The organism is Pseudomonas sp. B15(2017) (assembly GCF_002113215.1).
Lineage (GTDB): Bacteria > Pseudomonadota > Gammaproteobacteria > Pseudomonadales > Pseudomonadaceae > Aquipseudomonas.
Map to the genome: position 1 here is coordinate 1 of NZ_NEJZ01000008.1, position 115,343 is coordinate 115,343.

At 58.3% G+C, this 115,343-nt stretch carries 82 protein-coding genes, 1 tRNA gene and 2 pseudogenes (1 of these 85 running past the window's edge); 30 read left to right on the forward strand and 55 right to left on the reverse strand.

Going from position 1 to position 115,343, the window contains the following annotated elements; all coding sequences use genetic code 11:
• Window positions 1-160: 160 nt before the first annotated feature.
• The 4 genes from CAF73_RS13520 to umuC all read left to right on the forward strand — a co-directional run bounded on the left by CAF73_RS13520 (window position 161) and on the right by umuC (window position 7,571).
• Window positions 161-5,032 (forward strand): RHS repeat-associated core domain-containing protein, encoded by a 4,872-nt coding sequence (locus tag CAF73_RS13520; protein WP_085702937.1) that lies wholly within the window; start codon window positions 161-163, stop codon window positions 5,030-5,032.
• Window positions 5,033-5,035: 3 nt separating this feature from the next.
• Window positions 5,036-5,386 (forward strand): hypothetical protein, encoded by a 351-nt coding sequence (locus CAF73_RS13525; RefSeq protein ID WP_085702938.1) that lies wholly within the window; start codon window positions 5,036-5,038, stop codon window positions 5,384-5,386.
• A gap of 489 nt (window positions 5,387-5,875) precedes the next feature.
• Window positions 5,876-6,301 carry a LexA family transcriptional regulator gene (locus CAF73_RS13535; protein ID WP_085702940.1) on the forward strand — a complete coding sequence of 142 codons (426 nt, stop codon included), beginning with the start codon at window positions 5,876-5,878 and terminating at the stop codon, window positions 6,299-6,301.
• Complete coding sequence (umuC, locus tag CAF73_RS13540) at window positions 6,294-7,571, forward strand: translesion error-prone DNA polymerase V subunit UmuC (RefSeq protein WP_085702941.1); 1,278 nt, start codon at window positions 6,294-6,296, stop codon at window positions 7,569-7,571. Before CAF73_RS13535 ends, umuC begins: the two co-directional genes overlap by 8 nt.
• Before the next feature lie 388 nt (window positions 7,572-7,959).
• Here the strand turns inward: umuC and CAF73_RS13545 are convergent, their stop codons facing one another.
• Together CAF73_RS13545 and CAF73_RS29805 are read right to left on the reverse strand one after the other, a co-directional pair.
• The gene (locus CAF73_RS13545) at window positions 7,960-8,286 is read right to left on the reverse strand and encodes a hypothetical protein (protein WP_139834833.1); all 327 of its coding nucleotides are present in this window, start codon (window positions 8,284-8,286) and stop codon (window positions 7,960-7,962) included.
• A 170-nt stretch (window positions 8,287-8,456) separates the two neighbouring features.
• Window positions 8,457-8,594 (reverse strand): annotated as a pseudogene (locus CAF73_RS29805) (efflux transporter periplasmic adaptor subunit); the annotation flags it as partial.
• 496 nt (window positions 8,595-9,090) lie between these two features.
• Between CAF73_RS29805 and CAF73_RS13550 the strand changes: the two are divergent.
• Entirely contained in the window at window positions 9,091-10,065 is a 975-nt protein-coding gene (locus CAF73_RS13550) for a fimbrial protein (RefSeq protein WP_085702943.1), read from the forward strand.
• Between the two features lie 430 nt (window positions 10,066-10,495).
• Here CAF73_RS13550 and CAF73_RS13555 read toward each other — a convergent pair whose 3' ends face one another.
• Window positions 10,496-10,684 (reverse strand): DUF4223 family protein, encoded by a 189-nt coding sequence (locus CAF73_RS13555; RefSeq protein WP_085702944.1) that lies wholly within the window; start codon window positions 10,682-10,684, stop codon window positions 10,496-10,498.
• Window positions 10,685-11,297: 613 nt separating this feature from the next.
• On the opposite strand from CAF73_RS13555, the gene CAF73_RS13560 reads away from it, so the two are divergent.
• From CAF73_RS13560 to CAF73_RS13570, 3 genes are all read left to right on the forward strand, one after another.
• Entirely contained in the window at window positions 11,298-11,888 is a 591-nt protein-coding gene (locus CAF73_RS13560; RefSeq protein ID WP_176247729.1) for a fimbrial protein, read from the forward strand.
• Between the two features lie 51 nt (window positions 11,889-11,939).
• Window positions 11,940-12,659, forward strand: a complete 720-nt coding sequence (locus CAF73_RS13565) for a molecular chaperone (protein WP_085702945.1) — start codon at window positions 11,940-11,942, stop codon at window positions 12,657-12,659.
• A 207-nt stretch (window positions 12,660-12,866) separates the two neighbouring features.
• Window positions 12,867-15,311, forward strand: a complete 2,445-nt coding sequence (locus CAF73_RS13570) for a fimbria/pilus outer membrane usher protein (protein WP_085702946.1) — start codon at window positions 12,867-12,869, stop codon at window positions 15,309-15,311.
• A gap of 171 nt (window positions 15,312-15,482) precedes the next feature.
• Here CAF73_RS13570 and CAF73_RS13575 read toward each other — a convergent pair whose 3' ends face one another.
• The 4 genes from CAF73_RS13575 to CAF73_RS13590 form a co-directional block, all read right to left on the reverse strand.
• Window positions 15,483-16,316, reverse strand: a complete 834-nt coding sequence (locus CAF73_RS13575) for an EAL domain-containing protein (RefSeq protein ID WP_176247730.1) — start codon at window positions 16,314-16,316, stop codon at window positions 15,483-15,485.
• Window positions 16,317-16,426: 110 nt separating this feature from the next.
• Window positions 16,427-19,621 carry an ATP-binding protein gene (locus CAF73_RS13580; protein WP_085702948.1) on the reverse strand — a complete coding sequence of 1,065 codons (3,195 nt, stop codon included), beginning with the start codon at window positions 19,619-19,621 and terminating at the stop codon, window positions 16,427-16,429.
• Between the two features lie 10 nt (window positions 19,622-19,631).
• A complete protein-coding gene (locus CAF73_RS13585; protein WP_085702949.1) occupies window positions 19,632-20,249 on the reverse strand; it encodes a response regulator transcription factor in 618 nt (205 codons plus the stop codon).
• A 703-nt stretch (window positions 20,250-20,952) separates the two neighbouring features.
• On the reverse strand, window positions 20,953-22,329 hold the full coding sequence (locus tag CAF73_RS13590) for a PLP-dependent aminotransferase family protein (RefSeq protein WP_085702950.1): 1,377 nt from the start codon (window positions 22,327-22,329) through the stop codon (window positions 20,953-20,955).
• A gap of 133 nt (window positions 22,330-22,462) precedes the next feature.
• On the opposite strand from CAF73_RS13590, the gene CAF73_RS13595 reads away from it, so the two are divergent.
• The 5 genes from CAF73_RS13595 to CAF73_RS13615 all read left to right on the forward strand — a co-directional run bounded on the left by CAF73_RS13595 (window position 22,463) and on the right by CAF73_RS13615 (window position 27,968).
• Entirely contained in the window at window positions 22,463-23,749 is a 1,287-nt protein-coding gene (locus CAF73_RS13595) for a hydroxymethylglutaryl-CoA reductase, degradative (protein ID WP_085702951.1), read from the forward strand.
• Window positions 23,750-23,751: 2 nt separating this feature from the next.
• Window positions 23,752-24,669, forward strand: coding sequence for a hydroxymethylglutaryl-CoA lyase (locus tag CAF73_RS13600; RefSeq protein WP_218191828.1), 918 nt, complete (start codon window positions 23,752-23,754; stop codon window positions 24,667-24,669).
• 89 nt (window positions 24,670-24,758) lie between these two features.
• Entirely contained in the window at window positions 24,759-25,250 is a 492-nt protein-coding gene (locus tag CAF73_RS13605) for a hypothetical protein (RefSeq protein WP_085702952.1), read from the forward strand.
• An 11-nt stretch (window positions 25,251-25,261) separates the two neighbouring features.
• Window positions 25,262-26,632, forward strand: a complete 1,371-nt coding sequence (locus CAF73_RS13610) for a tripartite tricarboxylate transporter permease (protein WP_371918974.1) — start codon at window positions 25,262-25,264, stop codon at window positions 26,630-26,632.
• Between the two features lie 94 nt (window positions 26,633-26,726).
• On the forward strand, window positions 26,727-27,968 hold the full coding sequence (locus CAF73_RS13615; protein WP_139834835.1) for an OprD family porin: 1,242 nt from the start codon (window positions 26,727-26,729) through the stop codon (window positions 27,966-27,968).
• 170 nt (window positions 27,969-28,138) lie between these two features.
• Here the strand turns inward: CAF73_RS13615 and CAF73_RS13620 are convergent, their stop codons facing one another.
• From CAF73_RS13620 to CAF73_RS13640, 5 genes are all read right to left on the reverse strand, one after another.
• Entirely contained in the window at window positions 28,139-29,206 is a 1,068-nt protein-coding gene (locus CAF73_RS13620) for a fimbrial protein (RefSeq protein ID WP_176247731.1), read from the reverse strand.
• A 14-nt stretch (window positions 29,207-29,220) separates the two neighbouring features.
• Complete coding sequence (locus tag CAF73_RS13625) at window positions 29,221-31,755, reverse strand: fimbria/pilus outer membrane usher protein (RefSeq protein WP_176247732.1); 2,535 nt, start codon at window positions 31,753-31,755, stop codon at window positions 29,221-29,223.
• Entirely contained in the window at window positions 31,733-32,428 is a 696-nt protein-coding gene (locus tag CAF73_RS13630; RefSeq protein WP_085702956.1) for a molecular chaperone, read from the reverse strand. The genes CAF73_RS13625 and CAF73_RS13630 overlap by 23 nt, the downstream gene beginning before the upstream one ends.
• A 52-nt stretch (window positions 32,429-32,480) precedes the next feature.
• Window positions 32,481-33,083, reverse strand: coding sequence for a fimbrial protein (locus CAF73_RS13635; protein WP_085702957.1), 603 nt, complete (start codon window positions 33,081-33,083; stop codon window positions 32,481-32,483).
• Between the two features lie 113 nt (window positions 33,084-33,196).
• Window positions 33,197-34,069, reverse strand: a complete 873-nt coding sequence (locus tag CAF73_RS13640) for an EAL domain-containing protein (protein ID WP_085702958.1) — start codon at window positions 34,067-34,069, stop codon at window positions 33,197-33,199.
• 336 nt (window positions 34,070-34,405) lie between these two features.
• On the opposite strand from CAF73_RS13640, the gene CAF73_RS13645 reads away from it, so the two are divergent.
• The 3 genes from CAF73_RS13645 to CAF73_RS13655 all read left to right on the forward strand — a co-directional run bounded on the left by CAF73_RS13645 (window position 34,406) and on the right by CAF73_RS13655 (window position 39,171).
• Window positions 34,406-35,020: a response regulator transcription factor gene (locus CAF73_RS13645; RefSeq protein ID WP_085703082.1), complete on the forward strand. Its 615-nt coding sequence runs from the start codon at window positions 34,406-34,408 to the stop codon at window positions 35,018-35,020.
• Entirely contained in the window at window positions 35,021-38,656 is a 3,636-nt protein-coding gene (locus CAF73_RS13650) for a transporter substrate-binding domain-containing protein (protein ID WP_085702959.1), read from the forward strand.
• 104 nt (window positions 38,657-38,760) lie between these two features.
• Window positions 38,761-39,171 carry a hypothetical protein gene (locus tag CAF73_RS13655; RefSeq protein WP_085702960.1) on the forward strand — a complete coding sequence of 137 codons (411 nt, stop codon included), beginning with the start codon at window positions 38,761-38,763 and terminating at the stop codon, window positions 39,169-39,171.
• 25 nt (window positions 39,172-39,196) lie between these two features.
• On the opposite strand, the gene CAF73_RS13660 is transcribed toward CAF73_RS13655, so the two are convergent.
• From CAF73_RS13660 to CAF73_RS13750, 19 genes and pseudogenes are all read right to left on the reverse strand, one after another.
• The gene (locus tag CAF73_RS13660) at window positions 39,197-39,661 is read right to left on the reverse strand and encodes a GNAT family N-acetyltransferase (RefSeq protein ID WP_085703083.1); all 465 of its coding nucleotides are present in this window, start codon (window positions 39,659-39,661) and stop codon (window positions 39,197-39,199) included.
• A 137-nt stretch (window positions 39,662-39,798) separates the two neighbouring features.
• A complete protein-coding gene (locus CAF73_RS13665; RefSeq protein ID WP_085696175.1) occupies window positions 39,799-40,458 on the reverse strand; it encodes a carbonic anhydrase in 660 nt (219 codons plus the stop codon).
• Between the two features lie 84 nt (window positions 40,459-40,542).
• Window positions 40,543-41,172: an RraA family protein gene (locus CAF73_RS13670; protein ID WP_085702961.1), complete on the reverse strand. Its 630-nt coding sequence runs from the start codon at window positions 41,170-41,172 to the stop codon at window positions 40,543-40,545.
• On the reverse strand, window positions 41,169-41,963 hold the full coding sequence (locus CAF73_RS13675) for an IucA/IucC family C-terminal-domain containing protein (protein ID WP_085702962.1): 795 nt from the start codon (window positions 41,961-41,963) through the stop codon (window positions 41,169-41,171). The genes CAF73_RS13670 and CAF73_RS13675 overlap by 4 nt, the downstream gene beginning before the upstream one ends.
• On the reverse strand, window positions 41,960-42,751 hold the full coding sequence (locus CAF73_RS13680; RefSeq protein ID WP_085702963.1) for an ABC transporter ATP-binding protein: 792 nt from the start codon (window positions 42,749-42,751) through the stop codon (window positions 41,960-41,962). The genes CAF73_RS13675 and CAF73_RS13680 overlap by 4 nt, the downstream gene beginning before the upstream one ends.
• 10 nt (window positions 42,752-42,761) lie before the next feature.
• The gene (locus CAF73_RS13685; RefSeq protein ID WP_085702964.1) at window positions 42,762-43,793 is read right to left on the reverse strand and encodes an iron chelate uptake ABC transporter family permease subunit; all 1,032 of its coding nucleotides are present in this window, start codon (window positions 43,791-43,793) and stop codon (window positions 42,762-42,764) included.
• Complete coding sequence (locus CAF73_RS13690) at window positions 43,786-44,775, reverse strand: iron ABC transporter permease (protein WP_085702965.1); 990 nt, start codon at window positions 44,773-44,775, stop codon at window positions 43,786-43,788. Before CAF73_RS13690 ends, CAF73_RS13685 begins: the two co-directional genes overlap by 8 nt.
• Window positions 44,772-45,677, reverse strand: coding sequence for an ABC transporter substrate-binding protein (locus tag CAF73_RS13695; RefSeq protein WP_085702966.1), 906 nt, complete (start codon window positions 45,675-45,677; stop codon window positions 44,772-44,774). Before CAF73_RS13695 ends, CAF73_RS13690 begins: the two co-directional genes overlap by 4 nt.
• Window positions 45,667-47,523, reverse strand: coding sequence for an IucA/IucC family siderophore biosynthesis protein (locus CAF73_RS13700; protein WP_085702967.1), 1,857 nt, complete (start codon window positions 47,521-47,523; stop codon window positions 45,667-45,669). The genes CAF73_RS13695 and CAF73_RS13700 overlap by 11 nt, the downstream gene beginning before the upstream one ends.
• 4 nt (window positions 47,524-47,527) lie before the next feature.
• A complete protein-coding gene (locus tag CAF73_RS13705) occupies window positions 47,528-48,301 on the reverse strand; it encodes an HpcH/HpaI aldolase/citrate lyase family protein (protein ID WP_085702968.1) in 774 nt (257 codons plus the stop codon).
• On the reverse strand, window positions 48,295-50,157 hold the full coding sequence (locus CAF73_RS13710; RefSeq protein ID WP_085702969.1) for an IucA/IucC family siderophore biosynthesis protein: 1,863 nt from the start codon (window positions 50,155-50,157) through the stop codon (window positions 48,295-48,297). The genes CAF73_RS13705 and CAF73_RS13710 overlap by 7 nt, the downstream gene beginning before the upstream one ends.
• A 22-nt stretch (window positions 50,158-50,179) precedes the next feature.
• Window positions 50,180-51,598, reverse strand: coding sequence for a DHA2 family efflux MFS transporter permease subunit (locus tag CAF73_RS13715; RefSeq protein WP_085703084.1), 1,419 nt, complete (start codon window positions 51,596-51,598; stop codon window positions 50,180-50,182).
• A complete protein-coding gene (locus CAF73_RS13720; protein ID WP_085702970.1) occupies window positions 51,595-52,818 on the reverse strand; it encodes a type III PLP-dependent enzyme in 1,224 nt (407 codons plus the stop codon). The genes CAF73_RS13715 and CAF73_RS13720 overlap by 4 nt, the downstream gene beginning before the upstream one ends.
• Window positions 52,811-54,595 carry an IucA/IucC family siderophore biosynthesis protein gene (locus CAF73_RS13725; RefSeq protein ID WP_085702971.1) on the reverse strand — a complete coding sequence of 595 codons (1,785 nt, stop codon included), beginning with the start codon at window positions 54,593-54,595 and terminating at the stop codon, window positions 52,811-52,813. The genes CAF73_RS13720 and CAF73_RS13725 overlap by 8 nt, the downstream gene beginning before the upstream one ends.
• A gap of 258 nt (window positions 54,596-54,853) precedes the next feature.
• Window positions 54,854-56,230 (reverse strand): diaminobutyrate--2-oxoglutarate transaminase, encoded by a 1,377-nt coding sequence (locus tag CAF73_RS13730; protein ID WP_085702972.1) that lies wholly within the window; start codon window positions 56,228-56,230, stop codon window positions 54,854-54,856.
• A 345-nt stretch (window positions 56,231-56,575) separates the two neighbouring features.
• Window positions 56,576-58,978: a TonB-dependent receptor gene (locus tag CAF73_RS13735; protein WP_085702973.1), complete on the reverse strand. Its 2,403-nt coding sequence runs from the start codon at window positions 58,976-58,978 to the stop codon at window positions 56,576-56,578.
• 68 nt (window positions 58,979-59,046) lie between these two features.
• Window positions 59,047-59,997, reverse strand: a complete 951-nt coding sequence (locus CAF73_RS13740) for a FecR domain-containing protein (protein ID WP_139834837.1) — start codon at window positions 59,995-59,997, stop codon at window positions 59,047-59,049.
• The gene (locus CAF73_RS13745; RefSeq protein ID WP_085702975.1) at window positions 59,994-60,503 is read right to left on the reverse strand and encodes a sigma-70 family RNA polymerase sigma factor; all 510 of its coding nucleotides are present in this window, start codon (window positions 60,501-60,503) and stop codon (window positions 59,994-59,996) included. The genes CAF73_RS13740 and CAF73_RS13745 overlap by 4 nt, the downstream gene beginning before the upstream one ends.
• Before the next feature lie 244 nt (window positions 60,504-60,747).
• Window positions 60,748-61,257, reverse strand: a pseudogene (locus CAF73_RS13750) (LLM class flavin-dependent oxidoreductase); the annotation flags it as partial.
• A 117-nt stretch (window positions 61,258-61,374) separates the two neighbouring features.
• On the opposite strand from CAF73_RS13750, the gene CAF73_RS13755 reads away from it, so the two are divergent.
• The 5 genes from CAF73_RS13755 (at window position 61,375) to CAF73_RS13770 (ending at window position 64,831) form a co-directional block, all read left to right on the forward strand.
• A complete protein-coding gene (locus tag CAF73_RS13755; RefSeq protein WP_085702976.1) occupies window positions 61,375-62,493 on the forward strand; it encodes an SMP-30/gluconolactonase/LRE family protein in 1,119 nt (372 codons plus the stop codon).
• Window positions 62,494-62,756: 263 nt separating this feature from the next.
• Window positions 62,757-62,918, forward strand: coding sequence for a hypothetical protein (locus CAF73_RS30185; protein WP_176247733.1), 162 nt, complete (start codon window positions 62,757-62,759; stop codon window positions 62,916-62,918).
• A 321-nt stretch (window positions 62,919-63,239) separates the two neighbouring features.
• Window positions 63,240-63,545, forward strand: a complete 306-nt coding sequence (locus CAF73_RS29810; protein ID WP_139834838.1) for a hypothetical protein — start codon at window positions 63,240-63,242, stop codon at window positions 63,543-63,545.
• Between the two features lie 94 nt (window positions 63,546-63,639).
• Entirely contained in the window at window positions 63,640-64,623 is a 984-nt protein-coding gene (locus CAF73_RS13765) for a hypothetical protein (protein WP_085702978.1), read from the forward strand.
• Window positions 64,624-64,630: 7 nt separating this feature from the next.
• The gene (locus CAF73_RS13770; protein WP_085702979.1) at window positions 64,631-64,831 is read left to right on the forward strand and encodes a hypothetical protein; all 201 of its coding nucleotides are present in this window, start codon (window positions 64,631-64,633) and stop codon (window positions 64,829-64,831) included.
• Between the two features lie 24 nt (window positions 64,832-64,855).
• Here the strand turns inward: CAF73_RS13770 and CAF73_RS13775 are convergent, their stop codons facing one another.
• Together CAF73_RS13775 and CAF73_RS13780 are read right to left on the reverse strand one after the other, a co-directional pair.
• The gene (locus tag CAF73_RS13775) at window positions 64,856-65,515 is read right to left on the reverse strand and encodes a carbonic anhydrase (RefSeq protein WP_085702980.1); all 660 of its coding nucleotides are present in this window, start codon (window positions 65,513-65,515) and stop codon (window positions 64,856-64,858) included.
• Window positions 65,516-65,654: 139 nt separating this feature from the next.
• Window positions 65,655-67,442 carry a thiamine pyrophosphate-requiring protein gene (locus CAF73_RS13780; RefSeq protein ID WP_085702981.1) on the reverse strand — a complete coding sequence of 596 codons (1,788 nt, stop codon included), beginning with the start codon at window positions 67,440-67,442 and terminating at the stop codon, window positions 65,655-65,657.
• A 349-nt stretch (window positions 67,443-67,791) separates the two neighbouring features.
• On the opposite strand from CAF73_RS13780, the gene CAF73_RS13785 reads away from it, so the two are divergent.
• Together CAF73_RS13785 and CAF73_RS13790 are read left to right on the forward strand one after the other, a co-directional pair.
• Window positions 67,792-70,197 carry a glucose/quinate/shikimate family membrane-bound PQQ-dependent dehydrogenase gene (locus CAF73_RS13785; protein WP_085702982.1) on the forward strand — a complete coding sequence of 802 codons (2,406 nt, stop codon included), beginning with the start codon at window positions 67,792-67,794 and terminating at the stop codon, window positions 70,195-70,197.
• Between the two features lie 84 nt (window positions 70,198-70,281).
• Complete coding sequence (locus CAF73_RS13790) at window positions 70,282-71,580, forward strand: carbohydrate porin (RefSeq protein WP_085702983.1); 1,299 nt, start codon at window positions 70,282-70,284, stop codon at window positions 71,578-71,580.
• A 150-nt stretch (window positions 71,581-71,730) separates the two neighbouring features.
• Here the strand turns inward: CAF73_RS13790 and CAF73_RS13795 are convergent, their stop codons facing one another.
• Window positions 71,731-73,917 carry an OsmC domain/YcaO domain-containing protein gene (locus CAF73_RS13795; protein ID WP_085702984.1) on the reverse strand — a complete coding sequence of 729 codons (2,187 nt, stop codon included), beginning with the start codon at window positions 73,915-73,917 and terminating at the stop codon, window positions 71,731-71,733.
• Between the two features lie 179 nt (window positions 73,918-74,096).
• On the opposite strand from CAF73_RS13795, the gene CAF73_RS13800 reads away from it, so the two are divergent.
• Both CAF73_RS13800 and CAF73_RS13805 read left to right on the forward strand, forming a co-directional pair.
• Window positions 74,097-76,718, forward strand: a complete 2,622-nt coding sequence (locus CAF73_RS13800; protein WP_085696179.1) for an EAL domain-containing protein — start codon at window positions 74,097-74,099, stop codon at window positions 76,716-76,718.
• 99 nt (window positions 76,719-76,817) lie between these two features.
• Window positions 76,818-78,101 (forward strand): OprD family porin, encoded by a 1,284-nt coding sequence (locus tag CAF73_RS13805; RefSeq protein WP_256574690.1) that lies wholly within the window; start codon window positions 76,818-76,820, stop codon window positions 78,099-78,101.
• Between the two features lie 8 nt (window positions 78,102-78,109).
• Here CAF73_RS13805 and CAF73_RS13810 read toward each other — a convergent pair.
• From CAF73_RS13810 to fdnG, 7 genes are all read right to left on the reverse strand, one after another.
• Window positions 78,110-78,205, reverse strand: a tRNA-Sec gene (locus CAF73_RS13810).
• Window positions 78,206-78,211: 6 nt separating this feature from the next.
• Window positions 78,212-80,122 (reverse strand): selenocysteine-specific translation elongation factor, encoded by a 1,911-nt coding sequence (selB, locus tag CAF73_RS13815; protein ID WP_085702986.1) that lies wholly within the window; start codon window positions 80,120-80,122, stop codon window positions 78,212-78,214.
• A complete protein-coding gene (gene selA, locus CAF73_RS13820) occupies window positions 80,119-81,528 on the reverse strand; it encodes an L-seryl-tRNA(Sec) selenium transferase (RefSeq protein WP_085702987.1) in 1,410 nt (469 codons plus the stop codon). Before selA ends, selB begins: the two co-directional genes overlap by 4 nt.
• A gap of 46 nt (window positions 81,529-81,574) precedes the next feature.
• On the reverse strand, window positions 81,575-82,501 hold the full coding sequence (gene fdhE, locus CAF73_RS13825; protein WP_085696183.1) for a formate dehydrogenase accessory protein FdhE: 927 nt from the start codon (window positions 82,499-82,501) through the stop codon (window positions 81,575-81,577).
• 3 nt (window positions 82,502-82,504) lie between these two features.
• Complete coding sequence (locus CAF73_RS13830; RefSeq protein ID WP_085702988.1) at window positions 82,505-83,158, reverse strand: formate dehydrogenase subunit gamma; 654 nt, start codon at window positions 83,156-83,158, stop codon at window positions 82,505-82,507.
• A complete protein-coding gene (fdxH, locus tag CAF73_RS13835) occupies window positions 83,155-84,090 on the reverse strand; it encodes a formate dehydrogenase subunit beta (RefSeq protein ID WP_085702989.1) in 936 nt (311 codons plus the stop codon). The genes CAF73_RS13830 and fdxH overlap by 4 nt, the downstream gene beginning before the upstream one ends.
• A 14-nt stretch (window positions 84,091-84,104) precedes the next feature.
• A complete protein-coding gene (gene fdnG / locus CAF73_RS13840; RefSeq protein WP_139834839.1) occupies window positions 84,105-87,170 on the reverse strand; it encodes a formate dehydrogenase-N subunit alpha in 3,066 nt (1,021 codons plus the stop codon).
• 320 nt (window positions 87,171-87,490) lie between these two features.
• On the opposite strand from fdnG, the gene CAF73_RS13850 reads away from it, so the two are divergent.
• From CAF73_RS13850 to CAF73_RS13865, 4 genes are all read left to right on the forward strand, one after another.
• Entirely contained in the window at window positions 87,491-88,639 is a 1,149-nt protein-coding gene (locus tag CAF73_RS13850; protein ID WP_085703085.1) for a MalY/PatB family protein, read from the forward strand.
• Window positions 88,640-88,734: 95 nt separating this feature from the next.
• A complete protein-coding gene (locus tag CAF73_RS13855; protein ID WP_085696189.1) occupies window positions 88,735-89,592 on the forward strand; it encodes a glucose 1-dehydrogenase in 858 nt (285 codons plus the stop codon).
• Between the two features lie 91 nt (window positions 89,593-89,683).
• A complete protein-coding gene (locus tag CAF73_RS13860; protein ID WP_085702991.1) occupies window positions 89,684-90,295 on the forward strand; it encodes a Yip1 family protein in 612 nt (203 codons plus the stop codon).
• 48 nt (window positions 90,296-90,343) lie between these two features.
• The gene (locus CAF73_RS13865; protein WP_085702992.1) at window positions 90,344-91,702 is read left to right on the forward strand and encodes a sodium:proton antiporter; all 1,359 of its coding nucleotides are present in this window, start codon (window positions 90,344-90,346) and stop codon (window positions 91,700-91,702) included.
• A gap of 13 nt (window positions 91,703-91,715) precedes the next feature.
• On the opposite strand, the gene CAF73_RS13870 is transcribed toward CAF73_RS13865, so the two are convergent.
• The 4 genes from CAF73_RS13870 to CAF73_RS13885 form a co-directional block, all read right to left on the reverse strand.
• Window positions 91,716-92,252 (reverse strand): hypothetical protein, encoded by a 537-nt coding sequence (locus tag CAF73_RS13870; protein WP_085696192.1) that lies wholly within the window; start codon window positions 92,250-92,252, stop codon window positions 91,716-91,718.
• A gap of 70 nt (window positions 92,253-92,322) precedes the next feature.
• On the reverse strand, window positions 92,323-94,242 hold the full coding sequence (locus tag CAF73_RS13875; RefSeq protein WP_085702993.1) for a PAS domain-containing sensor histidine kinase: 1,920 nt from the start codon (window positions 94,240-94,242) through the stop codon (window positions 92,323-92,325).
• Between the two features lie 10 nt (window positions 94,243-94,252).
• Window positions 94,253-96,571 carry an ATP-dependent DNA helicase gene (locus tag CAF73_RS13880; protein ID WP_085702994.1) on the reverse strand — a complete coding sequence of 773 codons (2,319 nt, stop codon included), beginning with the start codon at window positions 96,569-96,571 and terminating at the stop codon, window positions 94,253-94,255.
• Entirely contained in the window at window positions 96,568-98,220 is a 1,653-nt protein-coding gene (locus tag CAF73_RS13885) for a VRR-NUC domain-containing protein (RefSeq protein ID WP_085702995.1), read from the reverse strand. Before CAF73_RS13885 ends, CAF73_RS13880 begins: the two co-directional genes overlap by 4 nt.
• Before the next feature lie 195 nt (window positions 98,221-98,415).
• Here CAF73_RS13885 and CAF73_RS13890 point away from each other — a divergent pair, with 195 nt between their 5' ends.
• Complete coding sequence (locus CAF73_RS13890) at window positions 98,416-98,640, forward strand: YgdI/YgdR family lipoprotein (RefSeq protein ID WP_085696196.1); 225 nt, start codon at window positions 98,416-98,418, stop codon at window positions 98,638-98,640.
• A 58-nt stretch (window positions 98,641-98,698) separates the two neighbouring features.
• Here CAF73_RS13890 and CAF73_RS13895 read toward each other — a convergent pair whose 3' ends face one another.
• The 10 genes from CAF73_RS13895 to CAF73_RS13940 all read right to left on the reverse strand — a co-directional run.
• Window positions 98,699-99,073 carry a hypothetical protein gene (locus tag CAF73_RS13895; RefSeq protein WP_085702996.1) on the reverse strand — a complete coding sequence of 125 codons (375 nt, stop codon included), beginning with the start codon at window positions 99,071-99,073 and terminating at the stop codon, window positions 98,699-98,701.
• Between the two features lie 172 nt (window positions 99,074-99,245).
• On the reverse strand, window positions 99,246-101,099 hold the full coding sequence (locus CAF73_RS13900; protein ID WP_085702997.1) for a polyurethanase: 1,854 nt from the start codon (window positions 101,097-101,099) through the stop codon (window positions 99,246-99,248).
• 189 nt (window positions 101,100-101,288) lie between these two features.
• Window positions 101,289-102,977 (reverse strand): polyurethanase, encoded by a 1,689-nt coding sequence (locus tag CAF73_RS13905; protein WP_085702998.1) that lies wholly within the window; start codon window positions 102,975-102,977, stop codon window positions 101,289-101,291.
• A 57-nt stretch (window positions 102,978-103,034) separates the two neighbouring features.
• On the reverse strand, window positions 103,035-106,121 hold the full coding sequence (locus tag CAF73_RS13910; protein ID WP_085702999.1) for an autotransporter serine protease: 3,087 nt from the start codon (window positions 106,119-106,121) through the stop codon (window positions 103,035-103,037).
• A 168-nt stretch (window positions 106,122-106,289) separates the two neighbouring features.
• Complete coding sequence (locus CAF73_RS13915; protein ID WP_085703000.1) at window positions 106,290-109,241, reverse strand: autotransporter serine protease; 2,952 nt, start codon at window positions 109,239-109,241, stop codon at window positions 106,290-106,292.
• Window positions 109,242-109,296: 55 nt separating this feature from the next.
• Window positions 109,297-110,664, reverse strand: a complete 1,368-nt coding sequence (locus CAF73_RS13920) for a TolC family outer membrane protein (RefSeq protein WP_085696202.1) — start codon at window positions 110,662-110,664, stop codon at window positions 109,297-109,299.
• Window positions 110,665-110,666: 2 nt separating this feature from the next.
• Complete coding sequence (locus tag CAF73_RS13925; protein WP_085703001.1) at window positions 110,667-112,016, reverse strand: HlyD family type I secretion periplasmic adaptor subunit; 1,350 nt, start codon at window positions 112,014-112,016, stop codon at window positions 110,667-110,669.
• Complete coding sequence (locus CAF73_RS13930) at window positions 112,013-113,800, reverse strand: type I secretion system permease/ATPase (protein WP_085703002.1); 1,788 nt, start codon at window positions 113,798-113,800, stop codon at window positions 112,013-112,015. Before CAF73_RS13930 ends, CAF73_RS13925 begins: the two co-directional genes overlap by 4 nt.
• A gap of 173 nt (window positions 113,801-113,973) precedes the next feature.
• On the reverse strand, window positions 113,974-114,396 hold the full coding sequence (locus CAF73_RS13935; protein ID WP_170929683.1) for an AprI/Inh family metalloprotease inhibitor: 423 nt from the start codon (window positions 114,394-114,396) through the stop codon (window positions 113,974-113,976).
• A 93-nt stretch (window positions 114,397-114,489) separates the two neighbouring features.
• Window positions 114,490-115,343, reverse strand: the 3' portion of a protein-coding gene (locus CAF73_RS13940) for a serralysin family metalloprotease (RefSeq protein ID WP_085703003.1). The gene runs 613 nt beyond the window's last position; only the last 854 of its 1,467 coding nucleotides appear in the window; its start codon lies beyond the right edge, outside the window; its stop codon occupies window positions 114,490-114,492.

A 115,343-nucleotide genomic window follows, 5' to 3' on the forward strand; every position in this document is an offset into this window, starting at 1 on the left:
ACATGATGCAGTGGTTGCAGGAAGAGCATGCAGACCTGTACTTCTCGTTCCCGGAATCAAACCTGCAAAAGAAAGTGGCGCGCTTCGTAAAACGCACGCCACTCACGGAAGAAAATTTTACCGGCCTGCTGAAGGCCCATCTGGAAAGTGAGGTAGATGTATGAGCCTGGGCGAAACTTTTATTTATCTCACCGAGAAACAGCCAGACCCGAAAAAGATAATTGCCGAGTTCAAAAATTGCCTCTCAGGTTATCGTTCCAAGGCCAGATACTTACCTGGCCTTGACGTGGAGCAACAGTTTCAGGTCGGTGACGAAGTATTAAAACCTGCGCCCAAGGACAGTAAAGAAAGGGCCGTAAACTATGCAACTTGTCCTGAAAATGGAAAGCTAACACTCATTCATAGCTTCGAGTCCGCAAGGTTCGTTCCTATTGGAAACACTCCAATCGAGCTAATACCCGTCGATAAAGAAAACAAACCGATGGGGCCCGCCCTAACGAAGAAAATCGGCCCTAGCGGTATTGAGGTTATTTCCGACCTCAAGCCGCACCAACGGTATCGGGTCTCCTTCTTTCCGAATCCGACACCTGCAGACCTTGAACGCCTGTTCAAATCCTATGATGACGTCATGGGTGACTTGACAAAATGGCTTGAAAATGAATGGAGCACAACATGCCTGCCACTCTGGAAGGAGCACAGCAACGCATCCTTGTCAGAAAAGCTCTGGCAGAAAATGCAGGCAGACTGGGATGGTTTCTGGAGTTTCATAATGAGCATTTGGAGCGACATCACGTCGCTCTACGACTTGGTTACTAACCCTCGAAAAAATTATGAAAAGCTCAAAAAGTACTTCACCGAAGAAGCCATCAAAAAGATATATAACTCATCGAAGGAGTCTCTCAGAACCGCATTCTTGATTGCATGTGATGAGCCACTTCTATGGGTTTATATCTCTGCGGTATGGGCTTGGGTCACTATGCTGCCACCGCAAACGCGCGCGCAAGTTGTCGCACGACTCAAGACTGAAATTGTTTACATTATTCTCGGGATTATCTTCACTGCCGGCCTTGGTGTTGCATTACGTGCTGGCGCCAAAACTGTCACATCAACGTTGCAGGCTGAAAAAGCTCTCAAACTGGTAGAGAAGCTCACCGCCAAGCTGATCGAAATCAGCCGCATTCGCTCAAAAGTACACGCGGAGGCAGCCGCCCCGTTGAGGCTTTCCGGCGTTGGAGTGACCAACTCAAGCAAAAAAGTCGCGGCAGAGATCTCACCTCACACGCCAGCCCAATCGGCCGTTCAGCCCAAACATCCCACACCGGCTGCGGGTGCCAAGGTTGAACCGGACTCTCAGATCCACACGCGACGCAAGACTCAGAACGAAACGCGCCTGGAACAAAAAGAGTCGGTTCAAAACGCTCCGGAACAATCAAAGAACCCGGCGGATCAACCTGCACAGTGCTCTGGAAAAACCTGCAGCAATGGTGAGCCTGTTTCCATGGTTACTGGTGAGGAGCTCCTCACCCTCACTGACGGTGAACTATGCGGCTTATTACGTCTGGAGTGGACACGCCTTTACCGAAGCAGTGCAGTCGAAATAGACAACCGTTTGGGGCATGGCTGGAGTCATTCGCTATCCCACAGTTTGCAATTTGACGACGGAGGCGTGCTTTGGACGGATAACGAGAACCGTCGGACCCGATTCCCGATGCCTACCCAACAGCGCCCAACCATCATCAATAGCCTCGCAGAATCTGTGATTTATCTGGGCGATGCTCCCGATGAGTTGATCCTCAACCAATCTATAGAAGCCGACCGTTTTTATCACTTTCGGGCTGACCGCCTGACAAAGATTAGCGACTCGTACGGAAATCAAGTACACATTAGTTATGACCTGGTTGGGCGTATCCAGCGAATTGACAATGGCGCTGGAAGGTCATTGTTCTTTCGTTACGACGATCGTCACATCATCTCGGTGGATCATCAGCAGCAACGCGCCGAGTATAACGAACGTGGTGAACGCCAGGATCCATGGCTGACTATTCAAAACCTTGTCACCTATCGCTACAACGCTCGCAACCAATTGGTCTCGGCATCCAATGCCGCAGGTGAAACCGAGCATTACCGCTACAACGATCAGCACGTCATCCTTGAGCGGCAACTGGCCGGTGGCGCCAGTTTCTTTTGGGAATGGGAACGTGAAGGCAAACTCTCCCGTTGCGTACGTCATTGGGCCAACTATTCGCAACTTGAGGCTCGCTACGAGTGGGATGACAAAGGCACGGTAACGGTTCATAACGCAGATGGAAGCGAACTCGTCTATGTTCACGATGAGAATGCACGTCTAGTGAGCCAAACCACTGCCGATGGTGCAGAAACGCAGAATGCCTATGACGATCAGGGACGTCTGGTTGCTGTAAAAGATCCAATGGGAGCCATCACCGAGTATCAATACAGCGACGCTGGTCGGTTAATAGCCGTATTTCCACCTGAGGATGAGCCGACTCACTACAACTACTTCAACGGCCAGCTCGTCGAAGTCAAACGTGGCAAGGCCCGTTGGCAATATTCTCGCAATCCACAGGGAGATATCACCCAACAAATCGATCCTAATGGGAACGAGACTAATTTCACCTACGACCAAAAAGGTCGTCTGCTTGAGGTTCAGCATCAAGACGGCAGCCGCCATCAGTTGGGCTGGAATAATCTCGGTCAATTGCTTGAAGAACGCCTTCCGGATGGTGGTCAACGCAAGTACCGCTACGACGCACTTGGACGCCAGATCACGCGTCAGGACGAATTCGGAGCCATCACCCATTATCAATGGGACGCCGTCGATCGCCTTACCCAGATCACCCTCCCCGGCGGCGCCACCCGGGCCTTCACCTACAACCCGTACGGACGCGTCACCGCCGAACGCGACGAGCTCGGCCGCATTACCCGCTACGAATACGCCGACAACCTGCATCTGGTCAGCCGCCGCATCAACCCGGACGGCAGCCAGTTACGCTATCGCTACGACAACGCGGGTCTGCTGCTCACTGAAATCGAAAACGAACGTGGCGAGCATTACAAACTCGACTACTACTCAAACGGACTGATCCAGCAGGAAACCGGCTTCGATGGCCGCCGCACCGCGTACGAATACGACCTCAACGGCCAACTGCTGAAGAAAACCGAATTCGGCGATGACGGCAGCGAACTGGTTACCGAGTATCAGCGCGATGCTGCCGGTCGACTGCTGGTGAAAACCCTCGCCGATGGCGAAGAAATACACTACAGCTACGATGCCCTGGGCCGTTTGGTGAATGTCGACGACGGACACTGGCCGCTTGCCTACGAATACGACGTGCAGGATCGCCTGATCACCGAGCATCAGGGATGGGGCACCACGCGCTACGAATATGACAGCGTCGGACAACTGAGTCACTGCCGCCTCCCCGACGGCAGCACACTCGACTACCGCCACTTGTCCGGCGGACGTCTGAGCAGCATCGACCTCAACGGCTCACGCCTGACCAGCCACCAGTTCAACGCCGGTCGCGAACAGCAGCGCCAGCAAGGCCTGTTGCTCAGCCAATACCAGTACGACGAACAAGGTCGCCTGCAAGCGCACAGTGTCAGCCAGCGTGAAAAAAACCTGTTCCTGCGCCGCTATAACTACGACGCCAACGGCAACCTCGCCGGCATCGACGACAGCCGCAAAGGCAGCCGCAGCTACCACTACGACCCGCTCGATCGCTTGATCAGCGTTCGTGGCGCTACGCCAGAGAGCTTCGCCCACGATCCAGCGGGTAACCTGCTCGGCCAGAACAACGAAGGCACCGCCAACCTCGCCAATGTCAAAGGCAATCGCCTGATGATGCAGGGTGACCGCCACTACGACTACGACGCCTATGGCAACCTGATCCGCGAACGCCGTGGCACCGGACAGAAACTCGTCACCGAATATCGCTACGACTGCCAGCATCGCTTGATTGGCGCCAGCCTACCGGGCGGCAGCACTGCATCCTACAAATACGACGCCTTTGGTCGCCGCATCGAAAAAACCGTCGACGGCCACACCACTGAGTTCCTGTGGCAAGGCGAACGCCTGATCGCCGAAAGCGGTGAAAACCGTTATCGCACCTATATCTACGAACCGGGCAGCTTCCGCCCGCTGGCGATGCTCGACGGCGAAGGCCCGCGCAAGGCAACGCCGTTCTACTACCAGCTCGATCATCTAGGCACACCACAGGAACTCACTGATTACAGTGGCGAGATCATGTGGTCCGCGAAGTACCGTGCGTACGGCAACCTAGTTGCGCTGGATGTCAGCGAAATCGACAACCCTTTGCGGTTCCAAGGTCAATATTTCGATGCGGAGACAGGTTTACATTACAACCGGCACCGCTACTACAATCCGGGGACTGGGCGTTTTCTGACTCCGGATCCGATCAAGCTTGCGGGTGGACTGAATAACTACCAGTACGTGCCTAACCCTACGGGGTGGGTTGACCCTCTAGGTTTAGAAGGTTGCCCTCAACCCGGAGAAAGTAAGCCTGAAACGACCGAAAAAAAACCGGTTGTGGATGAGGGTACCCCGGAAGTCCCCCGCTATGAGACGCCGTACAAACCTCTCGGAGACCCTCAGAAGAAGGTATTGCAAGGCAAAGTCGCCAACAGAACGGCAACAAAAGATGAAGTTGCACACTTGGACTGGGATAGACGTTTCTCAAATCGGCGCCAACGTGGTGTAGATCGTTTTTGGTCAGAAGAGCGCAAACGACTTCGTGCGGGTGAAGCGGGGACACGGAATTGGGATGAAACCCAGGCCGACGCTATCAAAAGCGGTAAGAGGCCGAAATTTGATGGCAAAACCATCGAAGGTCATCACCTGTACAATGCGTTGGACTATCCGCACTTGGCTGACAAACCATTTAACATTTATCCTGCTACACGAGATGAGCATTTCTTCAGGTGGCATGGTGGTAACTTCCAAAATGACACAATGGGGAAACCGCTGAACCCTCTTGTTCCCGAGGACTTTTGAACGATGACTAAAATAAGCATTGCTGCTGCCACACCGACAAACGATATTGAAGCTGCAAAATTTCTACATCAGCGCTTCAAAATGTCGCTGATTGGCTCGCAGAAAAAATTAGCCATGGGAGAGAAAGGATTCTTCTACACCTGCGAGCTATACGGGAATGATCACGTTCAGCGCGAAAAGGAAGTTCGTGACATCATCAGTTTTTTTAAGCAGAAGAATATCGGGTTGTTAGTATTGGAAATTGATGACAATCGAAGCTGGGGAGACTTGGATATGACCGATCTGAATCAGTACTCCATATCTTCTGAAGAGTTGCTGAACGTTCTAGATTCCTCGTCAGGGCTTTACCAGTAACAAATTTTCCCGTCGTCTCTTTGGTGAGACGACGGGAGTTCTCTCCTACTAATCTTTTTTGAATAATTTGCTCATCGACCATAAATATCGTTTAGCTCTACAAGAGCTGATCGAAAAGTACCTCAAGGGAAGGGATCCCCACTATGATCATCTGATCAAGATCATTCAGGACTCTTCACGACAAGTTCCAATCAGAGGGGTGCTCGAGGACATTCGACAATTTAATAGAGTCCAGTTTACGCAGCAAGAACTTAAGCTCATTGACGACCTTTTATTCATGTATGGTTAACTGGCCTTTGAAGCTCCCTTCATAGCGCGCTCTGACGTGAGAATGCCATAGCACCAGAGCCCGGGGCTGAACCGCCGCTTCAAACCGTAGCGAAAACGGTCACATCTACACCCGACTGTCAGATTTTCCTTCAACCAAATTGACGTCGACCATTCTGCATCGTTAACTGTACATTCGTACAGTACCGGAAGTCGTGCGTCATGAGCTTTTCAATCCTAGGCCCAATCGCCGTGGGCGGCCGAAAATTGCCCCTTTGCCTCGCCAGCGTACCGGCTGGTTTCCCCTCACCCGCAGCGGATCACATTGAGGCCCACATATCGCTGGATGAGGTTATGAACATCCGGGCCCCTCACGTTTACCTTGTCTCGATCACAGGCGAGAGCATGCAGGGTGCAGGCATTTTTGATGGAGACCTTGCGGTAGTAGACCGTTCGATAGAGCCCGTTCACGGACACATCGTGGTCGCCCTGCTAAACAACGATCCCGTTTGCAAACGTCTTTGCCTTCGCGGCAAGGACGTCATCCTGCTCTCTGAGAACCCCAAATTCCCTCCCCGCTACGTGCTAGAGGGAGACGAGTTGGCAATTTGGGGAGTCATCACCGGTAGTGTACGCAGTCATGTCTAAATCCCTTCCCGTGTTCGCTCTTATCGACTGCAACAGCTTCTATGCCAGCTGCGAGCGAGTATTCCGTCCAGACTTGGCCAAGGTTCCGATCGTTGTGCTGTCTAACAACGATGGCTGTGTAATCGCTCGCTCAGCAGACGCTAAGCCGTTGATCAAAATGGGCGAGCCGTATTTCCAGATCAAGCACAAGCTCCGCCAACACGGCATTGTCCCCTTCTCATCTAACTACGCGCTCTACGGTGATATGAGTGAACGAGTGATGTCCGTCATTGAGTCTCTGGTGCCGGCAGTTGAGGTCTACAGCATTGATGAGGCATTTGCCGATCTCTCAGGTATCCGAGATCTCGACTCGCTCGGTCGCCAGATACGTAGCCAGGTACTGCGTTACACGGGTATTCCTGTCGGAGTGGGAATCGCCCACACCAAAACCTTGGCAAAACTGGCAAACCACACCGCCAAACGCTTGCAAGCTCAGACTGGTGGTGTCGTTAACATCTGCGACCCACACAAGCGTGACTGGGTATTGCGTAACACCGATGTTTCAGAGGTTTGGGGAGTCGGTCGGAGAATGAAATCGCATCTGGACGGCATGGGCATCAAAACAGCGATGGACCTCGCCAAAGCCGATGCATGGACGTTGCGTAAAAATTTCAGTGTGGTGATTGAGAAAACGGCTCGAGAACTGTCAGGTACTCCCTGCCTCGATCTGGATGAGCCCGACCAGCCCAAGCAGGAGATTTGCTGTAGTCGAATGTTCGGTGAACGGCTCACGGAACTGGCTCCCATCAGGGAAGCCGTGGCCACCTACATACACCGAGCCACGGAAAAGCTCAGAGCACAGAATTCACTGTGCAAGAAAATCAGGGTGAGCATTCGTACCGGCATGTTCAATCCAGAGGAGGCAAAATATGCTAACGGTCTGATTATCGATTTACCATATCCAACGGACGACGTCAGGTTGCTGACAAAGACTGCAGTTGAAGCGCTCGAACACCTGTTCAGGCCAGGCTTCAAGTACAGCAAGGCAGAGGTTCTGCTCATGAGCCTTTGTCAGCGCGGCGAGTACACCCAAGATTTATTTACGACTTCACAATCGTCTGAGGCCACGAGCGTCATGGCAGTGCTCGACCAGATCAATCAGCGGTGGGGCCAAGGTACACTGCGAGTTGCGAGTGTTCCGGCCAACCCGGCTTGGGCAATGCGCCGTGAAATGATGAGCCGAAGCTACACGACAAGACTTGATCACCTCTGGAAGGTTTCATGCTGCTAGCAACGGAGGAACTCATGACCGCCATGAACCACGCTATTCGCACTGGATTCGCTTAGTTAAACGAGGGACTTCCACCTTGTCTGGCTAAACAGACCGCAAACGCCGAGATTGTGTGACGTGACGGATTCCAGACTGTCAGACACCATGCTCGATGAAGTGCGTGATGGACGCAGAAAAAATCCGTCCATGCCGTGGCACCATTGCTATCGACATAAGACCCTGAAGTTTGTTTCGGGTTATCAACCCAACTCAACACCACGATATCACTCTGATTCATCAGACCAATCGTGTCGATCCATTCAGCAAAGAGAGCCACTCCCAGTTGAGCTCGATCGGCGAAGTTCTGGAAGCAAAGCGATCGGATAAAATCGCCACATAGTGTTGGGGATTAGATATCGTCAGTATCCGTGCGCAACAGATTGGCGATTTGAAGACGGCCCAGCACCACCCCTACCGCTTCATCAAGATTCCAGCGCATAGTCGGTTCAGGGTAGTTCGCAACAGGGAGTCTTCGGATAACCTCCTGATGCCACTCCCGTTGGCTCAACATGATTTGCTCATAGAGCGCAGCCAAAGCGCATCGATGCGTCCCCTCATCAGGCGAGGCGTCTCGATCAAGTGCGATTATCACAAATTCAATCACGTTGCCCAGATCGTCCAGGCGTTTGCGAAGAAGCTCGGTTTTACTCGACGCCATCCCCGTTAAAATTGACAAATGATCCCTCACTTTGAGCCTTCTTGTTCGTGTCGATTAGAGCTGCCAAGCTATCGGCACACTCTCAAATGTAAGGATGCACCGTATCAAAGGCACGACGGAAAAAAAGTAGGAGGATTCAGCGAGCGCGACAGGATTAGCAGAAAACTGAGAGTGCCTTGTTGCTTGTGATCAATCTGGTAAAGCAGTCGACCTTGCTTGACCTCGCTGCTTTCTATGAATGTGTGCTTCTGAACGAGGCCCGAGACCTACGGCCGCACCTCGGCTACACGATAAGCGGACGTGCGCCCCGGCAGATCCGCCGTCAATACAGTGTCGGGCCTCTACTTGATACACGCTTACCTGGTCAAAGCAATGGGATTAACCCTTCGAACACAAGCGGCTAGCAGCGTGGCGATGTACCTGGGGGGATGGTGCCGCAACGGCACGCGCGGAACGAGAGAGAGCCACCGTCAGGTTCTCCTTGGAAGGATGGGTAATTCGTTCGAGCGCGCGGAACGCGGCCTCGTCGGTTTGTGAGTCGCTCAATGCCTTGGCGGCGCGCAAAAAATATTGGGAGCTTTGCGCTTCCGGAAGAATTGATAGACGTAGGCTTCTAATACCCCTCCAATCCACGCTTCACAATATGACCTTTCAAAAAATCCGATTTGCACCCAACTCAAGACAAACCTCCCAGCCTTTCAAGACATTTCTTGTTCATCCTGCGCGTACCGCTTCCTAGAATTTCCCGCCCTGTAAAGACATTTGCCCGTAACACGGGCCATAACGCAGCAGTCACAGCCAAGCCAACAACGGAATCATGACGTGAAATTGACCTTTCTTAGCCTGGCGGCGGTTTCCGCTTTCTTGACTTCCACCTTGACGCACGCAGCCAACCCGGATATGTGTACTTGGTATGGCGATTCCAGCAACTCCGATAGAAAGTTCTTTTCGATGACTGCACCGAGCCAGTTAATGTTGAATCGTGTAGCGGTAGGCGAAGTCATGGCTGCAGGAGAAAGCGTACTCCTACACAACGAAATGTTTTTAGGTGGCAAATGCAAAAGTAAGCCTTACATAGGCAAGTATTACATTGCCAATCGTGAATTAGCGGATGGGTTCACTGATGTGTACAAAACCGATCTTACAGGGGTCGGAGTCCGTGTCAGAGCCCGAGTCGCTGGCCAATTTAATAACCTGCCGTTCGAAAAAAGCTTCACCGGTGCGTTCGCTTCCATGATCGCGCTCGTCAAACTTGAATTTGTTCGCACTGGTCGGTTCGTAGGCCAAGGCACCGCATCAATGAATTTCAGTATTCAGCAAGAGGTTAATGGCTGGAACGCGTCGCAAGTCGACATCAACGGGAGTACCACGCTGACAAACCGTAGCTATTTCTCAGGTTGCGCCGGCGTGGAGCAACTCAATATTCATCTAGGCAAAATTCCCTCTATCGATTTGGGCAAGCAGCAGACGCCGTTCAATCTCGAAGTGCTCTGCGAAGGCATGATGGCAGGTAGCCAAGTTCCGGTGCGAGTTTACTTTGAAGGGAGCTCCGATGGGCCAGGTCGCCTAAACCTGGATGCAGGAGGTGCCAAAGGCGTAGAGATAGTGCTGAAAAGCAGGGAAACTCCACTTCCCTTCTCCGCGAGCAAAGCTCTGTCTATGAGCTGGATTCGAACACAAGATAATCGCGAACTCTATAGTATCCCTTTGAGCGCCGGCTATGCACGTAAGGGAGCAGAAAGGTTCAACGCGGGCAAAGCGAATGCGTCACTCAATTACATCATTGAGTACGATTGATCTAGGGGCGTCCTTATTTGAATTGAACAGATGAAATCCGAAACCTACAGTCGATTTGGAGCGGCGGCTGATTAGCTATAGGCTTCTTCATGCTGAGCAATAGGAGAGAATCAAGAATCTGTTGCCCGGCAAGACCAATTTTGAACTTTCTTGGTGGGATCATTTCCCCTTAAAAAGATCTAAAAAAACCGAAAAATGGTCCGTACCGACGAGGTCGATTACATTGAAGTACTTTACAATCGAACGCGCCTTCACTTTCACTAGGGCGGCGTCAGACTAGGTGCCTTCGAGAGTTTCTTACTTTGAGGCTGAAAATATCTATAGCACCGGGAGATGTCTAGGTTGAAAGTGCTCTTTAAATTGCCTCCTCGCCATCAGCATGGCGAGGAGGCAATTTATATCCAGATTAAAATTTACTCCAAACGTAGAGTCATTCCTTAGTAAATTTCCCCACGGGACCACAACCTCCAATAATTTTAGATACAGAGATTGCTGGGTGGAGCAGGTATTCGTAAGAGCAGTTTTTTTCCTGATTAAACACTGTACCAGCGCACCCTGTGAGAAGTGCAGCACAGAAAACAAAGGTCATTATCAGCGGAGTTTTAAACGACTTTCTCATAAGTATCAGTTCTCTACACAATTAATTATCAATCGCAAATCAATTTTTTGAGCCCGCTGCCTAAATCGCACACATACAATTCTCTTCAGTCGGCGGCCCAAGCTTCTCTGCTAAACCTAGAAGGCATGCAAAGATTATCCGCGGCGGTTTCCGATCGCTGTAGGAAATTTCCGAAGCCAGTACCGGACTTTTTTAGAACCTCTGGTAGCGATCATCGAGCTCCACCCACATAAACGGCACTGATCGCAGAGATTGCTGCGGGACGAGCTTTTTGAAATCGTCTAAGCCATCTTATTTACTGGCAGAATTGACTGTAACTTCTTTCTACATCTGGCCAATTTGTTTGTCTTCTGATCTGTTCAATGGGTCCTCTGACTTGACGTGCCGCTAGAGTGGGCGGCAAGCGACTTGCGAAAAGTACCGCGGATAAACGGTGTATTCGTGGGTAGCCAAATCTAATGGTTAGGCTAATGCCTCAGCCACATCCGAGAATTACCTCGCTATGACTCAAGACTTTTCTTGTTCCTATCCCCTACCCGAATTTCTAGAATTTCCTCGCTATAAATCACGGCGCTATTTGCCTGATCTAACACTGCAAGGAAGTTTTATCTCCATGAAAGCAATTAAGTTTCTGATGTTGGCTTCGGCTACGTGCGCCATGACCGGCACGGCAATGGCGGCTGACGGCACCATCAATTTCACCGGCGAAATCGTCGCGGCGTCGTGCATAGCGTCTGCCGGTGCCGGTTCCACGGTGGGCGGTAGTGCTGGACAGCAGATCGTTGATGTGAATCTCGGCAAGGTCAGCATGGATACCATCAACAGTGCAGGCGAGGGCAAGCTTGCTGCCGGTACTGCCATCAATCTCAATCTTGACTGCGGCAATACCGCCGCCGGCTTGACCACCGTCAAGTTTGGCTTCGATCCGATGTCGGGCTCCGGGGTTGATCCGAAGAACAACAGCCTATTGAAAATCACTGGCAGTGCCGAGGGGGTGGGTATCGGCATGTTTGACGACAACAACCAACTGATCAACATGTCCGGCAACGAAAAATACTCAGCTCCACTGACGGTACAAGGCGAAGGAAAGGACGCCAAGTACTCGGCCGACTTGCGCATGCGGGCCTCTTATGTGGCCAACGGTGCCGAACTCAAGCCAGGTACTGCCAACGGCACTCTGCCTTTCACCCTGACGTACGAGTAAATAGTCCAATAAAGAGGGGCGTTCACGCCCCTCGTTTTCTACGAGTTTCTGATGAATACCGGTAATTTCGTTCGTATCTGTCTTTTACTGACACTCTCAATGCTGTCCGATACTTCTGACGCAGGCATTCAAGTGGGCGGCACTAGGGTCATCTTTCCGGCGTCCAGTCATGAAGCCTCGCTTCAGGTTCGAAATGAAGGCAACGATGACATCATGATCCAGTCCTGGATCGAGGCCGGTCCAGGTCAGGCCGATCGTGAGATTCCTTTTGCAATCACCCCGTCACTGGCACGCCTGGGTCACCGTAAGCAACAGACGTTGCGGATCTTTTACCAGGGCAAAGGACTGCCGGAGGACCGAGAATCGGTGGTCTGGGTAAGCGTGCAGGAAATCCCTCAAATCAGCAGTTCCGAGAACAGCCTGCAAGTGGCTTTTCGTCAGCGCCTGAAGCTGTTCTACCGCCCCAACGGGTTACCAGGGAACGCAGAAGAGGCCGCCGGAGCTTTGAAGTGGAACATTCTGAGAACCGCCGGCCAAGCCGTATTGCTGGCGACCAATGACTCAGCCTTTCATGTTTCTTTCGCGAAGATGAGCGTGACGATCGGCGAAAAAGAATACCCGCTGGAGCCCGCCATGATCGGCCCACGAGGTTCCCGGAAAATGGCCATCAAAGGATTACCTGCCTCATTGGGCGGCGATGCCCGGGTCGTTTGGGAATCGATCAATGACTACGGCGCACTGATCGAGCACACGGCTTCGATCAAGTTCTGACGCCGCCCCCCCCTCTCCCGCTTCACCCTCGTTTCATCCGCGCACGCCTTGGGATATGCATCCCAGGACTCCTCGTGCACAGGAAGTAGTGTTTTGACGGAAGTTTGGCCTTATTCCATGCGAATCAGAAAGTACAACAGGAAGTCTCGGAAGAAGCGCGCCCAAAAACGCTCAGGCAAGTATCTCTCCTGCCTGGCCGCCGCGAGCATGTTAAGTGCCTCGGCGGCATCCGCCACACAATTCAACCCGATGTTCCTCAAGGACAAGGGAGCCAAGGTCGACTTGCGGTTCTTCGAACAATCCAATGGTGTCGTACCGGGTGACTACAGTGTCGACGTATATCTGAACCAACGCCTGGAACGACGCCAGGATATTTCCTTTATTGTCGACGAAGACACGCCCAATGCTGATGCACGGCCGATCCTGAAATTCGGCATACTGCGCGAAATGGGCGTGGACGTTGAGCGGCTGCAGAAAGAAGGCATTGTTTCCGAGCACATTACGGACGACGAATCGGTCAATGTGCTGCGTATCGAGGGGGCGACGGTGGAGATGGATGTCTCCCAACTGGCTCTCTACATCAGCGTACCGCAGGCTTACATCAAGCGCCGCTCACGTGGCTACGTCGATCCGTCTCTGTGGGACGAGGGAATTACCGCCGCCTTCAGTAACTACCAACTGAACTTCAATCGCAACAATGGTGGCGGTTTCAAAAACGATTACGGCTACTTGGGTTTGCGCAACGGGTTCAACATCGGTCAATGGCGCCTGCGTAACGATTCGTCGTTCAGTCAGAGCACTGGAGCATCACGCACCTTTTCCAGCAACCGCACCTATCTGGAGCACGACGTTACCTCACTCAAGAGCCGCTTTGCAGTCGGACAGCTCTATACCAATGGCGACATCTTCGACAGCAGTCGTTTTCGTGGGATTCAACTCGGTTCGGACATCGGCATGCTGCCCGATGACGAATCGGGTTACGCGCCCGTTGTACGCGGCATTGCCGAGACGCATGCCACTGTTGAAGTACGCCAGAACGGCTACGTCATCTATTCCACGACGGTGTCACCTGGCGCCTTCGAGATTCACGACATCTATCCGGGTGGCTCCAACGGTGACCTTGAGGTGACGATCATCGAGTCCGATGGACGCGAGCGAAAGTATACGCAAGCCTATTCCTATCTGCCGGTCATGGTGAGGCGAGGTACGTTTCAGTACAGCCTGTCATTGGGCAAATACAACAACGAAGGAATGAAGTCGCCTCACTTGATGCAGGGCACGGCGGTCTATGGCGCCACCGACAACCTGACAACCTACGGAGGCTTGCTCGCCGCCGAGGATTACAACGCTTTCAACTTTGGTCTTGGCCTCAACACCGGCCTGGGCGGGATGTCCCTGGACATCACCAATAGTCAGTCGCAACCGGCTCACGGCGAGGCGAGTACCGGCCAGAGTGTACGTTTTCTCTATTCAAAGACACTTAACAGCACCAATACGACCTTCACCATGGTGGGCTACCGCTACTCCACTTCGGGTTATCGCACGCTTAGCGAGCATATCCAGGAGATGAGCGAAGTTGACCAGCAGAACTTCATCAGCAGTCGCCCCAAGAGTCGACTGGACCTGAACATCAATCAGAACATCGGAGGTCACGGTTCAGTGTTTGTCAGCGCGGGAGAGACCAGTTACTGGAATCGCGCCGGCAGCACACGACGCCTGCAATTGGGTTACAGCGGCAACGCCGGTGAAGTCACTTACAGCATCACCGCCTCGCACACGCAGGATGGGGGGCGTTCGCATGAATCAGACAATCAGCTCGCTCTGTCGGTGAGCTTTCCTTTTGGATCGCGCTCTCGGTCGCAGCGCGTGTACAGCAATTTCACCCGCTCGGGCAAAAGCGACGACAGCCTTCAGACCGGGGTTTCGGGGTATCTCGACGATAACGGTCGGCTCTCGTACTCCGCCCAGGCCGACGCCTACGGCGATCAACGTTCACGCAGTATCGGTATTGGGTGGGATGCGCCAATGGCCAAGGTTGCCGGCAACTACGGCATGTCCGGCTCTGCACGCCATATGGATCTGTCTGCATCGGGGTCGGTCGTTGCTCACAGCGGCGGCGTCACCTTTGGCCAGCCGGTGGGAGAAACCTTTGCGCTGGTGGAGGTGCCGGGAGTCAAGGGCGCCAGTATCAACGGTGCCGCGTCGCATACAGACAGTGCCGGATACGCCATCGAGAGTTACGTTCAGCCCTATCGCTACAACGATCTTGACCTGGACACCCAGACTCTGGGCACTGACGTTGAGGTCACCGAAACCTCAGCCCGCGTCGTGCCGCGCCGTGGGGCCGTGGTCAAGGCGCATTTTGATGCGTCGTCCGGCCGGCGCGTGCAGATCGACCTTGTCCTCCATGACGGGAAAAAACTGCCGTTTGGCGCCCAGGTAGAAGACGAAGGCGGCAAATTACTGGCCGTGGTCGACAACCAGTCCCGTGCGCTGGTCTTCGGCATCAAAAACGAAGGCTGGCTGAAAGTAAAGTGGGCTGACGGTATCTGTTCGGCCCCCTATCGACTCCCCCCCCAAAACATTGCGTTGACTTACGACCAGATGAATGTGACCTGCGGTCTGCAGGCTGGTCAAGGAGTGGGAAGTTGAAAGTTCATTAGGAGATGGCGGCGTTATACGTTCGAGTTCACTGCAATACATGCGTGAAGGGCAGCGCAAAGATGAAACACGGCAGAGCCAGTGCAGTTTTGAGTTACATCCTCGACTACACCTGACCGGGTGACGGCATCCAGATCGAGTACCGATCGCTCGACCGGTTGCTCAGGCCGCAAAGTCACGGCTCGATGACGAAAGCCAGCCGGACAGGCATTCAACCGGCATCGGACGGGCGCAAAGATGTCCCTGTCCGATCCTTACCCCCATCTGCGCAAGGCACAAACGCTGTTCTTGCGTTTCAATGCCTTCAACAACCAGCCGCATACCCAGCTCACGCGCCAACAGGACAGTGGCGCGGACGACGCTTTGATGCTGCGAGGAACGAAGAACTTCCCGCGTAAACTCGCCGGCCAGCTTGATTTCGTCGAACGGCAGTTGGCACAGACGATACAACGAGGAGTGCCCCGTACCGTAATCATCGAGTGACAACCGAACCCCGATCTGACGAAGGCGGAGGATGTTCTGCACGCAGCGTGCGCTCGCGATTGCCGGGCCGTCCTCCGTAATCTCGAAAGTCACTAGCGACAACGACACCGGATGTTGCTGCAAGCGTGCGATCAAAGCACTGACCCACGTTTCGTTCGCCAACTGATTAAGGCTGAGATTGAAAGCAAAACCCAATACCTGGCCCTGGTTACGCAACTCGACCTGAGCGGCCAGACCTTGATCCAGCAGCGCGAATAACAAGTCGTCGAGCAGGTCTTCGCGAGCCATCGTCGAGATGAACGCCGCGGGCGTCAGCATCCCGCATTCGGGATGCTGCCAGCGCGCAAGGACTTCCACTGAAAGAACGGCGTTGCTGACAATATCGAATTTCGGCTGTACAAACGCCCGGAATTCCCCTTTTAGCAATCCTCTGCGGATCTCGTCTGCATCGGGAGCAACCGTACGACGTGCTTCGTCATGGGTAGGTCTTGGAGGGGAGAATACTGTGAACATGTGCAAGAGAACCTGGCTCAAATCATTCGCAAAGGGTATGCGAGTCATCGCCCACGCCCTCTAAGACGCGTCTTGAATTCTACCAAGACAAATCTGTTCCTCAGCTCACCTCAATGGGGTTGTAGCGACAGACTGATGCTCTCGAGAGATTCGAGAAGCATCTGCCCTGCTTCGAGCAATTCCTGAGTGAGTGCTCCCGCCGAGAGTTCTTCCATCTCGACACAGCGCTCCAGAAGTACCTGATGATTGAGCAGATAAGCCGTACCTTTCAGCTTATGGGCGATGTTTTGAATCGCGAGTGTGTCTCCGCTATCCAGCGCCTCACGCAGCGCAATACTTTCCCTCTGATTGCTCCTGCAAACCTCCTCGGCCATCCTGGTACGAATATCCTGGGTCCAGGATGTCCCGTCCGGCACGGGTGATTGATCGTTTCCAAATTTGGGAATCATTTGGTTGAGTACTGCCAGGTTCGTCGGCTTGGCTAGCGTATGGTCCATTCCGGCGTCGGTGCAGGCCTGCTGCACTGACCGCTGCGCATCGGCGGTGAGACCGATGATCAGGCACGGTTTGATTCCTTTGCCCTGCTCCATCCGGCGTATGGCGCGGGCCATCTCGAGACCGTCCATTTCCGGCATGTTGCAGTCAGTAATCACGATGTCGACATCATGCTCGCTCCATACCGCAAGCCCTTCCAGGCCGTTGCTCGCGGTAAGCGGACGATGCCCCAAATAGCTTATCTGCTGGACGAGCAAATATTGACTCGGCAGGTGATCCTCGACGATCAGGACCGTAAACAACTCTTCAGTGTTCCGCGCAGCCCCCTTGCCCTCCTCGTGCATTGCTGCCGCATCAACCACCCTGTTCAGGTCGAGCGAAAAGCTCATGCGAGTACCCTTGCCCAGTTCGCTTTGCACTTGCAGAGTGCTCTGCATCAATTGGCAGAGCGCCTGACTGATTGCCAGCCCCAACCCAGCTCCGGAATTGGAATCGCTGGTCACACCATCGACCAGGTAGAACGGCTTTAAAACTTGATCCAGATGAGACGGTGGTATACCCGTCCCGGTGTCACTGACGGCGATCTGAAAACTCAAGATGGAGTCTCCAACCGCGTGCACCGAGCAAGAAAGATCGACATTTCCGCGTTCGGTAAACTTAATCGCGTTACTCAGCAGATTTGAAACGATCTGTTTGACCTTAACTGCATCCATCCACACTTGCTCTGCGGCAAGCGAGTCAAGGTTGAGTGTCAGGTTCAACCGCTTTTGCCTTGCAAGTCCGGAGAAAACATTGCCTACCGACTCCAGCACGTCTTTCATACGGGCCGGCTCGGGCGTCAGGGTGAGTTTGCCCGATTCGATCCGCGATATATCAAGAATGTCGCCGATCAGGGCAAGCAAACCGATTGCCGATTCATAGGCAATGTGCACTGACTGCTGATTTAGATCGATATTGCTCTTGCGTGTCAGTACCAGTTCCAGCATGCCGATGATGGCATTGAGCGGCGTACGGATTTCATGGCTCATGGTCGCAAGAAACACCGTTTTGGCTCGACTGGCCCGATCTGCAGACTCTTTGGCGATTTGCAATTCATCGAGCAGCAACTGACGCTGTTGCAGATCCTGCCGCTTGCGCAGAATGCGCCGACGCTGGGCAAAAATCAGCAGGCCAGCTACAAGCAGCAGCCCCGTCAGAACCTCGAGAGAGCGCCAGAAGCTCGACTTCAGCCCCTCCCAATATTGGTCATCTGTCGCAGAGTTGGCGCGCCATCGACCGATGATCTGCAGGTTCTTTCTAGGCGTGATATCCAGCATCGCCTTATTAAGAATAGAGATGAAAAGCGCTTGATCCCGAGGTGCCGCAAATACGATTCGTGCCCCGGATCCATTGACGACACCTCCAACCCTCAAGCTGTTTTCATATTTGTAGGAGAGGTAGTAACGCGCTACGTGCGCCGGAGCCAGAACTCTGTCGGCGTCACCGTCACGTACCAGTTTAAAGGCCTCACCTATGGTGTCAGTCTGTTTGAAAACCAGGTTCGGGTATTGGCTGCCGAGTATACTCAGGTCAGCATAGCCTTTGGCAACTGCAACGATAACCTGGCTTTGCGAGTCCAGGTTTGACGACGCATCCTCTTGCCTCTCTACGAATAGATAGGGTGCAAAAGTCAGCGGACGAGTATGAAGAAATCGGGACGAATCCACAGATGATTCGGGTAGAACACTTAGAATCGTAGCCCCATGTCCCAGTTGAGCCGCAGCCTCGCTGATCGAACTGACACGATGGATAGTGAAACGAATCCCGGCTTTGCGCCGGATAATGTCCAGCACGTCCGACGCGATACCATTGAAGCGCCCGCGGCTGTTGAAAAATGCGTAGGGGGCAAGATCCTCGCTGACAACCAGATGCACAGCTGAAGAGCGATCCAGCCATTCACGCTCAGCCATGGAGAGCTGATCGCGAAACTCGCTGAAGTTGCAATCGTCAGTATCTCCCCAGAGATGCTGGGCCTTGATGATCTCGCAGCGGGTAAGTCCGCCCAGTGCTCGATCAAGTATGCCTTGCAGCATATCGTTCCCCGGTTTTAGTCCGAAACCGACGTCCACTTCCGACAGCTTCGCGCTCTGGTTGACCACCAATTGGCTGCTGAATATTTGGCTTGAGAGGTAATGAGTGGACAGCGTATCCCCGAGAAAAACCTGGTTCTCCCCTGTTAGAACCGACGACATCGCCAACAATGCCGATGGGTAATGTTGAAACTGTCCGCGCCCCCCTACACTCTGGAACAGCTCCAGCATCTTGCCGTTGGCGACTGCAATCCGCGTCTGACCATCGTCAGCACTATATTCATGCAAATCCCCGGCCTCGGAAAATAGCGCCAGCTCTGTAACGACGTAAGGTGAGCTGAGACTCATGCCTTGATTCTTCGCCATCAACCGAGTGACGTTGCTGACCATGTCGATGGTGCCGTCAAGCAAGGCGCCATACATGGCAGCACGCGTTTCAAAAGAGCGCAGATGAACTGGCACACCCAGCTCTCCTTGCAGCGCCACCAAATAATCGGCCATCAGGCCTTCGAAATTCTGATCTTCTTCGAAGATGCGATAAGGCGGCAGCGGATCTTCAAAAACGCCGACCACCAATAGTCCTTTCTGCGCAAGCCACTGTCTTTCCTCCTGAGAAAGCTGGACTTTAAGATCCTCAAGAGGTTGTCGGGCGATTGGGTTCAGGTCTCGGGCGTACGACGGACTGCCGTAGCTGAATATCAAAAAAAGTACAAACGACAGGGTTTGCAGGATGATTTTCATCGCTGGGTGATCAAATGAGGTGATGCCGGCGGGCAATGTCTGCCAGCTCGACTACCGATGCAACACCAAGTTTGCTTTGGATATTGACCTTATGCCCACTGACGGTTTTATTGCTCAAGCTAAGACGGCTGGCGATATCACTATTGGAAAGACCCTCGGCCAGCAACTTGAAAATCTGTAATTCCCTGTCGGTAAGATCTTCGAGATCCGCCGTCGCATCGACACTGCCAAGCAGAGGCATGGCGTCTTTCGGAAAAAAAATGTACCCATCGGCAATAGTCTCGATGGCCTTGACCAGCTTGCTTATAGGTTCGTTTTTACTGACGAAGCCACTGGCCCCGGCTTGCAGGCAGCGTGACGCGTAGTTCTCCTTTGCTTGGGAAGTAAACACCAGCACCCTGGTATCCAGCTTATCCCGCCTGATGCGTTTGAGTACGGTCAAGCCATCAAGCTTTTCCAGACCTATATCCAATATGACAATGTCCGGCGTCAGCGACTCGATCATGCGTATGGCATCTACGCCGTCGGCAGTCTCCCCCACTGACTCGAATCCGATCGGGGCCAAAGCTGAGCGGATCGCGTGGCAAATCAACGGATGATCATCAACGATCAGGACTTTTTTGCTCATGTCGTCACCATAATTTTTAGGACGTGCCTTCTGAACATCTGATGAAAATGCGGGGCTCATAAGCAATATTTTCATCAAATACGTGTGTAACTGGCTAGCTCGGCCGGTCCGTTTTTCTCGCTTTCCGAAAACGGTACAAATCAGCCACGCCTGGTCTTAATGATATCTTCGGATTTGAACCAACACATGCACGCCTGTGGAGCACCATGCATTTCGAGAATATACCCGGCTCAAGACAAGATATTTCTTGTGCCCAATCCTCAACCCGCTACATAGGCTTTTGCTATTTTTTGTAGACGCAGCGATGCAGAGAACTCAAGAGACAGTCGTCGTGACACGTAAGCGGCCACAAAGCGTTCACTGGCACCACTACGTACATTGCAACTACCCGTTAGGAGCGAAAATTTGCGAGGTCTTAAGTCCGCTCGCAGCCCGTAACCTTCGAACTGCGGCACTCAATGTCAATCGAACTTTCCCTTCACTTCAGGTCTTCACGCTTCAGAGCGTTTGGCGTCGTTCCTTTGTCGCTGAGTTCAAAAGCAAGGCCGCAGCTCTCGTGCTCGATGGAAGCTATAGCCATATACAGTCAAGATTCTTATCACTCAGCTTCAGTCGGATTTTCCGAAAGACAGACTCCTAAAGGCATGCTGTTCTCCCAGAGCGTTAAGTAACGGAGTCAACAGCACATTCGATTAGTCTCCGGTCAGCCCAATTCCCGAATGATCTTGCAGAACTCCGGGTCATCAAGGTATGCCACGTTTAGACGGGTCCAGGGCACTACCTTTTTGGGTTGGGTCGAAAAAATCGCCCCGGGCGCTAGCATCACTCCTTGGGCCAGGCAGAGCCGGGTCAGGACATTGGCGTCCTCGATATGCGGAAAACGTGCCCACAGATACAGACTTTGTTCGGGACGGCAAAAAACCTCGGCGCCCAGTTCGTCAAGTAGCGCAAGGCCGCGAGCAGTCGCCTGGCGCAGACGATCCTGCAAGCGCGACAAGTGCCGCAGGAACTGGCCTTCGCTGAGGATCACGTCGATGGTCCGCTCACTGTACTCGGCGCCGCTGTTGTGCAGGATCATCTTGATATCGGCCAATTCTTCTACCCGCTGTTTGCTACCGGCGATAAACCCCACCCGCAGCGCGGCCGACACTGATTTGGAAAAACTGCCCAGGTACAACGTTCGGTTGAGTTGGTCGAGGGCCGATAGCTTGATCGCTGAACTGGGCTTGAAGTCAGCCATGGAGTCGTTTTCCACCAGCAGCAGGTCGTAAGTCTCGGCGATCCGTAGCAACTGATGCGCCTTGGCCGGTGACAGGTCTGAGCCCGTGGGGTTATGGCCGATGGACTGAAGGAAGAACAGTTTGGGTCGATTGGCCTTGAGCAACTGTTCCAGCACCTCCAGATTCGGTCCGTCGGGCTCACGAGGTACACCTAGCATCATCGCGCCCTGAAGTTGCAATTTGCCGAACAGCGGATAGTAACCGGGGTCTTCCACCAATACCGCGTCGCCCGGATTGATGTAGCGGCGGATGATCAGGTCCATGGCATGGTTGGCCCCCAGGGTGGTGACCAGTTGCCGGGGGGAAACCGGAATGTTGTAGTCCGCCAGCTTTTGCACCAGCCGTGCTCGCAGCCCAGCGTTACCCAGGCGCGTGCCGTAGCGGAACAAGGTGTTGACTCCGGCCCGCACCACCTGCCGATGAAATTTGTCCAGACGCATGTCCATGAGCCATTCAACCGGCGGGAAACCCTCCCCCAGAGGCGAATGTCCAGGGTCGCGCAGGAACTGCTGGCGCATCATCCAGATCGTGTCCAGCGCTCGGTTGTAAGGCAGGCTGTCGTCTTCTTCAAGCGTGTGTGCCAGGCGTTTTATCACGAAAAAACCCTGGCCGTGGCGGGCTTCTACCAGCCCCTCGGCGGATAAGTGCTCGTAGGCGGTGATTACGGTGTTTTTCGAATGACCATGCAGGCGCATGTATTCCCGTAGTGATGGCAACTTTTCACCGGCCTTGAACGCGCCGTCGGTGATTTGTTGGGCGATGGCTCCGGCTACTTGTTGCGCGAGGGTCTGGCGCGCCATGGCAAATTTCCTTATGGACTTTTGTAATAGGTACAGTCGCTGAACTGTCTGGGAAAACTGTACCTTCTTTCAAGGCTACAGATGGGGCAATTTGGCGTTATCCAATAACAAACGACTCCCAGAGGAGCCCTTGATGCCTATCGATTCCCGCTTGCCCAACTTTCGCAGCCTTTCTCCCGACCAGCGTCTTGAATACCTCCAGCAACTGTTGGGCCTCAGCGCCGAAGACAGCGACTTGCTTCGCGGCACTGGTGCTCTGCCGCTGGAGATTGCCGATGGCATGATCGAAAACGTGATCGGCACTTTTGAGTTGCCCTACGCCGTAGCCAGTAACTTCCAGATCAACGGGCGCGACGTGGTGATTCCGCTGGTGGTGGAAGAGCCCTCGGTCGTCGCTGCCGCGTCTTTCATGGCCAAGCTGACCCGGCACGCCGGGGGATTCCAGACTTCCAGCAGTGCGCCCCTGATGCGTGCGCAAGTACAGATCGTCGGTATCAGTGACCCGTTAAATGCACGCCTGTGCTTATTGCGTAACAAGGAACAGATCATCGCCCAGGCCAACAGCAAGGACCAATTACTGATCAGTTTGGGCGGCGGTTGCCGTGACATAGAGGTGCACACCTTTGCCGACAGCCCGCGCGGGCCGATGCTGGTAGCCCACCTGATTGTCGATGTCCGCGATGCCATGGGAGCCAACACCGTCAACACCATGGCCGAAGCGGTGGCGCCGCTGATGGAAACCCTGACCGGCGGCAAGGTGCGCCTGCGTATTCTGTCCAACCTTGCGGACCTGCGCCTGGCGCGGGCGCAACTGCGTATCGCCCCGAAGCACCTGGCCACTGCCGAGTACAGCGGCGAAGAGGTCATCGAGGGCATCATCGATGCCTACACCTTTGCGGTCATCGACCCGTACCGTGCAGCGACGCATAACAAGGGCATCATGAACGGCATCGATCCGCTGGTAGTTGCCACCGGCAATGATTGGCGCGCCGTGGAGGCAGGCGCACATGCTTACGCCTGCCGCAACGGTCACTATGGTTCGCTCACCACCTGGGAAAAGGACAGCGCCGGAAACCTGGTCGGCACCCTTGAAATGCCGATGCCGCTGGGGCTCGTGGGCGGAGCGACCAAGACCCACCCACTGGCGCAATTGTCGCTGCGCATTCTTGGTGTGAAAACCGCCCAGGAACTGGGCGAGATCGCGGTTGCAGTGGGCCTGGCGCAAAACCTCGGTGCTCTTCGGGCGTTGGCCACCGAAGGCATTCAGCGCGGGCACATGGCGCTGCATGCACGCAATGTCGCGCTGTCGGCGGGCGCCCGTGGCGAGGAGCTCGATTGGCTGGTCAAGTGCATGGTCGAGAATCGCGACGTACGTGCCGACCGCGCCAAGGCCTTGCTGCTTGAAAAGCGCGGGTTGTAAGCGTGGACGCCGTGCGATTGGTGGAGGTGGGGCCACGTGATGGTTTGCAGAATGAAGTTCGCAGCCTGTCGGTGGACACACGGGTATCGCTCGTGGAGCGATTGGCCGCGGCCGGTTTGCGCACCCTCGAGGTCGGTGCTTTTGTCTCGCCGCGCTGGGTGCCGCAAATGGCGGGTACCGATCAGGTGGTGAGCCGGCTCAGTCAACGACCCGGGGTGACATACACGGCGCTGGTACCCAACCTGCAAGGCCTGGATGCAGCGCTGGCGGTGGGTTGCCAGGAGGTAGCGGTGTTCGCCGCGGCTTCCGAAATGTTTTCTCAGAGGAATATCAATTGTTCTATTGATCAAAGCCTGGCGCGCTTCCGTCCAGTACTGGCCAAGGCCCGGAAGGCGGGTGTCGCGGTTCGGGGCTATGTGTCCTGTATACATGGCTGCCCCTTCAGTGGCGATGTCAGCGTCAGCCAAGTGGTACGGGTGGCGGCGGCACTGTATGAGATGGGCTGTTATGAAATCAGTCTCGGCGACACCATCGGCGTCGGCACACCGCGAGCGACCGCTCGGTTGATAGCCGCCTGTGCCAAAGAGATACCGGTCGATACGCTGGCCGGACATTTCCACGACACATACGGCATGGCCGTGGCGAATGTCCATGCTGCGCTAGAGGCTGGGGTTCGGGTGTTCGACAGTTCAGTATCCGGCCTGGGTGGCTGTCCTTATTCACCAGGGGCGACCGGAAATGTGGCAACCGAAGAACTGGTGTATTTGCTGGAACGCCAAGGCATACAAACCGGTGTCGACCTTGGGCAACTGATCGAAGTGGGCGTGTTCATCGATCGCCAATTGCAGCGCAGCGGTGGATCACGCGTGGCCAAGGCGCTGCTCACCCGTCAGGCGTTGACCAGGTCACACGCGACATGAAGCCGTAGACGGCCGGCATCTGTGGCACGGTCGGCCATGCTTTACCAGCCTCAACAAAAACAACAAGCCCGCAAGGGCCGGAGGGCACCATGAAGCATTCTCTTTCACCGCCTGCAAAGCAACACCTCTACGAGGTATGGGGCGACACTGTCGATAGCCGACACTTGGCAGGTGCCATCGGCATCGGTGCGGTTGTCAGCCTGGGTGCCTACTGCATCGCGCACCACTTGCTGCATCCTATTGTCGAGTCAGCACAGATGGCCAAAACTTACGCCATGCTGGTGGGCGTGTTCGGTTGCCTGTTAGCCGGCGTGATCTGTGCCAGATTATTTGTGCCCAAACGCGATGTGCAGGAGCACGCCGCCGATCCTGCTTTTCGCGAGCAAGTGGTGGTTGATCTGCTCAAGGAATACGGCAGCCTCGGCCGGCTTGAAGACTTGTCCGCCGAAGTGATCGCAGAACTGCGTGAGCTGGGACTGTATGACCTGCTCCGTGAGGCCCAGGCGCGGGAAGAAAATACGCATCGGCTGGCAACCCACAGCATCGACGTTACCTCCAGCCTGAGTGGAGGGCGTGGCTGATGGAAATGCTCATGCATGAAATCATGATGGCGTTTGTTCTGGGCTTGCTGGGCGCCGTGGTTTTTTCCGCGATAGGCCTGGTCTCAGGCACCGACGAAACCTCGACCCTGGCCCCTCTGACGATGTTGGTGGTATTGCTCGGCGCACCGCCTGCCGGGGTCTTGACCTTCTTCCTCGCCGGTGCAGTTGCCAAGCATATGACCCACGCGGTGCCCACAGCCTTGTTGGGAATTCCCGGTGATACAGTGGCCACCGCCTTGCTGGGCGACGCAAACTACTTGCGCAAACTCGGCGTGCCACACATCGCCCTGCGCAAAATGATCACTGGTGGGGCCGTGGCCGCGTTGATCGCGGTGCCACTGTCGGTTCTGTTCGCGGTATTACTGGCGCCTTTTGGTGGGGTGATCAAGCAGTTCGCGCCTTGGGTGTTCCTCTGCGCGGCGCTGGCTATCGCTTACTTCTCGGCGGGTCGCTGGGCCTCCGTACTAGCGCTGATACCGTTTGTCATGGTGATTGTCGCGTTGCAGGTATTGACCGGCCACTACGGGGTGAAGTTGTCAGTAAGTTACTTCCTTGGTATTGCCGTGGCGCCGCTGATCGCTTCGCTGTTTTCCCTGTTGGCACCGGCCGAACGCGAGCGCATGCGCCGTAGTGAATACCGGGTTTTCTCCCTGGCGCCGGACGTCAAGGGCTGGAAAGGTTACTTTCCCAATCCGCTCAAGGTCATCAACCCGCGTCAGATGAAGATCACGGCCATGGCGGCCAGTGTGTCGAGCGCGACCTTCGTGTTCAGCCCGGTAGCAATGACCGTGATCATGGGCGAAGTAATTGGTGCGCGAATCAAGCAGGCATATGACCGCCTGACAACGGTCATCACTGCGCGAAACGGTGTCACTGAGTCTACCTACATCGCCGAAACGCTGATCCCGCTGATCGCCTTCGGGTTGCCCTTGAGTCCGGTGGCTGCTGGCCCTGCAGCGCCGCTGTTCAACGCACCGCCACGCTTTTGGGTGGACAACGCCACCGGCGAAGTCAACAACCTGCACAACCTGCTCAGCACCTTGGATTTTCTTGGTTACGGAATGCTCGCAGTGGTCGTGGCGATTCTCGTGGCCTACCCGTTCACTATGAACTTCGCCCACGGCGCCGCGGCTTTCGTGGTGCGCAATATCAGCCATGAAGCAGTGATCTCGACCTTTATCGGCCTGGTGCTGGTAATTGGCATATGGGAGGGAGGTTTGCTGGGGTTATTGGTGATTGTCACGGTGGGCTTGCTCGGCGGTTTACTTGCGCGCTTCCTGGGCTTCAACACCGGTGTGCAGTTCATGGGGTACTACACGGCGGTCCTTAGCGTTCCGGCGATCATTGCGCTCGTGGGCTAGTTCCGCCCACGTAAAACATCCAAGACGTTTTCCCCGCAGATAGCTGTTTTATCCGCGACGGGAGATTGTTGCCTGCTAAAAAGGAATCACAACAATGAAAATCCTTTCCCGTTCCACCCCTGCCCTGTTGGTTTGCCTGGTTTTGTCCGCCGACGGCCACGCCGAAGGCTTTATTGACGATGCCAAGGCCTCGCTGAACCTGCGCAACTTTTATATCAATCGCAACTTTGTCGATCGCAATTTTTCCCAGGCCAAGGCCGAAGAGTGGACTCAGAGTTCCATCCTCGATGCACGCTCGGGTTTCACCTCGGGCACCGTCGGCTTCGGCCTGGATGTGCTGGGCCTGTATTCGGTGAAACTCGACGGGGGCAAGGGCACTGCCAACACTCAATTGCTGCCGGTACATGATAAAGGTCGCCCGGCGGATGATTTCGGCCGGCTCGGAATGGCATTGAAAGCGAAAATCTCCAGCACCGAATTCAGGGCCGGCGAATGGGCGCCAGTCTTGCCGGTGTTGCGTTCCGACGATGGACGCTCGCTGACCCAGACCTTTCGCGGGGCGCAATTGACGTCTCGCGAACTCAACGGTCTGACCTTGTATGGCGGCCAATTCCGCGCCAACAGTCCACGTAATGACGCAAGCATGGAAGCCATGTTTATGGCTGGCCGTGCGAAGGTAACCTCGGACCGCTTCAACTTCGGCGGCGTCGAATACCAGTTCAACGAGAAAAACACCCAAGCGGGCGTCTGGTATTCGGAGTTGGTCGATATCTACCAGCAACGCTATTTCAACCTGACCCACAGCCAACAGACAGGCAACTGGGTGCTGGGGGCTAACCTGGGTTATTTCACGGGCAAAGAAAACGGTAAGGCCCTGGCCGGAGACCTGGAAAACCGGGCATGGTCGGCCATGCTGTCGGCGAAAATTGGTGCCCACACGTTTTATCTCGGCGGACAACGAATGTTCGGGGATAACGCTTGGATGCGAGTAAACGGCACCGCGGGCACCAGCTTGGCGAACGACAGCTACAACTCCAGTTATGACGCGGCACAAGAGCGCTCCTGGCAGGTGCGTTATGACCATGACTTCGTGGATCTGGGCCTGCCGGGCCTCACATTGATGACCCGCTACATCAGCGGCAGCAACGCCCACGTCGGTGCCGTGAGCGATGGCAAGGAATGGGGCCGTGAATCGGAACTGGCGTATGTTGTGCAAAGTGGATTGGCCAAGAACCTCAGTGTGCGGTGGCGCAACTCCACCTTGCGCAGGGATTACAGCTCCCTGGAGTTCGATGAAAACCGTTTGATTGTCAGCTATCCACTGTCGTTACTGTAGGAGCCGGTTTTCGGAGCCTCATTTTAGTAGGTCAACTAATTCCGAACACATCAATAGGTTGTTTTGACGCGATTGCTTAAATGCTCCTTCATTGAAAAGTTCAGTGATTGGAGTCCGGTTATTTTGTCAAATCGGGACTTTTTCAGGATTTCTCCAGAGCATGTGGTCACCTATTGGTAAGTAATATTGACGGTCGCAGATGCCTTTAGGGGGCCGACAGTCACTTTGTCCGGCGCAAACGGAAAGTAGAACGCACCCAGTGAGACGCTAAAGAGATCGGGGCTATAACTACCGGGTTGCAATCTGTGAATCGAAGTCGCTCGTCCGCGTACCATGGGTGATCGTGAAAATATCACGGGCGCCGATGGGTTGTTTGCAGCAACCAGCATGATTCCGACTCCTTGCGCTGCAAGGGGGCGTTGATCAACTAGATAAGTATCCCGAGTACCGAGGTCAGTGCTAGAGAGAAAGATGTCAACCATGCGGTCCGAAAACCCATTCCCCCGGAGGTTGTCGCAGCTAAAGTTCAAATTAAATGGAGTATAGCCAGGCCGCGAACCCGCGGTAACGCTTGAGATACCGACCTCCGGAAGACTGACGGTAAGCCCGGGGTTGTCCAACTTGCAAGTGGTATAGGTGGGCGTGTAGATCAATGCCAAGTTCTGGGTGAACATATTTCTTTTCCAATCGGGCGCCCCGGCCACCAAGTAGTACGCCGAGCTGAAAATTGAACCAAGCCATTCAAGCCAACCCATGCCTGAGTCGTCGACGACATTTACGAAATTTTTGAGCAGCGCCACGCTACTGAAAAATTTTGTCTCGTCAGGTCCAGTCCCGTTTTCCAAGGTAAATCGCATCGTAATGGCCGTATTCACCTCGGCGCCTCGATGTGAACCCGATTTCATGGGTATGGATTCCGGTATCGAGATTATTTCTACCCGGACCCAATAGGCGCCATTGTGAAATCCGATTAATACCCCGCCGGATTTTTTAAGAGCAGATTGATACTTCAGCTGTTCGCCTCCAGAGCAACTAAACGGCCGATTTATAAAGTTGGTATAGACTGTCGTCGTCCACGTTGGGGAAATATCCTTTTTCAAGCGCTCCGAAAGATCCAGCACAATATCAGGGCCTCGGGATGTAATATCGTCATAGCACGTTGCATTGGCGGCATAGTTAAAAATAAGGCTCAATAGCAAAATGGCAAAAAACAATTTGATTATTGACCAAGCAGACATCAGTACGTCTCCACTCATCGACACGAAACGGACGCTCGAGGGGCGAGTACATCCGGCAGGTTTATAGCGCAGGCACTGTCATGCATACGCACAGTTAGTTGTGATGGTCGTTCGTCATAATTTATGTATAACGTACTGGCTTGACCAACATAGCCGATAGAGTTCCCGGCCTGATCCAGCACCTCGGCGCCGAAGGGCAACGGGGAACCATTAACATGTAAAGCGCGAAAATTCAGCGCCTGACGCAAGTCAGTTTTGAATGTGACCTTTGCCACTGCGTCGGCAAACGGCACGCTGTGAGCAACATTGCCTATGACCCTCCCACCCGAGGCATTAGCCCCTTCGGACAGCATGATTGAATTTGTGCGGTACGGGCTTGCGTAAGGCACAAGCGCGTAACCATCTTCATCGGTAATGACACTGGCATCACCATTGACAACCATTCCCTTTGCCTTGGGAGCTTCGACAACTAACATCGTATTGCCCATGTCATTGGATGCCAGAATTTTTCCTGGAATCATGACCACCGTGCCGCGTGCGTCCACGCCAAACTGTCGGTAATCGGATGCTTCACCGAGGGTTCCCCCGATGGTGACGTTGTTGGCGCGGTAAGTGCTGCCCACACTGATGGCACGGTTCTCAGGGTCGTGACTCGCCGCCACACTATAACTAAGCCGTTGAGATTGCAGGGCACTACCGCTGACACTCGTATTGCTTTGCGAATAACGTGAGTCGTCAAATGAAACGCTACTGGCGATGGTTGCACGATTGGAGAACATCTCGAATGGAATAGTAAAACCAATATACGACCGCGTCTGCTTATGCCCATGTGAATCACGAACCTTGTTGACGGACAGACTAACCGATACCTGGTTGAACGATTTTGAAAAGCCGAACTGGTACTCCCGACTTTTTTTGTTGGAGCCCCAGTAATCTCGTTGCACGCCTGCGAAATATACAGAACCCAATTCGCCGGGGAGGCGTTGACTAATATTGAGGCTGAAATTGTTACGCGGCCGTGCACCGGTTAACGAATCCCAGGTCTTCATGTCAATCACAGATGTGTCTTCGGTCTGATGTATGTCAAATCGATTCTGGTATTTTTTTCGATTTTTGCTGAAATTGTTTTCTTTCGCATAAATGGCATCATCAAACGTATAGAAATTTGCGCTTGAGTACCGAAAAGCGCCTAGCGTGAAATTTGTGGCCGTGGCATCGAGAAGTTTACTGTAAGTGATTCGAACACTCTGCCCGTTGAACTGTTGTTCTTTTAGCTCCGTGCGTGCATGTGTAACGTCCAGCGACAGAGCACCCACCGGCAAATTAAAGGCGCCACCGACCAAGTAGGCTTGATATTCGGAACTCACTGTACTTCCGAGGTAACCCGTCGCGCGATTATCAAGCCCTCGTTGCCAGGTAGCCTGAAAAAAATCCGGGGTATAGTTCGTATTAGGTTGTACTGCTGAGCCCAATGTTAAAGCGTATTTACTGACACCAGCTTTCAGCATGCTTGGAACAGACGAAAAAGGTATTGTGAATGACGTGACCTCTCCGCTAGCCTCTTGAACAATTACTGTGAGATCCCCCGCCGAACCGGTATGCGGTAACGCATCAATCACGAAGGGACCTGGCGGTACGTTTTCCTGATAGATGATGCTGCCGTTCTGCTTCACTATCACCAGTGCATTGGTTCTGGCGGTTCCTCGGACCACTGGAGAAAATGCTTGCATTGAATTAGGAAGCATGTTGATGTCCGAAAACAAACCGACGCCTTTGGTTTTAACAGATTCAAATAATTCCCCGCCGGAATAAAACTCACCGACTCTTACCACGGACTTCAGTGACGCAATATTATTTTGCGCATAACGGAGATTGGACTGGTACTGGACCCGCTCGTCGGACCGCTTACTTGCCGAGCCAAACTCTCTAAACTGCCACCCGCCGATATTTACACCTAGATTCAGGCCTGAGTAAAAGTCATTGGTGGCGACATTTGTACTCTGGGCTTCCAGCCGGTTATAAACAGCATTGTAGCCAAGGATCAATGCCGACAGTCCAGGATCCCAAAACTGCGGATCAATGTAGCTTTCATCAGTACGTCGTACATAGGCCTGAGGGACACTCACGCGAAGGCTCTGTGTACTGATATCCAAGACAAAAGTAGCGCCCTCGGAAATGTACTGGACCGGAATCCAATCATCGGAATCCGCAGCGGGTGGTGCCCAAGAGGTTTGGAGCCCCAGTTCTGAAATAGCGGCTGAAGCGATTTTAACATCCTCTCGTGTGCTACCAAGCAGCACCTTATATCGGCCTTTCCATTGATCGTTTACATAAACATCCAATGTATGTCGGCCAGCAGGCAGCTCAACATTGCTCAAAAATCTGGAAAGATCTGATTCTTTCGACCTGCCGGCCAGAAGCGAAGTGTCAAACAACTCCGCGCGCGCGTCATGCATCACCGTTGAGACGTTCAGTAGCACGCTAAAACAAGCGAAAGTCTTTATTGTTTCTATGTAAGAAATCGATTTAGCGCAATGTGACCACTTCATCTCGGTATGCACCCAAGTCGTCAACATAAGTCAAAATATATTGAGTACCAGGCTCAAGTTTATTCTTGCCTGGTATGTCCAACGAAGCATAAGGAGCGATCATGTTGGACCCCGCGATTTCAACGCTCGAGTTTTTTTCCGCAATTCGCACAATCGTCAAGTGATAGGCGTTATCATTGAAAACAGACACACCCGTGCTGTGCGCCATAATTCTGATGTTTTCACTACTGAAGTCAGGGCGGGACTTCAAAGTGCTCGGGCGATAAAAAAGTTTGACACGCGTTCTAAGTGCTAATTGCAGCGTATTTTGCCCTTGCAAGTGCTCCGGAAATGCAGGTATTTCCAAAATATTTAAATAAAATACACTTTCACGATCGCCAGATACCGGTTGGTCAGTTTTTTCGATCCTGAGTTGCTGGCCGCCGTGGCCGAGCACTTTGACGATGGGAGGTGATAACAAAAACGGTACTTGTGCTGTTTCGGGCGTAGAGTTGACATCTCCATCATCAATCCATGCCTGAACCAAAGAAGCGTCCGCCCCAGTGCTCGTCAGTTGTACGGCTTCAAACCCCTTACTTTCATGATAAATAATTCGTGTACCATTCAAAATTATGTTTGCTTGGGCATAAGCCGAGCCCAAGGCTAAACACCCCAATATCAGTAACTTAAACATCGCATGCCTCAAACCAGGCCTGCTGTAGCGGCCTGGATCTTCGAAGGACGTATCAGAGATACGAAATGGTATATATCAAACTAGAGCTTATTGCTCCTACCTTTGCAGCAGCCGTGTTTGTCTTGTAATAGTAAGCGTCGAACACAAGGGTGTCTGAATCGGGCGATTTCTTTGCGCCGATAATCCCGGTATTAAACGGCGTGTTCAGTTGCACAGGTGTTTGCGTTCCAGGTAAGCCCAGAGAAAAGCCAACGTTTTTGGCAACCGCGGCGTCACTCTCGTTAACCGAGGTATTCAGCAGATATTTTCCATCGGTGGAGATATTATCCGCTGACGAAAAGTACATCATCAGTGGCGTGGTCGGTGCAGCTGGCGTAGTCGCGGAACTGCTGGCCGCATTACAGCCCGAAAAGGTCATTGAAAATGACTTCTTGTTCTTCAAAATTGGACCTACAGTCGTCCCAGCCTCTGCCACCGTTATAGGTGCAAGTGCGACAGTGAAGTCGGCACTCTTGCCACCATTGATTGTGCAAGTGGTGTCGGTGATCATGCCGTTAAAAGAGATCACGCCACCTGACACGTTTGTGGCAGCTACGGAGTGGACACTAGCAATAACAGCCGATACGGCCGCGAACGTTTTAATGTATTGTTTCATAAGATTTCCAATTGCATTAATAGATTTTAGGAAGCCATGACTGTCGTGCGATTAATTTTGATTTATTCGCGCTTGGTAACAAGGCGATTAAAAATAACCTCTGCACATTCCTCTCAAAACAACCGAGTACGGGCGCTGGAGACGCCCCTTCCGAATTTACCGCAATATTCAACAAATACTTCCGAAGGCATAGAGCGTGCAAAGAAGAAGCCTTGTGCATATTGCACACCGAGCTGAATCAAACGCTGACATTGCGTGGCAGTTTCGACGCCCTCTACCACCATTGACATGCTCAGCTTCTCTGTAAGCGCAAGTGCGAAGGAGATGATCGCCTCAACCTGAAAATCATCCGGAACTCTTTGGACAAATGCCCGATCGAGCTTCACCTCGGTAAACGGCAATACGATAAGTCTCTCCAGCGTTGAGTACCCTGAGCCAAAATCGTCCAATGACAATCCACATCCTGCACGTCTTAAATGCAACGCATTTTCGTAAGCGGCGGAACTACCGGGGAGCGTCGCGGACTCCAAAATTTCAAAAACAATGCTGTTGTGCCTTACGTTATTTCTTTCTATTTCTTCAATTAACCTCTCTACCAAATTTTTGTTCGCGAGTTGCACTGGATGTAAATTCAGTGAAAGAGGCACTAGAGCATCCATTTGCGTCAGCTGTCTCTGAAGTGCCAACCCCTGTTTGAATAATACCCACAGCAGTGAGTCGATCAGCCCGTGCTGCACCATCGCTGGGATAAACTCCCCTGCTGGTAAAACTCCCCTGACAGGATGGTTCCACCGCGCCAACAACTCGCCGCCTGCGACCTGTCGATCAAGCAGATGAATCTTGGGTTGTATAAAGGCTTTAAATTCCTGTGACTCCAAACCTCGTTTGATATCAGCCACAAGATGTAGCTGAGAGTGGGCAGTGCTTGCTGCTGCAGCTCTGACTCCAGATTCGCTTTCGAGGTATGTTGGGAATTGACGCTTCACGGTATTTCAAATCCCTATATAGAAGGAGTGGTTAAGTCGTGATGGCGGCACTGTAAGCAGGATCAGCTGTGGTATCTGTAGGAAATTTCCCAAGTGGCGAATCGTGGAGAATGCGGCGATCTATTTCTTTTCATGCCAGCATCGTTGCTAGCCAGCATCCTGGAACGCGGGGACAGTCCACAGACAAGCTAGATCGCACACCACAGAGGGAGGCTGGCGAGACGTAAGAAATTTCCTACATTACCGCCGCTCATATCTGACCTATCCTTGATCTGCTCATGGTGACAGCCTGAGCTATTCAAGGTTTGGTGTTACAGAGGTGTCGATGTGAAAGCGATGATTGTGGACGATCACCCTATTATCCGTGTGGGTGTACGGATGCTCTTGAAGGAAGAAAATTTTGATATTGTCGCTGAAACCGGCGATGGTGCTGAGGCGGTACAGATGGTACGCACGCATGCCCCGCAGTTACTGATACTGGACATCGCAATGCCAATGCTCGATGGCTTGGAGGTTCTGACGCGTATAGGTACTTATGGGCTGACGACCAAGGTTTTGATCTTTACGTCTCAAGAGCCAAACTTTTTCGCTCGCCGTTGCATGCAAGCCGGTGCCGCCGGGTATGTGTGTAAAACCGGCGACTTTGCGGAGCTGCGCAGAGCCGTCAGAGCCATCATGAGTGGCTATCCTTTTTTCCCCGAGTTGCCAACAAGCTCGGTGTGCCGTACGGACACAGAGAAATCCGAACAGTTGATGATCCAGAATCTCTCGAACCGTGAGCTCGCTATTTTGCAGCAATTAGCTCGTGGCTTTAGCAATAAAGAAATCGGCGAGGCTATGCTCTTGAGCAACAAGACAGTTAGTACGTATAAGACACGACTTGCCGAAAAACTCCAAGTACGCTCGGTGGTTTATCTTGCCGACTTCGCCAAACGAAATAACCTCATATAAATGAAGTACAGGACAGAATTGCTTTGCGTCTTGGCGATTTGGAGCTTGACATTGGTTTCATTTGCGGCGAGCGCCGCGATCGAGTCGTTACCGCTGAACGGGCGATCGCACATGGTGCCACTCAGCCAGTCCGAAAATTTTCTCAATAAGGACTGGTTACAGCAGAAAAAAACTATCACATTTGGTACCTCCCTTGCGGGCGCCCCTCCTTTGGAAATCAGAACGTTAAAAGGTGAGTACAGCGGAATTACCGCCGATTACCTTGAACTGATTGCCGACGCGCTGGGTGTGGAGATTCGCGTCCGGCGATATGTTGATGAGGCGTCGGCGGAAACCGCGTTACTTAATGGTGAGGTCGACATGTTGGGCCCCCGGGGGCTGACACGCGCTTCCACGGAGTCCTTTATTGAATCGTCCCCTTATTGGGTGGATCCCAGTGTGATCGTGACTCGACAGAAGACTCCCCCTCTCAACTCTTCGCAGCGGGTGCTTCATTTATCTGCGGTGACGTCTTCTATTGGACTGGCGGCTCTGCACAAGGCATACCCTAACGTTACGATCACAAATTACCCGAGTTCCCTGGAAGCAATCGCTGCTGTTAAATTCGAGTTGGTAGATGGCTTTGTGGGTGGCGCACTGGATGCGACGCATGTGATCAATGCCAACTTTTTTTCTGGCTTGTATTTAAGCCCTATTGAAGAGGTCTCGAGCACAATACGCTTCAGATTTCGCCGATCCGATCAACATCTTCAGCGCGCGGTCAACCTGGTATTGTCGGCTGTTAATCAAGAGAAGCAAGCAGGCATCATACAGCGCTGGACTGGTACCACGATCAACACCTCCCCCCTCTCTGAGTTGAAACTGACACCCGCCGAGCGCCACTGGATCACTGAAAACTCTCCGGTCAAAATTGGTCTTGTCACCGATTACCCGCCTATCTCCTTTCACGATCAAAACTATGCTTACCGAGGTATAGCTGCTGATGTCTTTGAATACATAAGCGAAGTTACAGGTTTACATTTTAGAATCGTAGAGTGCGCCTCGGGAAAAGAGGTCAGAACGAAGCTCGCGAATGGCGAGGTTGATGTCGTACTTAATTTGTCCGGTATCCGGCCCGATGCTGAGATCGTTTATACCCGTTCGTTTCTCTCGACTCCGAGAGTTCTGATCTCGCGGGCGTCGGGTACGTTGATCACACAAATTTCTGATCTGGCGGGACGTCGCGTCGCTTTCGACACTACCAATCTCGAATTTGTGGATTATCTGAGGCGGGAATATCCAGACATAATACAGGTGCCCTCCGATGGCATTTATACATCGCTCCACTTACTCAAAACAGGCCAAGTGGATGCCAGCATCGGGAATTTTGCAACGGCCAAGTATGCTCTTGCGAAAGATCAGAAGGATGAGTTGCGCATCGCCAATGTCGTGGATGGCAAATTTTCTCACTTCGCATTGGGGACACGTCCTGAGAATAAGCTTTTATATTCTATTCTCGACGCTGCGGTCGCATCGCTCAATCCGGAACAGTTGAGAGCGTTGGCCAGCCGTTGGGGCGGTGATGTGGCTATCGATAAAACCGAGCTGGTTGCTGCACGCAGTGTCTATTACCGATGGATTGTGTCGGCCGTTCTTCTTCTCGCGGTCGCCATCGTCTGGATCCTGTACCTTCGGCATCTCATCAACCAGAGAGTCATCGCTGAAAAGGCGCTGCGAGATCAAATGAAGTTCATGGAGACTCTTATCAATAGTCTCCCCCATCCCATGTATGTGAGAGATCAAGCTGCACGTTTGATCACCTGCAATCAACGTTATCTGGCAGAAACAGGATTATCATCGAGCGACGTAACCGGGACGCTCCTGACCGACTACTCATTCATACCGCCAGAGTATGCAAATGTCTTTCAAAAAAGATACCTGCATGTGATGGAGACGGGCGAACAATACTCGGAAGACATGAAGCTCTATCTTCCTGGAGATCGTTCGATTACCGCCTTCCATTGGGTTGTTCCCTACCAGGATGATGATGGCGTGATCAAAGGTGTAATTGGCGGGTGGGTGGATATCACAGAGCGTGAAGCGTTGCTATTAAAACTCATAGAAGCAAAACATGAGGCCGATAGCGCCAGTCAAGCCAAAACAAAATTTGTAGCAACCATAAGCCATGAAATCAGGACGCCGATGAACGCTGTCGTGGGTATGTTGGAACTTGCCATGATCAAAGCCCGGCAGGGTGTTCTTGATCGCCTGGCGATCGAGGTCGCTTACGACTCCTCGAAAAACCTTGTGGGTATCATCGGGAATACATTAGACATCATACGCGTCGAGTCGGGACATCTGACACTCGCACCTGAGCGTGTGGCGTTGAAGGATCTTATCATTTCGACCACGCGCGTTTTTCACAGTCTCGCTCGACAGAAAGGGCTCAGTATTGACGTCAAGGTTGATGCGTTGGCTGAATGCGAGGTGTTTATCGATCCACTTCGTTTCAAACAGATACTTTCCAATTTGCTGAGTAATGCGATCAAGTTCACCTCGCAGGGTAATGTCACCGTCGATGTCAGCGCGCATCGATGGAGTACCAGCCACTTGGCGTTAAACGTCTGTGTCCGCGACACCGGCGTGGGAATTAAGGCCGAAGATATACCAAAGCTGTTTACGCCTTTTAGCCAAGTAGGTACTGATAGCGCTTCACTTTCGGTTGGGTCAGGATTGGGATTGAATATCAGCAAGGCGTTGTCTTCGATGATGGGTGGTACCTTGAATCTTCGTAGTGTCTTTGGAAAAGGTACGGAGGTCGAGTTAACGCTTAATGTGGAATTTGCACCGCCCGAGCTCCGTAACGCGGTCAGCATTCTCGAAATGCCGATGAGTCGCGAACTGAAGATCCTGGTGGTGGATGATCATCCGGCCAATCGCTTGTTGCTGACCCAACAACTCATCTATCTCGGCCATCAGGTGGCCGATGAAGTTGATGGTATCAGTGGATTCCGTGCCTGGAATGCAGGCGGGTTCGACGTCGTGTTCACTGACTGCAATATGCCCATTCTGAACGGCTACGACCTGGCCAAAAAAATCCGTCACGTGGAGAAAACGTCAGCTAGAGCCCCTTGCCTTATCTTAGGCTTTACCGCAAATGCTCAGGCGCGTGAAGTGGAAATGTGCAAAGCAGCAGGAATGGATGACTGTTTGTTCAAACCTGTCAGTCTGGATGATTTGGCAAAACGCCTGCAACACCTGGCAACGCCGGTCGATGCACGTGACTCAGAAAGCGAATCTTCGCAACAACAGACGAGCTTTAACATTGCCAACCTGACACAACTCGCAAGTCACGATGCCGAGCTCATGACTAAATTGCTACACGACATCATCCGCGAGAGCGAGGAAGATTTACGGCATATTCTCAGGTTGTTCGCCTTGGACGACCATATAGGCTTATATGACTTGGCCCACCGCGTGAAGGGGGTAGCAAGAATCATAATGGCTAACCGCGTGATAAACGCCTGTGATCAATTGCAACTTGCCTGTTCAGGACCCGATAGTACGGAGTTTGCGAAAGTCGTTGATGAACTGTATCAGTCCGTTGAGAACCTGCTCAGCGATTTGAATAACTTTCTGGCCTCGACGGATTCGTGAGCCCAGAGCATATTCGAGAATATACCCGGCCCCAGACAAGATTTTTCTTGTGCACAACCCTCAATCAATTGCATAGGCTTTTGCGATTTTTTGGAGACGTAGCGATGCAGAGAACTCAAGAGAGAGTCGTCGTGATAGGAAAGCGTTTTGGCGAGATGCTGGAGTTCACACGCTTGCTTAACCGCCTGGGGATTTTCAACATTACGCTTCGTAGCACTGCGAAAGAGGTTGTAGAACTGCTCGAAGCTGGAGATCGATTCGAAACGTTGATCTTCGACAATTTTGAAGTTCGCAGGGACAGCGATTGCCTGAAATCCCTTGCTTGGTATCGCGCGATAAACCTGATCATTCTCACCTCGGATGTGAACTTTCAGGAGCGCCGTCACCTTGCCGAGTGGGCCAAAAAACGCTCACTACCCTCACTTCGTATATTGCAACTACCCGTCCGAGGCGAAGATTTGCAAAGGATCATAAATCCGACCCCAGCCGGAAACCTTCGCGCTACAGCACTCTAGGTTCTAAGTCGGTCGAACTCACCTTTCACTTCAGCTCTTTACGCATCAGCGCATTCGGCAACGACACACCGCGGGTGACCGAGAGTTTTCTCTCCACTACATGAAAACCGTGACGCTCAAAGAAGATCTCAGCGGTGCGACTGACGTCTGAAGTGAGTTCTCGAATTCCCAGCGTATCCGCTTCGTCAAGGATACGACTCATGAGAAGAGTGCCGATGCCTTGACCAGCATGGGCACCGGAAACAAAAAAATGGTCGATGTAACCATTGGACTGAATATCGGCATAGCCCACTATTTCGCCATTGTGTTCAGCGACAAACGGATTGATTGTTCGCATCCGTGTCGTCCAGTACTGCGGGTCTATGTCTTCTGGTGCCCAAGCATCAATCTGGTTTTGAGTGTAATCACCCGCTGCGAGTTGATGAATACTCGAGAAGAAGACACGAAACAACGCGGCCTCATCTCCTGGCGAGAAACGGCGAATTTTCATAAGCATCCATGAGGTTCAGTCAAAGGGAAAAGCCAGGCTACAGGCTGTACCAAGGAAACGCCGGCAGTTTCTTCATCTCGGGCCTGGTACTGCTTGACCAGGACGAAGACATCTCCGTCCTGGCTCGTCCGCCGCCGTTACAACTGACCCACGTTGCGCGCAGCAACGGCAACTGTGGTCGGTGAATCGGAAAGTTTGACGAAACGCCGAGTGGCGCCATCCAGCGCATCGATGCAACCTGCCTCGATGTCATAGACCCAGCCATGCAGATTCAAACTCCCCTGCTCGAGCGCGAGCGCCACCGATGGATGAGTGCGCAGGTTCGCCAATTGTGCAATCACGTTTTCGCGAACGAGGCCATCGAGCTTGTCACGTGGCGTATCGAATTCATGTGCGGCGTTGATCGCTTTCGCCGCATCCGAGTGACGAAGCCAGTTGGCAACGGCCGGAAGATGATCCAGACAGGTGCAGCGTGAAATCGCGCCCATCGCCCCGCAATCCGAATGGCCGCAAATCACGATGTCCTTTACGCCGAGCACGGCGACCGCATATTCGACAGTGGCCGAAACCCCACCCGGTTCAGGTCCGTACGACGGCACGATGTTGCCGGCGTTGCGGATCACGAATAGCTCGCCCGGTTCGCGCTGTGTGAGGAGTTCAGGCACTACACGACTGTCCGAGCACGTGACGAACAGCGCCTTGGGGTTCTGTTCTGTCGCGAGCTGCTTGAAAAGCTCGACGCGCTGTGGATACACCTCGCGCTGAAAACGCAGAAAGCCATCAATAATGTCACGCATAGAATCCTCCAAATCAAACTGCCGGATGCCAACACGAGCACTCGACATGCCCTCGCGCCGAAATGGTCGCCATTATTGCAGACCTCACGCGTACTGGTTGTCTTGAATCGATGGCAGCTTGTCCAGAAAAGCCGCCCTGCGCTCACGATCCAGCGCTTCCTTGGCCATGAGCTCTGGCAACAGGGATTCAGCACGAGCCACATCAAGAATGAACACGCCGTCATCATCGCCCAGCGCAATGTCCCCTGGATTGATCCGCACCCCGGCGACTTCCACGGTGCCATTGACCTCACCTCGCAGACCGATTCCACGGGTGGTGTAAGCACTAACCCCAAAGCTGAAAACAGGCAACCGGTGTTCGCGCAAGGCCGCCACATCGGTCACCGCGCCGCCGACCACGACACCTGCCAGCCCTTTGATCAGCCCGGCCAGTGTTCGCAGCTCGCCCCAGCAGGCGCACTCCTCGTCGCCTGCACATTCGATCACCAACACATCGCCCGGCTGACTGAGCAACAGCGCGTCGCGCAAGATGCTGCCATCGGGTGGAAAGACCTTAACGGTGACGACATTGCCCAGCATGCGCACATTGCAGAACAACGGTTTGATGCCGCGCAAATACCCCTGATCGCCAAAATGGCCCAGGGTTGATGGCGCGATCTGCCGATACTGTTCAAGCAGTTCCGGGCTGGCCTGTTGTTGACGGGGAACGATCATGAACATTTCCTCGGACGTGAAGGTTTTGGCCGGATGAGGGGGCATGTCGAGCAATATTCGACGGGATCGCAGGCTCGATAGTAGAAGCAACAGGTACGGCGAAAACGGACACTGCCCCCCTCCTCCATGGGCGTGGGCGGGCGGCGGAAGTGCGTCAGCGGGTTGTAATCCAGGCCGAACAGTTCCGGGGGGGCTTCATTGAGCAGCCAATGGAAATCCGCTTCCTGGCGCTGGCGAATCTGCGGGTCCTGCACCTTGCTCATGCGCTTTTCGTACAGCGAATAAACGCGCACGGCGGTGTTTTCCCACAGAATGCGTCGCGAAATCCCGCTGACCCGATTGAACATCTGCCATAACGGAGCCAACACGCCCGCGAACAACGCTGTCACGACTTCCGCCCGCCAGGCTTCTCGTTCTCCGGCATCGTACCGGGTGGGTGCTCGCTCGGGCATGGGCATAGAGGACGTCCAGAGCCCTTCGTCATGACCGTATTCGATCACGCAGTCCTCAAGGGACAACATCAGTCCCTGATCACAAACCGACATGGCGTACAGACAAGCGCCCGTGGCCAGAAAAGAGAACCGCTTGGCCAATAGCGATGCGGTGATGGCTCGGGTCGGAGAGCCGATCACGGGACCCAGCCGGTCGAGCAATTGCACGCACGCGTCTTCATCCAGCAATGCCGTGGCGCGAACCGAGCGTTGCCGGTCGTGCTCGGCCATGGGCTTGAGACGTAGCGGACCACTCAATACCGCCCAGTCGTGCGGTGCGAATGCCGAACTCAGGTTCATTGCGGCAACTCCCGTCCGAACGGGATGCACAGCGGTGTGCCGAAGAACGGATCGGCGATGATTCGGCAGTTGAGATCGAAGACCTGCTTGACCAGTCCCTCGGTCAGAATGTCCGCCGGACGGCCCTGGGCGAATGCCGTGCGTTGATGCACCGCGACCATATGATCGGCGTAGCGACACGCCAGGTTCAGATCATGCAGAACCATCACGATGGTCTTGTTCTCCTGACGATTGAGGTCGCGCAGCAGATCCAGCACCTCGATCTGGTGGGCCAGATCGAGAAAAGTGGTCGGTTCATCGAGCAACACGATCTCGGTATCCTGCGCGAGGGTCATGGCAATCCAGACGCGCTGACGCTGACCACCGGACAGCGCATCGACAGGCCGTTGCGCCAGATCCTGCACCCCCGTCTGCTGCATCGCCCGTTCAACCATGGCCTCATCCTGCACCGACCATTGCTGCATCCAGCTCTGATACGGATAACGCCCCAGCGCCACCAGTTGCCGTACAGTGATGCCTTCCGGCGCGCTGGGCATCTGCGGCAGGATGGCCAGTTCCCGCGCCACGGCCGCCGTCGAGCGTTGCTGGATGTCGACTCCGTTGAGAATGACCGAACCCTGTCGCGGCTTGAGCAGGCGCGCCAGGGATTTGAGCAAGGTGCTTTTGCCACAACCGTTGCTGCCGATCAGCACCGAGACTTTGCCCGCCGGCAGTTGCAGATCCAGTGCATCGATAATCACCTGGCGCTGATAGCCCAGGGTCAGTTGATGGGTCGCCATCGAAGCCATCAGTCATTCCTTAATGCCGCTGGTTGATCAAAAGATAAAGAAAGAACGGTGTACCCAGCACGGCGACGAAAATCCCGGCGGGCAAATCTAGTGGCAGAAACAGACTGCGCCCGATCAGGTCGGCCAACACCACCAGATTCGCACCGACCAGGGCCGCCATGACCGCTTGCCCGGCAAATCCCGGGGCCACCAGGCGCTTGGCAATATGCGGCGCAATCAGGCCGACAAACGCAATCGCCCCGCCCCACGCCACCGCAGCGCCGGCCAGCGCCACGCTGACCATCAACAACCCGGCGCGCAGCCACTGCACCCGAACGCCGATACCTTGGGCCAGTGCTTCATCCAGTTGCTGAAACCGCACCTGACGCGCCAGAAGTACCAGAATCGGCATGATCGCCAGCAGCCATCCCGCCAGGGCTCGAGGCTCAGGCCAACTCGCGCCATACACGCTGCCGGTCAGCCAGACATAAGCAGAAAGCGTGGTGGTCAACGGACTGAACACCAGCATGAACGTTGTCAGCGCGGTCAGCAGCGCCGACACGCCGACCCCGATCAACACCAGCCGCAGTGGCGACGCGCCGCGTTTCCAGGCCAACAGATAAATGCTCAACGCCGCCAGTCCGGCGCCGCCCATGGCCGCCAGCGGCAGGTATTGCGGGCCCAGCAGCACCGAGAAGAACGACAGGTACAACACCGCCGCCGCACTGGCACCACTGGTGATGCCCAACAGATCCGGGGACGCCAGCGGGTTACGGATGATGCTTTGCAGAATCAGTCCCGACACCGCCAATGCCGCGCCCACCAGCGCCGCCAGCAACAACCGCGGCAGCCGAAGCTGCTCGATGATGAACAGCAGGCGCTCATCCCCGCCCTGCCAGAGCAACTGCACCACGGTCAGCGGCGACAGGTTGACCTTGCCAAGCGAAAGCACGCCCAGCATGACCATCGCCGTGAACACCAGCGCGGCGAGCAGACGCCAGAGGGTAGAAAGGTCAATGCGCCGCGAGAACCCTGCGCGCCGCAATATCAGCGAGTCATTCATAGCGCCCTCCTCGCCGCGCCAGCGCAATGAAGAACGGCGCACCGAACAACGCAGTCATGACGCCGACAGGCACTTCCTGCGGAAGGATCACCACCCGCGCCAGCGTGTCGGCCAGCAGTAACAACATCGCACCGGTCAACGCGCAGCCCGGCAGCAGCCAGCGATGGTCGACCGACAAACCCCTGCGCACCATGTGCGGCACCAGCAAGCCGATGAAACCGATGCTGCCGGCCAGCGCTATCGCACTGCCCGCCAGGCAGATGATCAGCACGCCGAGCGTTAACCGGATCAACCCCGTCCGCTGCCCGAGCCCCGTCGCGATCGCCTCCCCTGCGTTGAGCACATTCACCTGCCCGGCCATCAACCATGCAGCGGCCAACGCCACCAGCACGACCACCAACAAAGGCGCCGCCAATCCCAGGTCGCGTTCGGACAGCGAACCTGCGAGCCAGAACAACACCGTATCCAGGCCTTCCTGATTGACCACCAGCAACGCTTGGCTGAACGCCGAAAACAGCGCCGTCATGGCCGCCCCCGCCAGTACGATGCGCAACGGATTGAGGCTGCCCTGCCCCCGATTGCCGATGATCCACACCAGGCTTCCGGCCACCGCTGCCCCCAGGAATGCACACCAGAGCCATTGCTGCGGAGCGCTCAAGGCAAACACCGACGTGCCGAGAATGATCGCGAACGTCGCGCCTGCGTTGATCCCGAACAGTCCGGGTGATGCCAGCGGATTGCGGGTCAGTGCCTGCATCAAGGCGCCGGCCACCGCCAGGCTGGAACCGACCGCGAGCGCCATCAGCGTCCGCGACAACCGCGTAGTCACCACCCATTCGTGGGACAGCCCCAACGCATCCGGATGGATCAGGGCATCAAGAACCTGCGCCGGTGCGATCCAGCTCGCCCCCGTCGCCAGGCTCAACATCACGCTCGACAACAACCCCAGCAACAAGCCCAGAAGCTTCACGCCTTCTCTCATGAAACGGCCTCCATGGCAGTCACTCGCGCAATCTCGTCAAGCATCAGGTTGGCCCCGAGAATGCCGCCGGACAGGCTCCAGGCCACATTGTCGACACGCCAGATCAGGCCATCGCGAGGCGCACGCAATTGCCGCCAAAGCGGATGCTGCACCAGGTTCTGATAATTGCGCTGTACGCCCTGACTCTCGCTGCGCTGGAAGATAAAAAACAGATCGGCATCAACGGCCGCAAGACTTTCCTTGCTGGTGATTTTCAGCGACACCCCGCGGGCTTCCCGGGCCGCAGGCGTCCAGGCAAAACCCAGCTCAGTCAGCACGGAGCCGGCAAAACTCGCTGGCAAATAGCTGCGGATGTGATCTTCACGAATATCCAGCACCGAAACCGTCAACGGCCAGCGCCCGGCGAACCGGGCCTGCAACTGTTCACGCAAGACAGCCACCCGTTGCTCCCACAGTGCCAGCACTTGCGTGGCCTGCGCCTGACGATGCAACGCCGCCCCCATCAAGGCCAGCGTCTGTTTGAACTCGAACACTTCGTTGAGCATCACCACTGTGCCCATCTGCTCCAGCAGAGGGGCGATGCGTTGATGGCGAAAGCGCGAGCCGACAATCACATCCGGTCGCAGCAAGGCGATGTCTTCCAGGCTGGGCTGGGTTTCCAGCCCGACGTGAGGCACTCCCTGCACGGCCGGACGCAGATAGCGATACATGGGCTTTTCGCTCCATGAATCGACAACGCCGCACGGCGTCACTCCCAGCGCGACGGCACTGTCGGTGGCCCCTTGAAAAAGCGTCACCAGTCGCAACGGTTCCGCCAGCGCAATACGCGGCAGCGCCAGCATGCCGAGCGACAGGCGCAACACGCTGCGCCTGCCGATCAGCCCTTGAGGATCAACCGCCATGTGCCACTCGCTGGAACGGGTTGACCACTTCACCCTTGCCGAACGGCATGCTCCCCGGCCCGCCGGCACGTTCGATCATCGGTGTCAGCAGCAATTTCTGCGGCCAGCGTGGCGCGTCGAACAGTTGACGCTGAAGCATGGCGCGGGCCGCGTCGTCAAAGTCGATTTGGCGGATCAGGGTCTCCAGCACCGTGCGCAAGGTTGTCCAGAAGGCCGTGACCGGCACGCTGTATACCGAGGACAACGTGTCGATGATGGCTCGCACATTGACCTGCACGGCCAGGGTCTGCAGCCAGAACAACAGGTCTTCCGGGCAATTGTGATAGAGGGTATTGGCATGGCCTTTCTTGATCCGGTACTGCGGGTCGGCCATGCCGTTGCGCTCCAGCCATGGCACGAAAATGCGGAGCGAATCGTGATCGCGCAGCAGCAGGCCCTGAGCCTGACCGGCCTTCCAGACCAGCACCGCGTTCTGCCCGTGCACCTCCCCCAGCATACCCAGGCGGAACATGCGCAGGTTGACGTCGAAGAAGCGCTCGCACAATTCGCCGAACAGGGTCAGCACCGAACTGGCCTCGACGGGCAGTTGGCGATAGCTCATCCATTCATCGAAGAAGTGGCGCTGGCTACCGGGCAGCGGTGTGCCGAGCGCAGCCATTGGCAGCAAGCGGCAATCGGGATCGTCGAGCAGCGCCTGCGGGTAACTGCGCACCATCGCCGACAGGTGCCGTGGCGCCTCGTCGAACAGCGTCACCTGCGGTGGCATAAAGGCCCACCACTTGCTTTCGTCGCACAAGTGCAGGGTTTGCGCCAGCACCGGGTCGAGGGTTCGCACCTGCTGCAACAGTTTTTCGCTGAGCCCGCCGTTGATCATCTTCACCGCCGGCAGATAACGCGAAGCGCCCAGCGAGTAGATCGCCATCGGCAGCTTGAGATAGTCGGCGCTGTCGAAGCAGGGCGTCATCGAGCGCAGCGACGAGGTGGCGAATACTGAAGCTTCCTGGAAATCCAGGCGTTGGCACACGCCACGGTCGAACTCGGCCCCCAGTTGTCCTTGCAGCACGTGCTCGAATTGCCACGGATGGACCGGCAGCGCGATATGCGTTTCGTCGATCCCGCGCGACGCCAGTTCGGCCGCCAGGCTTTTCTGCAAGTCCGCCGGCAGCAGATAGCGCGCCGGATAGATGGTTTCCAGGTCCGTCACCCCTTCTCCGCCCTGCAACATGTCCTTGCGCACCGCGACCCAGTTCAACGCCACCGGCTCGGCGAATTCGGCCTGGTATTGCAGGTATTCGCTTTGCAGCAACCCCTGCTTGGCCTTGGCCAGCGGGTGGTACGGACGATCGCGCAGCGACGCCCACTGCTCCATGATCCGGAAGAATGTCGCCCCGTCCCGTGCCATCAGGTGCGTGTCGTCAACCTGATGTTCCTGCGACAGCGCGGTCTGCCAAATGCTGATGTGCAGCACTTCGAGAAACAGCGTCAGGCCTTTCTCGTTATCGGCAAAGCGTGGCCCCATGCCCGTGAACACGTGTTTCATGAACTCCACCGGGGACAGACGCACCCAGTGTTCTTCCTGCCGGGCCAGCACGGCAGTGCCCGGGACTTTCTCCCACTGCTGGGTAATGCCGGGCCGCAGCGCGATGCTGATGAAACGCCGTTCCTGCGCGTCACAGCACCATTCCCAGATATGTTCGCCATCAAGGACCGGTGCCTGCGGATGAGCCTGGCGCCATTGCCCGGCAGAAAGAATCGACAATGGCTCGCGGTCAAAAAAGTCTTCGGCCAGCAGGCAGTCAATCAAGTCCTGCATCACGATGTCGGCGGCCTGAGTAGTGAATTTCATCGAATCAGTTTCCTTCTTGAGAAAGAGTGGCCAGTCGGGCCTGAAGGGCGCGAAACGCAATGCCGCGTTCGTCGCCAAGGACAAAGGCGTTGACCCCGCGCTCACGCCAGCGACTCAAGTCACCGCTCTGGCGAGGGATGGCGCAATACGCGATGCCAGCCGTGCGGGTGGCCTGCCAGGTGTCGAGCAGGGCTTGCTGCACGGGCGGTTGATCGATCTGCCAGGGCATGCCGAAGGACTGCGACAGGTCCGCCGCGCCTTCCAGAATCATGTCCAGGCCGGGCACCGCCGCGATCTCTGCGGCGCAACGCACGCCCTCTGCGCTTTCGATCATCGCCACCACCATGATCTGTTCGTTCGCTTCGGTCACGTACTGCGCCAGGCTGTGTTTGCCGAACGATCCGGGCCGTCCGGCATTGAGGCTGCGAACGCCCTGCGGGTGGTACTTGCACGCGGCGATGGCCGCCGCCACTTGCCCGGCGGATTCGATCATCGGCAGTACGATGCCTTGGGCACCACCGTCAAGCAGCCGCAACAGGGTTTTCGGATTCAGGTCCGCCACCCGCACCAGCGGCGTGATGCCGTAGGATTCGGCGGTGCGAATCATGTTCTCGACGGTTTCCGGGTTGATCAGCACATGCTCCATGTCGATGATCACGAAGTCGAAACCGGTCTCGGCGATCAACTCGATGGCGGCTGGCGCCGGAATCGAGCTGATCAGACCGTACACCGCCTCCCCGGTCGCCAGTTTGCGTTTCAGTTGATTGACTCTCAGCATGCTTGCGGCCTGTGGACGTGCAATGGATTGGGCACCGACTTGAAACGCCGCTCGCCATCGCCAAGCAGGCGACGCTTGGTCAACTCCTCCACTTCGTAATGTGGCGCGAACACGTCGAACAGGCCGAACCGGTCGCGGTGCTGCGGATGGGCCTGCTGGTAATCGAGGATCACTTCAGCGGTCATGCGCCAGAACTGCGCTTCTTCGAGCTGATAGTGCTGACGCAGGAAAATCGCCATCTCCGCCAGGCAGATGAAGAAGAAACAATCGCAGGAGAAATCCCGCACCGCGTTGACGTCGTCGGTCAGGATGAACGAGTTGCGATTGAGCTTTGCGTGACTGGCTGGCAGCGGCACCAGTTCAGGGCACAGTTCCGGGCGCGCCAGCTGCGCAGGCGAGTAACGCACGCCATCGTGGAAGTCCTTCAGGGCGATCCGCTGCGGCCAGCCCTGTTTCACGATCAGCACGATGTTCTGACCGTGGGATTCCATGCCAATGCCTTCGGCGTAAAGCATGTGGATGATCGGCGGCACCGTAACTTTCAGCAGTTGTCGGGTCCAGGCTTCAAGGCCGTACTCGCGGATCCACGCTTCGATAAAAGGCTGCTGCGGTGCATCGCCGTAGCGGTTTTCGACGTGGCTGAGGCCGTTGAACGGCACGGCCTGTTCGTCGGCCTTGAGGTACGAATGCAGGCTTTCGCGCCAGATCGCACCGAGGGTGCCGTAGGTTTGCGCACTGCGCGACTGCGGCAGATGGCTGTAATCGAAACTGACGCCGGCCACTTCGCCGAGGATGACGAAGTCCAGCGCACGGGCGGTGCTGTCGCTGGCAATCAGTTGCTGCAGCCAGTCGGTGATGATCGGCCCGTTCATCACCGTGTGCCGCGCCAGGATCCGCGTGCTGGAGGTGTTGGTCATGCTCATCGCCAGTTTGACGTACGGCCGCTCCCTGGCCGATGCATTGGCTAGCGTGCGAATCGACTGCTGCGCCTTGTACTGGTCATCCGAGGTCCCGAGCCAGATCAGCTCGCCACTGGCCAGCTCCTTGTAGAACGCCGGAACAATCACGTTCTCCCACTGCCACGGGTGAACCGGCAGGACGGCATAGTCCTCGATGGACCGGCCCCGGCCAGCCAATTGATCGACGATCTGCTGCCAGCGCTGTGCGCCCACTTCCTGCTTGATGAACGCCGCAAAATCCATGTGCCGGGAATGATTGACCGACGCCCGATTGCGCGCGATCGCCAGCCAGACCACGTTGATCGGTGTCGCGAATTCCGGCCCGTAGGCCCGGTTGTCATCCAGCGAAAAGCCGATGCGCGACTTGTAGCAAGGGTGATAACTGTGGGCGTCCATGAAGTGCTGTTCCAGCGCGTCGACGTCCAGCTCATGGGGTGCGCAGTCGGCCGAGTAGCCCTGGCTGCGCGACTGCAGGTCCTTGAGTTCGGTCTGTTCCAGTTCCTGAATGAAGCGCGCCAGGTGCGGGCTGTCCTGATAGTCCTCCAGCAGTTCGGCCAGGGCTTGGTGCAGATCCGGCAGGCTGCGTTCGCCGTGGCTGTCCACGCGTTCCAGCGTTTGTGGATCAAGGCGAATCAATTGAAAACTGTCGCTGAGCAGGCCTTTGCAGCGGTACTCCACCAGCTTCTGCTGCTCATCGCGTCCCATCACCACGAATACTTGTTGGCCGTTGTCCGTGGTCTGGCTGCGGTAAGTCAGCAGAGCTTCATAGAGCAACGTCTGCAACAGCTGGCCAACGACCCGCTGCTGCACCTTCTGATAAATGCCTGCGTCGACGCCCGTCAGCCAGGCACCCGGCGTCGAAGACGGTTGAGAGAATGTCGAAAAAGTCGTCGTCATGGTCATACCTTCCAAAGATGCGTTAACGATGTTCGAGCGCGGCCGGTACAGGCTCGGCCGCCTCGTCGGAAAGAGGGAAACGCCAGGCACAAGGCAGTGCCAGCAGGATCAGCAGGCCGGTGGCAAAGAACACTTCGCTGATCGCCGAAGGTGTTGCCGCCAGTTGTGCCTCGGTACCGGCGGCAGCAAGGCGGAACTCCAGCCACAGCGATGCAATGACAATCGCCAGTGACGAAACCAGCCGCCGGGAAATGTTGTTCATCGCCGCGCCCTGGGTGACCATCGGCTCAGGCAAGGCATTGAGCCCGGCGGTGGTGACCGGCATGTAAGACAGTCCCAGGCCGGCGCCGCGAACCATCATCAAGCCGAACACCAGACCGATACCTGCGTCGCTCTTGAGCAAGCCCAGCGCCAGGGTCGACAGGCCCGTCAGCAACAGGCCGATCGCGACCACCCGCCGTGGCCCGTGGCGATCCAGTGCACTGCCGCCGATGCGCCCGAACAGGCTGGCGAACACCGCCGTGCACAACAGCGACAGGCCGGTCCAGACTGCGCTGTACCCCAGCACGGTCTGCACCAGCAGGGGCAGCAACACCAGGCACTCGAACATGCCCACCGACTGCACAACGGCAATGACCACGCTCAACCGGTAACCGCGCAAGGCGAAGATTCGCAGGTTGAGCAGCGGCTCCTCGCGGCGTAGCTCGACCCGGACGAATGCCACCAGAGAGACCACCGCTGCCAGCAACATGCCGACGTTGGCCGGTTCGAGCAGTGTATCGGCGTGATGCATCCGGCTGATGGCGACCATCAACAAACCAATGCCCGAAGCGATCAACACGTAGCCTGTCAGGTCGAAGGGTTTGCGCTCCGTCGGCTCGGAGTCCGGCAGAACGCCGAGCCCCATCAGCAGCGCAATCAGGCCGATCGGCACATTCATCAGAAACAGCGACCGCCAGCTGAACCAATCCAGCAGCAAGCTGCCGCACAGAGGCCCGACCGCAGGTGCGAGCATCACCGCCGCTCCCCACAGCCCCGTCACCCGGCCTCGTTCATCCTTGGCATACACCGAGAAAATGATCGCCAGCGACAACGGAATCATCAGCCCGCTGGCGATGCCCTGCACCACTCTCGCTGCGATGACCATGGCAATCGAATCCGCCAGCGCGCCCATCAGCGAACCGCCGATGAAAAGCGCCACGCCCCACAGATACAGGCGCTTGCGGCCCAGGCGCTGGCTGAGAAAACTGGTCAGCGGCATGGTCACGCCCATGCTGGTCATGAACCCCGCAACAATCCAGGTTGCCAGCAGCGGCCCGATCTCGAACGCCGTCATGAAGGCCGGCAATGCCGGATTCAGAGAGCTGTTGTTGAGGCTGACCGTGAGCGTGCCCAGAAGCACATTCAGCACCACCCAGCGCCGTGCGGGATTGAAACTCACTGCCACAGGCCGACTCCTTCGAGCAATGCGCCCCGATGCACGAAATGTTGTGGCGGCCGTGGATGGCAGAGGAAGTCGGCGTGGGAAATGTTGTAGCCGTAGGCCCCCGCCATGGGCAGTACCAGCAAGTCCCCGACTTCGACACCGGTGAGCGGCTGCTGCCGGCTCAGGACATCCTTGGGCGTACACAGCTGCCCGACCACGGTCCAGTTGCGCTCGGTCGATTCGGCGGTCGGGGGAGTCTGCGGCAGGTGAATCAGTGGGTGGTCATGGCTTTGCGCGGCCGGCAGGCGGAACTGATGGGTGCCGCCACGGCACACGATGAAGTGCTCGCCATGGCTGGTCTTGGTGTCCAGCACCTCGATCACGTAGTAACCACAGAACGCACTGATGTACCGCCCCGGCTCGAAGCGCAGGATCGGCGCATCGGGCTGATCGTCCAGGCGGCGTTCCAGATAACGGCACAGTCGCTGCCAGTCGAACCGCTGTCCGCCCAGATAATCGACGCCGATCCCGCCGCCGACATTCAGGTGGGTCAGTTGCTCCGGGTAGGCGGCCAGGGTTTTCCATTCGTCCCAGCGCTGCAAATAGAAATCGAGCAGTTGCTCGTGTCGCTCCACCGACATCTGGTGCGACATGGCATGCACATGAAAGCCCTTGAGGCACAAATGCGTGGCGCGATCGACCCGTTGCACTGCTTCGCCGAGCTCCGATTCATCGATGCCGAAGGGCGTCGCCGTACCGGCCATGGCCAGTTTGCTCGACTGCTGTGCCGGGAGCTGAGGATTGATCCGGATAAACACCGGCTGTACCCGCCCCGCTTCATTGGCCAGCCGTTGCAGGCGCTCGATCTCGTTCAGGCTTTCAACGTGAATGGCTTCGACTTGATGGGCCAGCGCGGCACGCAAATCGGAATCGAGCTTGCCGGGGCCGGAAAACACATAGGGTTTGCGGATCGGGCAAGTCATCACCCGCTCGATCTCGCCTCCCGAGGAAATTTCGAAACCACTGACCAGCGGCGCCAGAACCTCAAGCAAGGGCGCTTCGCTGTTGGCCTTGATCGCGTAATACAGCTCGACCTTCGGCGGCAGTGCGTCCATCACCTCGCGCACGTGGGCCTGCAACGCGTCGAGGTCGTAGATGAATGCCGCCAGCGGATCCAGATTCGCGGCCCGAACACGATCGATCGCTTCCAGAACGGGAACCGTCAGATCAGCCATAACGGGCCTCCTCGCTCCAGGGTGAGACGAGCCTGACGTAGCCGGCAGCGCGATCCGCCTGGGCGCTCAGGCGCACTTTCAGGTTGGTCTTGCAGGCAATCGGCTGTCCGGCGATCAGCGCATCGAGCTCCGGCGCGGGACGCGTCAGTTCATCGCGTATGACGCGCAGTTGGCGCTCCACCCGCTGCCACATCACAGGGGCCAGGTGCGGGCGTTCCCAGCTCAGAGCGAGCACGGCTTCGGAGAGGTTGTTGATCATCAGGCAGTAGGAAATCCGGCTCCAGCCCTGCGCTCGACTGTACTGAAGCGACTGGCGCACCCGAGGGTGCAGCCCGACATCGATCTGCCGGATGCCCAGCTCCTCGGTGAGTTTCACCCCCTCGAAATCACGCAGCAGCAGCTGTTGCGGCTGACCTGAATCGTGGACCAGCACGGTGTTCTGCAGGTGCGGTTCCATCACCACGCCGTGGTTGAAGAACAACGCCAGCACCGGGCGCAGCAACAGGGCCTGGTAGCGGTCGAACCATTCCACCAGTTGTTCGTCGTCAGGTTCCTGGCCAAATGCCGCTTGCAGGAAGCCGTGCACCAGGGGGCGAGAATGGATGTCGTGGGCAAACAGAGTGCCGGCCATCACGCTGCGATCGGCACGGGAACGCAGGCAAAAGTTTTCCCGCAGGATCGCGCCGGTCTGTTCACGGAACCAATGGGCGTCCGCCTCACTGGCCTGGGGCGGCGCCCAGCTCATCGAACCGGGCTCGGCAATCACCGACAAGCCACCCAGCGTATCCGGCTGGGTTTGCAGAAGACGCTGGAACAGCTGATCGATGATCAGCGTGCTTTCCAGCTCGTACCAGGCGTTCTTGCGCACGCAGTTGGTAATGCGCACATGCAGCGAACCCTTGATGAAATAGCCATGACCTTCGATGTACCAGGTGCGCATCGACGCCGTGGGACTGGCGATCGGGCCGGTGGCACCGTGATCGACGATGTCGCCCAGTTCGAGCAGTTGCTGCACGCGTCGGTCCTGAATGAACAACTGCGCCTGCACCGGGTGCATGCAAATCATCGCGTGACCGGGCCTGGCCCGCTGCTGATCGGCAAATCCGGCCATGACCTGGCTTTCATCGAGGCCGTTGGCGGTAACGCGCAGTCCTTGCCGAGGGACTTCGAACAGATGCAACGCGGTTTGCGCCTGAAACTCGGGGGCGTAGGTCTGCTGCGAAAGATGCGCCGGCCACAAGCGGGCCTTGGGTGCCGGATGATTGGGATGACCGAACCATAAACCCTGCTCGCTGGCCAGGTAGCTGCTGAGCGGTGCCGGGCGCTGATTGTCCATGTTGTGCGCCACGATCGCGGCTGTCAGACCCTGGCTCTGCAATACCTGGTCGAGCAGTTCTTCATTGCTGGCACGGGTCATGTGCTCGCAGGCACCCAGCAACTCTGCGGCAAACTCGGCGAAACCCAGGCAACGCCAATCCCCCTGACCCTGACGGGCATAGACGTCCGATAGATAACGATGGCTGCCTAGACGGTCACGACGATCGACCATGACAAAGAACTGTTGCTCATTGGGCAGGCTGATCGTCAGCGGAATGCCCTTCCACTGCAGGCCTTCCAGATAACAGCCAGGCGCGATGCCTTGCATATCACTGGGCCAGCGATAATCGAGGCAGTTTTCCGGCAAGGCGAACTCCTTGATCAAACAATTGAGCAAGGCGCGGGTACTCGCCAACTCACTGACCATTCTTGATACAACATTGCGATCTGCTTGATTCATAGGTACTCCACAGCAGCCCGTGAGGTCACTGGTTACGTTTGCCGGGACAAAGAACAAGCGCTTGCGCCAACTTACGGAGCGCACTACAGCAACTTTAAAAAAGTCATCCCGGTGAGAATTAAATAAACAATCGATTACCGAAAGTTTCTGAAAAAGCGCTCATCACTGAAGTGCTTTCTTTAAGCGGCGGTTCGACCATTCACCCTGATCGTTCTCTAAATAACGTTCGCCAGGCTCAAACACCTTTTAAACAAACGATTACGCACGAACTTCAAGCAGTGCAGCTTCAAGTGCCGTTTCAAATCGCTGAATCACTTGCTGGCATTGTTGGTCATCAATAATCAGCGGAGGCAATAAACGAATGACATTACCCCGGCGCCCGCCCCTCTCCAGAAGCAGTCCCTGTTTGAAGCATTGCTGCTGGATGGCGACGGAAAGTACCGGGTCCATAGGAAAATGCCCGAGACGATCTGCCGGCTGGCGTTCGTCGACGATCTCAATGCCGAGCATCAGGCCCCGACCGCGCACCTGACCCAGGGCCGGATACCGTTGGCGCAAACCGTTCAGCTGATCCTTGAGCCATTGACCACGTCGTTCGGCCTGGGCCGGAAGCTGTTGATGCTTGAGCGTCTGCAGCGTTGCAAGCCCGGCGGCCATGGCCATCTGGTTGCCACGGAAGGTGCCGGCGTGATTGCCCGGTTCCCAAGCGTCGAATTCGCGCTTGATGCCCAGCACCGCCATCGGCAGACCACCACCTACCGCCTTGGACATGACAATGATGTCCGGCTCGATTTGCGCATGTTCGAAGGCAAACATCTTGCCGGTGCGACCGAAACCGGCCTGCACTTCGTCAAGAATCAGCAGGATCCCGTGCTTGCGCGTGACGTCACGGATCGCGCGCAGCCAGCTGTCCGGCGCACAGTTGACCCCGCCCTCGCCCTGTACCGCCTCGACGATCACGGCTGCCGGCAAGGTGACCCCGCTCTCGACATCCTCGATGAACTGGGTGAAGTAATGGGTCAGCGCCTCGGTGCCAGCCTCACCGCCCAACCCGAACGGGCAGCGGTACTCATGGGGATACGGCATGAATTGCACGCCAGGCATCAGGCCGGCGACGGCGTTCTTCGGCCCGAGGTTGCCGGTCAGGGCCAGCGCGCCGTGAGTCATGCCGTGGTAGGCACCGGAAAAACTGATGATGTTGTGGCGACCGGTGAACGTCTTGGCCAGTTTCAGCGCGGCTTCTACTGCATCCGCCCCCGAAGGACCGCAGAATTGCAGGCAGTAACCCTCGCCCTGCCCCGGCAACAGGCTCAGCAGGGTTTCACTGAAAGCGTCCTTGACCTCGGTCGTCAGGTCTAGGGTGTGCATCGGCAGGCCGGAAGCCAGAAAGCTGCCGATACTGTCCATGATGGCCGGGTGATTGTGCCCGAGCGCTAGCGTCCCGGCACCGGCCAGGCAATCCAGATAGGTCTTGCCTTCGACATCCGTTACCCAGACACCGTGTGCCTTGGCAATGGCCAGTGGCAACTTGCGCGGATAACTTCGAACATTCGATTCAAACTTTCCCTGTCGCACCAAATAGTCGGCATTGGTCTTTTGCAGAGGACTAATGTGCAATGCGCCATCATTCAACATCGGATCACCCTCGGTCAATTTCGATATGAAAACTATTCCCATCAACTAATTCATGCAACAGGAAGTTGGCATTTTTTTGGAATATTTACATAACGCCATTTTTAATTAAAAACCTGCGCGCACAACAAATTGCAAGTCGTTAAACCCGAACAAAATCAACTGATGCGCCATGATATGGCCATACTTTTATCATGCAACGCTCAACTTTTTATTATCTTTATTAGCAGTAATTCATTGCACAGTATCGGGATAACTACTGAATAGTGTTGTGCATAGAGTTCCTTGCTTCGTGAAATACCTTCAGAACATTCCTGCGCTGCCCTTCCATGGGCCAAGTTCCTCGTTTCAGAAGTCGACGGTTGCCGAAAGCAGATAGGTTCGTGGTGTCGAAAGCGTCAGCCCTGGCTCGCTGTCATCGGACGCACCGGCGGAGCTCCAGTAGCGTTTGTCCGCGACGTTTTCGATGTTGGCTCGCAGGGTGATGTTCTTTTCGTCGACCTTGAACGCGTAGCGCGCACCCACGTCGAAGCGCTCCCAGGCATCGATCTGCTTGTCGTTGGACTGATCCAGGTATTGCGAGCTCGAGTAGATGCCACGCCCGGTCAGGGTAAGGCCCTGGACGTTGGGCACGTCCCATTCCGCGCCGAGATTGACGTTGAATTTCGGGGTCGCCGGTGCACGGTTGCCATCGAAGGTGCCGTTGGTGGTGTGGGTCAACTCACTGTCGATGTACATGACACCGCCGAGCAGACGAAAACCCTGGAGGGGTTCGCCGAACACCGTCAGTTCCACGCCATCGTTCTGGCGTTTGCCGTTGGGGCCGAAGACCCGAGTCACCGCATTGGTCTCGTAGGCCGGTTGCTTGATCCGGAAGACTGCGGCGGTCAGGCCGAACGAACCGGCGTCATACTTTGCGCCAACCTCGACCTGTCGGCTGATAAACGGCGGGAAGATTTCGTCTTCGTTCACCGATGTTGACGGTGCGATCTTGCCTTGGCTCAGGCCTTCCATGTAGTTGGCGTACAGCGACAGTTTGTCGGTGGCCTTGAACAGGATGCCGCCGGATGGCGAGACTTTTTCTTCATCGTAGGCGGTGTCGCCTTTGACATCGTCGCTCCAGTCATCGACCTTCACCCTTTGCCAGCGGGCGCCCAGCGTCAGCAGCAAGCGATCATCGAAAAAGCCCATCGTGTCGGCGAGCGCTACACCACTGAAACGGTTTTCGGTATAGACCTTCGGATCCTGTCGCGTCGGACGCACCGGAGTTGGCGTTTCAACGGGGTTGTAGAGATTGCTCGGGGAGGCCGCATAGCGCGCACCACCGTTCTCGAAGTCCATGTAGAAGTAGCTGGCGGCGAGATTGATTTCATGGCTCACCGGCCCGGTATGGAACCAGTTGCGCACCCCGGCCGTAGCGGTACGGACGTTTTCGTCACGGGTGAAATCCCGAGGCTGGACGCTGAAGTCGCCTTTGTCGTTGGTGACCGCTACCGCGTGCCGAAGGAAATCATGATTGCTTTTGCGTACACCGACTCCGCCGTACAACAGGGTGGAATCATTGACGTCGAACTCGGCATTCACCGTTCCGAACGTATCCTTGGTACGGGCCTTACTCCAAGGCTGCGCATAGTTGTGTCTGACTTCACTGGCACTCGGGACGCGGGCATTAACACCGACCTGCACGCGCTCCTGCGGGGCGTCGGTATCACGTTCAGTACGGCCGACGTCGGTGGAAAGACGCAGGCGTTCACCGCGAAAATCCAGCCCCAGCACGGCCATGTCACGGTCGACGCTCTGATGATCCCACTCGGTGTCACCGGACTGCTTGACCCCATTGAATCGGAGGCCGAACTGATTGTCTTCGCCAAAGCGCCGCCCGACATCCACGGCGCCGCCAATTTGGTTGTTGGACGCGTAATTGGCGGTCAGCGAAGTGATCGGCTTGTCGGTTGCGCGCTTGGGCACCACGTTGATGCCGCCGCCGACGCTGCCCCGTGGCGAAATGCCGTTGATGAGCTGGGTCGGGCCTTTGAGGATGTCGACGCGGTCAGCCATTTCCATGTCGATCGTGTAAGTCGGCAAGACCCCGTACAGACCGTTGTACGCCACATCGCTGTTGAACAGACTGAAACCGCGAATGGTGAACTGCTCGTAACGGCCGCCGGCCGGGTTGGTGGCGCGGACCGAGGGATCACTGGCAATCAGGTCACCCAGGGTGCGGGCCTGCTGGTTCTTGACCGCCTCGCTCGTGTAGGTGGTCATGCTGAACGGCGTTTCCATGAAATCGCGGGAGCCCAATAGGCCTTGCGAACCACGGCGCGCCACCTGGCCACCCGCATACACGTCGCCGCCGGTTTCGTCGTTGGCGCCGAGAATCGAAGTCGGTGCGAGTTGCAGGCTGCTGCCTTCCGGTGCCGGCATCAGGATATATGCCTGCTCGCCGACCGGCTGCAGTTGCAGGCCGGAGCCCGCGAGCAAACGGGCGAAGCCTTCCTCGACACCATACTCGCCGGACAGGCCGTTGCTGCTGCGACCGCTGACCAGCGCCGGATCCACCGACAGGTTGACCCCGGCCAGCCCGGCAAACCGGGTCAGTGCGACGCTCAGACTGCCGGCGGGCACCTGATAGCTGCGACGAGCGGCCTCGTCCGCCCAGCTCACCGGCATCAAGAATGGACTGGCACTCAGGCTCAGCATGAGGCTCAACTGCAACAACGGACGCAAACGACTCGGGAATACTGCGGGCATTGGAAGAAGCTCTCGTTTTTTGTTCACTTACCTGGAATGACCGGCGAGGCGAAAAAAAGGGACAGGCTTCAGGCAATATTTTTTCGAGGAACCAGCGTGACCCAGAATCGGGTGCGCGATTGCACGTCCAGCGGCAGGCTGGCGGCCAGCAGTGACAGGATGCGGTCGGTGTTGTCGAGGCGGAAACTGCCGGTAACCCGCAAGCTTTCAAGCGCAGGTTCCCAACGCAAAAGGCCGGGGCGATAACGACCGAGTTCACGCAGGAACTCACCGAGCGGCTGATTCTGTGCCATCAGCACCCCGTCACGCCAGCCGGGCAGCAGCGCATCGAACGCACCGACGGCCCCTGCACCATTGGCCTGCAGGCGCACTTGCTGTCCGGCGTTCAGTAACATTTCAGGGCCTTGCAGCGGTTGCAGGCGCACCGCACCGCTGACGACCGACACGCGGCAATCGCGCTCGTTGAGACGCACGCACACTTCACTGCGACTGACGATGATCCGGCCATAAGGCGCCTGAATGGTCAGTGGTGCGGTTCCGGGTACGTTGAGCGCCATTTCGCCGCGCACCAAGGTCAGCAGGCGAGCACCGAGGTCGATGTTCACGGCACTGGCGGTATTGAGTTGCAAGGTACTGCCGTCGGCCAGGGGAATGCGTTTGTGTTCGCCGGTGCCGGTCTGCAAGTCGGCGCGCCAGACATCCAGCGGGAGCTGACGCCCGATCAGCCATGCAGTCGGCACCAGCGCCGTCACCCCAAGCGCCCGTTTGAGTGCGGCACGGCGAGCAGGATCAGGACGATCAAGCGTGGCCATCGCCAATACCGACGGCAAGCCGAAAAAACGCTGACGCAGCATCTGCGCCTTTTGCCAGGCATGCTCATGACTACTATGGCTGTTGCGCCAGTTCTGCAGGCGCGCCTGATCGTCCTGGGTAGCCTCGCCGGACTCCAGCAATGTCAGCCACTGCGCAGCCGCCCGTGCAATCTCGCGGGCTTCGCTGGAGGGTGCCGCGCGCATCACCAGTCCACCAGCAGGCAATGCTCATAGGCTTGGGCCATGTAGCGTTTGACCGTACGTTCGGAAACTTGTAGGCGTTCGGCGATTTCGCGATAGCCCAGGCCTTCGAGCTGGCTCCACAGAAATGCGCGACGAACTTCCCGGGGCAAACCGTCGAGAAGTTCATCGAGCGCCTGGAGGGTTTCGAACACTACCCAGCGCTGCTCGGGGGACGGGACACAGTCTTCAGGCAAGTGGGCCAACGCGTCCAGATAAGCTTTTTCCAGACTGCGTCGGGTATAGAAATTACTCAGCAGGCGTTTGCCGACGGTCAACAGATAGGCGCGCGGTTCGCGCATTTCGGCGACGGGTTGTGAACTGCACAACACCCGCATGAACGTGTCCTGACTCAGATCCGCCGCATCCCACGCGTTGCCCATGCGCTTTCGCAGCCAGTTTTCCAGCCAGCCTCGGTGGTCTCGGTACAAGGTGTGTAGGCTGTGCTCCGGTGGCGTCGCTGCTTCAATCATCTCAAGAGACCCTGCGCGAAGGATATAAATGAGACTGATTCTAATTAATATTTCACTGCGAAACCAACCCCTTTTCTGTTGGATAAATCGCAAATTTCGGTAGGAACACGGCTCAGGAAGGCGCAAAGCCCCGAATTTTTTCCTACACACCCGGCACGGCCACCAAAGCCGCGACGACCTCGCTCGACCCGCTGGCGCACCTGTTCCCTGCGCAGCGCTGGAATAACAGATGCTGAGTGTCAGCCTAAAGCGCCTTGTCGAAGCGGAACGAAGCCCCATAAACCGAGGCAGGCAGGTGATTGGAGTGATCTGCCCTTAACCGCGAACGGAAGGTGCCGCTTTGTGGCTGATTCCGGTACAGCCCACGCTTTTGCAGTTCGGGAATGACCAGTTCGACAAAGTCCTCAAGACTGCCTGGGCTGATCAGCGGGTTGAGCATATAGCCACTGGTGCCGGATATTCGCGCGTGCTCTTCGATGCGATCGGCGACTTGCTGCGGTGTACCGACCAGAATCAGGTCGCTGCCACGAGTAACGCTGGCGAAGCGCTTTTTCACATCACCCGCCGTCAGCGGCTGACCACTGCCATCGGGGCGCATCACGTAAGAGGTCAGGCCTTCGGTGTGCATCGATAGTGCATCGCTGTCGGCGTAGCGGCTGATGTCGATGCCGGTGTCGCCGGCGTAACTGACCAGTTGTGCCTGCAAGTGATAGGTGCTTTGCAACTCGTCGTATTTACGCTGGGCTTCGATTTCGGGCGAAGGCCTTAATCTCCAAGCCCGACCAGACTTGGATAACAAATCACTTGTACGATGTCCTATCACGGGCTATTACTGCGTCTCCAAAAAAAATAAAACCATGGAGATCGCTACATGGGCTCATCCCTGTCCGCCATGCCTGACAACCTCGAACAGGTAAAAGGCAATACACGCCGCAGCTTCCTGAAGAAGTCCCTCGCTGTTTCCGCCACGCTCGCCACCGGCAGCGCCTTGCTGCCCAGTTTCTCTGAAGCTGCCGAACCGTTGAGTCAACGCTACCCGGATCCACTGATTCATATCCTCGACGACAGCTTCCTCGACCTGCGTATTTTCAACGCTAGTGTGGAAAAACTCGCCACCGGCATGCGCTGGGCCGAAGGACCGGTCTGGGTCGGTGATGGCCGCTATTTGCTGGTCAGCGACATCCCCAATAATCGCATCATGCGTTGGGATGAAATCACCGAGACCTTCACCGTGTACCGTGAACACTCGAACTTCTCCAACGGAATGTGCCGGGATCGCCAAGGGCGTCTTATCGTCTGCGAAGGCTCTACCACCACCAGCGAAGGCCGCCGCGTCACACGCACCGAATACAACGGCACGATCACCGTGCTGGCCGACAGCTTTGATGGCAAGCCCTTCAACTCGCCCAACGACATCGTCTGCAAAAGTGACGGATCGATCTGGTTCACCGACCCGCCATTCCAGACCGGCAACAATTACGAAGGCCACAAAATCACCCCGAGCCAACCCCACGCCGTTTACCGCATCGATGGTGAGAGCAGAAAGGTCACTCGGGTGATCGACGACCTTAACGGCCCTAATGGCCTGTGCTTCAGTCCCGACGAAAAAACCCTGTATGTCGTCGAAGGCCGCGCCAAACCCAATCGCTTGATCTGGGCAATTGCCGTGAACGAAGACGGCACACTGGGCGAGCGCCGCAAGCACATCGAGGGGCTGGACTACGCGGCAATCGACGGTATCAAGTGCGACGAAGCGGGCAACCTGTGGTGCGGCTGGGGCGGCAATGGTGATCCCAGGGCCGATCTGGAAAAACTCGACGGCGTGCGTGTTTTCAATCCACAGGGCAAGGCCATCGGCCATATTTCGCTGCCAGAGCGCTGCCCGAACCTGTGCTTCGGGGGGCGCGAAGGGAACAGGTTGTTCATGGCAAGTAGTCACTCGATCTACTCGCTTTTTGTGAATACTCGCGGGACTACGTTTGCTGTGTAAAAACGCCGTTCATCTCGCGATCGCTTCGTGAGCATCGAAACAATATCTCGCCGCGCAGCCAGGGATGCGAGCCGTGCGACTGGCGTATGCCACTGGCGAATGGAGTCTTCAAGGAATGTTGGGAAGATCATTCTGACAATGCACCCGGAAGATTCGCCGTAACACACCAGCAGCGTTCAAGGATGAACATTCATTCATCGAAAACAGGCTTCGATGCGTCTATTCTGCGGGTTACGACATAGTGACTACAGGAGTAACCCACCATGTTCTCGCACGAAAGCCTCCCGCTGATCATCCTCTTCACCATCCTGCTGATTGGCATACTGACCGCCATCCTCCATCCCGTACATGCGTTCCATAGCTGGCTTCAGAGACGCCGGAAAAGATCATCCGCCGAAGTTGTCAGCAAGGCGGATTCACGCTGACGTGCAAAACTGGCCCGGATGAATCCGGGCCTTTTTCAGCGTGCAGGCAATGGCGCCAGGCAGTGCGGATCAATATTCGCCCCTCTCCCCTCTACACAAGAAAAGCTTCACGCTGTGAAGTGAGTCTTCCTCTCTACACGAAAAAATGCCGCTTCATTGTCAGATGGCATTTTTCCGCCTATCTTGATTAAAACCTATACAAACTTATTAGCCGCGTACAATTTCTTTTACTACGGATACGCTCCCACGCGAGATTCCGTCACGAGTCACCTTAATGAGACGCCTATAACCCTGTACGCGCCCCTCACTGCGTACAAGAAAATGCTTCGAACGTTCTCCCTCAACACCTGCAATCAGGAAGTAAGGCAATGTCTCGATTGGGACCTGCTGACTGATCGCTTTGCCGTCGACGAAGGCTTTGCCCAGGTGTTCAACCTCGACCCGAGCCTGGGGCGCGAGGGCCTCAGCCTCGAACAAGTGATCACCAGCGTGCACCCCGACGATCGGGATGCGCTGACCACGGCGGAGTGGCCGCTCATAGCCGATGGCTGCCGGGCGCATCTCCGCATCTTCGGCAAGTGTCAGACAATGAGAGATAATCCTGGGGGGCGTGGCCGTGGTGAATGAGCTCGGCCAATCGACGTGAGCGTGACGTGATTATCCTGCGGACTGACATATGAACATCTGACATCGTCCGCTAGTTAAATATCGAGTGAAAATTTTGGACACCATTTCAAGCAACGACGATATCGAAGATTACATCGGATTTTATGATGAAAAAGGGTTCTGGGTTGAGGACTGGTTGGATGTCGACGATCCGACTGACCGCCGCAAGCTGAATGGCATTATTCCCGACCCGGTGATTTGGCACCGCACACCGAAATTTTCAGCGGTCATCTGCGTCGACGGGCTGATGCTGCTTCATATTAGTGAATTAGCGAAGACCCGCCCGTCCATGAGCGACCCTGACCAGATTGCAGAAGCCGTTCAATGGTGGGACGAACATATGGATTATGCCAATGTGATGCAGCTTTACATTGAGTCTGAATCCATCGCCTGCCCTGACTCCGGAGAAATTTCGTTCTGTGCGGTATCGATGGAGGATACCTGCCGTGTCGGCTTTATCGGACAAAACCCTGTGCGGAAAAATCACACGAACAAATTATCTTTGATGGCTGCAAGATGCACATCATTCATAAGCACCTATTCGACACCCTCCCACGACATTGGGACATGGTCAAGTTTCACAAAGGTGAAGGCTGCTACGATCAAAAACGCATTGCAGCATTTTGAACAAGCCATCGAAAACCCGGAACTAATTAAGCGACTCGCTTTGATCGCCAAAGCAAAGTTCGCATTCAGCAACCATGACTTCAGAGGATCGTTCACGATGATCTGGTTTGTTGTCGAGTCCTCTCTCAAGCAGTTATGGGACTTACACAAAACGGTTCACAACTCAAAAAAACCGACTGTAGGCGACATGCTCAAAAACTTAAACAGCAGCGGTACAATCAGTCCAGATTTGTTCGCCCTCCTGGACGACCTCCGAGATCGTGTACGCAACAAACTAATGCATCAACCCGTTACAACCGTCTGCATGCCTTTGGATTGCCACAAAGTGGCTGATGGCGCGATGGGTTTATTGAAAACAATTGGGGGTGTTCCGGATCTGATAATCAAATTGAATTATAAAGTCGAATTTTGACTTAACGATGAAATTCGGCACACCTGCCCTGCTGCCCGTTCTTCAGATTGCGACCAACCAAACCTTTGCACAGGATGGCGGTGATCGCGTATCAGCACGACACCAAGCGATCCTGATACAAGCCCGTGAGGCCTCCGCCCGCAAAAATGACGAGGCGGTGGCCAGCCAAGACATCAAACCCGTCAACCCGACCTGCTCGGCCAGATGATCGAAGAGTGCCGATGCGTCGCTGTTACACGTGATCAACGTTGCGCGCAGCAACGGCAACTGTGGTCGGTGAATCGGAAAGTTTGACGAAACGCCGAGTGGCGCCATCCAGCGCATCGATGCAACCTGCCTCGATGTCATAGACCCAGCCATGCAGATTCAAACTTCCCTGCTCGAGCGCGAGCGCCACCGATGGATGAGTGCGCAGGTTTGCCAATTGTGCAATCACGTTTTCGCGAACGAGGCCGTCGAGCTTGTCACGTGGCGTATCGAATTCATGTGCGGCGTTGATCGCTTTCGCCGCATCCGAGTGACGAAGCCAGTTGGCAACGGCCGGAAGATGATCCAGACAGGTGCAGCGTGAAATCGCGCCCATCGCCCCGCAATCCGAATGGCCGCAAATCACGATGTCCTTTACGCCGAGCACGGCGACCGCATATTCGACAGTGGCCGAAACCCCACCCGGTTCAGGTCCGTACGACGGCACGATGTTGCCGGCGTTGCGGATCACGAATAGCTCGCCCGGTTCGCGCTGTGTGAGGAGTTCAGGCACTACACGACTGTCCGAGCACGTGACGAACAGCGCCTTGGGGTTCTGTTCTGTCGCGAGCTGCTTGAAAAGCTCGACGCGCTGTGGATACACCTCGCGCTGAAAACGCAGAAAGCCATCAATAATGTCACGCATGGAATCCTCCAAATCAAACTGCCGGATACCGACACGAGTACTCGACATGCCCTCGTGCCGCAATGGTGCTCATTATTGCAGACCTCACGCGCATTGGATGTATTCAATCCACGACGGGTGAGGCGGCTCCTGACGGAACTCATTTTTTGCGCGGAAGCACAGCCCCCAACACCTGTTTGGCGGTTTGCACGACAATCCCCGCCTCGTCCGGATCCCCCTTGAGCAACGTGGTGGCGAACTTCTTCGCTTGTTCGAGCTTGATATGCGGAGGAAGCGGTGGAACGTTGGGGTCGGTCTTGAATTCGATCAGCACGGGGACATCCGAAGCCAGCGCCTGCTCCCACGCGGCGGCCACGTCGTCTTCGCGGTCGACGAATATGCCTTTCAGCCCAATGGAGATGGCGAACAGGTGATAAGGAACATCGGGAATGCTCTGCGACGCTTCGAACTTCGGATCCCCCTCCATGACCCGTTGCTCCCAAGTCACCTGATTGAGGTCTTCATTGTTGAAGACGGCGCAGATCCATTTGGGGCTTGCCCACTGCCGCCAATATTTGGCCACGGTGATCAACTCCGCCATATTGCTCATCTGCATCGCGCCATCGCCCACCAGCGCGATCACGGGACGCTCCGGGAACGCGAATTTGGCCGCAATCGCATAAGGCACAGCGGCGCCCATCGAGGCCAGGCCGCCAGACAGGGAACACTTCATGCCGCGCCGCACTTTCAGATCGCGGGCGTACCAGTTGGCGCAAGAGCCGGAATCGCTGGTGATGATCGAAAGTTCCGGCAGACGTGGCGACAGTTCGAACACCACCCGTTGCGGATTGACGGGATCGGCCTTGGCCATGGCGCGTTTTTCCAGGGTTTTCTCCCAGGAAGCACGCCAGCCTTCGACCTTTTTGCGCCATCTGCGTGACGTTTTGTGCTCAAGCAATGGCAACAGTGCAGCGAGGGTTTCCCCGGCGTCACCTACCAGATTGACCTCCATGGGGTAGCGCAAGCTAAGCATGTCGGGTTGCAAATCGATCTGCACCCCGCGTGCCTGACCTTCCTTTGGCAGAAATTCAGAATACGGAAACCCGGAGCCGATCATCAGCAAGGTGTCGCATTCGGTCATCAACTTGTAGCTGGGTTCGGTGCCCAGCAAACCGATGCTGCCCGTGACCCAGGGCAGTTCGTCCGGCAGTACCGCTTTACCGAGAAGCGCCTTGGCGACACCGGCGCCAAGCTTTTCCGCCACGGCGATGACCTGGTCGGTTGCCTGCAACGCACCGGCCCCCACCAGAATCGCCACTTTTTCGCCTGCATTCAGAACCTCGGCGGCACGTTGCAGATCCGCGTCATAAGGCACGACTTTCGGTTTGGTATAGCCCACCCCGGAATGCACAGTGCCATGGGTTCGTCCCGGAGCTTCATATTCGATGTCCTGCAAGTCGTTGGGCAGGATGATTGCCGTGACGCGCCGCTCACCGACAGCCGTGCGTACCGCCCTGTCGATCAAGTGGCGAACCTGTGCCGGGGCTGACGCCTGTTGCACGAAGGCACCGGCCACATCCTTGAACATCGACAGCAGGTCGAGCTCCTGTTGATAGTGACCACCGAGTGCCGCGCGGGCCTGTTGACCCACAATCGCCAGCACGGGTACGTGATCCATGCGCGCGTCGTAGAGTCCCGTGATCAGATGTGAGGCACCAGGGCCTGACGTGGCGATACATACCCCCAGCTCGCCGGTGAACTTGGCATGCGCCGAGGCCATGAACGCGGCCATCTCTTCGTGCCGCGCTTGAATGAATTCGATCTTTCCCCGCGCCCGGCTCAGTGCGCCGAAAACGCCGTTGATGCCGTCGCCCGGATACCCAAAAAACCGCGTCACGCCCCACTCGCTCAGTCGCTCGACCAGAAAATCGCCTACAGTCATTGTCATGTCGTTTTCGCCTTCACCCAGTGCATGTAAAGGACTGGACAGTCCGGCGGACGGCGAAGTTCGTGTGGATGTCGAGCCCCTCCATCAAGTGACGCATGGGCTGATTGCAATCCTGCTTGAGGTTGCTCCGGGCATCAGCAGTTATCTGTAGCTGTCACAAATTCCATTTCTGCTGACACAAAGGCGAATTTTTACCGCCCCTTGGACATTGGCGTGGAGCCCGCTGGCTGCGCTTTCGGTGCTAGAGCACGCCATTGAGCAGCAAACTACACTTCATTCTGAATTAGTGATTTAACTAGGTAGTTACCTAACTATATAATGCCCCCCTCATTTCAACGGGACATTCAACGTGAAGCAGAGTCAACGCCTCTCGGGCATATCAACATTCATTCTGGTCGGGCTGGGCGTGATCATCGCCCTGCTCGGCCTGGCACTGGCCGCTGGCGGTGTGAAATTGGTCAGCCTGGGAGGCTCTTGGTACTTCCTGGTCGGCGGTCTGGCGATGGCCGTTTCCGGTCTGCTGATCGCCCGCCGCAAGCCTGCCGGCGCCTGGCTGTTTGCGGCGTTCCTGCTGGGGACGGCGATCTGGGCAGTGATCGATGCAGGGCTGGTGTTCTGGCCGGTGTTCTCGCGTCTGTTCATGTTCAGCGCCGTGGGCCTGGTGGTCGCGCTGGTCTACCCGATGCTCAAACGCGCCGATGGCGGCGTCGCGGGTCGCGGTGCTTACGGTGTTGCGGCTGTTCTGGCGGTTGGACTGGCGGTGGCCGCGGGCAACATGTTCGTTACGCACCCGACCGTCGCGCCTACCGGTACTGGCCCGGGCCTGACGCCAGTGGAGCCGGAAAAGGCGCAGAAAGACTGGGCGCACTACGGTAATACCGAGGGCGGCAGTCGCTTCGCTGCGCTGGACCAGATCAATCGCAGCAACGTCGACAAATTGAAAGTCGCGTGGACCTACCACACCGGCGACATCGCCGAAAGCGACGGCAACGGGGCCGAAGACCAGCTGACTCCACTGCAGATCGGCAACAAAGTCTTCATCTGCACCCCGCACAACAACTTGATCGCGCTGGATGCCGACACCGGTAAAGAACTCTGGAAAAACGCGATCAACGCTCAGTCCAAAGTCTGGCAGCGTTGCCGTGGCATGGCCTACTTCGATGCCAGCGCAGCCGTCGCCAAACCGGCCGGTTCGCCTGTCACCGAGCCCCCGGCCGCTTCTGCTGCCAACTGCACCCGTCGTTTGCTGACCAACACCATCGACGCCCGCCTGATCGCAGTCGATGCCGACACCGGCGAGTTCTGCCAGGGTTTCGGCAACAACGGCCAGGTTGATCTGAAGGCCGGTCTGGGCGATGTGCCCGACAGCTACTATCAATTGTCATCCGCGCCGCTGATGGCCGGCACCACCGTGGTGGTTGGCGGTCGTGTGGCCGACAACGTGCAGACCGACATGCCGGGCGGCGTGATCCGTGGTTTCGACGTGATGACCGGTGCCATGCGCTGGGCGTTCGACCCGGGCAATCCGCAGGATAAAAAGGCACCGGCCGATGGCAAAACCTATGTTCGCAGCACGCCGAACAGCTGGGCGCCGATGTCCTATGACCCGGCAACCAACACAATCTTCCTGCCAATGGGCAGTTCGTCCACCGACATCTATGGGGTCGAGCGCAGCAAACTGGATCACACCTACGGCGCCTCGATCCTGGCGCTGGACGCCAACAGCGGCGAAGAAAAGTGGGTCTACCAGACCGTGCACAACGATCTCTGGGACTTCGACCTGCCGATGCAGCCAAGCCTGATCGACTTCACCAAAGACGGCAAAACCGTGCCCGCGGTGGTGATCGGCACCAAGGCCGGACAGATTTACGTGCTCGACCGTGCCACCGGCAAACCGCTGACCGACGTTAAAGAAGTACCGGTCAAGGCGTCGAACATTCCAAACGAACCCTACTCGCCAACCCAGCCGAAATCGGTAGGCATGCCGCAGATCGGTGCCCAGCACCTGACCGAGTCGGACATGTGGGGCGCAACCCCGTACGACCAGTTGCTGTGCCGGATCGATTTCAAGTCGATGCGCTACGACGGTCTGTACACCGCGCCAGGCACTGACAAATCCCTGAGCTTCCCGGGCTCGCTGGGCGGCATGAACTGGGGCAGCATCTCGACTGACCCGGTGCACGGCTTCATCTTCGTCAACGACATGCGCCTGGGGCTGTGGATTCAGATGATCCCGTCGCAGAACAAGGGCCAGGCAACTTCCGGTGGCGAAGCGTTGAACACCGGTATGGGCGCTGTGCCGCTGAAAGGTACGCCGTACGCGGTCAACAAGAACCGCTTCCTGTCGGTCGCCGGCATTCCTTGCCAGGCCCCGCCGTTCGGCACCCTGACCGCCATCGACATGAAAACCCAAAAAGTCGCCTGGCAAGTTCCGGTCGGTACCGTTGAAGACACCGGCCCGCTGGGCATCCGCATGCACCTGCCGATCAAGATCGGTCTGCCAACCCTCGGCGGCACCCTGTCGACCCAGGGCGGCCTGATCTTTATCGCCGGCACCCAGGACTTCTACCTGCGCGCGTACAACAGCGGCAACGGTGAAGAAATCTGGAAAGCCCGCCTGCCGGTCGGCAGCCAGGGCGGCCCGATGACGTATGTGTCGCCGAAAACCGGCAAGCAATACGTGGTCATCACTGCCGGTGGTGCTCGTCAGTCCACCGATCGCGGCGACTACGTCATGGCGTACGCGCTGCCGTAAACCGCAGCGCCCTCCTTTATTTCACTTGTGCGCGGCGCCTTCGGGTGCCGCGTCGTTTTATGTCCTTCGCTCTGGATTTGCGCAATGTCATTGGCTGTTCGCTTTTCTCACGCCGGCGTATTCACCGGCATGCTGTTCGGTCTCACCTGCGGCGCTGCCCTGCCCGCTTTCGCCGATAGCGATTCGAACGTTTTTACCCGCAACACACTGACCGGCGACTGGGGCGGACTGCGCCACCAGTTCGACGAAGACGGCATCAAGTTCACCGGCGACTACACCGGCGAAACCGCCTACAACGCCGACGGTGGCCTGCATCGCTCGGCGCGCTACTCGCAAAACATCAAGCTCGGCGCGCAGTTCGACCTGAGCAAACTGTACGGCGTCGAAAACGCCGGGAAGATCCAGCTGAGCATCAACGACCGACGCGGCAACAGTGCCTCCGAAGATCTGGTCGGCAACCGTTTGCCCATCCAGGAAAACTACGGTGGCCTCTACACGCGCCTGACCGAACTCAGTTACGAACGCAGCCTGTTTACCCCGGCTCTGAACGTCAAACTCGGCTACATGGCCATGGGCAACGACCTCGGCGGTCTCGACAGTGGCATTCTCTGCAACTTCATGAACGCCGGTTTCTGCGGCCATCCGCTAAACATGTCCGGTGGCAGCGGCTGGACCAACTACCCCAACGCCCACCTGGGTGTGCGGGTGAAATACGACCTCTCCCCGGCCTGGCAACTGCGGGTGGCCGCGTTCAATGTCGACCCGCAAAGCAATGGCAATTCCAGCCGTGCCTGGCACCTGGGCCCGAAACACACCACCGGCACCGTGGTGCCGATCGAACTGGTCTACAAGAAGGCGGGCAAACTGCCGGGCGAGTACAAGGTCGGTTATTACTACGACAGCTCCGACGTCAAACGCATCGGCAGTGACAAGGAAGTGTCCGGACGCGGCGGCCATTACGTCCTGATCGACCAGGCCGTCTGGGCCTCGGACGCCTCCGAAGGCCGCAGCCTGCACGCTTTCGGCCAATACTCGGCGGCCAGCGAAGCCGCGTCGCCATTCAGCAAGTGGTACGGCACCGGGCTGGTTCTGTACAAACCGTTCGAAGGCCGCCCGCGTGACACCGTGGCGCTGGGCTACGGCCGCGCAGTGCCGAACCCGCGCAGCCGTGATGTGCAGCAAGACGCGGCGCTGGACAGTGGCGCAGCGTTTCCAAACCTGGACAGCGCCGAGCAATTGATCGAACTCGGTTACGGCTATCAGGCCACGCCTTGGCTGACGCTGCGCCCGAATATGCAGTACATCATCGAGCCGGGCGCGTTTTCCGGACAGGACATCGACAATGCACTGGTGTTTGGATTGCAGGTGAAAGCCGCGCTCTGATACCGACGTTTAGCGACCACAAAAAAAGCACCCGGACAGACTGTGTGAAAACGCACTGAAGGCCAGTGCAACAAACGCCCCGACTTGGTTGGGGCGTTTGTTTTCGTGCGAGCAACAGACGAAAAAAGGCCGTTCAACCGATCAAAGTCATCAGTTGGCGCGCGCCGCGTGCAATTTCTTGTAGCTCTCGATCAGGCGCAGGTGCCGATCCAGCCCTTCCAGCTTCATGCTGGTCGGCGTCAGGCCGTAGAAGCGCACGCTGCCATTGACCGAGCCGATCGCCGCATCCATGCGCTCGTCGCCGAACATGCGGCGGAAGTTGGCTTCGTAGTCTTCCAGCTCCAGATCCTCGTCCAGCTCCATTTCCAGCACGACGTTGACCGCTTGATAGAACAAGCCGCGCTCGACGGTGTTGTCGTTGTATTGCAGGAAGGCTTCGACCAGATCCTTGGCCTGCTCGTACTTCTGCAAGGCGAGGTAGATCAGCAGGCGCAGTTCGAGAATGGTCAACTTGCCCCATGGCGTGTTGTCGTCGAACTCGATGCCGATCAGCGTGGTGATGTCGGTGTAATCGTCCAGCTCGCTGTGTTCCAGGCCTTTGACGAGATTGCGCAGGCCGACCTTGCTCAGGTTGTGCAGGTTGAGGATGTCGGCACGGAATTGCAGCGCTTTGTTGGTGTTGTCCCAGATCAGGTCCTCTACCGGATAGATCTCCGAGTAGTCCGGCACCAGAATGCGGCAAGCCTTGGCGCCGATGTGCTCGTAGACCGCCATGTAGACTTCCTTGCCCATGTCTTCAAGGATGCCGAACAGCGTCGCGGCCTCTTCGGCGTTGGAGTTTTCGCCATTGCCGGAGAAGTCCCACTCGACGAATTCGAAATCGGCCTTGGCGCTGAAGAAACGCCACGACACCACGCCGCTGGAATCGATGAAGTGCTCGACGAAGTTGTTCGGTTCGGTCACGGCCTGGCCCGAGAAGGTCGGCTGCGGCAGATCGTTGAGGCCTTCAAAGCTGCGGCCCTGCAGCAATTCGGTGAGGCTGCGTTCCAGCGCCACTTCGAAGCTCGGGTGCGCGCCGAACGAGGCGAACACGCCGCCGGTGCGCGGGTTCATCAGCGTCACGCACATCACCGGGAATTCACCACCCAGCGACGCGTCCTTGACCAGCACCGGGAAGCCCTGCTCTTCCAGCGCCTTGATCCCGGCGAGGATGCCCGGGTATTTCGCCAGTACCTCTTGCGGTACATCCGGCAGGGCCATTTCCCCTTCGAGGATTTCGCGCTTGACCGCCCGCTCGAAGATTTCCGACAGGCACTGCACTTGCGCTTCGGCCAGGGTGTTGCCGGCGCTCATGCCGTTGCTGAGAAACAGGTTTTCGATCAGGTTGGACGGGAAATACACGACCTCGTTGTCCGACTGGCGCACGAACGGCAGCGAGCAAATACCACGCTGGGTATTGCCGGAGTTGGTGTCGTACAGGTGCGAGCCGCGCAGTTCGCCGTCGCGGTTGTAAATACCCAGGCAGTACTCGTCGAGAATTTCTGCAGGCAACTCGTCTTTCGCGCCAGGCTTGAACCAGCGCTCGTCCGGGTAATGCACGAACTCGGCATTGGCGATCTCTTCGCCCCAGAACTGATCGTTGTAGAAGAAGTTGCAATTCAGCCGCTCGATGAACTCGCCCAGCGCCGAGGCCAGCGCGCTTTCTTTGGTCGCGCCCTTGCCGTTGGTGAAGCACATCGGCGACTGCGCATCGCGGATGTGCAGCGACCAGACGTTGGGCACGATGTTGCGCCACGAAGCAATTTCGATCTTCATGCCCAGGTCGGCCAGAATCCCCGACATATTGGCGATGGTTTGCTCCAGCGGCAGGTCCTTGCCGGCAATGCGGGTGCCCGCGCCGGACGTTGCAACCGGCATCAACAAGGCCTGGGCATCGGCGTCGAGGTTCTCGACTTCCTCGATCACAAACTCTGGCCCGGCCTGCACAACCTTTTTAACCGTGCAACGGTCGATCGAGCGCAGGATGCCCTGGCGATCCTTCTCGGAGATGTCCGCCGGCAGCTCAACCTGGATCTTGAAGATCTGGTTGTAGCGGTTTTCCGGATCGACAATGTTGTTCTGCGACAGACGAATGTTTTCGGTCGGGATATTGCGGGTGCTGCAGTACAACTTTACGAAGTAAGCCGCGCACAAGGCCGACGACGCCAGGAAATAGTCGAACGGACCCGGTGCAGAGCCATCGCCCTTGTAACGGATCGGTTGATCGGCCACCACCGTGAAGTCATCGAACTTGGCTTCGAGTCGGAGGTTGTCGAGAAAATTGACCTTGATTTCCATGCGGGTTACCAGAATAGCGAGCTAAACAAATTGGCCGCCATTATCCGGTTTTTGAGCGTGAAGTCTTGTGCTTTCGGGTCAAGGACGTCCGAGCGGTCAGACACGACTGGCACAACTTCTGAACATCCCCAGGCTGAAGATGTTCTAGATTGAACAGACACCGGATCAAGGACGAGCAGATGGATATCTCCAGCCATTCGACGCCACTCCCCAACCTTCAGGGCCCTGTCACCCGGCGTCTGGCTGTGGCGGTGGGTGCTCTGTTCATTGCCGGGGTGATGGCGGCAACTGCCGCGTTGCTCGGTATTGCCACTCATCTGGATGAGGAGGACGTCGACGACGTGCGGTTCTATTCGGCGCGAGCGCTGGAAAACCGGATCACCGCATCGAAGAACTACATCAGCAGTTACGCCTACTGGACGACAGCGTATGAACGTTTGGGCGGCACAGTCGACACGAATTGGGCGTACACCGAGCAGAACATGGGCAAGACCCTGTTTACCAACGACGGCTATGACGGTCTGTTCGTGCTGGATCGGGACCGCACCAAATACACCGTCGTTCGCGGGCAATTGCTCGATGCGCAAATGCGCCAGTTTCTTGAGGTTCCGGCGCTCAGCCTGGTGGAACAAGTGCAGAACCAGCCGGACCTGACCAGGCCTGTCAGTACTTATTCATTGTTCGAAGGCTGGCCGGCGCTGGTCACCGCTGCGGCGATCCTTCCCAACGATGAGCGTCCGGTGGGCGATCCACAAAAAACCTCCGTGCTGGTCTTCGTCGACAAGCTGACGCCCACCAAGTTGCGCAAGATCGGCAGCGGGTACGGGCTGAACAATCTGAAGCTGGCACCGGATGGCACCATCGACCCCGGCCAGCCCCGCGTCCCGCTGGACAGTACCGGCTACAGCCTCGTTGCTGATCTGGAGCGACCGGGCCAGCATCTGCTGTGGTCGTTGTTGCCTACCCTCGGCCCCGCTTTGATCGTGTTGATGGCCCTGACCGCGTGGTTCTTTCGCCATGCGCTGCGTTCCTCGCGCTACGTCGACGACAGTTTTGAAGCGATGCAGGCCTCGAATCAGGCACTGCTGGCGTCCAACCGCGCCCTTGAAGCCAGCGAGGAGCGCTTCCGGGCGGTGGCCGAAGCGGCTTCCGACTGGATCTGGGAAGTGGATGAAGCGTTGGCCATCACCTATCTGTCGGCCCGGTTCAGTGCAGTCACCGGCTATGAGCAGGCCCAGTGGATCGGCAAACACATCGGGCACTTGCTGGTCTGCGACACCACGCCACTGGATCTGTGGCTGAAAAAACTCGATGACGGGAGCAACGCCAGCGACCTGCGCTGCACCTACCGTGACCGCAAGGAACAACAGCGCCACTGCCGCCTCTCGGCCAGGCCCATCGTGGAGGGTGCGGCAGTCGTCGGTTATCGCGGCACGGCCAGCGACATCACCGATGAAGTCGCCGCCCATGCGCAGATCCAGCACTTGTCCCTGCATGACGCGCTGACGGGCCTGCCCAACCGCAACAAGCTGTCGCGCTATCTGGACGACGCCCTGTTACTCAAGGAGCACGCCCCGCCTTTGTCGCTGCTGATGATTGACCTGGATAACTTCAAGCCGATCAACGATTCGCTCGGGCATCCGGCAGGCGATGCTGTGTTGCAAGAAGTCGCCAGCCGCTTGCGCGAATGCACGCGCGACCACGATATCGTCGCCCGTCTGGGCGGTGACGAGTTCGTCGTGGTGCTCTGCGGCATGGACACGCATCAGGAGATCGACAAATTCTGCACACGCCTGATCGGCAGCCTGCATCAGCCCATCCTCTTCGAACAGCAACCGTTGCACATCGGCGCCAGTGTCGGAATCGCCCTGAGCCGGCGTCACGGGTACGTTGCCAGCGAGCTGATCCGTTGCGCGGACATTGCGCTGTACCAGGCCAAATCCGAAGGCAAGAACACCTGGTGCTATTTCGAAGCGCACATGAGCGATCAGATCCAGACGCGCCGGCAGATGGAGGATGAACTGCGCCGCGCCCTGACGAACAATCAGTTTGTGCTGCACTACCAGCCCCGATACACGGTCGATGGCAAGAAAATCGTCTCGGTCGAGGCATTGGTGCGCTGGCAGCACCCTGTCAAAGGGTTGCTCGGGCCGGATGTCTTCATTCCGCTGGCCGAACAGACCGACCTGATTGTCCCCTTGGGCCGCTGGGTCCTGCGTGAAGCGTGTGAAACGGCACTGACCTGGCCGGCGGACATTCTGCTGTCGGTCAACCTGTCACCCGCGCAGTTTGCGATCAGCGATGTGGTCGAAGATGTACGCGAAGTGCTGGTCGGCACTCGCTTCCCGGCCAGCCGACTGGAACTGGAAATCACCGAGAACGTCATGCTCAACGACACCGACGGCGCGTTGACCACCATGAACGCGCTCAAGGAACTGGGCGTGCGCCTGAACATGGATGACTTCGGCACCGGTTATTCATCCCTTGGCTATCTGCGCGCCTACCCGTTCGACGGCATCAAGATCGACAAACGTTTCATTGCTTCCATCAGCACCGGCGCCAATGATCGGGCGGTGGTCCAGGCCATCATTGGCCTGGGTAAAGCGATGGGGCTGACCGTGACTGCCGAAGGCGTTGAAACCGAGGAACAACTGGACATCCTGGGCAAGGATCAATGCAACGAAGTGCAGGGTTATTTCATGAGTCGCCCGATCGACAAGGCGGCCTTCGCCAGTCTTCTGCAGGCATCAAGAGCCACCCCTGTCGAGCCTGCCAGACAGCGAAAAGGCCGGGTGAACTGAGGACGCTGACTCAGCACATCCGCTCAATCGCAGCACGACGGTTTGCTTCAGTATCCGGCGACTTCCCTCACGGCCGGTCACTGACACATGAAAGCTTTCATGCAACCGCGTTTTGCCCTGGCACTCTTGTATTGCGCAATGGCCGACTCGGCATTTGCCAGCGGATTTCTCGACGACGCCAAGGCCGAAGTGCTCAGCCGCAACTTCTACCTGAGCAACGACTACCGCTCGCCCTCACCCACCGGCAAAAACTACAAACAGGAATGGGCTCAGGGGTTTATCGGCACTTTTGCATCCGGTTTCACGGATGGAACCGTCGGATTAGGCCTTGATGCCCACGCTTTTTACGGACTGAAACTTGATGGCGGTAAAGGGCACTCCGGCACGGGGCTGTTGCCGGTGGACAGTGACGGCCGTAGCGCAAGCGACTATTCCAGCGCCGGCGGTGCGCTGAAGCTCAAGGCCTCGAAGACTACCCTCGCCTTCGGTGAAATGACCGTGGAAACGCCGGTGTTCGACACCTCGGACAAACGGCTGCAACCGGAATACGCCACGGGGTTTCTGCTCGACAGCCACGAGATCGAAAACGCGCGCCTTGTCGCCGGGCGCTTCACGGCATTCAAGAACCAGGACAGCTCTTCCGGCAAAGGCGATTTTCAGGGCTACGGTGCCAGCACCCGAGGCGAAAGCATCAGTTTCGTCGGCACCGACCTGTTCAGCGACAGCCCGGTGGGTGGCGCGCTGTATGCGTCGGATCTGAGCGACACCTGGCGCCAGTACTACGCCAACCTGCATTTCAAACAGTCCGGTCTGTTGCTCGATGCCAACGTCTACCACACCCGCGATACCGGTCAGGCGCTGGCCGGCGACATCGACAACACCGCGTTCAGTTTCTCGGGCAAATACACCTTTGGCGCCCATGCGGTGATGCTCGGCTGGCAACGCATCAATGGCGACACACCGTTCGATTTCGTCGGTGGCGACTCGATCTACCTGGCCAACTCGATCAAATACGCCGACTTCAACGGTGCCCACGAACGCTCCTGGCAAGCGCGTTACGACCTCGATCTCGGCGCCTTCGGCATTCCGGGGCTGAACTTCATGACCCGTTATGTTTCCGGCAGCCACATCGACGGCACCCACGCACCCAAGGGCGGCGCTTATAACCCGTTCGACGCGGACAGCGGGCAATACCAGCCACAGCAAGGGGACGGCGGCAAACACTGGGAGCGCGATATCGATCTGCGCTACATCGTCCAGTCCGGCGCGGCCAAGGATTTGTCAGTGCAGCTGTCCCACGTTTCACACCGGGCCAACAGCGCCCAGGCGGGTGATGACATTGACCGGATCTACGTGGTGATCCAGTACCCGCTGGGTTTTTGAAGGGAAAATGGCGGAAGGCAGCCGGAGTCGAACCTGCCCGGGAACGGATGCCGTCCCCAACCGGGTTTGAAGCCCGGCCGCGCCACCGGGCGCGATTGCCTTCCTTGAACTCAGCTGGCGCCAGAGTTGGCCAGCGCACTGTCGAAGCGGATCTGCCGGCCTTCGCCGACGCGTCGGGTCAGGCCCAGCCGATCGAAGTATTCAAGGATCTGAATACTGCGTTTGCGTCCCAAGCCTAGCGCATCACGGAATGCCGTGACTTCGATTTGCGGATTTTCTTCAGCCAGGCGCAGCAACACCGCCGCCATTTGCCGCAACGTGATGTCGGTGACAAACAGGTCGCGCACCACTTGATGCGTCACGCCAAGGCGCGCCAGTTTGCGCAGCAGCAAACGCACGGTCGCATCTTCCTGGTCGACGACTTTTGCCATGTCGCGTACCCACGACGGATCGAAACCGTTCTGCTCGAACAATGGCTGAAGCGCCTGCCACAGGGTTTCGTCGTCGGCACTCAGGCGTACCTGGTGCTCGGGCAAATGCAGCCACGGGCCGCTGGCGACCAGTGAACCGGCGCCGAGCAGTTCTTCCAGCAGGCTGATGAACGTTGCACGTTCGACACTCAAACCGCTGAAGCGCCGCAGACGGTCGCGATCCGGCCCCATTTGATCGGGCTCCAGCTCATGAAAGCGTGCCAGTTGCTCCAGCAAGGTGAACTTGAGCATGCCCCAGCGCTGTGCATTGAACAGCATCGGTCCTTGCCGGGTTTCGACCAGGCGGACGTTATCCGGTAATGACCAACGCTCACGCGGACGATTGAACTGACGCTCCAGGCGCTGCGGATCAAGGCCGCTTTCACTGTATTCCAGCAACGTCGGCAAGGCCTGTTCCAGCTCGGAGTTGATCGCCAGTGCGCGCAGCTGCGCCAGCCGTTCCGGGCTGCGCCGTTGACGGGCTGGCGCGAAGGGATCGAGCACGCGTCCACCGCCGAGCGTTCGCTGGGCACTGGCGTCACGCAGGATCAGCGGGTCACCGTGGACGCCGTGCACCGGGACGTTCGTCAGCAGTTGCGCAAACATGCGCTCGCCGGGCGCCAGGCTCGAGCCTTCCAGCAAGGCGACCCGGGCGATCACGTCCTGAGTGCCCAGATGCAGGTGCACTGGCTGGAAATGCTGGAAAACCCGTTCGCCCGGCAACAACCGGAATTCGATGTCCAGCCGCTGGGTCGGTGCGTACAGCCATTCGGCGAGCAACCATTGGCCGCGATGAATCTGCCCAAGTTCCAGACGATCCGCGCTGATGTTCAGGGCTACGCGCTGGCCGGCGAATGCCTGCTCGGCGGCCTGATTCTGCGCGTGCAGTCCCCTGACTCGCACGGTTTTGCCCGCCGGGCCGAGGCTGAGTTTGTCACCCACGGCGACCGCGCCTGAAAGCGCCGTCCCCGTCACCACGATGCCGGCGCCGGCGACACTGAACGCCCGGTCGATCGCCAGACGAAATCCACCGTCGCGACTGCGTTCTTCGCTTTCTATCTGCAGCAACGTCTGGCGCAACGCGTCGACACCCTCGCCCGTCACGCTGGAAACCGTCAACAGCGGCGCCCCGGCATAGGGGCCAGACGCCAGAAGGCTTCCAACCTGTCGGCGGACTTCTTCCACCCTGCCCGCTTCAACCCGATCGCACTTGGTGATCGCTACCAGCGCCCGGGGGATGCCCAGCAGCTCGACAATCGCCAGATGCTCGCGGGTCTGCGGCATCACTCCGTCATCCGCCGCCACCACCAGCAACACCAGATCGATGCCTTGCGCGCCAGCGAGCATGTTGTGGGTGAATTTCTCGTGACCTGGTACGTCGATGAAACCTGTCAGCCCGGCGCCCGGCGCCAGTTCTGCGTACAGATAACCGAGGTCAATGGTCATGCCGCGTTCGCGTTCCTGCGGGCGGCGGTCGCCGGTTTGCCCGGTGAGCGCTTGCAGCAATGACGTCTTGCCGTGGTCGATGTGCCCTGCCGTGCCGATGATCACGTTTGCAATTGCCCGAGTTGCGCCTGCCACGCCGGTTCATCGTCGAGTTGCCGCAGATCCAGCCACAACGCGTCGTCATCGATGCGCCCGAGCACCGGGATCGGCAAGGCGCGCAACCCGGCTTCCAGATTCAGCAGGCTACGTCCGCGCAGGCGTTTCGATACCTGCGGGCGCAGGCACAGCGCCGCGCTCGGCAGGCGTGCCACCGGTTGGCTTCCGCTGCCGATCATGCCCAGCGCAAGTTCTGCGGTGACGGTCCAGCCCTCGCCCAACAATTCGGACATGGCCGGTTGCAGGCGTTCGGCCTGGGCCAGAATCTCGGCTTGCGGGCGGGTCAGCAGGCGCAGGCTCGGTAAACGTTCGGCCAGACGATCCGGGTCGCGATAGAGACCGAGCACCGCTTCCAGTGCGGCCAGGGTCAGTTTGTCGACCCGCAACGCGCGTTTCAGCGGATTCTTCTTGATCTTCGCGATCAACTCCTTGCGCCCGACGATCACCCCCGCCTGCGGGCCGCCGAGCAATTTGTCACCGCTGAAGGTGACGATGTCGGCGCCATCGAGCAGCGCCTGGCGCACCGTCGGTTCCGCCGGCAGGCCCCAGCGAGTCAGATCCAGCAGACTGCCGCTGCCAAGATCTTCCAGCAGCGGCAGATCATGCCGATGGGCCAACGCAGCCAGTTCGGCGGTCGGGACCCGGGCGGTGAAGCCTTCGATGCTGTAGTTGCTCGCGTGCACGCGCATGATCAGGCCGCTGCGTGGGCTGATGGCGGCTTCGTAGTCGCGGGCATGGGTGCGGTTGGTGGTGCCGACTTCGTGCAGACGCACGCCGGCGCGGCTCATGATGTCGGGGATGCGGAACGCGCCGCCGATTTCGATCAACTCGCCCCGGGAAATGATGCCTTCCTTGCGCGCGCCGAGGCTGTTGAGGGTCAGCAGTACGGCGGCTGCATTGTTGTTGACCACGGTCACGGCTTCGGCGCCGGTCAGTTCGCGGATCAGGCCTTCGATCAGGTCATCGCGGTCGCCGCGCTTGCCGCTGGCCAGGTCGAACTCCAGATTCAACGGATAGCGCGCCGCGAGTTGCACCGCGTCAATGGCTTCTTCGGGCAACAAGGCGCGCCCGAGGTTGGTGTGCAGCACGGTGCCGGTCAGGTTGAACACCCGGCGCACCTGGCTGCGCTGCTTCAACGCCAGACGTTCGGCAACCCTTCCGGCCAGGGCTTCGGGGCTGATTTCAACGGCGGTCAATTGCCCCGCCAGCACGGCTTCGCGCAAGTCATCCAACAACTGGCGAAACCCCGTCAACAGCGCCTCGCGCCCGTAACGCTCGGCCAATGGCTGACACGCGGGATGGCGCAACAGGCTGTCGATGGAAGGTAAACGCAAGGCAAAGACACTGACGGACATCAGGCACTCCGGAAAAAACCGATGCGCCTGAGTGTAGACCCTTGCGTCATTCGTCTCCTGGCGCCAGCAGCAGATTCGGCGCCAGCCGCTGATAACCGTCCTGGGCCAGGCGCATGTCGAGCAGCAGACTGCCCAGATCTGCCGACAGCGCCTCGCCCTCCCCGTCGTTTTCCAGATACAGCAACTTCAGATAGCTGTTGCAGCCCGGACAGACTTCGGCGCGCAACGGCGCCTGATTGGCGGCGTGGCGGTCATCCTCAAGACTCAGGTATTCAAGCCCCTTGCTCTGCTCGCAATACACGCACTTGACCCGCACCACATGCCATTCGCAGGCACACAGCGAACACACCAGATAACGCAGGCCGTTGTGCTTGCCGCGATGGCGGATCACCCCGGCCATGGCCGGCGAACCACAGGCCGGGCACTGGCTGAGGCTGTCGCCGGGTGTCAGTTGCAGATTCGCTGCGCTGAGCAGCCAATGACTCCACGCCGCTTGCAGCGCCGCGCCGAGAAACGGCACCAGCGCCGCGGGCACCAGCGAATATTGGCCGCTGACCAGCGCCACGGCCCAGGCGCGCAACTGGCCGGGGCTGGCAAGGCGCAGCGTGGTCACGGCCTCGACCACAGCAGGTTGCTCGGGGGCGACATAACGCTGCAGCAAAGCTTCGAGATAAAGCTGCCAGGTGTCCTCGCGAATCAATGTGTCGGCGGCGAACGGCGGCATGCCGTGTTGCCGGCAGACTTCGAGCCGCTGTTCATCAAGCGACGCGGTCGAGGGCGGATCATCGAGGATCTGCTGCTGGACTTGGCACAGCCCGGCAATCAACTGCAGGTAGTCGGCCAGCGGATGACCTTCGGCCAAACGTTCAAGACGCTGGGCCCGCAACATGAACAGGTTGTGCGGTGGCAAGTGCAGAAACGGCGGCGAACTGGCGGCCGCTTCGATTTCTCCGGGTTCAAGGATGGTTGGCAACTGTCAGCCCTTTTTCGTGACCGGTCGCTCTGGCGGATCCTGGCTTTCCACCTCGCGATACCAGAGTGCATGGTGTTTCCTGGCCCAGGCGCGACTGACCCAGCCGTGCATCATCGCGTCCACCGAACCCTTGATCCAGATCCCGGCGTAGATGTGCACGATGATGCTCAGGATCAGCACAAACCCCGCCAGTGCGTGCAGCAACATGGCCCAGCGAATCGTGGTGATGCCGAAGTAATGACTGAAATACGCGCGCCAGATCACCAGTCCCGTGAACAGCAATGCGAGCATGCACAGCAGTAAAGTCCAGAACAGCAGTTTTTGCCCGGCGTTGTACTTGCCCACCGGCGGCACGGTTTCTTCGTCGTTGACCATTACCCGGTCAATTCGCCGCAGCCACTTCCAGTCGTTGTCGATGAAGAAGTTCGAGCGCCAGAAGCGAAACACCAGGCCGAGGAAAAACACGAACATCAGCACGCCCATGAACGGATGCAGGATCCGCGTCCAAGGCCCGCCTCCGAACAGGTGGGTCAGCCAGAACATCGACGGATGAAACAAAGCCAGCCCCGACAGTCCGGCCATGAAGAACAGAATCGCCACCAGCCAGTGATTGGTGCGCTGATTGGCGGTGTAGCGCAGGATCGTCTTGTTGCTCATGGCCGGCCCTCCCCGCGTGGGTCGAAGGTGTGCACTGCCGGATCGACGACGTGCACCGAGGTGTCGGGCGGATCGGGATGTTCATCTTCTTCGACCCGGTTCGGGCCGATCCGCACGTAATGGAAGAACCCGGCCAGCACCGCGGCGCCCATGGCCAAAAGGCCCAGCGGTTTGCTGATGCCTTTCCACAAGCCCACCAGCGGACTGAACTCGGGGTTGTCCGGCAGGCCGGCGTAGATTTTCGGCGTGTCGGCGTGGTGCAACACGTACATGACGTGGGTGCCGCCGACGCCTTCCGGGTCATACAGGCCGGCATTGTCGAAGCCACGGCTTTTCAGGTCGACGATGCGCTCGGCGGCGTGGGTCTTCATGTCGTCCTTGGTGCCGAACACGATGGCACCGGTCGGGCAGGTTTTCACACAGGCCGGCTCAAGCCCCACCGCCACCCGGTCCGAACACAGCGTGCATTTGTAGGCCTTGTGATCTTTCTGCGAAATGCGCGGGATGTTGAACGGGCAACCGGTGATGCAATAACCGCAGCCGATGCAGTGGTCCTGATCGAAATCGACGATGCCGTTGGCGTGCTTGATGATCGCGCCGGGGCTGGGGCACGCCGCCAGGCAACCGGGCTCGGCGCAGTGCATGCAGCCGTCCTTGCGGATCAGCCATTCGAGATTGCCGGCGTCGGTTTCATGCTCGGTGAAGCGCATCAGCGTCCATGAATCGGCGCTCAGGTCCTGCGGGTTGTCGTAGGTGCCGTGGTTGTGGCCGACCTCGTCGCGCAACTCGTTCCATTCCGAGCACGCGACCTGACAGGCCTTGCAACCGATGCATTTGGTGGTGTCGATCAGTTTGGCCACCTGTTCCTGGCCGCGTATCGACGGCGCGGGTGTGGTGGTGGCCGAGCGGGCAATGATGTCTTGGCTGGCCATCTAAAGATTCTCCATCAGAGCTTCTCCACGTTGACCAGGAATGACTTGGATTCCGGGGTCTGTGTATTGCCATCGCCGAGGAACGGCACCAGGGTGTTGGTCAGGTAACCGTGACGCGTCAGGCCGGTGAAGCCCCAGTGCAGCGGAATGCCGATCTGGTGCACCACCTGGTTGTTGACCTGCAACGGCCGGATCCTTTTGGTCACCACCGCTACCGCTTCAATGAACCCGCGCTTGCAGGTGACCCGCACCCGGTCGCCGGCAGCGATGCCTTTCTCCTTGGCCAGTACTTCGCCGATTTCCACGAACTGCTCGGGTTGGGCGATCGCGTTCAACTTGCAGTGCTTGCTCCAGAAGTGGAAATGCTCGGTCAGCCGGTAGCTGGTGGCGGCGTACGGGTAATCCTTGGCGACGCCAAGGCTGTCCCACACCGAATCGAAAATCCGCGCCGCAGGGTTGCTGATGGCGTTCTTGTTTTCCGGGTGCAGCGGGTTGATGCCGATCGGGGTTTCGAACGGCTCGTAGTGCTCGGGGAATGGCCCTTCGTTCATCTTGTCGACGGCGAAGAACCGCGCCACGCCTTCGGGGTTCATGATGAACGGGTTCATCCCGGCCTCCGGCGGCACGTCGGCCTTGTAGTCCGGCACGTCGGTGCCGCCCCAGGCCTTGCCGTTCCACCACACCAGGCGTTTTTTCGGATCCCACGGTTTGCCGGCGACGTCCGCAGAAGCGCGGTTGTACAGAATCCGCCGGTTGGCCGGCCAGGCCCACGCCCAACCCTGATGCTGATGCATGCCGTAAGGGTCGTTATTGTCACGGCGGGCCATCTGATTGCCGGCTTCGGTCCAGCTGCCGCAGAAGATCCAGCAGCCGGACGCGGTGCTGCCGTCGTCCTTGAGCTGGGCGAACCCGGCCAGTTGCGAATTGCCCTTGATCGCCGCGCCGGTGGCGTCGGTGAAGTCCGTGGTGGCGTAGCCGTTGATCTCTTTGGCGATCTCTTCCGGCGAGGGTTCTTCGGCGATCTTGTACGGCCACGACAGCTTCAACAGCGGATCGGCAAATTTGCCGCCCTGGGCCTGATAACGCTCACGCAGGCGCAGGAACAGCGCACTCATGATCTGCACGTCAGTGCGCGCCTCGCCGGGGCCGTCGGCACCTTTCCAGTGCCATTGCAGCCAGCGGCTGCTGTTGACCAGCGAACCGTCCTCTTCAGCAAAACAGGTGGTCGGCAGACGGATCACTTCGGTCTGGATGTCGGCGCTCTTCACATCATTGAACGGCCCGACGTGTTCCCAGAACTGCGAGGTTTCGGTGGCCAGCGGGTCCATGACCACCAGCCATTTCAGCTTGGCCAATGCGGCCATCACCCGGTTCTTGTCCGGCAACGCGGCAATCGGGTTGAAGCCCTGACACATGTAGCCGTTGACCTTGCCCTGCCCCATCAGGTCGAACACCTTGAGGATGTCGTAGTTGGGGATGTCGAGTTTCGGCAGGTAGTGGTAGGCCCACTGATTCTCGGCGGTGGCATTGGCGCCGTACCAGGCTTTCATCAGGCTGACGTGGAACTTGCTGTAATTCTGCCAGTAGGACAATTGCCCCGGCCGCAGCGGTACTTGCGTGCGTTTCTTGATGTAGGCGTTGTAGTCCTGCTCCATGTCGGTGGGCAGGGTCAGGTAACCCGGCAGCGCGTTGGACAGCAGGCCGAGGTCGGTCAGGCCCTGAATGTTCGAGTGCCCGCGCAACGCGTTGACCCCGCCGCCGGGCATGCCGACGTTGCCCAGCAACAGTTGCACCATGGCTGCGCTGCGGATGATCTGCGAGCCGATCGAATGCTGGGTCCAGCCCAACGCATAAAGGATGGTCATGGTCTTGCCCGGTTGCGAGCAAGTGGCGATTTCCTCCCAGATCTTTTTCATCGCGTCGACCGGCATGCCACAGATCTGGCTCGCGAGGTCGATGTTGTAGCGGCTGTAATGCTGCTTCATCAATTGATAGACGCAGCGCGGGTCCTGCAGGGTCGGGTCGACTTTGACGAAGCCGTCGTCACCCAGTTCGTAACCCCAGGTAGATTTGTCGGTGTAGCTGCGTTTGGCTGCGTCGTAACCGGTGAACAGTCCGTCCTCGAAGCCGAACCCGGCTTTGACGATGAACGACACGTCGGTGTAGTTGCGCACGTATTCGTGCTGGATCTTGTCCTCGGTCAGCAGGTAATTGATCAGCCCGCCCATGAACGCGATGTCGCTGCCGGTGCGAATCGGCGCGTAGTAATCGGCCACGGACGCGGTCCGGGTAAACCTCGGATCGACCACAATCAGCCGCGCGGCGTTGTGCGCCTTGGCTTCGGTCACCCATTTGAAGCCGCAAGGATGGGCTTCTGCTGCGTTGCCGCCCATCACCAGGATCAGATTCGCGTTGGCGATATCGGTCCAGGTGTTGGTCATGGCTCCACGGCCGTACGTCGGGGCAAGACTTGCCACCGTCGGGCCGTGTCAGACACGCGCCTGGTTATCGAACCCCAGCATGCCAAGACTGCGAATCACCTTGTGGGTGATGTAGCCCGCTTCGTTGGACGCCGCCGACGCCGCGAGGAAACCGGTAGTCAGCCAGCGATTCACCGTCTGCCCCTGGGCGTTCTGCTCGACGAAATTGGCGTCGCGGTCGGCCTTCATCAGGTCGGCGACGCGGTCGAGGGCTTCGTCCCAGGTGATCCGGGTCCATTCGCTGCTGCCGGGCTTGCGCACCTGCGGGTACTGCAGGCGGCCGGGGCTGTGAATGAAGTCCAGAAGGCCCGCGCCTTTCGGGCACAGGGTGCCCCGATTGACCGGGTGGTCGGCGTCGCCCTCGATATGGATGATGTTTTGCGCAACGTTCTTCGCGGCATCGCCCTGGCTGTACATGATCAACCCGCAACCGACCGAGCAATACGGGCAGGTGTTGCGGGTTTCATGGGTGTGGGCAAGCTTGAAGTGGCGCACCTGCTCGGCGAAGGCCAGCGTCGGGGCCATGCCCAACGCGCCCAGGCTAGAGCCTGCAAGGCCGATACCGGCGACCTTGAAGAACTGACGACGGCTGAGATCCATCGTGCACTCCTGATCAGGTGGAACCCGGTACTGGTGCCGGGTCTGTTCTGGACAATCACGGTTGCGGCACTTGAGTGCCGACTTTTTCACTGTAGACAACGTGCGGTTGGCCAGTGTGAAAACCGACCGTCGGCCGTTTGTCGGATCACCACCTCCCTGTGTGCGAGCTTGCTCGCGAAAAGCGGTGTGTCATTCAACATTGATGCTGCCTGACCAGACGCATTCGCGAGCAAGCTCGCTCCCACAGGTTTTGTGTGCTCCTTCAGGAGCATGGGCTTATCATGGCGGGCACGACCCATCTCCGCTTTCAGAGACAACGCATGACTTTCGATTTTGATCAGGTATTCGACCGCCACGACACCGGCAGCACCAAGTGGAGCCGCTATCCGGCCGACGTGTTGCCGATGTGGGTCGCTGACATGGATTTCGCTGCGCCGCCAGTGGTCATCGAGGCGCTGCAACAACGCCTGCTGCACCCGTTGGTGGGTTACAGCGTGGCCCAGGACAACCTGCGCGAGGCCATCGTTGCCGACCTCTGGAACAAATTTGCCTGGCGGGTCAAACCGCAGGAGCTGATTTTCCTGCCGGGTGTTGAATCGGGTTTCAACATGGCGCTCAAGGCGCTGGTGCAGCCTCAGCAGAACGTCGTGGTGCAGACCCCGAACTACCCGCCGCTGCGCCATGCGCCGGGCCATTGGGGCTTGAACAAGGTTGAACTGGAATTCAACGCACAGGCCGACGGCACCTACGCCACCCCGCTGGACGCGCTGCGTGAATCCCTGACCGGTGGTGGCGCCCTGCTCCTGAGCAACCCGCACAACCCGATCGGCAAGGTCTTCGGCCGTGAAGAACTGCAAGCGGTGGCGGACATCTGCGTGGCGCAGGACGCCTGGATCATCTCCGACGAAATCCACGCCGAGCTGTGCTACGACGGCCGCCTACACATTCCGACCGCCTCCCTGAGCCCGGAGATCGCCCGCCGCACCATCACTCTGATGTCGGCGAGCAAGGCCTACAACATCGCCGGTCTCAAGACCTCGTTCATGATCATCCAGGACGCCGCCCTGCGCGAACGCGTCAACCACGCCCGTTGCGGCATGGTCGACAGCGTCAACCCGCTGGGCATGGAAGCCACCCGCGTGGCCTACAGCGAGGCCGGTCCGTGGCTGAAGGAACTCAAGCAATACCTGCAAGCCAACCGTGACTGGCTGGTAGAAGCGGTTCGCAGCCGTCTGCCCGGCGTAACGATCAACGTTCCACAAGGCACTTATCTGGCGTGGCTCGACTGCTCGGCGCTGGATCTGGACGACCCACAGAAATTCTTCCTGGAACACGCCCGTGTCGGCCTCAGCCCTGGCCTGGATTTTGGCGATCACAGCCAACAGTTCGTGCGCCTGAACTTCGGTTGCCCGCGTTCGATGCTGGAAGAAGGGATCTCGCGGATGGAGCGAGCCTTGAAGTCCCGGTAATCACGTCAGGACAAACCCAAGCGTCAATCCGATCGAACTCACTCAAGACAGGCCGGGTCAACCGGCCTACCTGACATGAGACCCGGAGATTGACGATGACGCACTATCCAAAACCCCCATTCCCGAAACAGGCACAACCGGTTCCTGGCTCCCAGCGCAAGATGGAGCCCTACCCCGATTGCGGCGAGCAAAGCTACACCGGCTCCGGTCGGCTGGCCGGCAAGATTGCGCTGATTACCGGTGCCGACAGCGGCATCGGCCGGGCGGTGGCTATCGCCTTCGCCCGTGAAGGTGCAGATGTAGCGGTCGCCTATCTCAACGAACACGAAGATGCCAAGGAAACCGCGCGCTGGGTCGAACAGGCCGGCCGCCAGTGCTTGCTGCTGCCCGGCGACATTGCCCAGAAGGCCCAGTGCCAGGCGTTGGTGGACCAAACTGTCGAGCGCTTCGGCCGCATCGACGTGCTGGTCAACAATGCAGCCTTCCAGATGACTCATGAAACCTTCGAGGAGATTCCCGACGATGAATGGGTGATGACCTTCGACGTCAACATCACCGCGATTTTCCGTCTGTGCCAGGCCGCCATCAAACACATGGGCCCCGGCGCTTCGATCATCAACACCAGTTCGGTCAACTCGGACATGCCCAAACCCACCCTGCTCGCCTACGCCACCACCAAAGGCGCCATCGCCAATTTCACCGGTGGTCTGGCCCAGATACTCGGGCCGAGGGAGATTCGCGTGAACTGCGTCGCGCCGGGGCCGATCTGGACGCCGCTGATCGTCTCGACCATGCCGGATGAAGAAGTGCAGAACTTCGGCGAGCAGACACCACTCGGCCGGCCCGGCCAGCCAGTGGAAGTCGCGCCGATCTATGTGCTGCTGGCGTCGGACGAAGCCAGCTACATCACCGGTCAGCGCTATGGCGTGACCGGCGGCAAACCCATGCTCTGATCACACCGCCGAAAAAAAGTGAACCGCTGGACAAGGCGACCTCTCCATACCTTCATGGCCCGTTCGGGTTGCAAGAGATCAGGAGGTCGTCATGTCCGCACCTATCGTCAAACTCTTCACCCAGCCGAACTTCGCCTGGACCGATATCCGCCGCGAAGAAGAAGCGCATCCGCGTCATTACCTCGCCCATCTGCTGTTACTGGCACTTGTTCCGGCGGTGTGCCTGTTCATCGGCACGACTTATGTCGGCTGGAGCCTGGCGGCGGGTGAAACCGTCAGGCTCAGCAGTGCCAGTGCTCTGCAGTTGAGTGTCATGCTCTACCTCACTATCGTCGTCGGTGTGGCGATCATCGGCGGTTTCATCCGCTGGATGTCGCGCACCTTCGATGCGCGGCCGACGCTCAATCAGTGCATAGGGTTCGCGGCGTATACCGTCAGCCCGTTTTTCCTCGCCGGGATCGGCGGCCTGTACCCGAGCCGCTGGCTGGCGGTACTGGTGCTGGGCGCGGCGTCGATTTATTCGACGTTTCTGCTGTTCGTTGGCCTGCCGACCTTCATGCACGAGCGCAAGGAACAGGGCTTGCTGTATTCGGCGAGCGTCTGGGGCGTTGCGCTGCTGGTGCTGGTGACGTTGCTGGTATCGATGATTCTGCTGTGGTTCAACGTGCTGACGCCGGAATACCTGCGCACGACCGCGGGTTAGGTCGGGCATGTTGCGGCGACATCGAATCGGCGCGGCGGGCCTCCCGTCGTGAGCTTCATCGTTTGGGTCGCGGTGCTCGGCGCCGTGCTGCTCATGCTTGCACTGACGTCCTCCTATCTGCGATGGATGCCGGTGACGACATCCGCGGTATGCCTGCTGTTGGGCGTCGGCATCGGGCCGGTCGGGCTTGATTTGCTGAAATTGCCGCTGGACGAAGCCTCTTTGTGGATGGAGCACCTGACCGAAGTCGCGGTGCTGTTTTCTCTGTTTGTCTGCGGTTTGAAACTGCGATTGCCGCTGCGCGACAAACGTTGGCGGATCGCATTTGGCCTGGCAGGTCCGGTGATGGTGCTGACGATCATTGGGGTCTGCCTGCTGCTGCATTTCGGCCTGAACCTGAATTGGGGCCCTTCGTTGCTGATCGGGGCGATTCTGGCGCCGACCGATCCGGTACTCGCTGCGCTGGTACAGGTCAACGATGCGCGGGACGTCGACAGCGTGCGGTTCGGCCTGTCCGGCGAGGCCGGGCTCAATGACGGGATTGCCTTTCCTTTCGTGATCCTCGGGCTGTTGCTGCTGCACGGTGAAGGTTTTGCCGCCGAGTGGCCCGACTGGGTGCTACGCAGCGTGCTCTGGGCCGTGCCCGCCGGCTTGCTTTGCGGTTACTGGATGGGCCGTGGCATCGGCCGCCTGACCTTGTCACTGCGTATCCGCAACGATGACAGCACCCTCAGCCCCAACGACTATCTGGCGCTGGCATTGATCGCACTGGCCTACGTGGCGGCGGAATCCATTGGTGGCTACGGCTTTCTGTCAGTGTTTGCCGCCGGCCTGGGGTTGCGGCAGGAGGAAGTCAAATTCACCGGTGCCCACCAACCACCCGCCGAGCATCTGGTGCAACCGGTGGTCGGCCATCAGAACGTCGAACCGCAGCAGGCGGTGCATGGCGATACCGAACGACTGGAAGACAGCCAGGTGGCCGCCGGCATCATGATGGGCGACATGCTGTCTTTCGGAGGTCTGGTCGAGCGGGCGATGGAAGTGTTTCTGGTGACCCTGCTGGGCGTGGTGCTGGTCAGTCACTGGGACTGGCGGGCGTTGCTGGTCGGCGGCGTACTGTTTTGTGTGATTCGCCCCGTTTGCGTGGCGTTGATGCCATGGGGATCGCTACTCGCGGGGCGCCAACGGTTGTTGATCGGCTGGTTCGGCATTCGAGGCATCGGCAGTCTGTTCTACCTTTTCTATGCGCTGAACCATGGACTGGACAGCAGCGTGGGCACGCTGTGTACCGACCTGACCCTGTCGGTGGTGGCGCTGAGCATTCTGCTGCACGGCGTCAGCACCCAGCCGATCCTCGCCCGCTACGAGCAGCGTAAACAACCGGACAAGTCGACAGGCCGCCCTTGAACGCGGTGCTGCTTCAGCTTCCCGGGTTGGTCACCTGAATGTAGATGGCATACGTGCCGAGCAACATCCAGAACGTGGCAAAGATCCACGGCGTTCGAATGGAAAACAGCAGTGACTTGCGATAGCCCTTGTGGCTCGATTCCATCTCGCTGAACAAAGGCGATTCGTCATAAGCCAGCCCCATCAGGGGTTCGCTGCGCAGCAATTCACTCTGTTTGAAATGCCAATGATCGATGATGTCGTAAGCGGCACGAATCCCCGGCCAGGCATTGAGCGAACTGAGCATGCCAAGCAAGGCCAGAAACGGTGGCACCACCAGCGTGAATAACTTGCCCCACTCGGGGTTGAGGTTGGCCATGCAGGACGCGAAGGCAATCACCAGAAACGATTGCGCCGCCAGGTAGGCGTCGGTTCGATTGGCCAGGATGCTGGTTTCGTACTGGATTTCCCGTCGGTAGAAATCCAGCCGCTCCTTGGGTGAGCCGAACATTTTGGCGTTATGTTCGTTCAGGGTTTCTTCGGCGGTCGGCTCGGTCAATATGCGTGGCACGGTAGAGCGCTCCAAGACAAAGCGTTTGGAGGCGCCACGTCCCGGACAAGTTCAGCTCGATTGCCTCGATTCACTTCATCGACCGGGCAATGATCTCCATCAGATTCAGTTGATTGAACGGTTTCGACAGTCGTGGCAACCCGGCTGCAAAGCCTTCGAGGCGCTCGGCATAACCGGTGGCGAGGATGATCGGCAGATCCGGCTTGAGCATGCGCACGGCGTGAGCCAGTTGTGCGCCGCTCATCTGTGGCATGGCCATGTCGGTGATCATCAGGTCGATCACCTGGCCCTGATCGAACAGTTCCAGCGCCTGGGCGCCGGAAGTGGCACCGATTACCCGATGGCCAAGGTCTTCCAGCAACAGGACAGTGCTGGTTAGCACCAGACTGTCATCATCCACTACCAACACGCTGAGGCGTGGCACCGTGTCGGTGGACAAAACCGGGCCATGCGGTGTGGCGGCGACGCTGTCGATGGCTACCGGCAACCACAGCTCAGCGGTCGTACCCTGCCCCTTGGTACTTTTCAGAATGAATCGCCCGCCCAGTTGTTCGATGAAGCCGTGGACCATCGACAACCCAAGCCCGGTGCCTTTGCCCAGGCCTTTGGTGGTGAAAAACGGATCGGTCGCCGATGCCAGCGTGTCAGCGTCCATGCCTTCACCGGTATCGATCACCCTCAGGCAGACGTAACGCCCGGCCGTCATGGTCGAGTCGTTTTGTTCGAGCACAACTTCTGGCTCGGCACGGATGATGACGCTTCCGCCATCGGGCATGGCGTCGCGGGCGTTGGTCGCCAGGTTGAGCACCGCCAGTTCGAGCTGGTTGCTGTCAGCCAACACGGCTTGCAGATCATCGGGGAATTGCGTTTCGATGCGGATCCCCGGCCCCAGCGAACTGCGCAACAGCCCGGTGATGCCCTGCACCAGTTTCGGGATTTCGATCGGTTCGGTCTTGAGCTCCTGACGCCGGGCGAAAGCCAGCATGCGTTGGGTCAGCGAAACGCCGCGCAATGCGCCCTGCGTGGCGTTTTCCAGCAGACGGCTGACTTTAGGGTCGTCGCCCAGGCGTTTGCGCACGATTTCCAGGTTGCCGAGAATCACCGTCAGCAAATTGTTGAAGTCATGGGCAATGCCGCCGCTGAGTTGGCCGATGGCCTGCATTTTCTGCGCCTGGAACAGCGCTTCACGGGTTTTCTCCAGGGCCTGCTGCGCTTCGGTAGCTTCGGTGACGTCGCGGGTAATCTTGGCAAAGCCGAGCAAGGTGCCGGTGTCGCCGCGAATCGCATCGACCACCACATGCGCCAGAAACCGCGTGCCGTCCTTGCGCAGGCGCCAGCTCCTGTTCTCGAAACGGCCTTCGCTTACCGCGGTTTCCAGGGCGCGCTGGGGTTCACCCGCCTCACGGTCTTGCGGGGTGTAGAACATCGAGAAATGCTTGCCGATCACTTCATCCGGCCTGTATCCCTTGATTCGCTGGGCACCGGGGTTCCAGTTGGTCACCCGGCCTTCGGGGCTGAGCATGTAGATCGCATAGTCGGTGACGCCCTGCACCAACAGGCGGAACTGTTGTTCGCTCTGCTTGAGGGTTTCTTCGGCCATCTTGCGGTCGGTCAGGTCGCGGGTGATCTTGGCAAACCCGAGCAGTTGCCCGCTCGGGCTGAAAATCGGATCGATCACTACGTGGCACCAGAAGTGCGTGCCGTCCTTGCGGACCCGCCAGCCTTCACCCTCGAACCGGCCTTCGCGGATCGCCGTGTCCAGCGCTCGCTGCGGCAAACCTTTTGCGCGGTCTTCATCGGTGTAGAAACGGGAAAAGTGTTCGCCGAGGATTTCCGATTCTTCGTATCCCTTGAAGCGTTTGGCGCCGGAGTTCCAGCTGGTGATGATGCCATCGGGGTCGATCATGTAGATCGCATAATCGACCACCGCATCGATCAGCAAACGAAAGCGCATGTCTTCAATTGCAGCGGACTTCTTGTTCTCGCTCATCAGGCTTGGCTCAAAACAGTTTTTCAATCACCGGAGTATGCGGCAAACCGGCGGATTGGAAAGGTGCTTCTGCGAGATCGAGGTGCCACCAGCGTGGCAGCAATTGGCGGATGCGACTTTCGGCAAAGCGATCATCGATCAGCATCACCACGCCGCGATCCTGCTGGGTACGGATCACCCGCCCGGCGGCCTGCACCACTTTCTGCACGCCGGGGAACAGGTAGGTGTAGTCGTAACCGGCACCGAAGATCGCGGCCATGCGCCGCTTCATCTGTTCATTGACCGGATTGAGCTGGGCCAGCCCGAGGGTGGCGATGAATGCGCCAATCAGCCGTGCGCCGGGCAGATCGATGCCTTCACCGAACGCGCCGCCGAGCACGGCAAAACCGACGCCTTGGCTGTCGGCGGTGAATTGATCGAGAAAGTCCTGCCGCGCGCCTTCGGTCATGCCCCGGGATTGCTGCCAGCGGGTGATGTGCGGGTGCCGCTCGGCGAGCAACTGCGCGACCTGCTGCAGGTAATCGAAACTGCTGAAGAACGCCAGGTAGTTGCCCGGACGCTCACTGAACTGGCGGGCGATCAGCTCGACAATCGGCTCCAGCGATGCCTGACGGTGCGTGAAACGGGTGGAAATCCGGCTGACGATCCGCACCTGCAATTGTTCGGCGCTGAACGGCGACTCGACATCGATCCAGACCGTGTCGGCCGGCGTGCCGAGCAAGTCGGCGTAATAGTGGCGCGGGCTTAGGGTTGCGGAAAACAGCACGCTGCTGCGCGCTGCACTCAGGCGCGGGCCGATGAACGCCGCCGGCACCACGTTGCGCAGGCACAGCTGCGATAACGGTCGCTTGCGCTCGAGGTCGCGTTTGCTGATGTCGAACAGGTAATGCGCGTCGAACAGCTCTGCCACCCGGCCGAACTGCAGCATCTCGAAATAGAAGTTCTGCAACGCGCTGTCGAGCCCTTGCGGGTGATCGTTGAGGTAGTCGCCGATGCTCGCCGTGCAGGAAGAAAGCGCCTGCAGCAGTTTTTCCGGCGCCTTGTCGTAGGCCTGATACGGCGCCAACTGTTCGTTGTGCAGGGCGTTCCATTCACGGTTGACCCGCTGCAGCGACTTCTTCAAGGCCTCGGGCGCGGTTTTGCGCACGCTGCCCAGTGTCGCCTGATCGAGAGTGGCGCTGTACATCTGCCGACCGCGTTCGACCAGGTTGTGCGACTCGTCCACCAGCACGGCGACGTTCCATTGATTGAACTGGGCCAGGCCGAACAGCAGCGCGCTGAAGTCAAAGTAGTAGTTGTAGTCGGCCACCACCACGTCGGCCCAGCGGGCCATTTCCTGGCTCAGGTAGTAAGGACACACCGCGTGCTGCGCGGCGACGTCCCGCAGTGCAGCCTGATCCAGCAGGCGCAATTGGCTGGCGGCTTCGCGGGCAGCGGGCAAACGGTCGTAAAAACCCTGGGCCAACGGGCAGGATTCGCCGTGGCAAGCCTTGTCCGGGTGTTCGCAGGCCTTGTCCCGGGCGACCATTTCCAGCACCCGCAGGGGCAAGGTTGCGCTGTGATCGAACAGCACTTGCGCCGCATCCAGCGCCAGTTTGCGTCCGGGTGTCTTGGCGGTGAGGAAGTAAACCTTGTCCAGTTGCCGCGGCGCCAACGCCTTGAGCATCGGAAACAGGGTACCGAGTGTCTTGCCGATCCCGGTCGGCGCCTGAGCCATCAGACAGCGGCCGGTGCTGACAGCCTTGAACACCGATTCGGCGAGGTGACGCTGGCCGGGGCGAAAGGCGGCATGGGGAAAACCCAACTGCTGCGCCGCACGGTTGCGCGCTTCGCGGTGAGCCATTTCCTGTTCGGCCCACGCCAGAAACAAACCGCACTGTCGTTCGAAGAACTGCCGCAGCGCTTCAGCGCTGAACGCCTCGACCAGACAGGTTTCCTTTTCCGTGACGATGTCGAAATACACCAGCGCCAGATTGATCTGCTCAAGCTGCAATCGACAGCACATCAACCAGCCATAGATTTTCGCCTGGGCCCAATGCAGTGAACGATGATTGGCCGGTTGTTTGCTCAAGTCGCCGCGGTAGGTTTTGACTTCTTCCAGGCAGTTCTGCGTCGGGTCGTAGCCGTCCGCCCTGCCCTTGACCTTCAATGGCCCGAATGCGCCCTCCAGCGCCACTTCGCTCTGGTAGGCGTCGTTGCGCCGGGACGCCACCGTACGATGCCCGGCAATCCCCTCCAGCGCGGTCGGTGACGGGGTGAAGCGCAAGTCGAGGTCACCGGTTTTGGCGGTGAATTCGCACAACGCCCGCACCGCGATGCTGTAGCTCAAGCGCCCTGCTCCGCCCATTGCACGTAACACACGGCGACCGGCATCCGGTGCGTATGGCAGAACTCCAGCCAGCGCAATTGGTTGTCCTGCAAGCGATCGCCCGGGCCTTTGACTTCGATCATCCGGTAGGTCTTGTGCTGCGGCCAGAACTGGATCAGGTCGGGCATGCCGGCGCGATTGGCCTTGATGTCCAGCAGCAGACGGCTGAACCAGTGCTTGAGGTGTTCGGCCGGCAGACAGGCCAGCGCCTGCTCCAGCAGCTCTTCATTGAGCGCGCCCCAGAACACGAACGGCGACTGCACGCCCCATTTGGCGGCGAACCGCGCGCGGATGGTGTCGGCATAGCGGCCATCGTCGAGTTCGGCCAGACAGGCCTGAAACAGCTGCGCACGACGCAGCTGGAAGTCCTCGTTGAGCAGATCCACCGGCCCGCGCTGAAACGGGTGAAAGAACGCGCCCGGCAATGGCGCGAAGATCGCCGGCCAGCACAGCAGGCCGAACAATGAATTGATCAGGCTGTTTTCCACGTAGTGCACCGGGCCCGTTTCTTCGTGCAGGTGCGCCTGAACGTGATATTCCACCGACAACGCCGGATCCAGACGCGGCAGGTGCAGATCCAGCCGTTCCACCAGACCGGGCGCTGTGCGTTTGATCGGTGGCCCGCCGAGCTTGCGCCGCAAGCGCGGCAACAGCCGTTGCAGGCCCTGCTGTTCGGTAGCGGTTTGCGGCGCCTGCTCGGCAATCACCGCCAGTTCCAGCGCCAACGCATATTCGGCGCTGCGCTCCAGCACGCGGATCATCCGCAATCGGGCGCCGGGATAGGCGCAATCACGATAGATCTTCAGGGCCAGGGCGAATTCGCCGATGCGCTCGCAGTATTGGCCGATCTGGAACAACAGCTTGCCGCGTCGGCGTTGCAGCCACGGGTTGTCGAAATGCAGTGCCGCGACCTGTTCGACGATCGGCTCCAGCGGCTCGCCGGCCTCGAAATACAACTGGCAGTCATGCAGAAACAGACAGGCATCGACGTCGGCACGACTACGCAGGCCCCGGGAGTCGGCGCTGAATTCGACTTTTTCGTAGGTGAAGATGCCAAGGTCGGCGAGCACGAACTCCGACCAGTCCTGATACAGGTTGCCGAAAAACATCAGGCGAAAACGGTCGCACAGCTGCATCAGCGTCAGGCTGAACAGCCGATCCGCCAGCGTCGGGCACCACTGCCTGAAACTGCGGGGTTCGGGGAATTTTTCGTGCAGCAGCGGCAGCCAGTCGACTTTCTTGCCTCGTGGCTGGTCGATGGCCGGGCCGAAGGCTTGCAGGATCTCGGCCTTGAGCAACACCTCGAACAGATCCGCCATCGCCAACGGCGCCTGCTCATCGAGCCAGCCATGCTCCAGCAGCGGTTGCGCCGCCTCGGCGATGTCGCCTATTTCCGGATAATTCAGCTTGCCGGCGCGAAAATGCACGCCCTTGCGCATGACCATCCGCACCAGCAACCCCTGGGATCCGCGCGGCAGTGCCTTGAAGTCGTGGATGAAGGCGTGCTCGGCTTCGTTCATGACGTCGGCGTAGCGAAGCTCAAGCCAATCAAGCACCTGGCGGAAGTTGTTGAGGTAATAGAACGGGTCGTCGAGGGGATTGGCAGTCACGGTGAATTCGGGGCCATGGCAAGCGAGTACTGGTTATGCGTACAGATACCAGCCTGCCCCCGCAGGTGCAAACGGAAAAAGATCAGTGGCACCTCCGGTGTGGTTTTTTTCAGGTGGCCATCGAACTTTTCCGGGCGCAATGGCACCAACCGCGTTAGAGGCCGACATTGGTCGAAATGAACAGGAATGCTGCTTATGAAAATCAAGACTCTCGGGATCCCGTTGGCTGTTGCGGCGCTGTTGGCACTGGCCGGCTGCTCTACCCAGACGGTAGTCACCTTGCAGAACGGCACCCAATACCTGACCGAAGACATGCCCGACACCAAAACCGAGGATGGCTTCTATGAGTTCAAGGATATTTCCGGCGCCAAGGTGCGTGTACGTGCAGACGAAGTAGCCACGGTGCGCAAGGAAGACTGACCGCGACCCCATCAAAAAAGGCTGCGTTCCTGTTGGAGCGCAGCCTTTTTTGCATTTGTCAGCGGGGTAACGCCATGCCCGGGATGGAGCCATCGCAGTTCAACGCTCGCTCGCCGCGCCGGACCATTTCTTCCTGCAAGCGCTGGCAACGTTGGCGTTCCTGCTGCGCCATGCGGTCGATGCTCAGGTTACCGGTCATTTCCGGTTCATGGTCTTCGCCGATGCGAATCGTCACGAACGGTTGTTCGGGCTGGATGTAAAAGCGGCTTTTCTCTTCAACGGGTTTGACGTCGTCACTGTCGGCCGGTTTTGGCAGTTGATCGGTGGTGACGCCATAGCGGCTCAGAATCGAGCTGTGAGGCAGATCGGCCCAGGCATTGGCCGACAGCAGCGCCAGTCCCGTCATACCGATAAACCTCTTGAAACCTTTCACGTGTGAATCTCCTGTACTCGTTGGCGGCCTTTGGATGACGAACGTTGCCGTCATGACTTTAGGCCGCATTTCCTGTTGGTGCAGGGATTGGAGTCAGGGAATGGCGGGTGAGTCACTTTCGATATGGGAAGGTTTGATGGGGAGAGAGCTTGCTCCCTCCCCACGCTTGCCGTCAGGCGATCACAATCCCGTCGGCACTCAAGCTGTTCAATGCAACCCCGACCAGCGTCACCGAATCAGCGCCGAATTTCAGCACCGTATCCTGTCCCACCGCCGTGGCATGAGCGCGGAAGTCGTCGCCCGGCAGCACCCCCTGCACGCCGAGGAACACCAGTTTGTCATTGGCGGTGTAACCCAACACGCGATCCTGACCGAACGCGCCGCTGAACAGGAAGGTATCCGCCCCGCCGCCCGACTCCATCAGGTCATTGCCGGCGCCGCCGACGAACACGTCGTTGCCCGCTCCGCCAATCAAGTGATCGTTGCCGTCAAGGCCGAACAGCCAGTCACCGCTGGCCTCGGCCTTGAGGGTGTCGGCGCCGCCGGTGCCTTTCACGCTCGACTCGTACTGAGTGACATTGTTGCCGACCTTCAAACCGGTCGCGGTGACGCTGTGGGTCACGTCATCCTTGAACAGGCCCCAGAGAAAACCCGGCTCCTTGGTGACGATGCTGCCGATATCGCGGGTGATGCTGATGCCGCCGTTGGCATCGCGGATGTACAGGTTGCCGGCGCCGTCGTTGGCGAAGTCGTAGGTATTGACCGACTTCTGCAACTCCAGAGTGTTGTTGCCCGAGCCGCCGAGCAGAATGTTGTAGCCCCCGCCATCGCGGAACGTGTCGTTGCCGGCGCGGCCTTCCAGATAATCGTTGCCGCTGCCGCCCTGGATCAGGTCGTTGCCGTCGCTGCCGATGATGAACGTGCTGCCCTTGTGGGTTTCGGCGTTGCGGTTCAGGTCCTGTACCCAAGTGTTGGCCCGCGCCGGGTCCGACAGGTTGGCGACGATGATCGTCGAGTCCTTGCTGGTCAGGTCGTAGAACTTCGACTCGATCACCCGGTTCATGCCATCCCCATAAGCGGTCGGCAGGTGCGAGATCCAGGTCGGAATGTTGATGATCGAGAACGGCAGCACGTTCCACGCCGCCGAGGCGTAGTGGTCGTTGAAGCTGACGATGTTATCGGTCGCCGACTCCTTGGGCGCGTCGTGCACGCCGAGGGATGCACCGGTGAAGGTCGAGCCGTCGAGGGCGCGGAACACCGGGTCGTTTTCGTAGCCGACGTTGAGCACCTTGTCGGTGCTGCTCTGTGTCGGCGAGGCGTAGGCGATGTAGTTGGAATCCTGGAAGAACCCACCCCATTTGCTGGTGCTCAAATCCGCCATGCTGTTGACCGCCAGCCCGCCCAGGCTGTGACCGCTGACCAGCACGTCCTTGCCGGTCAGGCCGTGGGCCTTGGCGAACGCCACCACATCGTTCATCAGGTTGCCGAAGGCTTCGCCGACGTAGTTTCTGGCGTAATCCTTGGGCCCGAATGCGGCGAGCAAGTCGTTGATCACGTCACCGATCGAGTCACCGATCAGGATTTCCCGTGGGCCGCTGGTGCCGCGAAAGGCGATGCCGATCTCGGTGAGATGGCCCTGAGCGTCGTATTTGCCGAGGATTTCCACCTGGGCGCTGGTGTAGCCGGCCTTTTCGCCGAAGAAGGTGCCGCGGGCATCGGTCTTGCCCTCGTAACCCAGTTGCGAGGCGGTGATCGGGGTCCAACCGGCTTTTTTCACCGCATCAAGCGCGGCTTTTTCCGAGTCGGGGTTCCACGGAATGCCGGGGATCACCCCCTGGGAATCCGTACCGCCGATCAGCGCGGTCACCAGCGTGGCCGGCAAACCGAGGCCGAAGCCGTTGTGCTGATAACCGACGGCAAAGCCGTTATCGAGGTTGTGGTAGGAATACAGCGTGATGGCCATGGCGTCGCTGAACAGCGCCTTGGAATCCGCCGTACCGAAATTCTTGTAGTCATACACACCCATTGCTGTTGCCTCTCTTTTTGTTGGAATTGTTCAGAGATAGCTCACAACCAGAACGCCCCTCCCGAGGCGCCCCGGAGCATTTACTACACAGTGACAATGTGGGAGCTTGCTCGCGATAGCGGTCTGTCAGTTACCGGTTGGGTGACTGACACGCCCTCTTCGCGAGCAATCTCGCTCCCACAAGGTTTGTCAGGCGAAGACGAAACTCGAATCCGACAGATTAGCCACACCGACCCCGACCAGCGTCACGGCAAAATCGCCAATCTTCAGCACGGTATCGCTTCCGGACTGCGACGCGTGTTGCTTGTAGTCGTAGCCCTGCCCTGCGCCTTCGACGCCCATGAACACCAGTTTGTCGCTGCCCTGGTAGCCATTGATCGCGTCGAAGCCAAACGCGCCGCTGAACAGGAAGGTATTGTTGCCACCCACCGCGCTCATCACGTCATTGCCGGCGCCGCCGACGAAGGTCACGTGGGCCTTGTCGCTTTGCAGGTGATCGTTGCCGCCCAGGCCGAACAGCCAGTCGCCGTCAGCGGTGGCTTTGAGGGTGTCGCCCATCGCGCCGCCGCTGAGCGAGTGGTTGTACTGGGTCAGTTCGGCACCGTTGGCCAGGCCTTTGGCGGTGACGGTCCAGGTGATGTCCTTGCTGCCCCACCACGACCCCGACTCCTTGCTCACCAGCGCGCCGATGTCGCGGGTCATGCTGATGCCGCCGTAGGCGTCACGCACGTACAGCGTGCCGTCGCCGTCGTTGGCGAAGCTGAAGTTCTGCAACGGCTTTTGCAGTTCGAAGGTGTTGTGACCCTGACCACCGAGCAGGATGTTGAAACCGCCATCGTCACGGAAACGGTCATCGCCACCCCGGCCTTCCAGAAAGTCGTTGCCCGCCCCGCCCTTTAACCAGTCGCCGCTGTCGGTGCCGATGATGAACGTGCTGCCGGTGTGCGGCTCGCCGCTGCGGCCCAGATCCTCGACCCAGGTCTTGCCCCGCGACGCTTCCTCAAGGTTGGAGACGATGATCGTCGAATCCTTGTGCGTCAGGCCGTAGAACTTCGACGCGATCACCCGATTCAGGCCGTCGGCATACCCCAGCGAGCTGTGGGCCGACCAGTTCAGCGGATTGGCGATGCTGAACGGCACCAGGTTCTGCGCAGTGGATGCGTAGTTGTCGTTGAAGTTGACGATGTTGTCGGTGGTCGAGTCGTGCGGCTTGTCGTGCTTGCCCATCGACGCGGTACTGAACGTGGTGCCGTCGAGCACGCGGAACACCGGATCATTCTCATAACCGATGTTCAGCACGTTGGTGCCGGTGCTGCTCTGGGTCGGCGAGGCGAACGAAATGTAATTGGCATCCTTGAAGAACCCGCCCCAGTTGCTCGCGCTCAGCTCCGCCACGCTGTTGACCCCTAGACCGCCGAGGCTGTGGCCGCTGATCAGCACGTCCCTGGCCGCGATGCCGTGGGCGATGGCGAAAGCCGCCACCGATTTCAGCAGGTTGTCGAAGGCGTTTTTCGCGTACTGGGTGGCGTAATCCGTCGGGCCGATGGCGGCCAGCAGATTGTTTTTCATGTCGCCAAAAGTGTCGCTGTAACCCAGTCCGCCGGTGCCCCGGAAGGCCACGCCGATGCCGATCAGCTTGCCCGCGGCGTCGTACTTGCCGAGCACTTCGGCTTCGGCACTGGTGAAGCCGTCCTTCTCGCCGAAGAACGTGCCCTGCGCCCCGACCTTGCCCTGATAGCCCAGCGCCGTGGCGCCGATCGGCTTCCAGCCGGTGCCGGGCAAAGCCTGCCCGGTCGGCGTGTAGGCATACAGCGTCAGGGCGATGGCATCGCTGTACAGCGCTTTGCCGTCGGCATTTTTGTAATCGAACAGTCCCATGTTGTGCTCTCTCTTCCTTTCAAAAACGGCAGTTCTCTGAAGAACTGCCGTTACACCCTAGAACTGCCAGTCCAGCGTCAGGCCCACACCGTGATCCTTTTCGTTGGAGCCGATCAGCCCGTTGTAGTCCAGGTTGACCCGGACATCGCGATTGAGCGCCAGCCCGGCGCGCACGCCGACCACCGCTGCATCCCGATCCATCGACACACTTTGCACGGTGAACGCACTGTTGCCATTGACGAAAGCCAAGTGACTGTCGGAGTCCACGCTGCTCAAGTTGTGCTGCCAGCCCAGGCTTGCGCCCAATTCCAGCTGGTGTTTCTCCGACAGGGCAAAGGTACGTTTGGCCCGCACACCGAGGGTCGACAACACCACGTCGCGGTTGTCTTCACCGCCTTTCAGTGCGGCGGCATCACCCTTCTCGGTGAAGCTGTCGCTGTTGAGGTGCACGTAGGCCAGATTGGCGAACGGTTCCAGGTTCATCGGTTGCAGGCCCAGGTCGTAGGCCGCTTCGGTGAACACTTGCGCGGTGGTCGCATCGCGCTTGGTTTTCTGTTTGCCGCTGACGCCGCCGAACTGCAGGTCACGTTTGACGTCAATGCGATGCCAGCTGTAGGCCGCACCGGCGGTCAGACGCAGCGCATCGATCTGATGTCCCAGGTATGCACCCAAGTGATAGCTATCGACCGACGCGGACGAATGCGTACCCTCGCCCATGTTCAACGAGCTGTCGCTATAACCGGTAACGAAACCCAGACGGGTATCTTCAGCGATCAAGCCGTCGACGCCGGCCAGCAGGCCGCCGATGGAGCTGGTGGAATCGGCGTATTTCGATCCGCCATCGCTCTTGCCCCATGAACCCAGCACTTTGACCCAGGCATTGCTGCGGTCATCGGTCGGTGCATTGGCATCAAACACATCCCGTTCACGCAGACGTTCGCCCACGGCATCGCGCAGGTAGCGGCTGTCGTTGATCAGCAGCGTGCCGATGGCCGGGTGAATCTCGCCGGACAGTTGCTGGAAGGCATCCTGCGCAGCGGCCGCCGACGGCAACAGCAACAGGGTTTCGAACAACGCATTGCCGGCGCCGAGGCGCTCGGCGGCAGCACCGACCGCGCGCTGGTTCGGGGTCAGGCCAACGCTGGCGAACGAGGCGCCGTTACGTCCGACGTCCAGTTGCACACCGCTCGCCGAGTAAGCCAGGGTACCGCCGAGGAACGCGTAGTCGGGCAACACTTGTCCGAACTGCCCTTCAATCCCGCCCGCTGCCTGCAAGATGTTGAATCGGGTGCCAAGCAGGCTTTTCACTTCGCCCGTGGTCAACAGCGTCGGGCTGTTTTCCAGCGACATGGTCACGGTTGCGCCTTCGATCACCGCTTTGCCGCCGGCGACGATGCGGTCGCTGCTGGTCGGCGACACTTCCACCGCATAGGTCGAACCCGGCGCGAAGGTCACATCACCGGCCACGTTCAGGATGCCGATGGAATTGCCCGGCGCCACGGTGCCGCCGCGGTTGGCGGTCAGCGCGGCGATCCGGCCGTTACCGCCGAGAATACCGCCGTCATTGACCGTCACCGCCGATTGCAGCGAGCCATTGATTGCCAGTCGACCCTGATTGACCAGAGTCGGGCCGCTGTAGGTGTTGTTGCCGGTCAGCACCAGAGTGCCGATGCCTTGCTTGGTCAGACCGCCATGGCCGGAGATGTCGTTGCGCCAGGTGTCGAGCCCGCAGGTGATGTCGTTGCACACGCGCTCGGTGGGCTTGCCCGCATCGATGATCGCGCCGATGCCCGGCAGATCGGCCACGAACTGGCCGGAACCGTAAGCGCCCTGGATGCGGAACTCTTCGGGAATGTCCTGCTCGGTGACGAACATCGCCGGGCCGTCGATGCCCTTGCGCAGGTTGATCATGCCCCAGCCGTACAACGCATCGATGCCCGGTGCGCCGAGGTCGGTCGCAGTGGTGCGCAATACGCTGGCGACCTGATCGCCGGACATGTACGGGAAGCGCTCCATCAGCACGGCGATGGAGCCGGCCACGTGCGGCGCGGCCATCGAGGTGCCGTTGTAGTTCTTGTAGCCGGTGGTCAGGTTGTCGGCGTTGGTGCCTTCGATGATCGAGCTGAAGATTTTCGTACCCGGTGCCGAGACGCAGAAACTCGCGGTGTAGCCGCAGCGCGAAGAGAACGTACTCATGATGTACGGATTGGCACTGGCCAGATCCGGGTTCTTTTGCAGGGCGGCGACGGTGATCCAGTTCGGCGCGATATCCGGCACGAAATAACCGAGGCCGGCAATGGCGTCCGGGTTGTTCAGGTTGTAGTCGTTGCCCGCTGCGAAAATCGTCACGATTCCGCTGCGTGCGGCAGCGATTGCGCCGTCGTAGGCGCCGCCGGGTCTGGTGCCCAGCAGTGTGCGGATTTCGTTGAACTGCACTTGCGCGTCGTTGACGGTGAAATGCGGATACGCCGGGTCACGGCCGCCGAGGTCGAAGCGGTCGGTGATGCCGATGCCCCAGCTGTTGTTGATGATCCGTGCGCCGCTGGCGATCAGCGCATCCCAGCCGGCCTTGTACACCGCGCCGTCATTGCCGAGCACGATGCCGTCTTCCGGGCCCGGGTCGCCGTTGTCGGCGCTGATGATCTGCGCGCCGAACGCCACACCATGCATCGGCCCGCCGTCACGGCTGCCGGCGGCAATACCGCCGACGTGGGTGCCGTGGGCGCCGAGCTTGCCGTCGGAACCGACCGAGGGCGAACCGTCATAGCGGAACGCGTCCCCGGCTTTGACCGGGATGTACGGGTCGGTGTATTCGCGGATCCCCGAGGTGACCAGGGTGACGACCTTGTTGCTACCGGAAAACTCCGGATGCACGGCGTAGACCGGCTGGTCGAAAATTCCCAGTTTCACGCCTTTGCCGGTGTAGCCGGCGGCGTAGGCGTAATCCGCACCGATGGCGTCCAGGCCCCAGTCGGCCTGGAATTCGGCGCTGCGCCAACTGCCCGGATCCCCTGCCCGACCGCTTTCCACGTAGGGCGCGGCGTGTGCGCTGCCCCAGGTGGCCAGCGCGCAGAGCAAAGCGAAATTGAGAGTTTTCAGGCGAAAGCATCCACCCGATTGCGCGGGTGTGTTGTTGTTTTTCATCCAGCGACCTTCCTTAGTGATGTTGCACAAAAATCCGTGTATTCAGCCTCGTGATCGTTCCCACGCTCTGCGTGGGAATGCCTCTAGGGACGCTCCGCGTCCAGTGACGCGGAGCGTCACGGTCTGCATTCCCACGCGGGAGCGTGGGAACGATCATCTCTCGGTGAGTCAGAACTGCCAGTTCAGGCTCAGGCCCACACCGTGCTGCTTCTCGCGGCTGGCCAGTTGTCCGGTGTAATCGAGGTTGATCCGCACGTCGCGGGTCAGCGCCAGGCTGGTCTGTAAGCCGACCAGTGCAGCGTCGCGCACCAGTGGCGAGCTTTCGACCGTGTACGGCGTACTGCCGCTGGCGAAGCGCAGATGCTGTTCGGAGTCGATGTCGGTCAGGCTGTGCTGCCAGCCCAGATGGCCGCTCACTTCCAGTTTCTGCGCAGACGGCAGGTCAAAAGTCTTGATCGCCCGCACGCCGAGGGTGCTCAACACTGCGTCGCGCTGATCGTCGCCGCTGTGCAGCGCGGCGGCGTCGCCCTTCTCGGTGAAGCCGTCGGTGTCGAGGTGTACGTAGGCCAGGTTGGCGAACGGCTCCAGGGCCAGCGGTTGCAGGTTCAGCCGATAAGCTGCCTCGCCGAACACTTGAGTAGTGGCGGCATCGACCTTGGCTTTCTGCCTGGCGCTGAAGTCGCCGTACTGCAAATCACGTTTCACATCGGCGCGATGCCAGCTGTAAGCGGCGCCGGTGCTCAGACGCCAGGCACCGATGTCGTGTCCGGCGTAGGCGCCGAGGTGATAGCTGTCGACCTTGGCCGAGGAATGCGTGCCCGAGCCCATGCTCAGCGAACTGTCGCTGTAACCGGTGACCAGACCGATGCGGGTTTGCTGGTCCAGCGCGCCGTCGACACCGGCCAGCAAGCCACCAATGGAGGTGCTGTAACTGGCGGTGTCCTGGCGCGAATCGGTGCTGCCCCACGCGCCCAACGCCTTGATCCAGCCGTTGTTTTGCGTGGCTTGGGCATCGTGCAGGCGTTCGCCGATGGCGTCGCGCAGTTGCCGACTGTCGTTGATCAGCACCGAGCCAAGGGCCGGGTAGATTTCACCGCTCAACTGTTGAAAGGCTTGTTGGGCGTCACTGGCGGTGGCCGACAAAAGAAGGCTTTCGTACACGGAATTGCCCGCCCCCATGCCTTCCACGGCGGCGCCCACGGCGCGCTGATTCGGGGTCTGGCCGACACTGGCAAAGGATGTCCCGTTGCGCTCGACATTCAAGCCAATACCGTTGTCGCTGTAGGCCAGGCGGCCACCGATAAACAGGTAATCCGGCAGCACCGCACCGAACCGACCCTGAATGCCGCCGGCTGCTTGCAGAATGTCGTACTGCTGGCCGAGCAGGCTTCTGGCCTCGGTGGTGCTGAGCAAGGTCGGGCTGTTTTCCAGCGACAGGCTCACGGTGGCGCCGTTGATGGACGCGGTGCCGCCGGCGACGATGCGGTCGCTGCCGGTGGGAGACAACTCCACGGCGTAGGTCGAACCCGGCGCAAAGCTCACGTCACCGGCCACGTTCAACGTGCCGATGGAATTGCCCGGCGCCACGCGGCCGCCACTGTTGGCGGTCAACGCGCCGATTCGCCCGGAACCACCGAGGGCGCCGCCGTCATTGACGGTCACGGCCGAGGTCAGCGAACCGTTCACCGTCAGCAGGCCGCCATTGACCGTGGTCGGCCCGCGATAGCTGTTGTTACCGGTCAGAATCAGTCGCCCGTCGCCGGACTTGATCAAACTGCCTTGATAAACCCGAGTGGAAGCCGCTGCATCACGGGCCATGCCCACGGCGTAATCGGTCTGATCCTGCTGAGTGGCCCCTGCCGGCAGGCCGTTCTGCCAGCCTTTGCTTTGCAGTGTCTGCTGCCAGGCACTGTGCTCGGCGAGGTCTTCGCTCTGGCGCTGGATCAGTGCTTTGTCGCTGATGTCGTTGCTCCAGACATCGCTCTGCCCGGCCGCCAGATTAGCGTCGAACGCCCCAAGCAACTGCCCTGGCCCGCGCATCGCCCGGTACAGGTTGGCCACGCCCCAGCCGACTCGCTCGGTGGGCGCGTCGGTCACCGAACCGTCGAGTTGGGTGGCGGTAGTCAGCAGCACTTCGAGCGCCTGCTGATTATTCATGTACGGATAACGTTCCATCACCAGCGCCAGCGCCCCGGTGGCATGCGGCGCGGCCATCGACGTGCCGGACTTGATCGCATAACCGCCGTCGGGAATGGTGCTGTCGATTTTCGCCCCCGGCGTGGTGATGCACCAATACTTGGCGATCCCGCACTGGTTGTACTTCTGCTGATTGCTTTGATCGAGTCCCGAGACTGCCAGCCAGTGGCCTTCCAGATCCGGCTGAAAGTACGGCAGCGCCGAGCGGACGCTGGCGTTCGGATAGCCACTGTTGCCGGCGCTGAACACGTTGATCACGCCACGACGGGAAACGTCCGCCGCCGCATCGAGCCAGGTGCCTTTGTTCCAGTGCTGGGCGTACGCGGCGTGCAGGTCCGCGAGGGTTCGGTAGCTGACATCCGGCGGCTGGCTGCCCCAACTGTTGTTGATCGCCCGCACGCCGGCATCGGCCAGGGCGTCGTACACCGCTTTGAAGTAGCGCGGATCAGGATTGGGGCCGAACAGAAAACTGTCGTTCTTGTTGGTGTTGCCGACGTAGATTTGCGCGTTGTACGCCACGCCATGCATGCCGGTGCCATCGCGGGACGCGCCCATGGTGCCGACCACGTGGGTGCCGTGGGAGTCGTTGTTCGGGTTGAGGGTGCCGTTGACGTTGAACAGCGAGCCGTCAAGGTAGCTGCCGCTGGCCAGCACCGGGTGATAACGGTCGCTGGCGAATTCGGGATGGGCGGCGTCGAAACCGGAGTCCAGCGCGCCGATCTTCACGCCCTTGCCGGTAATGCCGACGGCGTAGGCCTGATCGGCCTGCATCCGGCCCAGGCCCCAGTCACGCAGAAATTCGGCGCTGCGCCAACTGGCGGGATCGCCGGGCTTGCCGGCGTCGAGGTATTGAGCCTGGGCCGGGTTTGCAGAAATCACAAGCAGCAGGGTGCCGACCGAAATCGGCTTGATGCGTACGTCCATGTTCACCACTCTTTTTGTTGTTTTGGGTTGAAGCTTTTGCGTAAACGCTACAGCGTCATTGTGTTCGTGGGCCTTGTCCGAAGGCCTCATCCACCCGCGCCAGATCCTGTTCGCTCAAGGTGCCCGCGTAGTAATGCAATTTGGTCCAGGCCATGAGGTAGTCATAGCGTGCCTGGGCCAGGTCGCGGCGGGTGGTAAACAGTTGTTGCTCGGCGTTCAGCGCGTCGAGGTTGGTCCGCTCGCCGCCGAGAATGCTTTGCCTGGTCGACACCACCAGCGCTTCGGCCGAGGTCAGGGCCTTTTGATAGGCGCGCAATTTGCTGACTCCGGAAAGGCAGGCACTGAACTGGCGGCGCAATTCGATCAGCGTCTCGCGGGTCTTGCCGTCCAGTTCGTACTCGGCCTGCTCCATGGTGCGGCTGGCCTGACGGGTCGAGGCTGATACCCCGCCGCCGGCATACAACGGCACGCTGACTTCGAAACCGATGGTGTTGGTTTCGTAACGCTGGTTATAGGTGTTGCCGCTTTCCGACTCGTTCTGGCGCATCGTGGCGTAGGCACTGACTTTCGGCAGATGCCCGGCGCGGTTGCGCTCGACTTCGTAACGCGCCACTTCCACGGCCTGACGCTGGGACGCAAGGTTCGGGTTGTTGCTGATCGCCAGTTCGTGCCAGGTATCGTAGTTGGCCGGCATCAGGGCGAAGGTCTGGAAGTTCTGATCCAGCGGCGCCAGATCACTGATGTCCACCGCCGGCACCCCGACGAGTGCGCCCAGTTCCCGCAACGCGGCGTCCTGCTCGTTGCGCGCCTCGATTTCCTCGGCGGTCGCCAGTTCGTAACGCGACTCGGCTTCGAGGATGTCGGTTCGGGTGCCCTCGCCCTGCTTGAACATGTGCTCGTTTTGCTGGAACTGCTGCTCGTACGCCTTCTTCTTGGCCTGCGCGATGTCGATCTGATCCTGGGCAAACAAGGCCTTGGTGTAGTTGTCCAGTACGCGAACCAGCAGTTCCTGGCTCTTGCCGCGAAAGTTCTCATCGGCAAACAGCGACTGGGCCACGCCCTTGCGATACGCCGCGTAGGCTTCGTAGTCGAGCAACGGCTGCTGCAGGGTCAGGCTCGACCCGTAACTGCTGTAGTTGCGGTCATCGGTGCGGTTGCGCGCGCGTTCGTCGAGGGACGTGGCCTTGGACGAGTTGCGACCCTTGTTGTAGTTGTAACCCAGTTTCGGCAACAGGCCGGCGCGGCCGATGGCACGGTTTTCGAGGCCTGCGTCGCGTTCCTTGATCGCCCCGAGGAACACCGGGTCATTGCGCAACGCCTGTTCGTAGATTTCGAACGGCCCCATGGCCGCCACTGCGCTGTTGCCCGCGAGCAGCGCGAACGCTGCCGCCAGCATGGAAAGCTTATTCATACAGCCGAACATCCTTATTCTTCGGTCAACGCGGAACCGGCGCGGTCGAGCAGCGGCTTGAACAGGTAGTTGAGGAGTGAACGTTCGCCAGTGCGCACGAACATTTCCGCCGGCATGCCGGGCTTGATCACCAGACCGTTGAGTTTCTCCATGGCCTGATCGCTGACGCTGCTGCGCAACACGTAGTACGGCACACCGGTTTTCTCGTCGACCATCTGGTCGGCGGAAATCAGGCTGACTTCGCCGGGCACTCGTGGCGTCTTGCTCTGGTTGAACGCGGTGAACAGGATGTCGACCGGCAGGTGGGTGCCGACCTTGTCGATCAGGTTGATCGGCAGGTGCCCCTCGACTTCCAGGCGTGTACCTTGCGGGACGATTTCCAGCAGGGTCTCGCCCTGACGCACCACGGCGCCTTCGGTGTGCACGCCGAGGTTGACCGCCACGCCGTCAGCGGTGGCGAGGATTTCGCTGTGTTGCAGGTCGAAACCGGCGGAGGTCAGTTGCTCGGACAGCGTGACGCTTTTCAGTTGCGCATCGGCCAGTTGGGTGCGGACTTCCTTCTGGTATTCCTCGCCGTGCTGTTGCAGTTTCAATCGCGATTCAAGGATGCCCTGCTCCACCCGGCCACTTTCGCCAGTGTTCTCGGCCAGTTGCTGCTGCACCTGCGACAGTTGGCGCTGGTATTCCATCAAGCGGTTACGCGGGATGTAGCCGTTGTCTGCCAGCGGTTGCAGGTTGCTCAACTGTTGTTGCAGCGAGTCGGCCTGGGCGTTGAGATCAGTACGGGCGCGGCGCATGCCCGCCAGTTGTGCAGTGGCGCCTTCAATACTGGCGCGTAGAGCGGCCTGCTCACGGGCGAACGCTTCGCGACGGCTGCTGAACAGTTGCCGTTGACCTTCGAGCACCAGTGCCAGGCGCGGATCGGCGTTGTCGCTCAGTTCTGCCGGAAAGGTCACTTGCTTGAGGTTGTCACGCTCGGCCTGCCAGCGCGCCAGGCTGGCCCAGGCCATGCGGTATTGCGCCTGCAACGACTGCACGTCGGCGGCGACCTGGGTCTGGTCGAGGCGAAACAGCGGCTGGCCCTGCTTCACGATCTCGCCTTCGCGTACCAGAATCCGGCTGACCACGCCGCTGCTCATCGACTGCACTGCTTTGCGCTTGCCTGACACCACCACGGTGCCTTGCACCGGAATGCCTTGATCCAGTGGCGCCAACGCCGCCCAGGTAAAGAAACTGCCGGCGCCGACCAGTGCCAGAATCCAGCCCATGCGGGCGAAGAACTTCGCATCGCGCTCCGGCCGCTCGGTGATGTAAGCGTGCTCCATCGTCGCTTCGTTTTGCGTGTTCATGTTCGCGCTGCTCATACACCCGAATTCCTTGTCGTCGGCTGATACTGTCGGCTCATGCTGAGCCCGGCCGGTGCCTGTGCAGGTTTTTCGCTTTGTTGTGGCGAGTTGCCGGGCGGGTTGCCGGACAGGGCCTTGAGCACATCATGGCTCGGGCCGAAGGCTTGCAGGCGACCGTCGTTGAGCACCAACAGCTTGTCGGCCTGGGCCAGTACCGAAGAACGGTGAGTCACCAGCACCACGGTGGTGCCCTGGGCCTTGAGTTGCACGATCGCGCTGGACAATGCGGCTTCGCCGACGGTGTCGAGGTTGGAGTTCGGCTCGTCCAGCACCACCAGGCTCGGGTTGCCGTATAGCGCACGGGCCAGTGCCACGCGCTGTTTCTGGCCGCCGGACAAACCGCTGCCGTCCTCGCCCAGTTGCGTGTCGTAGCCTTGCGGCATGCGCAGGATCAGTTCGTGTACGCCGGCCTGTTGCGCGGCCGCCACGACCTTTTGCGGATCAGCTTCACTGAAGCGGGCGATGTTCTCGGCGATGCTGCCGCTGAACAATTCAATGTCTTGCGGCAGATAGCCGATATATGGGCCGAGCTGATCGCGGTTCCAGCGATGGATGTCGGCGCCGTCCAGGCGCACTGTGCCGCCGAGGGCCGGCCATACGCCGACCAGCACCCGTGCCAGGGTCGATTTGCCTGAGCCGGAGGCACCGAGTACGCCCAGCACTTCACCGGCCGCCAGGTTGAAATTGACCATGTGCAGGGTCGCGGCACGCTGTCCCGGAGGACCGGCGCTGACTTGTTCGAAGCTGATCTGGCCTTTCGGTGCCGGCAGCGCCATGGCGTCATCGCTCGGCGGGAAGGCTTGCAGCAGCGCATCGAGGCGGCGGTAAGCCAGCTTCGCCCCGCTCCACTGTTTCCATACGGCGATCAACTGGTCGATCGGGCTCAGTACCCGGCCCATCAGGATGGAGCCGGCGATCATCATGCCGGCGGTCATGTCGCCCTTGATCACCAGCAATGCGCCGAGGCCCAGCACCAGCGATTGCAGGCACAGACGCAAGGTCTTGCTCAACGAGCTGATGACTGCGCCAGTGTCGCTGGCCTGGTTTTGCAGGCCAAGGAAGCGCGAATGCACCTGGAACCAACGCTTGCGCAAGGCGCCGAGCATGCCCATGGCTTGAATGGTTTCAGCGTTGTGCAGATGGCTGGTGGCCAACTGGCTGGATTTCTGCGAGTAACCGGCAGCTTCGCCCAGCGGCTTTTTGGTCATGTATTCGTTCAGGCACGCCAGCGCGATCAGCAGCAGCGCCCCCGCCGTGGCCAGCACGCCGAGCCAGACGTTGAACAGGTAAATCACGAACAGATAGACCGGAAACCACGGCGCATCGAAGAACGCGAACAGCGCGGGCCCGGTGACGAATTGGCGAATGTGGGTGAGGTCGCCCAGCGACTGCCCGGCGTTGCCCTCGCCCTTGAACAGGTTGCGCTCGAACGCCGCCTGATAGACCCGTAGATTGAAACGGCGCTCCAGCTGGCTGCCGATGCGGATCACGATAAAGCTGCGCACCACTTCCAGCAGCCCGATGAAGGCAAAGAAACCCACGACCATCAGCGACAGCATCGCCAGGGTGGTCTCGTTTTGCGAAGACAACACCCGGTCATAGACCTGCAGCATATATATGGAGGGCACCAGCATCAGCACGTTAATCAGTGCGGTAAAGCATCCGACGCTGATCAGAATGCTTTTATAGTCACCCAATGCCTTGAATAAGGGAGCGGTGGCTGGGGCCTTCGCCATCTTCATTGATCATTCCTGAAATGATTGAGCTCGCCCAATAATGGCGAGCGCTCAATTGTTATATCGCTTACCTGCGAGAGATAACTTGCAAGTATCCGCTTACACTTTCACAACAACTTTTCGAATACTTATAACTTTCGGACACTTCTTTATATTCGCTTCGTTCATTAACGGCAGCGTTATTGCTCGATACGCTTGAGCGTCACGATCAGACCCGACTTCAAAGTGCTGGAATAAAGTCCGTCATGTTGTCGGCCGAAGAACTTGATTCTTGAGCCTTCCTTGCCGGTGATGGACAGACCGTCCGGATCGGGAAACCAGCCGATGGCGTTTTCTTGCAGCCATGCGCTCAGGCAATCAGCCCCATGGCCCAGCGTCTGGTTCGGCTCAAGGTCGATTACGCAGGTATTGGAGGGTTTGTCTTGCAGCGCCTGCGCTTCTGGAGCGTCATGGGCGGCGGTCAGCGTGGCTTGCCAGTGTCCGGCAAATACCGATGGATCTTCGAGTCTGAGGCTGCTTGCCATGGTTGTTTCTCCAGAAATCATCATCAGCATCGGCATGAAACAGGTGACTGCCATGCGGGAAAAGAGGTTTTGAATCATAGGAAATATCACTCCGGCGTGTAGCCTTGCGCACGTAGCGAGACGAAGCAAGCGAAGAAAGCGGCGCATCAAGCGCCGCTTTCCCTTGTCACATTACGCCACGATGTCGCTGACGGCTGCCTGGCCAACAGTGCTGACCTGGAAATCAGCTACGCCGTGACCGGAGAAGTCCACCGACAACAGGCTGTTGCCACCCGAAGACGTCAGCACTGCATCACCCGCCGCACCGGTGAAGGCGCTGACGAAGTGCAGGCCGGCGCCTTTGGTGATACCGGTCAGGTCGATTTTGTCCAGGCCGCTGACGAAATCGAGGATCTGATCGATCGCACCCGGCTTGGAGTCAGAGCTGGCTGCGAACACAAAAGTGTCCGAACCCGCGCCGCCCCACAGCTTGTCGGCACCACCGGCTCCGTAGAGGATGTCGTTGCCGGCACCGCCCTTGAGCTCGTTGGCCACACTGTTGCCGATCAGCAGATCGTTGCCGGAGCCGCCGATCGCGTTCTCGATGGTGACACCTTTGGCGATGGACACGTTGCCCACCAGGCCGCCAACGTCGGAGAACGAGGCTTCATTAAGGTTGATCTTCTGGTTCTGGGTGAAACCCGAGAAGTCGAAGGTGTCCTTGCCGCCCGCGTCCCACACCGAGAACACCAGCTTGTCAGCCGACGACGAAGCGCTGAGGAAATCGCGACCGGCGTTGGAGTTGAAGCCGTAGGTGGTGTCACCGGTACGGGTGGTCATGTTGGCGCCGTAGAGTTTCTGGATCGCGGCAATGTCATCCATCAGCGGGCCGGAGGAATAGGCTTCCACGCCGCCCTTGCTGAAGTTCTGGCTGGTATTGCTTTCGCTCCAGTAACTCATGACGCTGTAGCCGCGGGTGTCTTGGCCGTAGGTCGCGTCGTTGTAGGTCGGGTTGCCGTTGCCGGCGTTGTAGTCGCCCGGGTGCG

What these genes read in the sequence shown, in the direction of transcription:
- CAF73_RS13905 (WP_085702998.1), bottom strand. Translation starts at nt 102,977, where the DNA reads ATGGGACTGTTCGATTACAAAAATGCCGACGGCAAAGCGCTGTACAGC.
- CAF73_RS13800 (WP_085696179.1), top strand. Translation starts at nt 74,097, where the DNA reads ATGGATATCTCCAGCCATTCGACGCCACTCCCCAACCTTCAGGGCCCT.
- CAF73_RS13710 (WP_085702969.1), bottom strand. Translation starts at nt 50,157, where the DNA reads ATGACGACGACTTTTTCGACATTCTCTCAACCGTCTTCGACGCCGGGT.
- CAF73_RS13565 (WP_085702945.1), top strand. Translation starts at nt 11,940, where the DNA reads ATGAATACCGGTAATTTCGTTCGTATCTGTCTTTTACTGACACTCTCA.
- CAF73_RS13610 (WP_371918974.1), top strand. Translation starts at nt 25,262, where the DNA reads ATGCATGAAATCATGATGGCGTTTGTTCTGGGCTTGCTGGGCGCCGTG.
- selA (WP_085702987.1), bottom strand. Translation starts at nt 81,528, where the DNA reads ATGTCCGTCAGTGTCTTTGCCTTGCGTTTACCTTCCATCGACAGCCTG.
- CAF73_RS13605 (WP_085702952.1), top strand. Translation starts at nt 24,759, where the DNA reads ATGAAGCATTCTCTTTCACCGCCTGCAAAGCAACACCTCTACGAGGTA.
- CAF73_RS13875 (WP_085702993.1), bottom strand. Translation starts at nt 94,242, where the DNA reads ATGAGCGAGAACAAGAAGTCCGCTGCAATTGAAGACATGCGCTTTCGT.
- umuC (WP_085702941.1), top strand. Translation starts at nt 6,294, where the DNA reads ATGTCTAAATCCCTTCCCGTGTTCGCTCTTATCGACTGCAACAGCTTC.
- CAF73_RS13910 (WP_085702999.1), bottom strand. Translation starts at nt 106,121, where the DNA reads ATGAAAAACAACAACACACCCGCGCAATCGGGTGGATGCTTTCGCCTG.
- CAF73_RS13580 (WP_085702948.1), bottom strand. Translation starts at nt 19,621, where the DNA reads ATGAAAATCATCCTGCAAACCCTGTCGTTTGTACTTTTTTTGATATTC.
- CAF73_RS13665 (WP_085696175.1), bottom strand. Translation starts at nt 40,458, where the DNA reads ATGCGTGACATTATTGATGGCTTTCTGCGTTTTCAGCGCGAGGTGTAT.
- CAF73_RS13745 (WP_085702975.1), bottom strand. Translation starts at nt 60,503, where the DNA reads ATGATTGAAGCAGCGACGCCACCGGAGCACAGCCTACACACCTTGTAC.
- CAF73_RS13585 (WP_085702949.1), bottom strand. Translation starts at nt 20,249, where the DNA reads ATGAGCAAAAAAGTCCTGATCGTTGATGATCATCCGTTGATTTGCCAC.
- CAF73_RS13595 (WP_085702951.1), top strand. Translation starts at nt 22,463, where the DNA reads ATGCCTATCGATTCCCGCTTGCCCAACTTTCGCAGCCTTTCTCCCGAC.
- CAF73_RS13770 (WP_085702979.1), top strand. Translation starts at nt 64,631, where the DNA reads ATGAAATTCGGCACACCTGCCCTGCTGCCCGTTCTTCAGATTGCGACC.
- CAF73_RS13700 (WP_085702967.1), bottom strand. Translation starts at nt 47,523, where the DNA reads ATGAAATTCACTACTCAGGCCGCCGACATCGTGATGCAGGACTTGATT.
- CAF73_RS13890 (WP_085696196.1), top strand. Translation starts at nt 98,416, where the DNA reads ATGAAAATCAAGACTCTCGGGATCCCGTTGGCTGTTGCGGCGCTGTTG.
- CAF73_RS13620 (WP_176247731.1), bottom strand. Translation starts at nt 29,206, where the DNA reads ATGTCTGCTTGGTCAATAATCAAATTGTTTTTTGCCATTTTGCTATTG.
- CAF73_RS13690 (WP_085702965.1), bottom strand. Translation starts at nt 44,775, where the DNA reads ATGAGAGAAGGCGTGAAGCTTCTGGGCTTGTTGCTGGGGTTGTTGTCG.
- CAF73_RS13555 (WP_085702944.1), bottom strand. Translation starts at nt 10,684, where the DNA reads ATGAGAAAGTCGTTTAAAACTCCGCTGATAATGACCTTTGTTTTCTGT.
- CAF73_RS13560 (WP_176247729.1), top strand. Translation starts at nt 11,298, where the DNA reads ATGAAAGCAATTAAGTTTCTGATGTTGGCTTCGGCTACGTGCGCCATG.
- CAF73_RS13830 (WP_085702988.1), bottom strand. Translation starts at nt 83,158, where the DNA reads ATGAGCAACAAGACGATCCTGCGCTACACCGCCAATCAGCGCACCAAT.
- CAF73_RS13535 (WP_085702940.1), top strand. Translation starts at nt 5,876, where the DNA reads ATGAGCTTTTCAATCCTAGGCCCAATCGCCGTGGGCGGCCGAAAATTG.
- CAF73_RS13570 (WP_085702946.1), top strand. Translation starts at nt 12,867, where the DNA reads ATGTTAAGTGCCTCGGCGGCATCCGCCACACAATTCAACCCGATGTTC.
- CAF73_RS13575 (WP_176247730.1), bottom strand. Translation starts at nt 16,316, where the DNA reads ATGTTCACAGTATTCTCCCCTCCAAGACCTACCCATGACGAAGCACGT.
- CAF73_RS13720 (WP_085702970.1), bottom strand. Translation starts at nt 52,818, where the DNA reads ATGGCTGATCTGACGGTTCCCGTTCTGGAAGCGATCGATCGTGTTCGG.
- fdxH (WP_085702989.1), bottom strand. Translation starts at nt 84,090, where the DNA reads ATGGCCAGCCAAGACATCATTGCCCGCTCGGCCACCACCACACCCGCG.
- CAF73_RS13645 (WP_085703082.1), top strand. Translation starts at nt 34,406, where the DNA reads ATGATTGTGGACGATCACCCTATTATCCGTGTGGGTGTACGGATGCTC.
- CAF73_RS13930 (WP_085703002.1), bottom strand. Translation starts at nt 113,800, where the DNA reads ATGAAGATGGCGAAGGCCCCAGCCACCGCTCCCTTATTCAAGGCATTG.
- CAF73_RS13670 (WP_085702961.1), bottom strand. Translation starts at nt 41,172, where the DNA reads ATGATCGTTCCCCGTCAACAACAGGCCAGCCCGGAACTGCTTGAACAG.
- CAF73_RS13615 (WP_139834835.1), top strand. Translation starts at nt 26,727, where the DNA reads ATGAAAATCCTTTCCCGTTCCACCCCTGCCCTGTTGGTTTGCCTGGTT.
- CAF73_RS13925 (WP_085703001.1), bottom strand. Translation starts at nt 112,016, where the DNA reads ATGAGCAGCGCGAACATGAACACGCAAAACGAAGCGACGATGGAGCAC.
- CAF73_RS13855 (WP_085696189.1), top strand. Translation starts at nt 88,735, where the DNA reads ATGACGCACTATCCAAAACCCCCATTCCCGAAACAGGCACAACCGGTT.
- CAF73_RS13780 (WP_085702981.1), bottom strand. Translation starts at nt 67,442, where the DNA reads ATGACAATGACTGTAGGCGATTTTCTGGTCGAGCGACTGAGCGAGTGG.
- CAF73_RS13655 (WP_085702960.1), top strand. Translation starts at nt 38,761, where the DNA reads ATGCAGAGAACTCAAGAGAGAGTCGTCGTGATAGGAAAGCGTTTTGGC.
- CAF73_RS13775 (WP_085702980.1), bottom strand. Translation starts at nt 65,515, where the DNA reads ATGCGTGACATTATTGATGGCTTTCTGCGTTTTCAGCGCGAGGTGTAT.
- CAF73_RS13675 (WP_085702962.1), bottom strand. Translation starts at nt 41,963, where the DNA reads ATGAACCTGAGTTCGGCATTCGCACCGCACGACTGGGCGGTATTGAGT.
- CAF73_RS13755 (WP_085702976.1), top strand. Translation starts at nt 61,375, where the DNA reads ATGGGCTCATCCCTGTCCGCCATGCCTGACAACCTCGAACAGGTAAAA.
- CAF73_RS30185 (WP_176247733.1), top strand. Translation starts at nt 62,757, where the DNA reads ATGTTCTCGCACGAAAGCCTCCCGCTGATCATCCTCTTCACCATCCTG.
- CAF73_RS13730 (WP_085702972.1), bottom strand. Translation starts at nt 56,230, where the DNA reads ATGTTGAATGATGGCGCATTGCACATTAGTCCTCTGCAAAAGACCAAT.
- CAF73_RS13695 (WP_085702966.1), bottom strand. Translation starts at nt 45,677, where the DNA reads ATGGCGGTTGATCCTCAAGGGCTGATCGGCAGGCGCAGCGTGTTGCGC.
- CAF73_RS13525 (WP_085702938.1), top strand. Translation starts at nt 5,036, where the DNA reads ATGACTAAAATAAGCATTGCTGCTGCCACACCGACAAACGATATTGAA.
- CAF73_RS13635 (WP_085702957.1), bottom strand. Translation starts at nt 33,083, where the DNA reads ATGAAACAATACATTAAAACGTTCGCGGCCGTATCGGCTGTTATTGCT.
- CAF73_RS13705 (WP_085702968.1), bottom strand. Translation starts at nt 48,301, where the DNA reads ATGCTGAGAGTCAATCAACTGAAACGCAAACTGGCGACCGGGGAGGCG.
- CAF73_RS13735 (WP_085702973.1), bottom strand. Translation starts at nt 58,978, where the DNA reads ATGCCCGCAGTATTCCCGAGTCGTTTGCGTCCGTTGTTGCAGTTGAGC.
- CAF73_RS13915 (WP_085703000.1), bottom strand. Translation starts at nt 109,241, where the DNA reads ATGGACGTACGCATCAAGCCGATTTCGGTCGGCACCCTGCTGCTTGTG.
- CAF73_RS13625 (WP_176247732.1), bottom strand. Translation starts at nt 31,755, where the DNA reads ATGAAGTGGTCACATTGCGCTAAATCGATTTCTTACATAGAAACAATA.
- CAF73_RS13850 (WP_085703085.1), top strand. Translation starts at nt 87,491, where the DNA reads ATGACTTTCGATTTTGATCAGGTATTCGACCGCCACGACACCGGCAGC.
- CAF73_RS13680 (WP_085702963.1), bottom strand. Translation starts at nt 42,751, where the DNA reads ATGGCTTCGATGGCGACCCATCAACTGACCCTGGGCTATCAGCGCCAG.
- CAF73_RS13900 (WP_085702997.1), bottom strand. Translation starts at nt 101,099, where the DNA reads ATGGGTGTGTATGACTACAAGAATTTCGGTACGGCGGATTCCAAGGCG.
- CAF73_RS13650 (WP_085702959.1), top strand. Translation starts at nt 35,021, where the DNA reads ATGAAGTACAGGACAGAATTGCTTTGCGTCTTGGCGATTTGGAGCTTG.
- CAF73_RS13790 (WP_085702983.1), top strand. Translation starts at nt 70,282, where the DNA reads ATGTCATTGGCTGTTCGCTTTTCTCACGCCGGCGTATTCACCGGCATG.
- CAF73_RS13805 (WP_256574690.1), top strand. Translation starts at nt 76,818, where the DNA reads ATGCAACCGCGTTTTGCCCTGGCACTCTTGTATTGCGCAATGGCCGAC.
- CAF73_RS13795 (WP_085702984.1), bottom strand. Translation starts at nt 73,917, where the DNA reads ATGGAAATCAAGGTCAATTTTCTCGACAACCTCCGACTCGAAGCCAAG.
- CAF73_RS13590 (WP_085702950.1), bottom strand. Translation starts at nt 22,329, where the DNA reads ATGGCGCGCCAGACCCTCGCGCAACAAGTAGCCGGAGCCATCGCCCAA.
- CAF73_RS29810 (WP_139834838.1), top strand. Translation starts at nt 63,240, where the DNA reads ATGCTTCGAACGTTCTCCCTCAACACCTGCAATCAGGAAGTAAGGCAA.
- CAF73_RS13630 (WP_085702956.1), bottom strand. Translation starts at nt 32,428, where the DNA reads ATGTTTAAGTTACTGATATTGGGGTGTTTAGCCTTGGGCTCGGCTTAT.
- CAF73_RS13860 (WP_085702991.1), top strand. Translation starts at nt 89,684, where the DNA reads ATGTCCGCACCTATCGTCAAACTCTTCACCCAGCCGAACTTCGCCTGG.
- CAF73_RS13660 (WP_085703083.1), bottom strand. Translation starts at nt 39,661, where the DNA reads ATGAAAATTCGCCGTTTCTCGCCAGGAGATGAGGCCGCGTTGTTTCGT.
- CAF73_RS13520 (WP_085702937.1), top strand. Translation starts at nt 161, where the DNA reads ATGAGCCTGGGCGAAACTTTTATTTATCTCACCGAGAAACAGCCAGAC.
- CAF73_RS13920 (WP_085696202.1), bottom strand. Translation starts at nt 110,664, where the DNA reads ATGTTCGGCTGTATGAATAAGCTTTCCATGCTGGCGGCAGCGTTCGCG.
- CAF73_RS13725 (WP_085702971.1), bottom strand. Translation starts at nt 54,595, where the DNA reads ATGAATCAAGCAGATCGCAATGTTGTATCAAGAATGGTCAGTGAGTTG.
- CAF73_RS13935 (WP_170929683.1), bottom strand. Translation starts at nt 114,396, where the DNA reads ATGATTCAAAACCTCTTTTCCCGCATGGCAGTCACCTGTTTCATGCCG.
- CAF73_RS13685 (WP_085702964.1), bottom strand. Translation starts at nt 43,793, where the DNA reads ATGAATGACTCGCTGATATTGCGGCGCGCAGGGTTCTCGCGGCGCATT.